The organism is Catenibacterium mitsuokai (genome assembly GCF_025148785.1).
GTDB lineage: Bacteria > Bacillota_I > Bacilli_A > Erysipelotrichales > Coprobacillaceae > Catenibacterium > Catenibacterium mitsuoka.
Genome location: NZ_CP102271.1, coordinates 1,095,193 through 1,210,535, shown reverse-complemented (window position 1 = coordinate 1,210,535; position 115,343 = coordinate 1,095,193). Strand labels below are relative to the sequence as shown.

The 115,343-nt window shown below is 32.6% G+C and carries 102 protein-coding genes, 3 pseudogenes and 1 other annotated feature (2 of these 106 only partly in view); of the genes and pseudogenes, 21 read left to right on the top strand and 84 right to left on the bottom strand.

Annotated elements, in window-relative coordinates:
* From NQ499_RS06010 to NQ499_RS05990, 5 genes are all read right to left on the bottom strand, one after another.
* A protein-coding gene (locus tag NQ499_RS06010) for a zinc-ribbon domain-containing protein (RefSeq protein WP_006506566.1) crosses the window boundary here: on the bottom strand, positions 1–237 show its 5' portion. Its footprint begins 135 nt before the window's first position; 237 of the gene's 372 nt are visible here — the first part of the coding sequence; it begins with the start codon at positions 235–237; its stop codon lies off the left edge, out of view.
* Positions 237–719, bottom strand: a complete 483-nt coding sequence (locus NQ499_RS06005; RefSeq protein ID WP_006506567.1) for a GNAT family protein — start codon at positions 717–719, stop codon at positions 237–239. The genes NQ499_RS06010 and NQ499_RS06005 overlap by 1 nt, the downstream gene beginning before the upstream one ends.
* A gap of 25 nt (positions 720–744) precedes the next feature.
* Complete coding sequence (locus NQ499_RS06000) at positions 745–1,044, bottom strand: type II toxin-antitoxin system RelE/ParE family toxin (RefSeq protein ID WP_006506568.1); 300 nt, start codon at positions 1,042–1,044, stop codon at positions 745–747.
* Between the two features lie 3 nt (positions 1,045–1,047).
* Complete coding sequence (locus NQ499_RS05995) at positions 1,048–1,296, bottom strand: type II toxin-antitoxin system prevent-host-death family antitoxin (protein WP_006506569.1); 249 nt, start codon at positions 1,294–1,296, stop codon at positions 1,048–1,050.
* Between the two features lie 489 nt (positions 1,297–1,785).
* Positions 1,786–3,135, bottom strand: a complete 1,350-nt coding sequence (locus NQ499_RS05990; protein WP_006506571.1) for an MATE family efflux transporter — start codon at positions 3,133–3,135, stop codon at positions 1,786–1,788.
* A 124-nt stretch (positions 3,136–3,259) separates the two neighbouring features.
* Here NQ499_RS05990 and NQ499_RS05985 point away from each other — a divergent pair, with 124 nt between their 5' ends.
* From NQ499_RS05985 to NQ499_RS05970, 4 genes are all read left to right on the top strand, one after another.
* Entirely contained in the window at positions 3,260–3,718 is a 459-nt protein-coding gene (locus NQ499_RS05985) for an Lrp/AsnC family transcriptional regulator (RefSeq protein ID WP_006506572.1), read from the top strand.
* 236 nt (positions 3,719–3,954) lie between these two features.
* Complete coding sequence (locus tag NQ499_RS05980; RefSeq protein ID WP_006506573.1) at positions 3,955–5,286, top strand: AAA family ATPase; 1,332 nt, start codon at positions 3,955–3,957, stop codon at positions 5,284–5,286.
* The gene (locus NQ499_RS05975) at positions 5,279–5,926 is read left to right on the top strand and encodes an RloB family protein (RefSeq protein WP_006506574.1); all 648 of its coding nucleotides are present in this window, start codon (positions 5,279–5,281) and stop codon (positions 5,924–5,926) included. Before NQ499_RS05980 ends, NQ499_RS05975 begins: the two co-directional genes overlap by 8 nt.
* Before the next feature lie 42 nt (positions 5,927–5,968).
* Positions 5,969–6,373 (top strand): hypothetical protein, encoded by a 405-nt coding sequence (locus NQ499_RS05970; protein ID WP_040390106.1) that lies wholly within the window; start codon positions 5,969–5,971, stop codon positions 6,371–6,373.
* A gap of 356 nt (positions 6,374–6,729) precedes the next feature.
* Here NQ499_RS05970 and NQ499_RS05965 read toward each other — a convergent pair.
* Positions 6,730–7,173 (bottom strand): annotated as a pseudogene (locus NQ499_RS05965) (flavodoxin family protein); the annotation flags it as partial.
* Positions 7,174–7,383: 210 nt separating this feature from the next.
* Between NQ499_RS05965 and NQ499_RS05960 the strand changes: the two are divergent.
* A complete protein-coding gene (locus NQ499_RS05960; RefSeq protein WP_006506577.1) occupies positions 7,384–7,644 on the top strand; it encodes a type II toxin-antitoxin system RelB/DinJ family antitoxin in 261 nt (86 codons plus the stop codon).
* A gap of 211 nt (positions 7,645–7,855) precedes the next feature.
* On the opposite strand, the gene NQ499_RS05955 is transcribed toward NQ499_RS05960, so the two are convergent.
* Positions 7,856–10,228 carry a glycoside hydrolase family 3 N-terminal domain-containing protein gene (locus NQ499_RS05955; protein WP_006506578.1) on the bottom strand — a complete coding sequence of 791 codons (2,373 nt, stop codon included), beginning with the start codon at positions 10,226–10,228 and terminating at the stop codon, positions 7,856–7,858.
* A gap of 251 nt (positions 10,229–10,479) precedes the next feature.
* On the opposite strand from NQ499_RS05955, the gene NQ499_RS05950 reads away from it, so the two are divergent.
* Entirely contained in the window at positions 10,480–11,835 is a 1,356-nt protein-coding gene (locus NQ499_RS05950; protein WP_006506579.1) for an MATE family efflux transporter, read from the top strand.
* A 19-nt stretch (positions 11,836–11,854) separates the two neighbouring features.
* Here the strand turns inward: NQ499_RS05950 and NQ499_RS05945 are convergent, their stop codons facing one another.
* Entirely contained in the window at positions 11,855–12,907 is a 1,053-nt protein-coding gene (locus NQ499_RS05945) for an acyltransferase family protein (protein ID WP_040390107.1), read from the bottom strand.
* Positions 12,908–13,122: 215 nt separating this feature from the next.
* Here NQ499_RS05945 and NQ499_RS05940 point away from each other — a divergent pair, with 215 nt between their 5' ends.
* Complete coding sequence (locus NQ499_RS05940) at positions 13,123–14,463, top strand: dicarboxylate/amino acid:cation symporter (RefSeq protein WP_040390108.1); 1,341 nt, start codon at positions 13,123–13,125, stop codon at positions 14,461–14,463.
* 565 nt (positions 14,464–15,028) lie between these two features.
* On the opposite strand, the gene NQ499_RS05935 is transcribed toward NQ499_RS05940, so the two are convergent.
* The 3 genes from NQ499_RS05935 to NQ499_RS05925 form a co-directional block, all read right to left on the bottom strand.
* Positions 15,029–16,597 (bottom strand): SIR2 family protein, encoded by a 1,569-nt coding sequence (locus NQ499_RS05935; RefSeq protein WP_040390119.1) that lies wholly within the window; start codon positions 16,595–16,597, stop codon positions 15,029–15,031.
* A 284-nt stretch (positions 16,598–16,881) separates the two neighbouring features.
* A complete protein-coding gene (locus NQ499_RS05930; RefSeq protein WP_006506583.1) occupies positions 16,882–17,466 on the bottom strand; it encodes an ImmA/IrrE family metallo-endopeptidase in 585 nt (194 codons plus the stop codon).
* Between the two features lie 13 nt (positions 17,467–17,479).
* Entirely contained in the window at positions 17,480–18,415 is a 936-nt protein-coding gene (locus tag NQ499_RS05925; protein ID WP_006506584.1) for a DNA-processing protein DprA, read from the bottom strand.
* Positions 18,416–18,529: 114 nt separating this feature from the next.
* Here NQ499_RS05925 and NQ499_RS05920 point away from each other — a divergent pair, with 114 nt between their 5' ends.
* Entirely contained in the window at positions 18,530–18,754 is a 225-nt protein-coding gene (locus tag NQ499_RS05920; RefSeq protein ID WP_259848710.1) for a DUF6718 family protein, read from the top strand.
* A 106-nt stretch (positions 18,755–18,860) separates the two neighbouring features.
* On the opposite strand, the gene ltrA is transcribed toward NQ499_RS05920, so the two are convergent.
* From ltrA to NQ499_RS05865, 12 genes are all read right to left on the bottom strand, one after another.
* A complete protein-coding gene (gene ltrA / locus NQ499_RS05915; RefSeq protein WP_259848505.1) occupies positions 18,861–20,156 on the bottom strand; it encodes a group II intron reverse transcriptase/maturase in 1,296 nt (431 codons plus the stop codon).
* An 819-nt stretch (positions 20,157–20,975) separates the two neighbouring features.
* Positions 20,976–21,209: a hypothetical protein gene (locus tag NQ499_RS05910; RefSeq protein ID WP_006505075.1), complete on the bottom strand. Its 234-nt coding sequence runs from the start codon at positions 21,207–21,209 to the stop codon at positions 20,976–20,978.
* The gene (locus NQ499_RS13645; RefSeq protein WP_407651061.1) at positions 21,190–21,384 is read right to left on the bottom strand and encodes a DUF3990 domain-containing protein; all 195 of its coding nucleotides are present in this window, start codon (positions 21,382–21,384) and stop codon (positions 21,190–21,192) included. Before NQ499_RS13645 ends, NQ499_RS05910 begins: the two co-directional genes overlap by 20 nt.
* A gap of 121 nt (positions 21,385–21,505) precedes the next feature.
* Complete coding sequence (locus tag NQ499_RS05905) at positions 21,506–21,640, bottom strand: hypothetical protein (protein ID WP_259848708.1); 135 nt, start codon at positions 21,638–21,640, stop codon at positions 21,506–21,508.
* 178 nt (positions 21,641–21,818) lie between these two features.
* A complete protein-coding gene (locus NQ499_RS05900; protein ID WP_040389712.1) occupies positions 21,819–22,094 on the bottom strand; it encodes a type II toxin-antitoxin system Phd/YefM family antitoxin in 276 nt (91 codons plus the stop codon).
* Positions 22,095–22,233: 139 nt separating this feature from the next.
* Complete coding sequence (locus NQ499_RS05895; RefSeq protein ID WP_006505070.1) at positions 22,234–23,178, bottom strand: NmrA family NAD(P)-binding protein; 945 nt, start codon at positions 23,176–23,178, stop codon at positions 22,234–22,236.
* Between the two features lie 182 nt (positions 23,179–23,360).
* On the bottom strand, positions 23,361–24,959 hold the full coding sequence (locus tag NQ499_RS05890; RefSeq protein ID WP_006505069.1) for an ABC-F family ATP-binding cassette domain-containing protein: 1,599 nt from the start codon (positions 24,957–24,959) through the stop codon (positions 23,361–23,363).
* A gap of 199 nt (positions 24,960–25,158) precedes the next feature.
* Complete coding sequence (locus tag NQ499_RS05885; RefSeq protein WP_006505068.1) at positions 25,159–25,509, bottom strand: type II toxin-antitoxin system RnlB family antitoxin; 351 nt, start codon at positions 25,507–25,509, stop codon at positions 25,159–25,161.
* Positions 25,510–25,534: 25 nt separating this feature from the next.
* Complete coding sequence (locus NQ499_RS05880; RefSeq protein WP_006505067.1) at positions 25,535–27,025, bottom strand: ribonuclease H1 domain-containing protein; 1,491 nt, start codon at positions 27,023–27,025, stop codon at positions 25,535–25,537.
* A gap of 446 nt (positions 27,026–27,471) precedes the next feature.
* Positions 27,472–27,972: a dCTP deaminase domain-containing protein gene (locus NQ499_RS05875; RefSeq protein ID WP_006505066.1), complete on the bottom strand. Its 501-nt coding sequence runs from the start codon at positions 27,970–27,972 to the stop codon at positions 27,472–27,474.
* Between the two features lie 141 nt (positions 27,973–28,113).
* Positions 28,114–29,868 carry a P-loop NTPase fold protein gene (locus NQ499_RS05870; RefSeq protein ID WP_155812603.1) on the bottom strand — a complete coding sequence of 585 codons (1,755 nt, stop codon included), beginning with the start codon at positions 29,866–29,868 and terminating at the stop codon, positions 28,114–28,116.
* Positions 29,810–29,992 carry a P-loop NTPase fold protein gene (locus tag NQ499_RS05865; RefSeq protein WP_006505064.1) on the bottom strand — a complete coding sequence of 61 codons (183 nt, stop codon included), beginning with the start codon at positions 29,990–29,992 and terminating at the stop codon, positions 29,810–29,812. Before NQ499_RS05865 ends, NQ499_RS05870 begins: the two co-directional genes overlap by 59 nt.
* A gap of 352 nt (positions 29,993–30,344) precedes the next feature.
* On the opposite strand from NQ499_RS05865, the pseudogene NQ499_RS05860 reads away from it, so the two are divergent.
* The 3 genes and pseudogenes from NQ499_RS05860 to NQ499_RS05850 all read left to right on the top strand — a co-directional run.
* A pseudogene (locus NQ499_RS05860) lies at positions 30,345–30,455 on the top strand (helix-turn-helix domain-containing protein); the annotation flags it as partial.
* Positions 30,456–30,560: 105 nt separating this feature from the next.
* Positions 30,561–31,786 (top strand): annotated as a pseudogene (locus NQ499_RS05855) (nucleotide sugar dehydrogenase).
* Between the two features lie 17 nt (positions 31,787–31,803).
* Positions 31,804–32,889, top strand: coding sequence for a GDP-mannose 4,6-dehydratase (locus NQ499_RS05850; RefSeq protein ID WP_006505061.1), 1,086 nt, complete (start codon positions 31,804–31,806; stop codon positions 32,887–32,889).
* Between the two features lie 99 nt (positions 32,890–32,988).
* Here NQ499_RS05850 and NQ499_RS05845 read toward each other — a convergent pair whose 3' ends face one another.
* The 3 genes from NQ499_RS05845 to NQ499_RS05835 are packed head-to-tail and all read right to left on the bottom strand — an operon-like array spanning position 32,989 to position 38,127.
* Positions 32,989–37,002: a hypothetical protein gene (locus tag NQ499_RS05845; protein ID WP_006505060.1), complete on the bottom strand. Its 4,014-nt coding sequence runs from the start codon at positions 37,000–37,002 to the stop codon at positions 32,989–32,991.
* A 26-nt stretch (positions 37,003–37,028) separates the two neighbouring features.
* Complete coding sequence (locus tag NQ499_RS05840) at positions 37,029–37,727, bottom strand: hypothetical protein (RefSeq protein WP_006505059.1); 699 nt, start codon at positions 37,725–37,727, stop codon at positions 37,029–37,031.
* 4 nt (positions 37,728–37,731) lie between these two features.
* Positions 37,732–38,127, bottom strand: a complete 396-nt coding sequence (locus tag NQ499_RS05835) for a hypothetical protein (protein ID WP_006505058.1) — start codon at positions 38,125–38,127, stop codon at positions 37,732–37,734.
* 280 nt (positions 38,128–38,407) lie between these two features.
* Here NQ499_RS05835 and NQ499_RS05830 point away from each other — a divergent pair, with 280 nt between their 5' ends.
* Positions 38,408–38,806 (top strand): hypothetical protein, encoded by a 399-nt coding sequence (locus NQ499_RS05830; protein ID WP_006505057.1) that lies wholly within the window; start codon positions 38,408–38,410, stop codon positions 38,804–38,806.
* Between the two features lie 206 nt (positions 38,807–39,012).
* Here NQ499_RS05830 and NQ499_RS05825 read toward each other — a convergent pair whose 3' ends face one another.
* The 4 genes from NQ499_RS05825 to NQ499_RS05810 all read right to left on the bottom strand — a co-directional run bounded on the left by NQ499_RS05825 (position 39,013) and on the right by NQ499_RS05810 (position 43,871).
* Entirely contained in the window at positions 39,013–40,326 is a 1,314-nt protein-coding gene (locus tag NQ499_RS05825; RefSeq protein ID WP_006507208.1) for an IS3 family transposase, read from the bottom strand.
* Between the two features lie 17 nt (positions 40,327–40,343).
* Positions 40,344–40,820: a hypothetical protein gene (locus NQ499_RS05820; RefSeq protein WP_006507209.1), complete on the bottom strand. Its 477-nt coding sequence runs from the start codon at positions 40,818–40,820 to the stop codon at positions 40,344–40,346.
* The gene (locus NQ499_RS05815; protein WP_006507210.1) at positions 40,759–42,699 is read right to left on the bottom strand and encodes an IS3 family transposase; all 1,941 of its coding nucleotides are present in this window, start codon (positions 42,697–42,699) and stop codon (positions 40,759–40,761) included. Before NQ499_RS05815 ends, NQ499_RS05820 begins: the two co-directional genes overlap by 62 nt.
* 731 nt (positions 42,700–43,430) lie before the next feature.
* The gene (locus NQ499_RS05810) at positions 43,431–43,871 is read right to left on the bottom strand and encodes a hypothetical protein (RefSeq protein WP_006507205.1); all 441 of its coding nucleotides are present in this window, start codon (positions 43,869–43,871) and stop codon (positions 43,431–43,433) included.
* Between the two features lie 833 nt (positions 43,872–44,704).
* Here NQ499_RS05810 and NQ499_RS05805 point away from each other — a divergent pair.
* Positions 44,705–45,955: an IS110 family RNA-guided transposase gene (locus NQ499_RS05805; RefSeq protein ID WP_259848707.1), complete on the top strand. Its 1,251-nt coding sequence runs from the start codon at positions 44,705–44,707 to the stop codon at positions 45,953–45,955.
* A 7-nt stretch (positions 45,956–45,962) separates the two neighbouring features.
* On the opposite strand, the gene NQ499_RS05800 is transcribed toward NQ499_RS05805, so the two are convergent.
* The 27 genes from NQ499_RS05800 to NQ499_RS05670 all read right to left on the bottom strand — a co-directional run bounded on the left by NQ499_RS05800 (position 45,963) and on the right by NQ499_RS05670 (position 72,016).
* Entirely contained in the window at positions 45,963–46,259 is a 297-nt protein-coding gene (locus tag NQ499_RS05800; RefSeq protein ID WP_259848705.1) for an ATP-binding protein, read from the bottom strand.
* A 35-nt stretch (positions 46,260–46,294) separates the two neighbouring features.
* The gene (locus tag NQ499_RS05795; RefSeq protein WP_259848810.1) at positions 46,295–47,287 is read right to left on the bottom strand and encodes an acyltransferase family protein; all 993 of its coding nucleotides are present in this window, start codon (positions 47,285–47,287) and stop codon (positions 46,295–46,297) included.
* 106 nt (positions 47,288–47,393) lie between these two features.
* Positions 47,394–49,181: an ABC transporter ATP-binding protein gene (locus NQ499_RS05790; protein WP_006505040.1), complete on the bottom strand. Its 1,788-nt coding sequence runs from the start codon at positions 49,179–49,181 to the stop codon at positions 47,394–47,396.
* Positions 49,174–50,703: a lipopolysaccharide biosynthesis protein gene (locus tag NQ499_RS05785; protein ID WP_006505039.1), complete on the bottom strand. Its 1,530-nt coding sequence runs from the start codon at positions 50,701–50,703 to the stop codon at positions 49,174–49,176. The genes NQ499_RS05790 and NQ499_RS05785 overlap by 8 nt, the downstream gene beginning before the upstream one ends.
* Before the next feature lie 15 nt (positions 50,704–50,718).
* Positions 50,719–51,351, bottom strand: coding sequence for an acyltransferase (locus NQ499_RS05780; RefSeq protein ID WP_050772154.1), 633 nt, complete (start codon positions 51,349–51,351; stop codon positions 50,719–50,721).
* 8 nt (positions 51,352–51,359) lie between these two features.
* Positions 51,360–52,262, bottom strand: a complete 903-nt coding sequence (locus NQ499_RS05775) for a hypothetical protein (RefSeq protein WP_006505037.1) — start codon at positions 52,260–52,262, stop codon at positions 51,360–51,362.
* The gene (locus NQ499_RS05770; RefSeq protein WP_006505036.1) at positions 52,255–53,220 is read right to left on the bottom strand and encodes a glycosyltransferase family 2 protein; all 966 of its coding nucleotides are present in this window, start codon (positions 53,218–53,220) and stop codon (positions 52,255–52,257) included. The genes NQ499_RS05775 and NQ499_RS05770 overlap by 8 nt, the downstream gene beginning before the upstream one ends.
* A complete protein-coding gene (locus NQ499_RS05765; RefSeq protein ID WP_006505035.1) occupies positions 53,213–54,211 on the bottom strand; it encodes a glycosyltransferase family 2 protein in 999 nt (332 codons plus the stop codon). Before NQ499_RS05765 ends, NQ499_RS05770 begins: the two co-directional genes overlap by 8 nt.
* Positions 54,189–55,337 carry a polysaccharide pyruvyl transferase family protein gene (locus tag NQ499_RS05760; RefSeq protein WP_006505034.1) on the bottom strand — a complete coding sequence of 383 codons (1,149 nt, stop codon included), beginning with the start codon at positions 55,335–55,337 and terminating at the stop codon, positions 54,189–54,191. The genes NQ499_RS05765 and NQ499_RS05760 overlap by 23 nt, the downstream gene beginning before the upstream one ends.
* Positions 55,338–55,350: 13 nt before the next feature.
* Positions 55,351–56,319 (bottom strand): glycosyltransferase family 2 protein, encoded by a 969-nt coding sequence (locus tag NQ499_RS05755; protein WP_155812599.1) that lies wholly within the window; start codon positions 56,317–56,319, stop codon positions 55,351–55,353.
* Positions 56,320–56,339: 20 nt separating this feature from the next.
* Positions 56,340–57,338: a glycosyltransferase family 2 protein gene (locus NQ499_RS05750; protein ID WP_006505032.1), complete on the bottom strand. Its 999-nt coding sequence runs from the start codon at positions 57,336–57,338 to the stop codon at positions 56,340–56,342.
* 10 nt (positions 57,339–57,348) lie between these two features.
* Positions 57,349–58,548 (bottom strand): glycosyltransferase, encoded by a 1,200-nt coding sequence (locus tag NQ499_RS05745; protein ID WP_006505031.1) that lies wholly within the window; start codon positions 58,546–58,548, stop codon positions 57,349–57,351.
* Positions 58,549–58,559: 11 nt separating this feature from the next.
* Positions 58,560–59,255, bottom strand: a complete 696-nt coding sequence (locus NQ499_RS05740) for a glycosyltransferase family 32 protein (protein ID WP_006505030.1) — start codon at positions 59,253–59,255, stop codon at positions 58,560–58,562.
* Position 59,256: 1 nt separating this feature from the next.
* Positions 59,257–60,069, bottom strand: a complete 813-nt coding sequence (locus NQ499_RS05735; RefSeq protein ID WP_006505029.1) for a glycosyltransferase — start codon at positions 60,067–60,069, stop codon at positions 59,257–59,259.
* A gap of 98 nt (positions 60,070–60,167) precedes the next feature.
* The gene (locus tag NQ499_RS05730; RefSeq protein ID WP_006505028.1) at positions 60,168–61,271 is read right to left on the bottom strand and encodes an EpsG family protein; all 1,104 of its coding nucleotides are present in this window, start codon (positions 61,269–61,271) and stop codon (positions 60,168–60,170) included.
* A gap of 15 nt (positions 61,272–61,286) precedes the next feature.
* The gene (locus tag NQ499_RS05725) at positions 61,287–62,387 is read right to left on the bottom strand and encodes a glycosyltransferase family 4 protein (protein WP_040389707.1); all 1,101 of its coding nucleotides are present in this window, start codon (positions 62,385–62,387) and stop codon (positions 61,287–61,289) included.
* The gene (locus NQ499_RS05720; protein ID WP_006505026.1) at positions 62,359–62,964 is read right to left on the bottom strand and encodes a sugar transferase; all 606 of its coding nucleotides are present in this window, start codon (positions 62,962–62,964) and stop codon (positions 62,359–62,361) included. Before NQ499_RS05720 ends, NQ499_RS05725 begins: the two co-directional genes overlap by 29 nt.
* Before the next feature lie 3 nt (positions 62,965–62,967).
* Positions 62,968–64,389: a CpsD/CapB family tyrosine-protein kinase gene (locus tag NQ499_RS05715; RefSeq protein ID WP_006505025.1), complete on the bottom strand. Its 1,422-nt coding sequence runs from the start codon at positions 64,387–64,389 to the stop codon at positions 62,968–62,970.
* Complete coding sequence (locus tag NQ499_RS05710; RefSeq protein ID WP_006505024.1) at positions 64,389–65,780, bottom strand: CpsD/CapB family tyrosine-protein kinase; 1,392 nt, start codon at positions 65,778–65,780, stop codon at positions 64,389–64,391. Before NQ499_RS05710 ends, NQ499_RS05715 begins: the two co-directional genes overlap by 1 nt.
* A gap of 11 nt (positions 65,781–65,791) precedes the next feature.
* Complete coding sequence (locus NQ499_RS05705) at positions 65,792–66,619, bottom strand: hypothetical protein (RefSeq protein WP_006505023.1); 828 nt, start codon at positions 66,617–66,619, stop codon at positions 65,792–65,794.
* Complete coding sequence (locus tag NQ499_RS05700) at positions 66,616–67,335, bottom strand: tyrosine-protein phosphatase (protein WP_040389706.1); 720 nt, start codon at positions 67,333–67,335, stop codon at positions 66,616–66,618. Before NQ499_RS05700 ends, NQ499_RS05705 begins: the two co-directional genes overlap by 4 nt.
* Positions 67,336–67,448: 113 nt before the next feature.
* Positions 67,449–67,877: a S24/S26 family peptidase gene (locus tag NQ499_RS05695; protein ID WP_006505021.1), complete on the bottom strand. Its 429-nt coding sequence runs from the start codon at positions 67,875–67,877 to the stop codon at positions 67,449–67,451.
* Positions 67,874–68,734 carry a metallophosphoesterase gene (locus NQ499_RS05690; protein ID WP_006505020.1) on the bottom strand — a complete coding sequence of 287 codons (861 nt, stop codon included), beginning with the start codon at positions 68,732–68,734 and terminating at the stop codon, positions 67,874–67,876. The genes NQ499_RS05695 and NQ499_RS05690 overlap by 4 nt, the downstream gene beginning before the upstream one ends.
* A complete protein-coding gene (locus tag NQ499_RS05685) occupies positions 68,731–69,570 on the bottom strand; it encodes a hypothetical protein (RefSeq protein ID WP_006505019.1) in 840 nt (279 codons plus the stop codon). Before NQ499_RS05685 ends, NQ499_RS05690 begins: the two co-directional genes overlap by 4 nt.
* Before the next feature lie 97 nt (positions 69,571–69,667).
* Positions 69,668–70,786: a radical SAM protein gene (locus NQ499_RS05680; RefSeq protein WP_006505018.1), complete on the bottom strand. Its 1,119-nt coding sequence runs from the start codon at positions 70,784–70,786 to the stop codon at positions 69,668–69,670.
* An 81-nt stretch (positions 70,787–70,867) separates the two neighbouring features.
* A complete protein-coding gene (locus NQ499_RS05675; protein ID WP_040389704.1) occupies positions 70,868–71,335 on the bottom strand; it encodes a hypothetical protein in 468 nt (155 codons plus the stop codon).
* Between the two features lie 243 nt (positions 71,336–71,578).
* Positions 71,579–72,016: a hypothetical protein gene (locus tag NQ499_RS05670; protein ID WP_259848695.1), complete on the bottom strand. Its 438-nt coding sequence runs from the start codon at positions 72,014–72,016 to the stop codon at positions 71,579–71,581.
* A 318-nt stretch (positions 72,017–72,334) separates the two neighbouring features.
* On the opposite strand from NQ499_RS05670, the gene NQ499_RS05665 reads away from it, so the two are divergent.
* Complete coding sequence (locus NQ499_RS05665) at positions 72,335–73,585, top strand: IS110 family RNA-guided transposase (RefSeq protein WP_259848552.1); 1,251 nt, start codon at positions 72,335–72,337, stop codon at positions 73,583–73,585.
* A gap of 269 nt (positions 73,586–73,854) precedes the next feature.
* On the opposite strand, the gene NQ499_RS05660 is transcribed toward NQ499_RS05665, so the two are convergent.
* The 14 genes from NQ499_RS05660 to NQ499_RS05595 all read right to left on the bottom strand — a co-directional run bounded on the left by NQ499_RS05660 (position 73,855) and on the right by NQ499_RS05595 (position 97,117).
* The gene (locus NQ499_RS05660) at positions 73,855–75,756 is read right to left on the bottom strand and encodes a PTS fructose transporter subunit IIABC (protein ID WP_006504569.1); all 1,902 of its coding nucleotides are present in this window, start codon (positions 75,754–75,756) and stop codon (positions 73,855–73,857) included.
* A gap of 1 nt (position 75,757) precedes the next feature.
* Positions 75,758–76,672, bottom strand: coding sequence for a 1-phosphofructokinase (pfkB, locus tag NQ499_RS05655; RefSeq protein WP_006504570.1), 915 nt, complete (start codon positions 76,670–76,672; stop codon positions 75,758–75,760).
* A gap of 454 nt (positions 76,673–77,126) precedes the next feature.
* Positions 77,127–77,978 carry a MurR/RpiR family transcriptional regulator gene (locus tag NQ499_RS05650; protein ID WP_040389584.1) on the bottom strand — a complete coding sequence of 284 codons (852 nt, stop codon included), beginning with the start codon at positions 77,976–77,978 and terminating at the stop codon, positions 77,127–77,129.
* A gap of 127 nt (positions 77,979–78,105) precedes the next feature.
* On the bottom strand, positions 78,106–78,414 hold the full coding sequence (locus NQ499_RS05645) for a PqqD family protein (RefSeq protein WP_006504572.1): 309 nt from the start codon (positions 78,412–78,414) through the stop codon (positions 78,106–78,108).
* On the bottom strand, positions 78,414–80,282 hold the full coding sequence (locus tag NQ499_RS05640; RefSeq protein ID WP_040389585.1) for a polysaccharide biosynthesis protein: 1,869 nt from the start codon (positions 80,280–80,282) through the stop codon (positions 78,414–78,416). Before NQ499_RS05640 ends, NQ499_RS05645 begins: the two co-directional genes overlap by 1 nt.
* Before the next feature lie 316 nt (positions 80,283–80,598).
* The gene (locus NQ499_RS05635; RefSeq protein WP_006504574.1) at positions 80,599–82,053 is read right to left on the bottom strand and encodes an LCP family protein; all 1,455 of its coding nucleotides are present in this window, start codon (positions 82,051–82,053) and stop codon (positions 80,599–80,601) included.
* Between the two features lie 15 nt (positions 82,054–82,068).
* Positions 82,069–83,262 (bottom strand): nucleotidyltransferase domain-containing protein, encoded by a 1,194-nt coding sequence (locus tag NQ499_RS05630; RefSeq protein ID WP_006504575.1) that lies wholly within the window; start codon positions 83,260–83,262, stop codon positions 82,069–82,071.
* 107 nt (positions 83,263–83,369) lie between these two features.
* Positions 83,370–88,610 (bottom strand): beta-N-acetylglucosaminidase domain-containing protein, encoded by a 5,241-nt coding sequence (locus NQ499_RS05625; protein WP_238319811.1) that lies wholly within the window; start codon positions 88,608–88,610, stop codon positions 83,370–83,372.
* Positions 88,611–88,827: 217 nt separating this feature from the next.
* Positions 88,828–89,652: a PRD domain-containing protein gene (locus NQ499_RS05620; RefSeq protein WP_006504577.1), complete on the bottom strand. Its 825-nt coding sequence runs from the start codon at positions 89,650–89,652 to the stop codon at positions 88,828–88,830.
* 11 nt (positions 89,653–89,663) lie between these two features.
* Positions 89,664–91,172: an N-acetylglucosamine-specific PTS transporter subunit IIBC gene (gene nagE / locus NQ499_RS05615; protein ID WP_006504578.1), complete on the bottom strand. Its 1,509-nt coding sequence runs from the start codon at positions 91,170–91,172 to the stop codon at positions 89,664–89,666.
* Between the two features lie 177 nt (positions 91,173–91,349).
* Positions 91,350–92,507 carry an MFS transporter gene (locus NQ499_RS05610; protein ID WP_006504579.1) on the bottom strand — a complete coding sequence of 386 codons (1,158 nt, stop codon included), beginning with the start codon at positions 92,505–92,507 and terminating at the stop codon, positions 91,350–91,352.
* A gap of 555 nt (positions 92,508–93,062) precedes the next feature.
* The gene (locus tag NQ499_RS05605; protein ID WP_006504580.1) at positions 93,063–94,769 is read right to left on the bottom strand and encodes a carbon starvation CstA family protein; all 1,707 of its coding nucleotides are present in this window, start codon (positions 94,767–94,769) and stop codon (positions 93,063–93,065) included.
* Between the two features lie 73 nt (positions 94,770–94,842).
* Positions 94,843–95,077: a binding site (T-box leader), on the bottom strand.
* A 147-nt stretch (positions 95,078–95,224) separates the two neighbouring features.
* The gene (locus NQ499_RS05600) at positions 95,225–96,139 is read right to left on the bottom strand and encodes a hypothetical protein (RefSeq protein WP_006504581.1); all 915 of its coding nucleotides are present in this window, start codon (positions 96,137–96,139) and stop codon (positions 95,225–95,227) included.
* Positions 96,140–96,166: 27 nt separating this feature from the next.
* Entirely contained in the window at positions 96,167–97,117 is a 951-nt protein-coding gene (locus NQ499_RS05595; RefSeq protein WP_006504582.1) for a hypothetical protein, read from the bottom strand.
* 598 nt (positions 97,118–97,715) lie between these two features.
* On the opposite strand from NQ499_RS05595, the gene NQ499_RS05590 reads away from it, so the two are divergent.
* The gene (locus NQ499_RS05590; RefSeq protein WP_006504583.1) at positions 97,716–98,654 is read left to right on the top strand and encodes an Abi family protein; all 939 of its coding nucleotides are present in this window, start codon (positions 97,716–97,718) and stop codon (positions 98,652–98,654) included.
* A 158-nt stretch (positions 98,655–98,812) separates the two neighbouring features.
* On the opposite strand, the gene NQ499_RS05585 is transcribed toward NQ499_RS05590, so the two are convergent.
* Complete coding sequence (locus tag NQ499_RS05585; RefSeq protein ID WP_006504584.1) at positions 98,813–100,678, bottom strand: PTS fructose transporter subunit IIABC; 1,866 nt, start codon at positions 100,676–100,678, stop codon at positions 98,813–98,815.
* 149 nt (positions 100,679–100,827) lie between these two features.
* On the opposite strand from NQ499_RS05585, the gene NQ499_RS05580 reads away from it, so the two are divergent.
* Positions 100,828–101,112, top strand: coding sequence for a hypothetical protein (locus NQ499_RS05580; RefSeq protein WP_006504585.1), 285 nt, complete (start codon positions 100,828–100,830; stop codon positions 101,110–101,112).
* Between the two features lie 104 nt (positions 101,113–101,216).
* On the top strand, positions 101,217–101,735 hold the full coding sequence (locus NQ499_RS05575) for a TetR/AcrR family transcriptional regulator (RefSeq protein WP_006504586.1): 519 nt from the start codon (positions 101,217–101,219) through the stop codon (positions 101,733–101,735).
* Positions 101,736–101,769: 34 nt separating this feature from the next.
* Here NQ499_RS05575 and NQ499_RS05570 read toward each other — a convergent pair whose 3' ends face one another.
* The 7 genes from NQ499_RS05570 to NQ499_RS05540 all read right to left on the bottom strand — a co-directional run bounded on the left by NQ499_RS05570 (position 101,770) and on the right by NQ499_RS05540 (position 108,045).
* Positions 101,770–103,710: an oxidoreductase gene (locus NQ499_RS05570; protein ID WP_040389587.1), complete on the bottom strand. Its 1,941-nt coding sequence runs from the start codon at positions 103,708–103,710 to the stop codon at positions 101,770–101,772.
* A gap of 121 nt (positions 103,711–103,831) precedes the next feature.
* Positions 103,832–104,842, bottom strand: a complete 1,011-nt coding sequence (locus NQ499_RS05565; protein ID WP_006504588.1) for a helix-turn-helix transcriptional regulator — start codon at positions 104,840–104,842, stop codon at positions 103,832–103,834.
* On the bottom strand, positions 104,839–105,588 hold the full coding sequence (locus NQ499_RS05560) for a Cof-type HAD-IIB family hydrolase (RefSeq protein ID WP_050772143.1): 750 nt from the start codon (positions 105,586–105,588) through the stop codon (positions 104,839–104,841). Before NQ499_RS05560 ends, NQ499_RS05565 begins: the two co-directional genes overlap by 4 nt.
* A gap of 43 nt (positions 105,589–105,631) precedes the next feature.
* Complete coding sequence (locus NQ499_RS05555; protein ID WP_006504590.1) at positions 105,632–106,111, bottom strand: hypothetical protein; 480 nt, start codon at positions 106,109–106,111, stop codon at positions 105,632–105,634.
* Complete coding sequence (locus NQ499_RS05550; RefSeq protein WP_006504591.1) at positions 106,098–106,703, bottom strand: ABC transporter ATP-binding protein; 606 nt, start codon at positions 106,701–106,703, stop codon at positions 106,098–106,100. Before NQ499_RS05550 ends, NQ499_RS05555 begins: the two co-directional genes overlap by 14 nt.
* Before the next feature lie 12 nt (positions 106,704–106,715).
* Positions 106,716–107,204 carry a hypothetical protein gene (locus NQ499_RS05545; RefSeq protein WP_006504592.1) on the bottom strand — a complete coding sequence of 163 codons (489 nt, stop codon included), beginning with the start codon at positions 107,202–107,204 and terminating at the stop codon, positions 106,716–106,718.
* Positions 107,188–108,045, bottom strand: a complete 858-nt coding sequence (locus NQ499_RS05540) for a hypothetical protein (protein WP_006504593.1) — start codon at positions 108,043–108,045, stop codon at positions 107,188–107,190. The genes NQ499_RS05545 and NQ499_RS05540 overlap by 17 nt, the downstream gene beginning before the upstream one ends.
* A 137-nt stretch (positions 108,046–108,182) precedes the next feature.
* On the opposite strand from NQ499_RS05540, the gene NQ499_RS05535 reads away from it, so the two are divergent.
* On the top strand, positions 108,183–108,872 hold the full coding sequence (locus NQ499_RS05535) for a LytR/AlgR family response regulator transcription factor (protein WP_040389588.1): 690 nt from the start codon (positions 108,183–108,185) through the stop codon (positions 108,870–108,872).
* The gene (locus NQ499_RS05530) at positions 108,872–110,101 is read left to right on the top strand and encodes a sensor histidine kinase (RefSeq protein WP_006504595.1); all 1,230 of its coding nucleotides are present in this window, start codon (positions 108,872–108,874) and stop codon (positions 110,099–110,101) included. The genes NQ499_RS05535 and NQ499_RS05530 overlap by 1 nt, the downstream gene beginning before the upstream one ends.
* A 143-nt stretch (positions 110,102–110,244) precedes the next feature.
* Here NQ499_RS05530 and NQ499_RS05525 read toward each other — a convergent pair whose 3' ends face one another.
* Positions 110,245–110,679: an HD domain-containing protein gene (locus NQ499_RS05525; protein ID WP_006504596.1), complete on the bottom strand. Its 435-nt coding sequence runs from the start codon at positions 110,677–110,679 to the stop codon at positions 110,245–110,247.
* 130 nt (positions 110,680–110,809) lie between these two features.
* Here NQ499_RS05525 and NQ499_RS05520 point away from each other — a divergent pair, with 130 nt between their 5' ends.
* The gene (locus NQ499_RS05520; RefSeq protein WP_006504597.1) at positions 110,810–111,376 is read left to right on the top strand and encodes a TetR/AcrR family transcriptional regulator; all 567 of its coding nucleotides are present in this window, start codon (positions 110,810–110,812) and stop codon (positions 111,374–111,376) included.
* Positions 111,377–111,384: 8 nt separating this feature from the next.
* Here NQ499_RS05520 and NQ499_RS05515 read toward each other — a convergent pair whose 3' ends face one another.
* From NQ499_RS05515 to NQ499_RS05500, 4 genes are read right to left on the bottom strand one after another with little or no spacing between them, the layout of a single operon-like run.
* The gene (locus NQ499_RS05515; RefSeq protein WP_006504598.1) at positions 111,385–111,783 is read right to left on the bottom strand and encodes a DUF956 family protein; all 399 of its coding nucleotides are present in this window, start codon (positions 111,781–111,783) and stop codon (positions 111,385–111,387) included.
* 47 nt (positions 111,784–111,830) lie between these two features.
* Positions 111,831–112,748, bottom strand: a complete 918-nt coding sequence (locus NQ499_RS05510; RefSeq protein WP_006504599.1) for a PTS system mannose/fructose/sorbose family transporter subunit IID — start codon at positions 112,746–112,748, stop codon at positions 111,831–111,833.
* A 20-nt stretch (positions 112,749–112,768) separates the two neighbouring features.
* A complete protein-coding gene (locus NQ499_RS05505; RefSeq protein ID WP_006504600.1) occupies positions 112,769–113,584 on the bottom strand; it encodes a PTS mannose/fructose/sorbose transporter subunit IIC in 816 nt (271 codons plus the stop codon).
* A 15-nt stretch (positions 113,585–113,599) separates the two neighbouring features.
* A complete protein-coding gene (locus tag NQ499_RS05500) occupies positions 113,600–114,586 on the bottom strand; it encodes a PTS sugar transporter subunit IIB (RefSeq protein WP_006504601.1) in 987 nt (328 codons plus the stop codon).
* 396 nt (positions 114,587–114,982) lie between these two features.
* Between NQ499_RS05500 and NQ499_RS05495 the strand changes: the two genes are divergently transcribed.
* Positions 114,983–115,343 carry the start of an MATE family efflux transporter gene (locus NQ499_RS05495; RefSeq protein WP_040389589.1) on the top strand. It continues 974 nt past the right edge of the window, so the window shows 361 of its 1,335 coding nt (coding positions 1–361); its start codon is at positions 114,983–114,985; the stop codon falls past the right edge of the window.

The following is a 115,343-nucleotide window of genomic DNA, read 5'->3' as shown; positions in this document are numbered from 1 at the left end:
TGCAAATAGATAATCACCTTCCATCATACCAACACAGCCAAATAAAGCTATACCTACACCAATAAGAGTACGAATAATATCAGATACAAGAAATAGAAAACCAACAGCTTTCTTCTGTATTCTTTTTTTCTTCATCTTCTTTTCGTATCTTGTATATTCGTTATCTAGAATACTTCCACATACAGGGCATTTCTTCATACCTGGTTCTACTCTACATCCACATTTAGAACAAATCATTATTTCACCTTCTCATATGCTATTCGAGGTGTACCATCATCTATATAGATTATTCCTGTTTCTTTAAAACCATTTCTTAATATAACCTTCTGCATAACCTTATTATCTTCATGTGTATCCGCTCTTATATGAGCACATCTCTCACTACAGAAATTGACTGCCTTATTAAAAACATGATGCATAGTTCCATCACTCGCAATACGATGAATCGTACCATAAGTACTGTGATCAAGCCATGCACCTTCTATTTCCTTATATGTAGGATCTTCTCCTATAATAAAAGCAAATACACTATGGATAATAGAATCTTCTTCCATCACAAAAAGATGATGTTTATTTATATCTTCTTCTAATATATTAAGACCAGGATAACTGCTATTCCACTGATGTGGGTTACCTGTTTCTCTCATAAATGCTTTTGCAATGTCATATATTTCTAATATTCTTTCTATATCTTCTGTTCTTGCTTCTCTAATAATCATGGTTCATCCTTCATTAATAAAAAAATCAATCAAAAATCCTCGTAATGTCCCTATATCGATTTACCACTCGGTAAATCTCTACATACTCTTCTCCAATTTTATAAATAATCACATAATTCTCCCAAACCGCATACTTGTAATCTGTCCGAAAACTAACTCTTTTGGAAAGATCTGCACCTATCCCCGGAAACATTTGAACATTTTCAAATTTACCATAAATTTCTTTGATCGTCTTGGCAGCATATTCTGCATTATCTTCAGCGATATAATCACGAATTTCTTTTAAGTCCTTTGCAACCAATGGGTTAATTCGTAAGTTCAGCATAGGTTACTCCCCTACAAGTGCTTTTAATTCGTCCAAACTAAGCCAGCCTTCGCCGTCTTTGACTGCTTTCTCTGCTTCTTGCAGCTTCATTAATAGCTTTTTCTCAGCACGATCACGCTCATAATCTTCTATATCAAGCACTACAAAACGCCCTCTGCCATTCTTAGTCAAAAACACCGGTTCTCCACTGTGGCATTTTTTTAAAACTTCATTATAATTTCTCAAATCAGACACTGGTAAAATATTTGCCATACAAATCGGTCTCCTTTCTTAATGAATAACCATTTTCTATAATTATTATATGCGAAGAAAGCTGTAAAATTCAACTTAAAATTTTACAGCTTTTCTTATTTTTCGGAGTGTTTACCGCAATTCATCCCCCATGTATAGAGGTGGGGGGAATTCTTGCTCACGGCATGTTAAACATCAACATAATTAAAGTATGTGCCACACGTTCTGTACTATAAGTAGGAATATTACATACTGTAATTCCTTTCTTTTGACAAGCTTCTTAGTCTTTGTTGTTGTAGCCTGTACCTGCTTCACAGATGAGTTTGACCGAATCTGGAAATTGTAGGATTGTGTCTTTTGAAACGATAATATCTGCATCTTGAATACATTATAATAATTCATCTTCAGTTGTATCATAATAGACAGTGACATCACTTGATAATACAGAAAAATCTAACTTTCCATCAAAGTTCATTTTCTTTGCGTTTAATACAATACATTTGCCTTTTATTATAATTTTCCCCCAAAACTTAATAAATTATGTTTATTCATTTTGTAATATACTAATCCTACTAAATCCGCAAGTGCCCAGCCTATTGGAACTGACCACCATATACCAATGACTCCTAGTGCTGGTATAGAAGATAAAATATAAGCTAAAGCGACTCTTGTACCAAGTGAGAATACTGTAAGGACAACACTCATACCTGGTCTTCCTAAAGCACGATATAGACCATATAACAAGAACAAACAACCTATACCAATATAGAATGCACCTTCTATTCTTAAGTAGCGTACACCTTCTAGGATGATACTTGTTTCATTTGCATCTACAAATATCATCATTAAAGGTCTAGCAAATATATAAACTAGAATAGAAATGACTATACAGAATATTGAAGAGATACGAACAGCTTCTTTGAGTCCTTTTTGTATTCTTTCTTTTTCTTTGGCTCCATAGTTTTGAGCAATGAATGTAGAAAAGGCATTTCCAAAGTCCTGTACTGGCATATAGGCAAAGGCATCAATCTTTACTGCAGCTGCAAATGCAGCCATAACAACTGTACCAAAGCTATTAACTAACCCTTGTACCATCAATATTCCTAGATTCATAACTGATTGCTGGATACAGGTAAGAAGTGAGAAAGAGATGATCTGTTTAATTCTTTCTCTTTTTAAGTAACTAATCTTAAATATAACAAGTACTTCTTTATATCTAAGTAGTGTATAAAGCACGATGCCTATACCTGATACATATTGAGAAAGTACTGTGGCAAGGGCTGCACCCTCGACTCCCATCTTTAATACAAGTACAAAATAAAGATCTAGAATAATATTCAAGATAGAAGAGATGGCAAGAAAGATAAGTGGAATGACTGAATTACCTATAGATCTTAAATAAGCCGAAAAGAAGTTATATAAGAATATCGCAATGATTCCCATAAAAATATATAGGAGATAACATCTCATATCACCCCATACCTCATGAGGCACTCTTAAAAAGAGTTTAAGTGCATCTAGACATATATAAGCAATGATATTAAGTAATATGGATATGAAGGCGATAAAGAAGAAGGATGCACATAGATCCTGTTTTAATCCTTTTTTATCTCTTTGTCCAAATCTAATAGAAAAGAGTGCGCCACTACCCATACATAAGCCTAATATAATAGATGTAATAAAGGTCATTAGAGTAAAAGAAGAACCAACTGCAGCTAAAGCTGTTTTTCCTAAGAATTGCCCTACTATTAAAGTATCCGCAATGTTGTAACATTGCTGCAGGAGATCACCTAATATCATAGGTATCGCAAATAACAGCATTGATTTCACAACAGGTCCTTTTGTAAGATCTTTATTCATTATATGCCTCCTTTTCGTAACTTCATACTTACGTTATGCAACTATTATAGTATAATAGTTTGCTTATATCAACTTGTGATTTATTTTACGTAATGATAAGATAAATAAGACAGGAGTGATATTTATGTATTTAAATGGATTGGATGAGTTAGATCAGAAGATTATACAATTATTAGTAAAGAATGCCCGTATGTCTTATTCTGATATAGGAGAAAAGATTGGAATTTCTAGAGTAGCTGTTAAAGCACGTATTCAGGCTTTAGAGAATAAAGGAATTATTGAAGAATATACTACGATTATTAATCCTCAGAAGATCAGTGGTGCTGTATCCTGTTATTTTGAGGTAGAAACAAAGCCAGATTCTTTTAAAGAAGTAACTGATATATTAAATAAGAATGGTATAGTGACTCAGATCTATAGAGTAACGGGTAGAAATAAACTACATGTACATGCAGTGGCATCTTCTAATGAAGAGATGGAACATTTTCTTCATAATGTGATAGATACACTTCCTGGTGTTACAAGCTGTAGCTGTAATGTTATATTGTCACGTGTAAAGGACATAAAAGGATTAAGACTATAATAGGTTTGTAATAATGCCAGGGGTTTTAGTGAACTCCTGGCATTTTTGGCCATTAAAATACAGACTAGTTGTCTATCATTACACAATTAAAACAACTGCATATACACTTACACATATATTTTTTCTTATTTTGCATAAATATTGCAAAATCATTCCATTATTTAATAAAAATGATATAATATGATTGTATATTAATTTAATTTTGAATAAATATTGCAAAATAGAGGTGAGCAAATATGCTGTTAGAATTTAAGACAAAGAATTTCAAATCATTTTTAGAAGAAATGGATTTTGTGATGACGCCTGCTCCAAAACAAAAAGGTTTAGAGTATAGCATTCTAAAACACAAGATTGGTAAAAAAACATATAAAGGATTATGTTCAGCTATTATATATGGTCCTAATGCTTCTGGAAAAACAAACATAATCTCTGCTATGGATGTTTTCAAAGAAATCATTTTAAAGGGACATATCAATAATACCGATGAGTTAAGATCGCCAGATGTTTCTGAAGGAAAATTAGAACTGATTCCAAATAACTTAAACAAATCTCCTCTACCAACTAGTTTCTATATTCGTTTTGTTGAGGATGATTTATTAGTTGAATATGAATTAGAAATTGATTTAGGGTTATTTTTAGATAAAGACTATTCAAGAAAAATAGTTTTTGAATGTCTGCGAATTAATGATAAAACTATATTTGAAAGAAGTGATAAACTTGAATTCTTTAATCTAAATAGTATCGAACAATATTTAATTAATAATTTCAGTGAAAATGAGGATAGTGCAAAAGCAATAGCAAGAAACAATTTAAATAAAACTGAACTATTTCTAACAAATGGATTCAAATTAATGTTCAGTTCCAAATTAGTATCTTTCATTTCAAAATGGTTAATAGAAAAGTTCATTGTCATATATAGAGCAGATATTACAGAACCAAGAAGAAAATTAGATAGCACAGAAAGTGGTAAAATTTATATTAGTGAAACTACAAATGAAGCCGCTAAATTATTTGGTATTAATTCAAATGCATTAGGTTACGTTATTCCTGAAGATGGCGCAGAATCTCAACTATGCTCAATCTTTAAAGATAAAAATATCGCAATCCCAGCAGAAATCTTTGAATCCTATGGAACAATTAGATTTATTAAGATGTTCCCATTGATTTTAAAAGCTTTGACAGAAGGTGCAGTATTAGTGTTAGATGAATTTGATGCCAATATACATCCAATGGCTGTCATGAATATTATTAATATTTTCCATAATGATGATATCAACAAAAAGAATGCACAATTAATTTTTAATACACATAATCCTATTTTCTTGAATTCAAATATAGTAAGAAGAGATGAAATCAAGTTTGTGGAAAGAGATGAAAAAACACATCTAAGTACTCATTATTCTTTATCAGACTTTAAAACATCTGGAACTACAGGAGTTAGATTAAGTGATGATTATTTGAAGCACTACTTCTTAGGAAGATATGGTGCTGTTAAAGACATTGATTTCTATGATTTGTTTGAAAATCTAATGAGTGATAACTCAAGTGAGGATGAGTCACATGAATAGAAAATTACGTAAAAATTATTATTTTTCTGTAGAAGGAGAAACAGAAAAATGGTATCTCAAATGGCTTGAAAACCAAATTAATAATAACGAGAATTCATTGTTTAAGGTGAATTTTACTGTATATGTTCAAAAAAATCCTATTACAGCAATTAAAAGGATAACATCTGTAGATAATATAGAAATTGTTCATGTTTTTGATTTTGAAGAACCACAAAATGAAGAAGCATTTAAAAATACTTTAAGTTCTATGAAAAAAGCAACCAAAATGAAAAAAGTTAGAAAGTATAGCTTAGGATATAGTAACTATTCATTTGACTTATGGATAATCTTACATAAATCAAATATGAGAATAAAAAGAACCTATAGATCAGATTACTTATCAGACATTAACCGAAATTTTAATACTCACTTTGAATCTATGGCAAGATACAAAGAAGAAACAAACTTTAAAAGATTATTAAATTCATTAACTTTGAATGATGTAATATTCGCAATATCAAATGCCGAAAAAATAGAGCACCAAAATATGAGAGATTACAACAAAATAAATCATTGCGGTTATGAGTATTACAGAGAGAATCCATCATTGAGTATCCACAAATGTGTAAAAGATATTTTAAAAGCTGTTGGATTGTTATAATGTCAAATGTTAATTGTTCAAAATATATTGGAGGTCTTATTATTGAAATCGATTTTAAATATATTACTAACATCTTGTGTTCCAGCTGTGATTAGTGGTTTCATTACTTATCTGGTAGCAACTAAGAAAGCCAAATCAGAAATAGAAGCTTTAAAAGAGAGTAACAGACATGAAATTTCTAAACTGATGAAACAACATGAAATTGATATAGAATCATTGAATGAAAAACATAAATTGGAACTAGAAAAAAGCGAGTTAGAACAAAGACATAAGATAGAAATAATGGAATTAGAACATAAGAATGCATTAGAAAGTAAAGAAAAAGAGCAAAGTAACCATATTGTATTTGGTGTTTTAGGTGACATGTTAAAAGATCCTAATAAACTTAAAAGTTTAATGAATCTTGCTAATGATCCATTTTTTTCTAAGAATAAATGTGAAAAATAGTAGCATCATTTGCAAAATAACTAACCATATCATAAACTGCACCACCCATAAGGGTGGTGCATAATTTTTCTGCTACCTATGCAATTATATGCGAATAATCAACGAACTAAAAGATACATTCTATCTTAGGCATATTGTGATCGTATCCTTTATACATCAACCAGGAATACAACATTCTTTTACGCAAGTATCCGAAAGGATAGCAAATAAATAAGAACAAGGTATTTACACCGATTGCTTATAGATATTTCTAAAATAAGCATTCAGAGTATTAAAAATCACGAGGTAGAATTATACCCCCGTAATTTTTAATACTTAAGACATAGGATATCTCTAGTTATTTTAAATTGCCGTCGTTAAATAGAGTTGCCCATTTCATAGGCTTTTTTATATATATCCTGCTCCTTTACTAGACCTGCATCCATGACATTTGTGGCATAGAGCTTACCCTTTATTTCATATTCTTCTAGATGTTCTACAAAACCATCAAGATCACCTAGTGATCTTTCTACGATATCTTCTCCTAGTCCCGCAGATATAATATGATAGACAACTTTTTGACTTAAATGCTGCCAGATAGGATAAGTACGATTTATGAATGTTTTCATTTGTGCACTGATTACATAAAAGTAGACTGGTGTAGCAAGAACTAACACAACTACTTTTTGATAGAAATCAAGTATACCTGCCATATCATCTTTAAGTATACATGTTCCACCATTTCTCACATATCCATCACATGCTCTACAAAATCCTATATTTTGATTCATGATGCGAATCATGTCTACATGATGGCCTTTGTCTAGTGCCCTCCCTGCATGAACTGATTACATAGTAATTGTGAGTTTCCATTTTTTCTAGGTGAACTAGATATAATTATTATGTTTTTTTCATTAGTTATCATTCCTTTCGCTTTTACTATATTATAGATATTTTTTAATCTATATTCATATTGTGAAATTATACAAACAAACATATACTATAATTAACAAAAGAAAGGAGTGAATCCTATGGATACAGACATTACTATTTGTATGGACAATAACGTAAAAGAAAAAGCAGATGCATTATTTAGTGAACTTGGTATGGACCTTAATACAGCATTTAATCTATTTGTGAGAGAATCATTACGTGCGGGTGGTTTCCCTTTTGAATTAAGACCAAACAAAAAAGTTATAGAGGCAATGAAAGAGGCAAAAAGAATAACTCATGATTCCTCTATCGAGGGATATAACAATCTAGATGAGTTATTTGATGAACTCAAAGGATAAGCACTGTACAATTTGTACAGTGTTTTTGTATAGGAAACACCCTTAGCGAGAGCCCTAACAACTTTATCATTCACACCTTTTTACACATTGTTTATTATTTTTGTGAACCACTCACCTACTTTCGCTTCGCAGGGAGGTAGAGAAATTCTTGCTCACGGCAAGTTAAAATATATATCAAAAAAAACGTCTCAATGAAGAGACGTTCTAGTTGTTAAGCTTTTTTCTTCTTTAAAAAGATGAATGCAACACAAGCAAGACCCATTAATGCAGCAAATGGTAAAATATTTGTCATATCTCCAGTTTTTACATTATCTTTCTTTGTTTCGTCTTTCTTTGTTTCATCTTTCTTTGTTTCATCTTTCTTTGTTTCATCTTTCTTTGTTTCGTCTTTCTTTGTTTCGTCCTTCTTAGTGTCATCTTTCTTAGGTTCTTCTGGTTTTGTTTCAGCAGGTTTTTCTACTAAAGCATCCATAGCAGCCTGTAATGAAGCAATCGCTTCATCAATCTTCTTCTGAGAAACGCCATTTGTATTAGCTACTTCTTTTGCCCCAGCTAAAGCAGGTGTGAACTTATTCCAAGATTCTTCAGTATATTTCTTAGAATCTAAAGCATCAGCCTTAGCAATTAAATCATTTAAAGTATCCTTATTTAATAAAGACTTATAAGAGATACCATAACCACGTTTATACTTGATTGTATCAGTGTAAAGCTTAGCAGTCTTATCATATACAGGAATATTAACTGGAAGTGTTCCCTGAGCACCAAATGTACCTAAAGCAACTTCAATACCTGCAATAATGTTAGGTCCATAAGCAGCTTTAGAAGATGTAACTCCACCAACAATTGCTTCAGTCACATCTACTGAAGAACCTTTACATCCATATACAGCTAAAATAGCATCTGCATTTGCATACATCTGTACATCATATGGTTTATCTACTGACATCACGATAGACTTTTTGCCCTTTTCATGAGTATAGTCTACGATACCTTCTACATATGAATATAGCCAATGATTCGATGAGAAACGACTTGCAGTACTAATTTCTGAATTAACGAATACTGTATCAGCCCAATCAATGTTTTCTTTTACAGCATCCATATTTGAACCGTTATATCTTACTACTTTAACTTCTGCAGAGTCTGGGATAAGTCCTGCTTCTTTAGCACGGTTATAAGCCATGATCATCTGTGCTCTTTCATTGTCATATGGACAAAGCATTAAGATCTTCTGGTTTTCTTTTACTACTACTGGTAAAGTATTGTTTTCATTCTTTACAACAGTAACAGCTGCTGCTGCGATTTCTCTTTCAGTTGCTCTGTTAGTGGCACTACCTACTGTTGATAAAGCTTTGTTTAGAGAGAAATCAGATTCTTTCCAATCTAAGATACCTCTATTTTCTTTTACTGTAAGGATTCTTCTGCATCCATCATCTAATCTAGATTCAGAGATTTCACCCTTCTTAACAGCATCTTCTACATAATCAATAATTGTGTCTAGCTTCTTAACATCTTCCTGGTTGTAAAGAACTGTAGGCATACAGATTAAATCAGCCCCTGCTTCAATCGCAAGCTTAACTGCTTGTGATTCACCAAATGTATCAGCAATAGCCTTCATGTTCATCGCATCGGTAGTGACGACACCATTGAATCCCATTTCTCCCTTTAGAAGATCAGTGATAATTGCTTTTGACATAGTCGCAGGTTTCTTTTCTTCATTACCTGTTTTTTCTGAAACAACAGTTGTGTTATCTAATTGTGGATATAAGATATGTGCAGTCATGATCATTTCAATACCCTGATTGATTGCAATCTTATATGGTTTTAATTCATTATTTAATAATTCTGCTTTTGATTTGTTTACGATTGGTAAACCATAATGTGAGTCAGTGGCTGTATCACCATGACCTGGGAAGTGCTTCGCACATCCAATAACGTTATAGTCTTTCAAACCAGCAATAGTTGCAGAAGCCATGTTACCAACAACATCCGCATTATCACTATAACTTCTTAGACCAATAACTGGGTTGTTGGCATTATTATTGACGTCAACAACAGGCGCTAAGTTAGTATTAATACCAATACTACTTAATTCACTACCAATAATCTGACCTGCTTTTTTCGCATACTCTGTATTATGAGTTGCTCCTAAAGCCATATTACCAGGTAAAGCTGTACCTGAACCTAAACGGTATACACTACCACCTTCCTGGTCAGCACTAATTAATAGTGGAATACCACCATCTTTTGTAGCTGCTTTCTGCATAGCCATACTTAAGTTATAAGATTGTTCTGTTTCCTGGATGTTCTGAGCAAAATAAATAAGTGCTCCAAAATCATAGTCTTCTACAATCTTTCTGACTTGGTCATTCATCTTAGTAAATTCATGACCTGTAGTCTGTAAACCATCACTTAAGTCTTCATCCCAGTAACGGAAGTCTACCATAAGCATCTGTGTGATCTTTTGTCTTGTACTCATATTAGAGAGTAATTGATCCACTCTGCTTGTGGCATTGACTTTAGATGGCAAAGCCATTGAGAGTGCCATAGCTGTACTAAGTGCTATAGCGGATACTTTCTTCATATTATTTTCTCCTTTCGAATGTATCTAACATAGATATTGTAGCGCTTACATATTACTTATGCAATACATATTTCATTTTATTTCTTTTGTTTATGTAATTTTGTTTTATTATAGTATATCAGCCTATACACAGTCAAAAAAGCATGATATACATGAGATAATATGAGTTACGATATTTCAACATTTGAAAAAGAACTGTATGACTGTAATATATATGAGATAGTAAAGATTATGTTAAGGGAGATGGTTATATGGAAGAAAGGAATAATTTTGCGAAGGGAAAGGTTTCTACACATATATTATCTATTGCAGGACCAATGATCGTAGCACAGTTGATTAATGTACTCTATAACGTGATAGATAGAATATATATAGGACGTATTCCTCATACTGCAACACTGGCTATGGGAGGACTGGGAATATGTCTTCCTATTATTTCTATAGTGATTGCGTTTGCGAACTTGTTTGGTATGGGTGGTGCCCCACTTTGTTCTATTGCAAGAGGAAGAGGGAGAAATGATGAGGCAGAAGTGATTATGGGGAATGCCTTCTTCTTATTGGTTCTATTTGGAATAGGTTTGATGGTGATTGGGTTTATCTTTAAAGAGAAGATCTTATGGATGTTTGGAGCAAGTGCACATACATTCAAGTATGCGAATGATTATTTGACTATTTATTTGTTTGGTACTGTGTTTGTATTAATAGGACTTGGTATGAATAGTTTTATTAATAGTCAAGGGTTTGCGAAGATTGGTATGATGACAGTACTGATTGGGGCAGTACTGAATATAATATTGGACCCTGTATTTATATTTGTATTGGATATGAATGTAAAGGGAGCAGCACTCGCAACAGTACTATCACAATTTGTATCTGCTTTATGGACATTACGCTTTCTAACAAGTGATAAAACGATCCTTAAGTTAAAAAAAGAATGTATGCATTTAAATCCTTATTATGTAAAGAGAATCTTTTCTTTAGGAACTGCTGGATTTATGATGGGGATCACTAATTCTATTGTATCTATTGTATGTAATTCTACTTTACAATTATATGGTGGTGATCTCTATATTGCGATTATGACGATTATTAATTCTATTAGAGAGGTTGTACAGTTACCTGCTCAGGGGTTTGGGAATGCCACTCAGCCAGTACTAGGCTATAACTATGGTGCGAAGGAATATAAGCGTGTATTGTCTTCTATCTACTTTGTGACATTCTTATGTTTTGGGACAATGTTTATTATCTGGGTATTAATTACTGCTTTCCCACAATACTTTATTAATATCTTTACTCATGATCCTCATATTACTAAACATGCAATTATTTATATTAGATTATATTTTGCGGGATTCTTTATGCAGTCATTACAGATCTGTGGTCAATCTGTAGCGGTAGGATTAGGCAAATCAAAACAGGCTATCTTCTTTTCTATCTTTAGAAAAGTGATTATAGTAGCCCCTCTGACTATTATTCTTCCCCGCTTTATTGGTATTGAAGGTGTGTTCATATCAGAAGCAATCAGTAATTTCATAGGCGGTGGTGCTTGTTATATTACAATGTGGATGACAATTGGAAAGAACTTAAAAAGAGAGATTTCACAATAGTGAATTCTCTCTTTTTGTATTAAGCAGATAACTTGTTTAATAATTTTCCAAATAGTGTTTCAATCCATAATGCAAGCTTTTCTAATCTTAGTACCTTGAATATTCCTCTTCTGATTAAATCGATGATTAATGCAACTACATAAAGAGATAATGCAATCATGATGACCATAAGAGCAAGTAAGTAGAAAGGCATACCTGCTAGTGTTGTAAACTGGTTTAATAGGACATAGCCTAAGAATAAAGAATGGCTAGCAAGAAGATATGTACAAAGAGTTGATTCATCAATAAATTGTACAATCTTTTCTTGTTTACTCTTCATATTTGCGAAAACATAAAGTAAGCAGATAGAAGTTACAAGTAATAATGGTGATAAGGCTGATAAGAAGTAATCATCAAATGTATTACCAATAAACTTGTCCAAGCTTAGCATTAAGAAACCATTTAAGACAAATGAACATAAACCGATCAATGCGGTTTTTGATACATTGACTTTATAAAGTTCATGTTTTCTTACAGTTGCGCCAATGAAATAAAGACATGTGAACCAGATGATTCCTCGACCACTCTTAAATAAAAGTGGATCCTTTAATTCTCCTGCACTAAATAAGCCATAGAATCCAAGTAATCCAATGATCCATACCGCTTTAATCGCTGTTTCTCTAGAAATATGTTCTACCATGTAGTCTACAATAGGACTTAGTAAGAACATGCCTGTAAAGGCTGTAAATAACCAATAAGCATTATTCGATAATAAGAAGAATGCATGCGTTACAGAATGCATTGTAACATTTTCTGGCTTATAGAGATGGAATGCATAAGTTAAAGCCACGTTATAGATAAGTGCAGTTAAAAGCAGTAGTAAATAACGTGATAACTTATGTTTCTTACCATATTCCTTAAAACCATAAGATAATGCAAAACAGTTGATTGCAATGTAAGCAAGATAAAACATAGCCCATAAAGTAATCACTGCAAGTGTTGATGATGATTGAAACATCCCGCCGTAAGAAACAATATTACCAGCAAAGATAAACATCATCGATAACATCGATAAAATATAAATTCCAAACATTTAAAATTCCCCCTTGCGATGAGTATATATTACAATAATGGGATAATTATGTGAAGTTAAAAGTCTCTTGTTTAATTAATATATCACAAATCGTTTTTCTTTATGTCCTATATAATAATATTTATTTTATAGGCATTTTTATCAATACTATTTGCATTAAGAGTTATTTAGTGTATAATGATGACAATTTTGGGATTAATTTCAGGAGGGTAAAAATGAAAACTAGTAATGGTAAGCAGTTAGCTAAGAAAATGCTGATTGCAATGATCTGCGGTCTTGCTTGTGGTTTTGGATGCATTATGCTAAGAGAACACTTAGTAAGTGGTGGACAGACTGATCTTTGGACAAAGATCAATAACTTATTCTTTCAGGATATTACACAGCCAAATGCAACAAAAGCTGTTGGTATCTTCTATATTGTAGGACAGTTATTCGTTAACTCACTACAGCTTATTATTGTACCTATGGTATTTGTATCAATTACACTTGCGATTTCAACTATCACAGATACAAAAAAATTAGGTAGAATTTCTACTAAAACTATTTTAACTTTCTTTATCACAACTGTATGTGCTTTATGTTTTGCAGGTGTGATTGCTTCTGTTGTATATCGTTTAGGTTTCTTTAATGCAGTTGGTAAAGCAGCAGTGACTATCCAGAAGGGTTCTACTGGTGCTAACCCATTGAATATTATCTTAAATATTATTCCTAACAATCTTATCTCAGCATTCTCTACTAACGGTAACGTATTAGCCATTGTATTCATAGCTGTTGCTATTGGTCTCGCAATGAATGCTTTAGAAGATGAAACAAAGACTTTAAAGAAGTTATTTGAAGAAGTATCTAAGATTATTACTTTATTCTTATCATTTGTAGTTAATAAGTTCGCACCTATCGGTATCTTCTGCTTATTAACTAGAACATTCGCAATTTATGGTATTGATTCATTAAGACCAGCACTTGCTTATGTAGTTACAGTTGTTATTGCATTATTTGTATATCTATTCTTAGCTTATCCAATCTACTTAATGACTATGGCTAGAGTTAATCCAAAGCCATTCATGAAAAAGATGGTGAAGGTTGCTTTATTTGGTTTCTCTACTTCTTCAAGTGCTGCCACTCTTCCAATCAACAAGAGAACAGTAACTGAAGAACTAGGTGTAGATGATCAGATTGCTTCATTCGTATTACCTTTAGGTATGACAATCAACATGGATGGTACAGCTATCATGCAGGTTATTGCTGCTATGTTTATTGCAGCAAGTTCTGGATATAAGATTACATTCATGTCTATGGCTGTTATTGCAGTATTAGCACTTATTGCTTCAGTTGGTACTCCAGCTGCTCCAGGTGCAGGTGCTGTTATCCTATTTACTATTTTAACTGGTATGGGTTATACAAATGATGCTGCATTACTTGCATACTCATTAATTCTTTCAATCAATAGACCTATTGAAATGTTAGTTACTTCACTTAATGTAGTTGGTGATGCTTCTACTTCAGTTATTGTAGCTAAGAAAGAAAATATGATTGATCAGGAAGTATATAAAGGGTAAGAAGTTCTTAAAGGAGTCAGAAGAATCTGACTCCTTTTATAATACCTTAAACAGGCTCCTTACCTCTATATATGCAGTAATAGATTTCAATAAACAGGCAAGGATGATGATAAAATACCTTTAGGTGTAAAAGTAAATTCAATTGAAGAAATGTGAAAGATTAAATGCAACTTTGACCCGTCTAAGTTGGAATTTACCTTTTCACTTGAGAGTCAACAAAGAATCAAATAGTTTACTTGTAATTTTACGATAAGCATGTATAATACTTATAAAGAGAGCTGGAAGATAAGGTGGCTTTTAAAAAGTAGCTTTGTTGAAAGGTTTTCTAATAAGAAAGAGGCTTCTAATGGTGACCTTTAAAAGGCAGCTTTAATTAGAGGCTTTTTTGCTATTAAAAGGAGCCAGAAAAATCTGACTCCTTTTAATATATGCTTGCAATATGATGATAATTATGTATAATACTTATGAAGAGAGCTGGAAGATAGGGTAGCTTTTAGAGAGCCGCCTTGTTGAAAGGTTTTCTAGTAAGAAAGAGGCTTCTGATGGTGTCCTTTGAAAGGGTGCTTTAATCAGAGGCTTTTTTGCTTTCTCCTTTTAAATAATCATAAATTCTAATCAACCTTCTTAAATTTGTTCGAGTAAAAGGTTTAGAATTCTTTAATATATCGTTATCCTGTTCAAACTTACTTTTTAAATAATTTTCTAGATCAATCAGATTTACTTGCTCTTTTTTTAAGTAAGCTATATTTATCATTTGCTTATCTATATCGGTTATTTCTTTTAAAATGCTTTCTATATTGATTTGAGGATGTTTACTTCGATCTCTTTTTATTGTATTAGATATTATTTCCTCAAAATCATTTACAAGCAACTTATCAATCCCTTCTATTTTCTTGTATTTATCCTCATATAAAGAATTAATAGGTAATTTACCCGAAACTTGTTTTGCTAGTGTTGGTGCATAATCTAATAAATCTTCGATATTATATCTGAGATCATGCATCACAATATTTCTATACCATTGATCTGCAGATATACCTTTTAAACCAATTAAGCTAATTGTTTCTGTTGTGCCTATAGAAATTACTAATTCATCATTTGAAACTCTATCATCATCAATTGCAGCTACTTTAATATTTTCAGTAGGTTCATTTGATAATGTGAACAAATATAATTCATCTTTTAATAATCGTAGCAAACGAACGGGTATTTTCATTTTCTTTTTGCCGATTGCATTATAAATCAATGAATAGTCAGATAGGGTTATTTTTGTCATTGTAATCATTTTATTATCTTCAAATGCAAATGATGATTCACCAATATCATATCCTTCCATTTCTGCATCATATTCAATAAATATGAATCTTCTTTTCAGTAATTTAACCTGTTCATTTGACATGCATTTTACTATAGAGCTTAAAATATCCCTAATATTAGAATCTGAAATAGAATAGCCCATGAAAATAATAGGATACTCCATGAATATAGTAAGTAGCTTAGCAGCTAAGTATTCACGTTTTTCTTTAAATTCTTTATAGTCCTTTTCGTTGATAACTATAGATTGAGGATCATTTAGAGAACCATGAATTTTATAAACTTCTGCAATACCTTGTAATTGAGAAAATAAGAGTGCTTGCTGGCCTATATAAATTGTATACTGAGACAAATATGTTTCAAAAAACAAATCATAATTTGTCGTAATAATTCCAGCAATTGATTTTTTCGCAATATTGTTTAATAAAGTAACTTCATCTTTTAATTCTGGGCATAAAACTGATTTTTGTTTTAGATAATAACTCAGTTCAGCCTTAAATGGAGAACATCCGTTCTCTACCTTTTCAGTATAAGCTCCATCTAAGCTTCTAATTTCAGGATTGCGAAACCACTCTTTGTTAAAGTCTTCTTCTATAAGTGATGCTATTTTAGGATTAATACCATATGGACTATTTTCAAAAGATGCTCGATCTTCATAAGAACGGAATACAAATGAATCTTTGTTTAATTTAGCAGCCATTACTTTTAACAATCCTATCCAATCAGGTAAATTATAATATCTTCTTGATAATCCAGATCCAACAAATAAAAATGGTATTGTATCTAAACTTTCAATGAGTTGTTCAATTGTTTTGCTCATATAACCATCCTTTCTCACTGACATTTATGTCTAAAACTCTTTTAAGCAATGTATTACTCTGCTTAATTCTTTGTCATGGATTATTAAAATACTCTCTTCTAGATACAAGATAAGTGTCCTATATTATCTATACCCTTTATATGTAAAGATTACTTAAATTAAACCTATATTATTATTTATCTCCTCCAACTTATAGAAGCATGAACATTCTTGCAATAATAAAAAAATAAGCCAGATTTCTCTGACTTATTCAAGCTTACACTCATAAAGAATCTGATTATCCTTTAAAGCCTTGTATTTATTACTTGTTTTAAACGTCTTTGTACTGCAACTTGAGGTGCATTAAATGTATTAGACAATGCACGAATAAGAAGTTCTAGATCATTAATATTGTGAGATAACTCAGTATATGCTTCTTTGAAGGATGTTAGTGGCATTAATAAAGCATCCGCAAAACGAATAGCTCTTGGTTCTATATCATTAATTCTGTATGTATGAGAATACTCATCACTTGGATTACTATCATAGATGTAATGAGCTAACTCATAGCATAAAGAGAAAAGAATTTCTTCATCAGTATATCCACTACTTAAAATAATGACTTTATCACTTTTGTATTTATCAATGAGTTGTTTTGATATGCCTATTGTTGCTTTAACATTATAATCATTGAATTTTGTAGTATAGATTGTAAAGCCTAAAACTTTCGCAATTCCCATAACAGGTACTCTTCTTTTGTTGAGATGCAGATTGTATTCTGGATTATTCAAGAGAGTATTGAGTAAAGTTTCAGCATCAGCATCTATTTGATTGTAGTTAAAGTAATTGAAGAAATCATGTTGTTTGTAGTTTTCTATTTCAATACACATAAATACTCTCCTTTCAATCTATTTCTATACTATTTACTTCAAAATCATCATTATGCAATAGGTAAAGAATATCATTCTTGTTTAAGAATTCTAATACATCTTTTATGTTTTTAAAGGTATGTGCACCCTTTTGGATATACTTCCTAGGCCATAAGAGAGAAGAATATAGTAATGAGTATGGTATGAGGATATCTCTACCTTGCTTTATACAGTGATCTGCTTGTCTTAATGCACCACTTTTCTCTCCTGCTTCCATGATAATAGTCGCAATAGAAATACCACTCATAGTCGCATTTCTTGTAGGAAAATTCCATTTGTATACTTTATTACAGGGTGGGAATTGTGAGACAACAAGTCCATGTTTTTCAATTGTGAGTTGAAGTTTTTTGTTTTCTTTAGGATAGTACTGGTTAATAGGTGTTCCTATGACAGCTATAGTTCTTCCATTGTTTTTTAATGCTGTTTGGTGGGTTATTGTATCTATACCTTTTGCAAGTCCTGCATTAACAACTATATTTCTTTTAACTAATGCTTTTACAAGTATTTCTGTTTTTTCCATTGCTTCCTTAGAAGCATTTCTACTCCCTACTACACTGACAGACTTTTCATTCAATAAATGTACATTGCCTTTAAGAAATAAATATAGTGGTGCTGTTGGAATCACAGCTAATAGTTTAGAATATATCTCATCACCTTTTTTAACTAGTATAACGTTTTCTGGGAGTGTTTTGAAACTGTCCTTGACTCTTAGATAGGTATGATAGAAATCCTTCTCTGATACGTGTAATTGCAAGGATAAGTAAGGGATATTATGTATGAGACCACTTCTATAATTGAAGTGGTCTAGTTGTGCTATGAATTGACTAGTTTTCTTATCGTTACAATTGAAATATTGTTGGATGGTATAATACAAAATAGCATCTCTTACATATACATTATTGATATCCATAAGAGCCTCCTTTATGAGTATTCTATTATTGGAATGAGTGATTATCAAGAGAAGAAAAACATTATTGTGTTTGTATTATGTAGATAGTAGAATCAAAGCAGGAGGTATAAATATATGTGTTATCTTATCGCGAAAAGAATGAACAAACCTGGATGTATTGCAATACAGACAGAGCCTGGAGAAGACATGGCAAAATTTGCAGATAGAATACAAGAAAAACTTGGATATGATATAGAAATTATTACTATCAGTAGACCCACTACCTATGGGGAGTATGAACCTTATCGTTTTGTAAGTAGTTATGAGGAGTTTGAAAAAGAAGCAAGTCTAATAGGGTAGACAAGGAATAATATTAAAAGGTTAATTAACTATTATTTCTGTGCCTCCCGTTGCACCGTACGTACGGGTCTCGTATACGGCGCTACATTTATATGATAATTTCAGACTAACTTAGATAGTAATTAAGGGGATTGATCAGACCAGGTCTATCTCCTATTCTTTTACCCAAGAATTTGGGACTAATAATATTATTAATTACATGACCACAGGCCTGGCTATAAAGTCCGCGTCTAGAGTTTGCCACCGAAAAGATTTGTTCATCAGAAAATTGGCAAGAAAATAGCCTATTCATTTTGTATAAGTTTTTATAAATCGTTTTAGGTCTTTTCCACTGTTTCAAAATGATTACTCTGATTTTATGGCGAAGCCATTGACCAAAGACGTCAATGAAGTATTTCATCACGCCTATTCGATAATAGTTAATCCACCCCACTACAATCTGATTGATTCTCTTGAATGTAACTGCAAGAGGGCGTGCAATTCCTATCCTTCTTATAAGTTCTCTTCTACATTTATCGTAGATTTTCATCTTGCTCTGATTGGAAGGCTTGCATTTCCATTCACCATTCCTTTGGAGGTAGGTGAATCCTAGAAACTTGCTTTCGGGTGGTCTGACCACTTTGGTTTTAGTAGCGCTGACTTTAAGAAATAGTTTTCTCTCTAGCCATGAAGTGACTGACTTCATTACTCTATTTGCACTCATCTCGCTCTTAACGAAGATATTGCAGTCATCTGCATATCTAACAAAGCGTAGTCCTCTATATTCCAGTTCCTTGTCAAACTTATCTAAATAAACGTTAGAAAGGATTGGTGAGAGTGGACCTCCCTGAGGCACACCGATTCTCGAAGGTTTTACTAAACCATCTTCCATAATCCCTGCCTGCATGAATTTGCGAATAAGATGTAATGTTGTTGAGTCATTCACGTGCTTTTCTCTAAGTATTGAGATTAATTTATCATGATTTACAGTGTCAAAGTATGCTTCAATATCTAAGTCTATAACCCAGTCATAACCTTCATTGATGTATTCTAGAGTCTTTAATACAGCCATCTGTGCACTTTTTCTTGGTCTGAATCCATAACTGAATTCACTGAATGAAGAATCTAATTTCTTCATCAATATCTGTGCAACAGCCTGTTGAATAACTCTATCCACTACTGTAGGTATACCTAATGGTCTTTTCTTGCCATTAGGCTTTGGGATATAGACTCTCTTGACTGATTGGGGCTTATACTTCTTATTAAGTATAGAGTATCTAATCTCTCTTCTATACTTATAGAAATATTCATCAAGTTCATCTACTGTCATCTTGTCGATTCCAGATACACCTTTGTTTCTCTTGACCTGTAGAATAGCCCTGTCGATGTTAGAATCACTAAGTATTTCATCAATTAATCTCATGTCTGTGTTCTCCTTTTCATATCGTAGATTTATCTAGAACTGTTCCCTCTTCCTTCATCTCCACAGAAATTACGTTTTCCATTTATGAAATGATTCCAATTTCGAACTATCTAGACATTGCTTTATGATGAGTAACATCATATAAACATTAGGTCCTTTAGTGTTGGTGAGACACCTACTATGACCTCAGCTGACTCCTCACAGTGAGCTTTTTGTCGCACAACTTACCATCACTGATTTTAAAGATATTGGACTTCGTTGCCTGTGAGGCCTCCCGGGGTAATTCACTAATCCTGTTTCCTTCACAACGCCTTGATTTACTCTCTTGGTTTTACGTTTACCTTTAGGACTTCGGTTTGTAAGGCAACCTTATCCACCATTTAGCCTTATATCAAGTTTCTGTTCGTACGCTCAAAGGAATTGCTACACCACTTCCTTCACTCCTACCTTTATGGTATCGGCTTGTGGTTCACTACACTTGGCGGTAACTACCTGTGGTCGGTTTATCTCCGACTGAATCAGTGCCATGCCCGGCACACCTTTAAAAGGAATCCTGTGTGTTAAGGATTCCTTATATGCTTTATAAACTAACTTGTAATATGCTACTCGATATTTTTATGCATTACCTTCGCATTTTTAAGACTTGAGCCTCTTAATAAGCTTGAAAAAATAGGCTCCCATTAAACCCATACTACGTGATAAATAAAATATAGGAAATCCCTAGTTATTTTGAATTACCTAAGATATCAAATGTATTCTTGCCTTTTCTTTTAAACTCACTTGTCTATTTTCTTCAACCTCTCTATCCGTGTCGGAATATTAGCCTGCTGTTTCTTCATAATATCTATCTGCTATATATTCAGCTGACTCTGCCCACAGACCGTTTTCTGTTTCCTGCAACGTCTTATATGTTTCCGATTTATAGAAACGTAATACAGCTTCTTCAAAACTGATTTGAAAATGTTCCTGTAATAGTTTCACTACATCTCTGATCTGTATACATACATTCATTGTAATGTCTTTTCCATTAAAACTATATATTTTCTCTGGCATAAAAGATCCTCCTAACCGGTTTTAGATATTCTAAAGCTTTTTCCGTGTGAAATGATACCTGATTATTTACTTTACTATATCGCAATCTCTCCACTGCCTCTTTCGCAGTAAGTATATTAGCAATATATAATTGTACAGTTTCCATGGTATTATCATCTGCTACAGGACCAATCACCGCATCATGCTCATGCTGCAGACCACCTTTACTTCTATTCAATTTAATAAATTATAACCATTCTTCATTCAATGTATCAAAACGTTTTACTCGTAATGCAGCTACTTCTTCAAATACAAATTCATACACATAATACCTGTTCTTCTTTTCTCTTAAAGAAAGTCGATATGCCCATTCTTTCGATTGGGAACGCAAAACGATGGTAAACCATTAATTTTCTTGAATCCTCTGCTATCACTTTTTCCACATATTCCATGAGCATGTCCTAATAGCATGAAATCATAGCCATACTTTAAGTAATCTTTCATACAGAATAGTCTATTAGCTGATAATAGTATATCAGGTAATTTTTCATCTACAGCATTCATTTCTTTAATGTGATAACAATATCAAACTATAAAGCACCCGCAAAGTGAACTACATCGACTTAATACTCAGTATTCTCTATATCCTTGAATGACTGCTTCAAGAATGTGATCTAGTTCATCAATTGTATACTGTTTACTTCCTGATATTCTCTCTTCCTCTGCAGAAAGAAGTAGTTCACGTAAATCCAACATTTTTTCTTTGCGTTTAAATGTTTCTATATCCATTATAACCAGATCCACTTCTCCATTTTCTGTAAGAAAGATAGGTTCCTGACTCTTCCTGCATACATTTACTATTTCATTATAATTTTCTTTCATTGATGAAGATGGGTAAACTTTCATATGATGGGCCTCCTAATTACTGATATTATGCCTTTTATTAATAAAGCGTTCAATACTATTATCTCATTCTAATAGCAATAATATATTTTCCTAGCCTTAAGAAGAAAAAAGAGCGGTTTAATCCGCTCTAGTGTATAGTTTATTTGTCTTGAGAATGTCTTTCACCGATTTGGAATTCTTCATTATGATCAAACATGTATTTTACAGAGATAGGTGTGTCTCCAGTTAGTTCAGTAAAGTCTTTTGTATGAATATCCATTTTACCTTCTCTAATAGCCTGTGCAAATGTAACCATGCCATCTGAAGAGAATGGTGCTTCTGAATCCTTTAGGAATACGCCATCAGTTGTTCTAGGGACACCCATTGCATCCCAGATCTGATAGTTTTCTTCATCAGTGACATTTACAAATGGTACATGGTTTCCTGTACTTACATCACCAATAGCACAGAATGTTGAAATAGTCATTAGTTCTAATCCGTTAATATTCCATACCTTATGGTGGAATTCATTTGATCTATGTAATGCATAAGCTAATGCTTTAGCACAGTCTTTACGAGAAATATAAGCCATTAGACCATCACCTTGTGAATTAGTAAGCGGTGCATTCATATGAGCGTAAGTAAAGTAATTAGTAATCATTGCTTCAGCATATTGAGAGTTTCTCATGAACTGATAGTCTAGACCTACTTCCTGGATATATTTTTCAGTATAGATATGGTCTTTCTTTTCTACTGATGGGTTTGTTTCATCATCAGCATTGACTAAAGAAGTATAGATGATCTGTTTAACACCTGCTGCTTTAGCTGCATCTACAGCATTCTTATGCGCATTCTGTCTTTTAACACCAACAAATGGCATAGAGATTAATGCAAGAGCATCAGCCCCTTTAAATGCTTCAACTAATCCATCAGGATTATTAAAGTTAGTTACGTGTGTTTCTACACCCTTTTCAGCATATTTCTTGAGTGATTCTTCATTGTAACCACAAAAGATTAAGTTTTCTACTGGTTCTAATGTAAGTAATACGTCAGCAGCTAATTGACCTAAGTTTCCATCAACACCAGTTAATAATAGTTTACCCATTAAGTTATCCTCCTATTTCTATAAGTAATATGATAATACTTTTAGAATCTGTTTATAAGTGAGTTTCAGATTTAGAAAATGATTTTTAGCTTTTCTAAGCTTTATAGGATGATACAGGTATTAACATACTCATCGTATAAGAACCTAACCTTAAGAAGAAAAAAGAGCGGTTTAATCCGCTCTTATGCTTCAAGTGTGTCCTTGTATTCTAGATATTCATCAAATGTTGATAAACGATCAATTGTACCTTCTGCAGTAAATTCGATAATTCTATTCGCAATTGTCTGAACAAACTGGTGGTCATGACAAGTAAATAGAATGTTTTCTGGGAATCTCATTAAGCCCTGGTTTAGTGCCTGGATAGATTCAAGATCAAGGTGGTTTGTAGGTTCATCAAAGATTAATACATTTGCATCATGCATCATCATTTTCGCAAGCATACATCTTACCTTTTCTCCTCCTGATAAAACATTGGCTTTCTTTAATGCTTCATCACCAGAGAATAACATTCTACCTAACCATCCTCTTAGTTCCTGTTCATACATACTACCATCAGTAAACTGTCTTAACCAGTCTAATAAAGATAATTCACAATCATTAAAGAATGCTGAATTGTCTTTAGGGAAATATGACTGAGTAGTCGTAATACCCCATTTATAAGAACCTTCAAAGTCTTTATCTTCTCCCATGATGATCTTAAAGAATGCTTCAGTTGCTTTATCGTCGCCAACAAAAGCCACCTTTTCATTTGGAAGAATTGAGAAAGATACATTATTAATAAGTGTTTGTCCATCTACAACCTTAGTTAAGTTTTCTACATTTAATACAATGTTTCCTACTTCTCTACCTGGTTTGAAACCGATGAATGGGTATCTTCTAAGTGATGGTTTCATATCAGTCATTTCTAGGTTATCTAATAACTTCTTACGAGAAGTGGCCTGTTTTGCTTTAGAAGCGTTGGCACTAAAACGAGCGATGAACTCTTCTAATTCTTTCTTTTTAGCTTCTGCTTTTTTGTTCTGGTCTTTCATCTGCTGGATCTGCATCTGAGAATATTCATACCAGAAGTCATAGTTACCTACATATAGCTGAATACGGCTGTAATCAATATCAGCAATATGTGTACATACTTTGTTTAAGAAATAACGGTCATGTGATACAACAATGACAGTGTTTTTAAAGTTTAATAGGAAGTTTTCTAACCATCTGATACTCTTTAAGTCAAGATGGTTGGTAGGTTCGTCTAGTAAAAGAATATCAGGGTTTCCAAATAAAGCCTGGGCTAATAATACTTTAACCTTCTGATTACCATCTAAGTCTCTCATATACATATCATGGTATTCAGTTGTAATACCTAAACCATTTAGCATGATTTCAGCATCACTTTCAGCATTCCAGCCATCCATGTCTGCGAACTCACCTTCAAGTTCTCCTAGTTTAATACCATCTTCATCATTGAAATCTGGTTTAGCATATAACTTTTCTTTTTCCTGCATGATTTCAAACAGTCTCTTATTACCCATGATGACTGTTTCTACAACTTTGTTGTCATCATAAGCAAAGTGGTCCTGTTTTAAAACAGATAATCTCTTATTAGGTTCAATAATAACTTCACCTTTATTAGGTTCTATTTCACCTGATAATATTTTTAAGAATGTGGATTTACCAGCACCATTTGCACCAATAATCCCATAACAATTTCCATCAGTAAATTTAACTGATACATCTTCAAATAAAGCGCGATCTCCGTATCTGAGTGATACATTATGTGTTGATATCATAGTCTACATTTCCTTTCGTACAGAGATGTATTATGCCATATTTAGTTGATTATGTCTAGTAAAATTGAGATATAGGTGATAGATAGAAATAGTGGTACTGTTATATAAAGAATAGAGAGTAGTATGAGTAATGGAATATAAGAAAAACCTGATTGTGTGAACAATCAGGCGTATTAATACTGCTTCTTAAACTATAAGATTAATTCAAAAGTTGGTTTATTTGTGAATCCGTTAGAATAGAGTTTAATACTATTTCTTTCTTGTCTTTAAGAAAGTTGTTTGCTAGAGTCTCATAGAATGGATTAAGTGAAACATATCTATGACTATTTAAGTCTATCTTTCCTGATTCATTAATATCAAATTCAACAAATCTATATTTATCTATTCCTGTTTTTAAAGCTAGATCAACAAGTACATGTTCAGGTTTATTAGGAGAAGCTTCAAATGATAACTGTTTTAGATATTTGCTTACTAATATTTCATAATCAAGAACTGTGATTAATGCAATGTATTCTGAATCATTAAGTGCATTTACATATAGTTTTTCCATTTATAAACCCTCCATTTCAAAATGATTAAAATAATATATAATATTTATCGATTAAATTCAAGCCCTTTTCTAAAAGTGCTCTAGCTTTCTCAATACTGTCAATCATTGCTGTATCATAATCTTCAGATGACCAATGAGAATACGGATGTCTCACTTCATTATAATTTGTATAAAAATCATTTAAAAATGTAAGTTGTTTATTACTAAGTTTATTCTTAGATGAACTACTACATTCATAACTACCATTTTCAGTTTTAATAAAATATCCAAAATTATTTGTACCATTATCACGAGCAGTATCTAATTCCATTTTTTCATTTAGTATTCTATGCAAATAAAATTCATAAGCCCTAAAAATAGGAGTTACCAGGCAAGTATAATCAGGCATGTAGCCTGTTAACATAGTATTATAAGTCGCAGATAATAAGTTGCAAAAATTCTTGTCATCATAACTACCTCTGTAGTTTGGCAATAACATTTTAAACTGCTCTTCGACTTCCTCCTTAGAAATAGTTAAAGCATGATATGAGTTTAAAGTTTCTACAACAATTTGATCACTTGATAAAAATTCAATTGCCGTTGCAATTATCTTTTGAAACAAAACAGACTGTTTACCTTGAACGTAGGATCTTCTATTTCCATATAAATTAATAATAACCTGACTCTTAAAATCACTAATAATTAATTGTTTTCTTGTTTCATTGATTTCTTTTGTTTGAATAGTAATGATTGCATTTAGATTCACTAAAGATTTTCTATTCTCTTCATCTATATAATCTACGATTGCTTTCCAATCATCAGAAGAAAAACCAATAAAATAAACGGAGCCATCTTTATATGTTTTATGACCTTTAGCTAATAAAGATTTCTTTGCCAAAGCATCTGCTTCTTCATTATAAATAATGCCTGAATGCGCAGGAACTTTTATAAATTCTATCTCAATATATTTCATTTTCTTTTGAATAAATTCTGTATAGGCCTGAGTTAGTTTATTTTTCGCTTTCCATTTTTTTGTTGCCCACATTTCAATACCTGTGTAATCGTAATAAATGGTAATTTTAGTTTTCTTGCTGTTTACAGCAACCAGTACAGCTTCTTTTACTCCTTCAAGCTCTGCAAAAACATTTCTTAAAGCTATCAAATTTTCATTGAACTGTTTTCCAAAAGATTTATATGATGTGTACTTCTCTCCACCCTTACTAATAATGATAGTACCAAATCCAGCTTTCTCTTTTTCAGCATTATAACTACCATCAACAAATGCAACGACTTCATCTTCAGATAAATTATCAATTTTTTTATTAATTTGATCATTTAAATCTGTAGTATTTGTATCTTCTTTTTTATCATATACATAATCTTCAAAATCTAAAATAAATTGTTTAGCCTCTTGGTAAGTTGCAAATTTCTTATAAACTGCACCAGAATATCCATTTATTTGTTCTTTTGTTTCATCCCATGTTCGATATATACCTGGAATACGCCCTACTTTTACAGCATAATATTTATTTGCCATTTGAATTCTCCTTCCTAAATTATTTTCATAGAAGCATACTTATGTTTTAGAAATTCTTTCATCCTTAACATTGTTTATGATTTAAATAAGAATGACAGAACTCTTATTCCACACTATATATATACAAATCAATATTTAAATTTTCTTCTTTATATTTCACAAAGTTTATAAAACATCATAAAAATACAGAATATTAAATTCAGGTTATCGACTGTTGTTCAATTTCAAAGACATCTAGCTTAAAACATTATCATGCGAACAGTTATAAAATATCTTTAAGGAATTCATGTAAGCATTATGTCAGCCAAAGATCATATTCAGAAAAAATTAATTGTGAATATATAATTTTCAACGCAAAAAACCTGATTGCGCATTTAAACAATCAGGAATAATTAAGCTTATGGGAATAGAGGGAACATTAGGATAAAACGGAGCTGTCATTCTTATTACTCTTTATTTGTTCTTTCTTCATAATTATCTTTGTAATGAGATAATCCTTTGTATTGCCATTCATCATTGAATGATGCATTGACTTGTTGATTATAAGTATGAATTGGTTTTGAAGAAAGTTGTTCAAATACCATTTGAGCAATACATAGATTCTTAGATATTCTAAATGTATCATGAGAAGTGTTGTCTACCCTAAGATAGATAGGTGTTTTGTGTCCTGGATTATATACTGGTGATACGATGGTAATACCTTTTCTTATTAGTAAGTTCTTATTTTCTACTCTTATTAATAAATCAGTAGGAACATTTATTTCTTCAATACATTTGACCATAATAGCTTCTTTAGGTTTTAAATCATATTCATCTACATTACCGTGTTCAGTAATGATTTCAGATATATGTATATCATAAGAAATACCTTTAACATTTTCTTCATCGTATCCATTAATGAATATTTCTTTACTTCTTTCAATTATGTCTTTGTCTACTAGTATCATAGATATTACACCCCTCTCATTTATATGGGTTAATAATACCACTCTAATAAAAATAAGACAAATCACTGTATATAAAGAAAACAGGAATTCCTGGTTATTTTAAATCAGCATTTTCCAAGACCTTTTGTATGCTTACTTCTTTTACTCCGCTAATAGCATATCTATTGTCTGTATAAATTGATTTGCATGAGCTGCTGCTATTGAATTCTTATTGGAACTACAATGCTGTTCTAAATATGATTTGAGTCCACATTTTAAAGCATTTAAAGCAGTCTTCGTCTGTTCACTTTTAAATTCAGAAGAATGCATCATAGTTCTTATAATATTCTTTGTATTAAGAATCATATCATTCTTATCAGCATTAGAGGACTGTTTAAATGCACTCAAGGTAACTTCTGCCATCTTATCACTAAAACAATCCAACCTTTTATTTCTTATTTCCTCATATGCTTTATGTGGATCTTTATTCATAAGTTCTATATACAAGTGTCGGTTATGCTCAAATAACTGCAATTCTCCATTACGATATTTTTCAATAGTTTCATAAACTTTCCACTGACTATCTGTGTAATCATTTTTGTTTACATAACTCTTAACCACTATACAATGTGAGGGATCTTCATGTGATTGCAATAATTCATCAATCTTTCTTTCAACACCTAGCTGTACCTTACCCCAATCAATCTTTGGAATATTAATATGATGTTTCTTAGCCTCTCTACTATTACACAATAGATATACATAATCATTTAAATCAAGCTTTCCTTCGTATGCTAAGTTCAACAATTCAGGATAACCATCCAACATATCATCTTCTTCTAAGTTAAAAATGCTATTTGATTTAGCTTTATCTAATGGTGAGATTGCAGCATACCTTTGTTTCACATATGACATCTGGCAATTTATAACTTCTTTATCCCATTCACCATCTATTATCCATGTTTTAATACCGTTTATCATGTACTTACCATTATAATATCCTGGATATAGGATAGAGACATTATTCTCAGTTAGAAGCATTCCGTATTCTTCATACCTTTTAACTAAACCTGCTCTTGCAGAAAAAATAAATGTTATAAAAGAAAATAACCACTTATTTTGGTCAGGTATATTATACGCTACTAGCAGTTCATATACTCTTTCAAAATCCTGTAGCGCACATTTCAGACTTCTTATGTTATGAGGTCTTGCTTTTAACAAATTTTGAATACGTTTATTTTCATCATCTATCTCACGTAAACTACCTTTTGTACATTTTTCTACGAAATCATTTAATGATTTCCCATCCTTTGTTTTTCCAGAAAAAATCACGATAATCTCATTTATATATTCTTCTAAAAAGGATTTATATAAATCTGATTCAAATTTCATATTCTTAATAACACTAGTGACAACAGAACGATATTCTGGGTGGTGGTGAACAGTTCTTTGAACAATTTTTTCCTTAATTTCATTATACTCTATATTATTCCCATCACCTTTTTGTATTTTATCTTCATTGGCTACAATAATTGTAGAAAATCCTAGATTCTCACAATAATCATTTATACAGCCGAGTAAATCAGTTGTAGAAATACATGCACGTTCCAAATCATCAAATATTAAAACTACTTTCTTATTTCCAATTTCATTCTCTATCTTCACAAAATCTAAAACATTAATTGAAAATACTCCATTTACAATATTTTTTACTGGATCTGGCATAAACTCATTTACATTCTTAGCCACATCCTTTAAAGGTTTGACATATTTATTTAATGCACAAGTAACTTTTCCAGTATTATCTATACTGTTTATACATTCATTCAACCATTTTTTCTGTACTTCTGCCTTAACTTCATCTATTGATATGACTCCAAATAGACTTATACGCAAAAAAACATGAGTTTTCTTCAAAACTTTTAATTAATTCTTCATCAAGTAAATAAGTTTTTCCACATCCCCATTCACCAGTAAGCATTAATGCACCAACTGGATGTTCTATTTTGCAATAGTTTTCTAACTCTTCTAACGTATCCATAAAATATTCCCTTCTTTCAATATAATATTCATTCAAATCAATTAGGACTTACCATTAGATTACCATAAGATACTAACGTTATCCATTATTTCCTATTCTTGTTGCTACTACACCTTATATTTTTATATGAGAAAAAAACTATTAAATATGTGTAATTCTACTTTAAATAACATCAATTCTATATGAAGAAGTAAATATCAGTATATTCTTCTATTTTAATTGACAAGCAAGATAAACTTTGATGAACTATGCCTGTTTTAAAAGTAAGTAATATTTATTATGTTTGTGATTATAAATAACATTTAGGGAGGAAATAAGATGAAGAAGATCTCTTATTCAAAGATGGCAGACGTTGTTTCTGCTAAAAGAAAAGAAATTAACACAGGCTCAGCTTGCTGATATGACTGGTATCCATAGAGCAATGCTTAGTAGATTAGAAGGACAGGATTATATTCCTTCTATTGATCAGTTACAGGCATTAGCTGAAGTATTAGATTTTGAAGTAACAGACTTATTCGAAGAAGAAAAGAAAGAAACTAGTAAACCTGTAGTAGATAAGAAATACAATATTGCAGTAGCTGGTACTGGATATGTAGGTTTATCTATTGCAACTCTTCTTTCTCAGCATCACCATGTAACAGCTGTTGATATTATTCCTAGTAAAGTAGAACTCATCAACAATAAGAAGTCTCCTATTCAGGATGATTATATTGAAAAGTATTTAGCTGAAAAAGAACTAGACTTAACTGCTACATTAGATGGTGAAGAAGCATAGAAGCATATAAGAATGCTGATTATGTTGTTATTGCAGCACCTACTAACTATGATAGTAAAAAGAACTTCTTTGACTGTTCTGCAGTAGAAGCAGTTATTGAATTAGTATTAAAGGTAAATCCTGATGCTGTTATGGTTATTAAGTCTACTATCCTTGTAGGCTATACAGCTTCTGTAAGAGCTAAATATAATACTAAGAATATTATCTTTAGCCCAGAGTTCTTACGTGAATCTAAGGCTTTATATGATAACCTATACCCTTCTAGAATTATCGTTTCTTATGATGAAGACACTAGAGAAAAAGCTGAAGTATTTGCATCACTATTGCAGCAGGGTGCTATTAAAGAAAACATTAATACTTTATTTATGGGATTCACTGAAGCAGAAGCAGTTAAACTATTTGCTAACACCTATCTCGCATTACGTGTATCATACTTTAATGAATTAGATACTTATGCTGAAACAAAAGGTTTAAATACACAGGAAATTATTAATGGTGTATGTTTAGATCCACGTATTGGTACTCATTATAATAACCCAAGTTTTGGTTATGGAGGATATTGTTTACCTAAGGATACTAAACAGTTACTTGCTAACTTCAATGATGTTCCACAGAATATGATTAGTGCTATTGTTGAAAGTAATAGAACTAGAAAAGATTATATTGCAGATAAAGTACTTGAAATGGCTGGTGGATATGAAGCAAATAGCGATTATGATCCAAGCAAAGAAGAAGAAAAAGTCATTGGTGTTTATAGACTTACTATGAAGTCTAATTCTGATAACTTTAGACAGTCTTCTATTCAAGGTGTTATGAAGAGAATTAAGGCTAAGGGTGCTAAGGTTGTTATTTATGAACCAACACTTAAGGATGGAGATACTTTCTTTGGTTCTTTAGTTATTAATGATTTAAAGAAGTTCAAGAAAGAAAGTCAGGCTATTGTAGCTAATAGATATGATTCTTGTTTAGATGATGTAAAAGATAAGGTATACACTAGAGATATCTTTAAGAGAGACTAATATGGAGGGTGAATGATATGAACCATATTGATTTAAAAAATAAAACTGTTTTAGTTACAGGTTCTGCTGGTTTTATTGGTAGTAACTTAGTATTAGAACTATTAAAAACACAATCACCTATTCATATTATTGGTTTAGATAATATGAATGATTATTATGATGTAAGTATTAAAGAATGGCGTTTAAAAGAAATTAAAAAGTGTTTAAAGGAACATAGTGATTCTAGTTATGTGTTCTATAAAGATGATTTAGCTAATAAAGCTATTATTGATCATATCTTTGAAGAACATAAACCTGATATTGTAGTTAACTTAGGTGCTCAGGCTGGTGTAAGTTATTCTATTAGTAATCCTGATGCTTATATTCAGTCTAATATGATTGGTTTCTATAATATCCTAGAAGCTTGTCGTCATTCATATGACAATGGTGCTAAGGGTGTAGAACACTTAGTATATGCTTCATCTTCATCTGTATATAGTACTAATAAGAAAGTACCATATAGTACAGAAGATAAGGTAGATAATCCTGTATCTTTATATGCAGCTACTAAGAAGTCTAATGAATTAATGGCACATGCTTATAGTAAGTTATATAATATCCCTTCTACTGGTTTACGTTTCTTTACTGTTTATGGTCCAGCTGGAAGACCTGATATGGCTTATTTTGGATTTACTAATAAGTTACTTAAAGGAGATACTATTCAGATCTTTAACTATGGTAACTGTAAGAGAGACTTTACATATGTAGATGATATTTTAGAGGGTGTTAAACGCATTATGCAGGGAGCACCAGAAAAGAAGAATGGTGAAGATGGTTTACCTATTCCTCCTTATGCTGTATATAATATTGGTAATAGTAATCCTGAAAACTTGTTGGATTTTGTAACTATTTTACAGGAAGAATTAATTCGTGCTGAAGTGTTACCTGCTGATTATGATTTTGAAGCTCATAAGAAGTTAGTCCCTATGCAACCAGGTGATGTACCTATTACTTATGCTGATACAAGTGCTTTAGAGAGAGATTATGGTTTTAAGCCTAATACTTCTTTAAGAGATGGTTTACGTAAGTTTGCAGAGTGGTATAAAGAGTTTTATAAGATTTAAATAAGTTAAAAGGCTTAGCTTCGGTTGTACCGGAGTTAAGCCTTTTTGCTTACATAAGTTATCTCAAAAAATCAATTGATATCCCCTTTTATCATATTTTTATTCAGGTAATTTAGCCACTAAAGGTAATAAGTATATCATTATGACTATCACTTCTTCGATTACGTGTATTAATTCACTTAAGTCATTGTGTTTTCTGATAGTAGATTCAATTTCATCATAACAATCCAAAAATTGCTTAATTATATTCAACATCTCAATATTTTGCTCATCAACATCTTCAAACAATTCATTTACAACATTATCAATCAAAATAATATCATTCCACAAGGCACTAATTTGATTTATCAATTCTTCTATATGTCTAGCCAAAGTACAAAGACATTTTTGATCAACAGGCACTTGAAGAATTTGTAGATATCTCTGAAGGTATACCTTCATATCACCAAGCTTTTCCATGGCATTATTCCATATTCTTAACGACTTACTAGCATTTATTCTTTCCATAAGAACAGGTTCTGTATCACATGGAAACATAGGTTTTGCAATTTGAGATTCTCCCACATCTAATAATTTATAGGTTGGAATAGAAAGAACTGATGGAGATATCACACCATTAAAAGCTGGAACATAAGCTAATTCTAATGATTGTGTTTCTAGATACCACCTATTACTAGATGGTAAAATACTGTCCTGAAAATAATGTCTAATAATCATTACAATTCTAGTATATTCATCTTCTAAAGTAATATCATCATTCATATTGTAATTAACAATAATATAAGCATGTTTGTCTCCCGTAAGAAGTGTACCGTTTAATGCTTTAACTGCCCTCGAAAGATTATCTGAAAAATAATTAATTCCTTTTCGATATTTTTGTTTTGAATCATAAGCAATATCATAATTTTTTGGTTGATTGTCTAACATATAGCGCCACACATTCACCAAAGTCATAGTATTTTCAAGTTCGTGCTTTAAAAAATCTCCATCAAGAGTACTATACTCAGAAAACAAAAGGTCATATTCTTTCTGAAAGTTCACAAGATTTTTAGACGCAGCATACAAATTAAACATAGCAATTCTTGGATTATCAATGGTATTAATATCTTGCCTTTTAAGTCTCACACTGAAAACATCAAAAAATTGATCATAAAAATTTTCCAATGATCTATATAAATCATTGTAACATTTCCTAAAATTATCGTATTTTTTCACAGAAAGTAATTGGCGCATTGGATAATACTCTGCATCAGGACTTTTATCATTACCTTCTGAATAGAGACAATATGGGTCAACAGCAAAATATGGAAGTAGATTTTCATTGAGTAGTTTTTCATTAAATAATTTAATTAGATTAATAATCTTTTTACCTCGTTGTTCCGTATATCTACCTTTCTTATATATATCATTAAAGAGTTTAATTGTTTCTACTACCAGATTGTTCGTATTAATTCTTAATTCATCAAGTTTAGTTACATATTCCTGCCAAGAAGAGGGACGAAAACTATATTCAATTCTTATTCTAGCCCATCCATTCACCTCAGTCACCCAGGTTTCTAAACGTTTACTTTTATGAATATGTAATTTGTCATCTAATGCTTCAATCCCCAAATCACGAAGTAAATCAACACCTATCAATTCAATATCAATGTACTCTTTTTCTGAATATAGTTGTTTTAATATATCTAACATTTTAATTCTCCAATACTGATTAAAGTTTTGGATATTGTCTGATTCATTTACCTCTTTTAAAAGAGGTGGGATAAATTTACATGTTACTACATCATCTGTTACTGAAAAATTAAGCAATTGCATTTCATTGATAAGTCTCTTCACTAAAACATCTACAGCAGCTAGGTAACTTTCTTTTAGTGCAGTATGTTCAGATAATCCACGTATTGCATCTGCTGATGATTGAAGATCACCCTTACATACACTTGTAACTATTTCAACCATTTCAAACGGAAGTATTACCTCTCTATTTCGCTTCGCCATCCAGAATAACGAATATCCAAAAGATTGACAATCAGAATCTGTATCAGGCAGAACAAGTGGTATCTTACTATTATTTATAAAATAATCAATTGCTTGATAGTCTATATGGAGTGAAGTAAGTGATTTTTTTACATTATCAATGTCATTTTGAATATTAGTTTTATTTTTTTTCGGTAGTTCTTTTATATCATCTGCAATCATCTTATCTGGACCATAAATACCAGAAAGATCAACAGGCAACAAGCAGAGCCACCCTTTACCATGTTTAGCAACCAGAGATTCAAAAACCTTCATATTATTCTCTACATAACACTTTGCATCTAACCAAAGCATTGTCTTAATAGAATTTGCATATCCTACCCAATCACGGAACTCTATTTGAGACAATCTTTGTATATCCTTAATATCATATTGATTATTAGAGAAATAATCTAACAGAACCACTCGTATATTTTTCGATTCTATACAAGGTAATGCTTTAAATACAATTTCTTTTGAAGACGTATAAATCAAATTACACAATACATCAAATATGATTTTTGCTCGTACTGGATGAAGTGCTTCAATAGTATTTTCATCTACCACTTTAATTAAATACTCGTCTTGTAAACGTCTAATAGCAGCATATATATTAGAACAATGAATTTCATTTTTTACATCCGTAATATTAATTAAGCAACCTAAACGACCAACATAACACACTATCTGAAGTAATTCTAACCACTCATCAGAAATTCTTTGTTGTAATAATGCATCAAGCTGTTCATGAAGGCGTTGTGCTAAAACCTGATTGTGAGTTATAAAATATGTAAATTCAATTAAAGGTCCTTGACCACCAAATATTTCCCATGCTTCTTCAAAAGTTCTGTGTTCTTGATGAGGTTTTGTTTCCGTATAAGTATTATAAATTTGTTCAGCTTCTTCTTTTGTCAAAGTTAGTTCAACAATACCATACTTAATTTGCTTCCCACTAATTGGTGTCTGATTATAATCTTCGTCTCTAATAGAAATAAGAACAGGAATAGAAAGACCTCTAACTTGCAATTCTTGTAATAAAAATGCCCATAGTGTTTCACCTGGTTGAACATCAATATAAATAATAAGTGACTCATTATGCTTTCCTAAGCCATCTAATGCAGAAACTAAATTCTGTGCTTGTCCTTCATTGGCAAGGGTACGTACACAAAATACACAGCCTTCTGGATATGTATCCATTAAATAACGATAGCAAAGTGTGCTTTTCCCTTGCCCAGAAACACCTTTAACGATTGCAACACCCTTAGTATCAATTACAGACTGAATTTCTTCCATCCAGTAATTTCTTTTAAAATCTAGATTATTACGAATATGTGAAGGATGTGCAGCAATACCTTGTGAGTATTCTTTTTGTAGATGAACATAATCATCATTCAATTTGAATTCATCTAAACGTACAAGAGACTTGTTGTATTCTTTGTAGAATCCATCTAATGATGCTATATTTGTGCCAATTTCATGGATTTTTTCTTCCCATAATTGTAGTGTTGTATATTCTTTACTTTTAGAAAGTACAGATATATGTTGAATTAGTAATTCTTTTGCGAGTGTAGGTGCAGACATGACTGGTACATAATTAGTGATTTGATTTTGAATATTTGAATCTAAATCATTAAGATTCACTTTTTCAAAATGCAATGAATCAATTAACCATATAGCATCTTCTTCACATAAACCATGATCATCTACAAGTTTTTTAATAATAGTTCTTTTTGTATTTGCATTTCCTTCTTGTATTTCTTGCAATTCAGTACCAAGAGAATTAAAGTAAACCACATTAACATTATTAAAAGATGGATATTGTTCATGTAAGCTACACATACGATTAAAGAATCCCTCACCACTTTGGGATGTTTTTGTACCAGCAAGACTAGATAATGTTAAACTAGCTGATATATTTTTAACTTGAACAGCCTCTATTACAACATTATTCTTTTTAATAACTAAATCTTCTACATCTTCTGGATAGTACTCATAACCATCTTTATCAGAAATTAATCTAGAAGCAATATATAATGTTTGAGAAGAGAATCCTTTCCATGCAGCTTGTGCGCCTTTATCAGATTTTTGAAATGAGTTCATTTTTACCTCCTGAAATATACTATCTATTAAATAATTTCTTCTAATTTATTAATGATATGATTTATTTCACCAAGCATTTTCTTTAATTCTTCAGTTGTATAATTATTATCAGTGGCGTAAACAATATTGTTTCTCATTTTCAGGAATTTTCTCAGTATATTGACTTCATTATCATCAATAAAATGATTTTCTGCTAAAAACTGAATAACTGTTTTTGATGTATCTAATTGTGAAGTTAAACTTATATCTTCAACTATCCCCTCTAATTCTCTCCATTTCCTAACAATTTCATACTCTAATACTTTAGAACATTCCTCCAAAGAAGCATTATATTTTGATGTTACAACACCAAAAATTTGTGTAGCAAAAGAATATAATACAAAAATAAAACCAATAAAAGCTACTGTACATGAAATAAGTGAATATATGTGCCCTATTCCATTGTGATCATTTTTCCAAAATACTTTGCTTAATAAAAATATAAAAACACCTAAAATCATATACAAAATTCCTAAGCGAAATAGAGTATAGTCGCGGCGTTGTCTATTTTTATAATCAGTTAATAAAGGCTTTTTAATTTCACTATCAATACGAAGCAACTCACTTACACTTAATTCATCTAATGGTTTTGTACGAGACACTAGAGTTTTATATAAAAGGCTTTTATATTCATCTGATAATTCATCAAGATATTTTTCTATTTTATCATTAGGTAAAGTACTCATATTATCACTCCTTTTCCTCCAATATAATTTGAAATGCTGTTGATACCGAAGCAATTATCAAACATATAATAAAGCAAATTAGCTTCATAAAATTATGTCCATATCCTGATGCATCAAATAAAAAACCAGTTATCAATGTAGAAATTGTAGATGCAATTTTAAGGATTATCAATCGGTTGCTCGACTTTTTTCTTGTATCACTTTTAGATTTTCTAATAGCTTGCATAACTATAGTGCTTGTAATTTCTGCATTTGCCCCATCTTCTCTAATACTTTCTTCTATCAAATTAGATTCTTTTATAATATTATCAGCATACTTCCCCATTTGTTCTTTTAATGTATAACATGCTTGATCAGTAAAATTATCAACTTTCTTTTCATCAATGTTTACTTGTATCACACATTTCACCCCCTCCAAAAAAATTGATAGTGTAAAACATTAAAATAAGTTCATTAAATACATTTGTATTTATCCTAATTTGATTTATGTTTAATTGTATTTACGATAATTATGTAACGTTATTTTATTAATAATTCATACATCAGTGTATTTATGTTTTATTATACTAGACATTTTTATATTTTTTGTATAGTATTTCTTAAATATATCCCTGAAGGGTTGCATGAGAAGGCTATAGGGTTTATAATAAATATAAATTCGAATCAGGAGGGATTGAAATATGAGAAATTGGGAAAAACCTATGGTAGTCGTAGATGCCTTTGTAGCAAATGAATTCGTAAGTGCTTGTGGAGAGAATCACAAAGTTTATAACTTTGAATGTAATGCAGGTGAAGAAGATGGTATGTATGATGTTTTTACAAATGATGGTAGAAACTTAACTAAAGGAAGATCAAGATTTTATAGTCCATGTAAAAAAACACATGAAGCAGAAGAAGATAGTGGTTTCATAAAAGGAGTTATGATTGATAACGGTGGAAACGATAAGCTTACCTATAGATACTGGGGAAAAACCTATGAATACCCTAAGACTGATGTAATCATCTGGACTAATAACAATACAAACGTTCACTGTACTACAAAACTTGACATGAATGAATGGACTACATCTAAGTCTTAATAAAAAAAATTAAATAACTATGAAACAAGCCCCCAGCTTTAAACTGGTTCAAAAGTCAAGGACAGAAAGTTGACAGTCCCTGCTAAATGAGCATCACCGTAAGGTGATGCTCATTTTTTTGCGCCTGTTCCCCAGCCTTTTTCCACGACGAAAAGAAGTCCTGATTTTATGGACTTTTCCCGATATATTATTTATGATTTGTCTAATTAGTATAATGCATCAAGATCCTTATAATAGTCCAGTTCTGTATAGTTCTTCCAGTTCAATGGATCCTTAAGCAGTTTCTTGATTTCAGCTGTTGCTTCATGATAATAGAATTTTAAAGCCTTACTAATCTTCTCAATGATTTCCGAAATCTTCTTCAGCTGATTCTCTACTAGTTCCTGCTGTTTTACCCATTTCCTGTTTTCATCCTCCATCTTCTTCATATCACGCATGATGATTTCGCCCGCATTCCTTAATAATCTGGACTGCTGCTCATTGATCTTCTGACGTTCCTTACGGAGCTCCTTCTTTTTTTCCTGCATTTCAAGCTTAGCCTCAATGATCTTTTCAAGAGGCATAAGCTCTGATGCCTTCACCCCATAATAGCTGTCCAGTGGATACTGACCTGTCACCTTATATGTATAGAATTCACTTGGAGACAGTGCTGCAAGGGTATCCTGATATCTTTCATTATTATGCATATTGATATATCCATTAATGAGCCTTCTTACAGTAGCTATATCCCCACATCTTGCGATGATGTCAATGACCTCAGTCTTCATACGCCCAAAGAATGATTCCATAGGAGCGTTGTCCTGACTGTTTCCTCTTCTGGACATTGACTGGATGAAATCATTCTCATTAAGAAGCTGTTTGAAAGATGTTGACAGATACTGTGAGCCCTGGTCACTGTGGCAGTATACCTCCAGATTCTTGGGGAACTCGTCCTTATGATTCTCCATCATATTATTGAATGCCTTCTGAACAAGAGACACATCCATTCTGCCTGATACATAATGACCTAGTATTTCAGTTGTATAGGCATCCTTGAACGCACACATATAGGCTGGAGTACGGCTATAGCCGTAATGAATATAAGTGATATCAGTAAGGATGACCTGTCTTACACCTAACTTGAAGTTACGGTTAACGAGATTAGGCTTTGCCATGCACTCATGATGGTGGGTTGCCTGTCCCTTGTATGCATCCTTCTTGGGAAGCTGTGCAGTAATCTGCATCTTTTTCATGATGGCTGAAGCTCTTGATACGCTGATATTGTAATTGAACCTTCTGAACATATGTCGGCGGAAAGTTCGCTTTCCGGGAACGAATCCTAGTGTTTTAATGATCTTCTTGAAGCACTGCATCACATGGCTTTCATCCTGTTTTCTAGCTGCCTGCTTCCCGTCTCTATCCTCCCTGCGTGCCACATAATTATAATAGCCGGTGCTGCTTACACCAAATAATTTGAACACTTTGGTGTTAGTATAACCATTCTCTTTTGCCTTTCCCCTGCTTATGTAGTCATAAGCCATGAAGAGCTTGTCCTCCTTTACTTCTTGTCGCTGTAGGATGAGTATATCTCCTCCAGTATGGAAGGCATTTTTTTTTGAAATTCTACGTAATCCTCAAGATATCTGATACGTGCCTCCTGGTATGCAACCTTCTCTTCGAGAGTCATTTCAGGCATTTCCTCAATAGGGATGCTTCCATCATAGTTCTCAGCCTTTGGTTCAAACTCCCCGTTCTTCGCTTTCTGTCTTGCACGCTTGGCTGCTGCCTGAGCGCAGTTCTTTCCTAGTTTCTTAGTATCGAACCCTAATGATTCATAAGCCTCGATTGATGTCATTCCACTTTCAAGCTGCTTATACAGTGCAACATAGAAGTCCTTTGTATAGATGAATGCATCCATATTCTTTGTAAGTTCTGCAACGAACTTATTATCTGAATGTTCAATAACTGCATCTCTATGTGCAAGTCTCTGCGCCTCTGTCTGCTGTTGCCTGTTCTTCTTTCTTTCCTGAGCCATATAATTCCATATCCTCCTCTGTCAGAGCGCCAAGCTCAACTGCACGCTTGAGCGCCTTTTCTCTCGCTTTTTTCATCATTTTATCATACTTTTCCTGTTCGTTTTGAAGATAATCTGAATATTCATTATCAGATAATGAATTAAGATAGTCTTCATATTCAGTTGGTGTCATCTTATTACGTGTCCACTGAGGACGCTCATTATTATAGTAGTATACATAATTATCTATCATTTCCTTCACTTCTTCCGGAGTGGAACAGCCAGACAGGTCGCACTCATCCTTCATATGTCCAAAGAAGGATTCCTGGCTTGCATTATCCCAGCAGTTTCCCCTGCGTGACATGGACTGTCTGTATCCTAGTTCCTTAAGCCTGCCCTGGAATAAATCATTAAAATAGAGGGAGCCCTGGTCAGAATGGAAGATGGCATCCTCAGAAGGATCAAGAGTATCTATTGTATCCATAACTAAATTAAGATCGTTACCTGAAGAAGTGATATGACTTACAACACGTCCGCTTACTGCATCCTTTATGCAAGACAGGTATTCAGTTCTGTTCAGCCCGTATTTTAGATAGCTCACATCTGTGAGCAGTATGTCACCCGGCCTTGCCAGACGGAACATTCTCTTAAGAAGGTTTGGCTTCCTGTTGCTTTTTAAGTTTTCTCTGTACGTTTTCAATTCAGTACGCTCCCTGCGGATGGCGCATATGCAGTTGTATTTTCTCATCAGCCTGAGAATCTTGTTTCTCCCAAAATGAACACCACATATATCGGGAAGCATCATATAGATGGTGCGCGTTCCTTTTCTGAATCCCTTATAATCCATGACCTTCCTTATGTATTCAAAATCAATCTCATCCTGCCTTTCTTTCATACCGTAATTATCATCTGAGAGTATTGAATAATAGGATGACTTGGATATGCCGATTCTCTTTAGTATGGAACGGATAGAATAATCATATCTGTCGTGTGGGAGGTCTCTTATCCATATGCATAATGCCTTCTTCTGCTCGGGGGTAAGGGAAGGAAGAATTTTCCTGATAGTATCAAAATGCATCATTGACAGTTTTTCTAGTGCTCTCATCCTGTTGTGCTGGATGCGGCATCTGAACTCCTGGTCACATTCCACCACCATATCATCAGAATCACCATTCCAGGATATGAGCTGTTTCTTTATTTTATTTCGCACTCTGATAGGAAAATCAGAACCATCAATCTCAAATATTCCAAGGATCTCATCAACGGGATAACTATAGAATATTGAAGCTTCATCATAGAACTGTTTATTAAGTGTAAAATGATCTGTATTGCATCTCTTTACATATGGATGACCAAAGTATTTCTCTGCTGCATCAGCACTTATCTTTTCTTTAGTTTTTTCTCCATCTTCAAGTTTTCTTTTTAATTCATATATTCTATGATATCCGACTTTTTCGGGATCAAGACCACAGGATTCAAGCTGATTTTCAATGGACACAGAAGGATATTCTTTATAGGCTTTATTAATGAACTCAGAACTAAATGTAATTCCTCTACGTCCTTTGACGAATACCCCGGAGTCAACTAGAAATGAATTATCATATAATTCAACTGAATATATACTCTGTCCAAATACCTTATTTTTTCCGTTAGTAGGACGACCATAGCGCTTAAAGTTAATGTTGATGTTATTTATTATAATTTTCCCTAACATCGAACAATCAAAGCCGTATGATTTAAGTGTTTCTCTTATCTGTAAGGTAGATGGCTGCTTAATCCATTCATCATATAAGATGCATCTGAATTCATGTGTTAATACAAGTCTGTCTTGTCTTATGGCTTTGACATAGGGTGATTTAGATAATAACTCAATTTCTTCATTAGTGAACTTTTTTGGCATAGCATAATTTCAACAACGAAACGAAAAAAAGATACCCACAAGGTGGGTATCACAACTGTCAGGTTGTTGTCCTCCTTATGGGTACCATTTTACTTTGGGGGTTTGTTTTTGTTTGACTGGGTTATATAGGTTAATGTTATGGAGTGGTTAATAGCCACAATAACAAGTTCCCACTTATTTAGTTGATCAAGTATATCGGAATTAATAGGCACTGGACTTGTTAACGTATTAGGTGGACTTCCCTACCGTAATGGATGGACTTCTATTAGTGCGTTGTATAACTAACCTCATCACTAGCAATACTTTAACTAAAGTAACAGCAAATCATATTATTGATATGATCAAGCACATCGGAATGCTTGGTCAATCCCTTCGGAATAGTTGATCAACTGAATCGGAATCATAAAACAGCTTATACATAAAACTTCATTATTAACCATGAGTAAAAATAGTAATCTAACTATTGCTTGTTTATTTCATAGCAAGATAAAACAACTGAGTCTATCATCCAAAAATAATGGTAATTAATACAAGTGGTGCAGTTACTGCTAAGTTATAGACCCTATTCATAAATAACCATTCAGATACAAATAAGACTCCTTTATGTGTAAAAGGAGATTAATACTTGAAACATTAGCTCAATATAGTTAATTGAGTCTCTCTAATTGCTATATGTAGTGTTTAGAGAGACTAAAAAGACTATATATAGTGATTTTAGTATTCTAAAATTACTATAATTGTATGTTGGTTGCCTCAAATTCATTTTCTTTTCTGAACTCTATTAACATATTCTGAAGTATTTGTATATTAGATAATTGTTCTGCAAATATATTTAAATCATACCCTATAACTTCAGGAATATATACTCTATAGTCTCTATCTATGTATTCATCCTTATTACACCAATGTGTTTCAACATAGTAATTAAACAACTGGTGTTCATTCTCATCTTCAAAAATTAATACATTCTCCATTAAAGATCTTTCTGATGACATAGCTTCACTATTGTTTTCTTCTAGAAAAAAGAGATGTACATTATATTCAAGTGTATTTGTAATCCAATATCTATAAGATACATCCCACTTAATAGATTGTTTTATACTAATTCCATCTAACAATGGTGTATTTGTAAAATGACGTCCACCATCTAAAATATTTCCAGATAATTCCATAAGACAAGTATTGAAATATATAAGTCTAACAACAGTCCATATAGGTTTGTTATCACGTTGATTTAAAAAGAAGTAATCATAGCCAGTACGAAATTAAGGATCAGTTAATTCATATTCTATAACATATTGTGGTTCTAATTCGTGATAGTATATTACTTTTGATTGAACAGGTGATATCTTCCAATGAGATTTGTCTAATAGTAAATAATTAAAGTGTTCAATAGGTGTTAATAACAAACCAAATCGTTTTTTCCAAAGTAACTCAACAATATTAATATCAGCTGATCTATTTACTGGTGTATTTGTATCTTGTATTCTAGCATATATATTATTAGGGTTAATTTGTTGGAAACGTTCCTTTAAATAAAATGGTGTATTTAATGAATTACTGACTTTAATTACATCTATTAATTTATTGTCTATTTCAATAGTTTCTACACATACTGTTGGTCTTATATCACCAGCAAACTTTTTATCTTTTAGAAAATCAACTAAGTTTTGTGTATTTCTTCTATTGTTTCCTCCATTTCCCCGCGCCTTCGTTGCGCGGACACAAATATATAATCAAACTCAAATCCACCAAAACTCTAGTGTGCCTCTCGATATAATAGTATAATCAAAGAGAGGTGGTATACTACAGAGCACGTGAGGGAGAGTAGGCAATTCTACTCAAATAGAATATCCTGAATTGTTATAAGTAGCCGCTATCTTTTCAAGCACAAATAAGTTGGACTTAGAGCCAGGACACTTATGATTGTACAATCAACTGAGTGATTAGCTTAGATAGCAGTCAATGCCACTTCTCTTCTTTCAATGAAAGGAGAGATTTTTTTATGAAGATTGTTAGACCAATCTGCTGTGGCATGGATGTTCACAAGAATATCATTGTGGCTACAATCGGTATTACTAATAAGAAAACTCGTATTACCGAATACATCCAAGAAACGTTTTCAACTTTAAACCCTGATTTACTGAATCTTAAACAGTGGCTCATTAATCACAAATGCTTTGATGCATGCATGGAATCTACTGGTAAATATTGGATTCCAATTTTCAACATCTTAGAAGATGAAATCAATATTTACTTAACTCATCCAAAATATGTCAAAGCAATTAAAGGAAAGAAAACTGACAAGAAAGATTCAAAATGGATCTGTGATTTATTTAAACATGATCTAATCAAATTTTCTTTTATACCACCCAAAGAAATAAGAGCTTTACGAGAAATATCTCGCTATCGCTATAAATTGGTTGGGATGCGTTCCTCTGAACGTAATCGATATCAGAACTGTATGACAGTTTCCAATATCGGTATTGGTTCTGTATTTTCAGATCCGTTTGGAAAGTCTGCACAAGCAATCATGAAAGAAGTACTTGAGTCAGATATCATTGAAGATGAGAAAATTTTGAAATGTATCCATAGATCGTGTAAAAATAAAGATAAGATTCTAGATTCCATTAAACACTGCAATATTGAAACTGATCAAAGGTTTAAAATGAATGAGTCAATGACTCATATGGAAGAATTACAAGTCCATATTAATAACTGTGAAATCGAAATGATGAAACGTGCAGCACCAATGTTCGATCAATTCATGCACATCACCCAACTACCAGGCATCAGCACTTTATCTGCAATTCTCATTATTTCAGAAATCGGAGTAGATATGAAACAATTCGAATCAGATAAACAGCTAACCTGTTGGGCTGGATTAGCACCTGCAAACAACGAAAGTGCTAACAAGAAAAAATCAGTTCGTATTTCTAAAGCAGGTCAATATTTAAAACCTTTATTAGTTCAGTGCGCTCTTGGAGCAATCAAAGATAAGGATGGCTATTTTGGAATTAAGTATTCTCGTATCAAAAAGAGACGAGGTCACAAGAAAGCCATTATCGCAATTGCAAGAATGATGCTTGTCAGTATATACCATATGATTCTTACTGGAGAGACATTTAATCCTTCAGATTATGAATCATTTAGAAATCCTAATCCACCTATAAAGCAACAAGTTTTAACAGAAGAATCAGCAATTGAGTTTCTTAAGAAATCAGGTTTTGACGTTTCTAAATTAACTAAACCATAATATTCAATTATTCTATTTTTTCTAAATTATTCAAACTTGTTTTTAAGTTTGTCTTTTTTTGTACGTTTTGATTGATTTTTGTTTCACACTTATCTTCTTCTACATCAACAATAGAAAAATCATTTTTTTCATCAATACCTATGATAATATAAGCATCTCTATTTTCTATATTGTTAGCCATACAAATGATATCATGAAGCATATCTTGTCTATGATCATTATCATACCATTCTCTTTTAAAATCCCAGTATCCTCCTTCTTGTTTTAGTTTACGAAGGTTTACTATTGTTTCTTTTAGATTCATATAATTACCGCCTATATTTTTAGATAAATGATTTTTTAAGAGATATAATTAATTATACTATTGATTTTAGAATGTATTGTATCTACTACATATGAGCATAGTATACAGCAAGCAAATAGAATAATGATACATCCTAATACTGTATGCGTACTAAAGATGAGTTTAGAGAAGAAAATCATATAGAACTGCATGTGTAATAGCCATACATTTGTAGAATGTTTTCCTAAAAATAATAATACTTTCTCTAAGCATGGAATCTTAATATCTATTAGTAAGAATCCAGTAATAAATATTAATCCAGTGAAAGGTGCAACAATCATTGATTTGACTACAATATGTAGTAATACACTCACTAGCATTAGTACTATTCCTACAACCTGCTTATTATTTAGTTTTTCCTTCAACTTAGTCATAACAAGGTATTTTCTAAATATTAATCCTACAACATAAGATAATTGAGAAGTTCCATATAATACCAATGCATTAATTATGTAATTAATAACATTAACTGATGTATATATTGGATGGATCATTCTGAAATAGTAAGCAATTATATAAATAGCTAATGATAACATCAACATAATGATGTTATGATCTTTATCTACTAAATTAATAAGATATTTTGATGTAATACACAACAATATATATGTTTGCATGAACCACCATGCACCAACATAATTAATATGATATAAAAATGCATTCCCTAGAAAAGTAGCAAATGATCCTGGTATATTATTATTATTCAATACTAACCCAGTTATACAAGTTAACGTAAGTATAATCCAATATGTTAATAAAAGATTAAATATTCTTTTTAATCTTTTTTGTGTGGTTTCATTTTTCAAAAGATATGCAGCATATCCGGCACTAAAACAATAAATTGGAACACATGCATCACATATAAATGATAAAAAATATGTTAGAGGTAATCCTTTTATTGTTATAAGAGGATTATAAAGATCCGTATAATTAGTTGTATTGAATAAATGTAAGGATAGCATAAAAAATATAGCTATTCCCTTCAGCATTTTTGATTGGTTTTTACTTATATCAGTCATTTAATATCACCCTTCCTTTCATCTACAATTAAAATTATAAAACAGTGCAATAAGTCATCTTATTGCACTTAATATTTTAGAAATCCATAGCCATCTTACTAGACTCTTCTTCACTTAACTCAGTAACATGAGTCTCCATTACTCTATATACTCTCTGACACATATTTAATACACTAGGTCTATGTGTAGTAACTATACAAGTCTTATTAGGATGGTTCTGTATAATATTTCTTAATACTCTTCTTTCTGTAGTAACATCTAAAGCACTTGTAGCTTCATCTAATAGTAAGATTGGTGCATCTCTGAGGATTGCTCTTGCGATAGCGATTCTCTGAGCCTGTCCTTCTGAGAATCCTCTACCCCTTTCACCAATCTTAGTATTAATAGTATCAGGTAGTTTAGAAATAAAATCCCATGCACAAGAGACTTGTAACGCATGTATAATTTCTTCATCTGTTGCATCCTGTTTAACCATTCTCATATTTTCTGCAACAGTACCAGATAAAATAGTATTACCTTGAGGTACATAAGCAAACAAGTGTCTTGTGTTCGCATTCGCTTCTACTGCATCACCATTAGAAGCATTTATACTTACTCCCCCATCAGATGGTCTAATTAAACCTAAGATCAATCTAATCATAGTAGTCTTACCTTCTCCTGAAGGACCTACTAATGCAACGATTTCACCTGGATTTGCTTCAAAATCAGAATCAGTAATAACTTTGTTATTTTCGATATATGCAAAGTTGACATCATTCATCTTTACACTAAAACCATCGTCCTTATATGCATCTAACTCACTGCTTTCAGGAATATGAACTTCTTTAGGAAGTTCTACTAATTCTCTGATACGGTGTGCTGATACTGAACTTGTTAGAAATGACGGAATAATAGATACTACGTTACTGAAGGCTCCTTCTAGGCTTGATCTTTGTTGTAGGAAGAGTGTCATAGTACCATAAGTAATATCTTTAGTCCAAAGTCTAAATAGACAGTAACCAAAGGCTGTTAGAGATACAGCTGTACCTAGTATAGACATAAATACATTCGTCCAGATAGTAAACATGTTATAGTCTAATGAAACATCTTTAAACTTCTTCTGCCAGTCTCTCATTTTTTTACTGTATAATTTTGATATACCAAATGATTTGATTGTATCAAAGTTATAGAATGTTTCTACTTCAAATGTCATCATTTCAGAAGACATCTTTCTTACTTTCATGTTGTATTGTCTCTGTTTAGTGATTAAGAAACGAGAGGCAATAAGCATGAATGGTGCACTGGCAAAAGCTAATGCAGCCATGATCTTATCATAATGCCAGATGACAAAGAATGTAGCGATGAAGTTATAGAGTGCAATAATGATAGTTGGTAACCAGCTAATAGCGTTACCTGATACTGTACTTACATCACTATTGAATCTGTTTAATACATCCCCATTACTGTATTGGTTAATAGCTAACCAGTCTGCATCAATAATCTTATCAAAGATATCTGCCTGTATATCGTTATTAATATATATACTTAACTTAGCTGTAATACGATTTAAGACACTACCAAAGACTAAACTAAATACTGTAGAGCCTATCATGATACATATCAAAATTGGTAGTTTTGATATCTTGTAACCAGTGATGATATCTATCATGTATTTACCTACTACAGAACTTACTAGTCCTAGAGTAGTACTTAATATACCTAATGCAGTATAAAAGATAATAGCACCTTTATATCTTTTACTATATGAGAAGATCCACTTCCAGTCATCTAAGATTTCTGAAAAGGTACCATCTCTCCATTTTTGAATCAATATATCTAATGATTCAAAGGAAGTGGATCTTTGTTTGTTGTCGTTGTTATACATTTAGATTCCCCCAACTAATTCTTATTTTGTTTAAAATATTCTTTATATAATATAATGCGATTTCTCTAGATTGTTTTTCCAATAATGTGTTCATGCCAAAGAACACAGCAAACACAATCATACTAACCCATGCTGCATTCAAAAATAAGAATAGTAGTGAATCAACTTTTAAAGGAATTAATAAGAAGATTGGAACACATATAATAAATAATAGTGCATTTGTAAGCCATTTTCTATATGTTGATTTTGCACTTCTATTTAATATTCTATGATTTGCAAATAAAATTATATCATTTGCTCTGTATATTAATGCTGCTATAGTTCCAAATAATACTCCATAAATTCCAAATTTAAATACACATATAAATGAAACTACCAAATTAATAGCAGTTTCTAACCAAGCACGCCATTGTGTAGCTTTAAATTCGCCTGCAAAACCTATGATAAAGTTAGATGATACTCTTCCATAACTCAATAATTGGTATAATCCAAATAAGATTGGAAGCCTCCAATCAACATAGTTAATATCAGCTCCATGTGTATAAATTTTCATAAACGGTAAAATGAATATAGACGCTACTGCTATTAATGAAAATACGAGTGCTAAATAATAGGTCTCAAACGCTTCATTTATCTCTAAATAACGTTTTCTATCCAAATGAAATATTTGACCTAAAGCAGATTGTATACTGCTAGATACAGTTGTAATAATAGTATCTAACATACCATAGATAGTTGCATACATTGAATAAATACTCACTGTTTTTAAACCACATATAAATGTAAGAATTAATACATCAGTATGACTAAATACTAAAGAAGATATCTGATGCATAAAAACAGCACCTCTTTGAGAAATAGCTTTAAAGTTTGGCTTAACTGATAAATCCAGCCACTTATAATTCTTTTTTATATACCAACTAACATATAACATTTTAACTATATTAAAAAATAAGAATGTAGCCTGAACTTCAATAATACTTTTACCATTCATTAACAATAAAATTCGTGTTACATCTGTTAAAACTGACGTAACTGTACTTAAATTGCTAACCACATAATTTCTATTATCTACCCTCAGCAACATATTATATTTGCCCTGAACTAGATAACTAATAACGCTACCAGAGCCTTGTAAAACAATTATGAAAAAACAAGTAATATAAGGAATTTCAGTTTTTAAAAGCAATGGGTATATGAAACCAAGTAAAATAACACATACACCATATATAACACCAATTTTTTTATAATATCTATCAGTAGCTGATAAGATAGCATTAGCAGCGTAATGATCATTATGAGCAATAGGGTTATATAAAGCAACTACTGAAGCATCACCTACTCCTATTTCTAATAAAGCTAAATATACATATATTTGCTTGATAGATGATAGTAATCCATTGATTTCTGATCCATAGTTAACAATAAATAATCTAGGTATTATAATAGCAACAATTGAAGTAACTACAGTCCCTATCATTCCCCATACAAGATTATTAATGCTATTTTTTTGCCTAGACATTTTATCCCTCCTATTTTATCTTTCCCATAAAAAATCTTTATTTAATACTTTTTGTCCATTCGCAGATCCAATAATAGTATTATTTTCCACGTTTTTATTAATTAATGTACATGCTGCAATCATACTATTATCGCCAACTTTGACATTTTTCAATATAGTAGAATTAACCCCAATCCATACATGATTTCCTATATAAACAGTTCCTTTGAGTTTTGAATCTTTATTTCGGTATTTAATTTTGTGAAAATCACTATCAAAAATAACAACATTTCTAGCAATCATTACGTCATTACCTATACTGATATGGTTTCCAACAATAATAGTACTAAAACTATTCATAGTAAAATACTCAGTTTCAAATTTACTATTTAACAATAATTCAATTGTACTTCCATAGGAAATTTCAACATAAGCCATACATATCCATTTAGAATTTTCCCTTAATCTTAAAAATGTTTCTGTTTTTGATCCTTTAAGTTTTCCAGTTCCAACTTCTAAGTTTCCGTCATAAATAATTAATTCTGAATTCTTTTCTAAATTTATAATTGAATTTTTGTATGGAATTAACTTTCCTTTACCTTTTCTTATAACCTTTTTGCAAAAATAGTTATAATAAATATATTTGAATATATCAATTTTTCCAATCATAAATTTGTTCACCTTTCATAATAATTAATTAAGTTCTGCCATTGAACATCATTTTTTCCATCTTGTGAATTAACATACCACAAACTACCATCTGAAGTCCCATATATAGTAATAGGAAACGCTCTCCAAGGATACGCACTAGTAATTCTAGTCCCTTTTTTCATTGCCATATATGTTAACCATAAATCATCAGCATATGGACATAATTCCTTTATTAAATCCTTATTAAATGCATCTTCAAACAAACAATGAGGTGGATAAAGTGACCCACTACCGGAAAAAATCTGTATTTCATTTGAATGAATATACTTCTCACCAACATTAGTATTTACCCATTTTGAGGGTACTGTATCATGATTACTCCCTATATACTGAGCACTCATGGTACAAATATCCATAGGATATTTTAAATGCATTTTATATAGTGTTTCTACAGTATCATTTGGATAAAACATATCGTCATCAGCTAATATTACTATATCTTCATTAAATTCCTTTAAAGCATAGTAATATTTTTTATGACTTTTTAAATCATCACATAGTTTAATTTGTAATCCATACTTTTGTAATCTTTTTAAACTTTCTGGCAGATCATCGAGTGTTTTAAATTGTGATTTAGCAAGCCATAATACAATTAAATCAGGCTTCATACTTTGTTTAAATAAAGATGTTATAGTTAACCAGATTGTATCAATTCGTTTAGGATAAGATGTTAATGAAACAATTATTCTTTGATCTCTTTTAATTTTATTTAATTGTAAATGAGTATCAGATGCCCATTTTTTCTTGATATATAGATTATAATAAGTCTCAATATAATCAATAATTCTCTGAAGATTTTTACTAGTTTTTTTATTTAGCTGAGCTCTTCTTTTTTGAAATCTTGAAATTAAAAAATATAACTTATACATTATTCTCCCCAACCTTAAATAGTTTCCTAAATAGTATATTAGTATACTTAACATAAAGTAAGTAATCCTTAATTGAACTACACTTGCGTTCCTTTAATTCTTTATAATACCTTTTTATTAATAAACTATCTTTACTATCTATTGCATTTCCAAACTTTATTTTAGAAAAGTAAGTATGATAATCTTTAATTTCATCAGAAAATCTGAAATTAGGAATTTTAGTTATTGTATTATCTAATATTCTTTCATAATTATTTATTTGATTTATTATTTTCATACTGTCATTTACTGAATGAGAATGACTGTCACTTCTAATATAGTAATAATAAATCGAACCTTCTACATAATTTGGATTTCCATAATACCATGAAAATGGAACCAAAAGCTGTACATTTTGTCCACCAGGGCCATCATATATATCACGATTTCTTATTACCCTATGAAATGATGATGTTCTAAACATGTACCCAGAAAATATTATATTTTTAAAATAAATCACATTATTCAAAAATTCAAAAGAAGAATTATATTCTATTTCACCAAGTGATTTGATTATATTTTTTGTTTGCTGATCTATTTCCGTCACATCTCCATAACAAAAATGACATTGTGGATTATCTAACATATACTTTAATTTATTTAATATAAAATCATCGCCAAGTGCATCATCAGAATCTACACAAGATAAAAATTCACCTTTAAAATATTTTAATCCTCTATTTAACGCAGAAGCTTGTCCTGCATTATCCTGATAAATATATATCAATTCAATATTATTATCTTTGAATTTACTAGAGTATTGGTTAACTATATTTTTGGTATCATCTTGTGAACCATCATCAACAAATATAACCTCTATATGTTTATATGTTTGATTTAAAATAGAATCAAAAAACCTTGGTAAATAAGGTGCACCATTATAACAAGGTGTAACTATACTAACTAGCGGATTATCCATTGAAAAACCTCCCTTGTACTTTTTGTATTAAATCAAATAAATAAGGTGAAACATAAAATATATACATATATATTTTTGTCTCATATTTAAACTTAGGATTAAAATCACCTAATTTGTAATAATTACGATATTGTTTTATGACATATTGAAGCTTACGATCATCTCTTAGGATATCTTTAACTCTAGAAAACTCCCATATTAATGAGTGTAGATATTGTAATCTAGCTTTGTTCATTAAAACAGAATTATTTATTCTTTTGAAGAAAGCTATTCTATCTTCAAAAAAATACAAATAATCTAGTTTAGCTACTGTAACTTTTTTCCCTAATATACTATCTTTTCTTTGATAGTAATAATAAAGACAATCGCTTATCATTATAATTCTTTCACAGTTATTTAAAACATAATGGCTTGTAGCCACGTCTTCAAAAATATATCCATCCGGAAATCTGACACCATTGTATACATCTTTTTTTATTAGTTTTCCCCAACAAGTGACTAAAAGAAAAGAGCGATAGTCATCTTCATAAATTAAATTAAGAGCTTCTAATGATGAAAGAGATGTTACTTGAGATTTGTCTCTAATAAATTTATAATCATCCTCATCTCCTCTTTTGTATTGACAAATAACATAATCTGAATCATATTCTTTTGAATAATAAAGAAGTAATTCAACAGCATTATTCGCAACATAATCATCACTATCAATCCAGAACACATACTCTCCTTTAGTGTGGTCTAAAGCAAAATTTCTCGTATAAGATATACCATGATTTTCATTATGATATACCCTTGCTCTTGAATCTTTTTTGCAGAATTCGTCGCAAATACTTGAACTCCTATCTGTCGATCCGTCATCAACAATAATAATTTCTAATTGTCTGTAGGTTTGATTTGAAATCGAGTTTAAGCAGCGCTCCAAATATTTGTCAGAATTATATACAGGAATCAGCACAGAAATCAAAGGATTAGAATAATTTATTGTATTCATTTTCTAACTCCTTCATTTCTAACGATTTCTGTAACAATTTGTTTTTAATTTCCTCTTCATGCTCCACTAACCACTTATATTTTTCTGTCAACTGATCAGAATCAGCAATATTTTGTACTGGTAAAACATAATTATCTATATTTCCAAACAAGTCTTTTGCAATTCCTTTCGCTTTTACTGAATATCCAACAACTAACGTAGGTACACAAGTTGAGTATGCTGCAATTGTAGAGTGGGTTCTTGCTCCAACAAATCTTTTACATTGACTAATAATAAACTTTTGCTGCATGCAATTATGGTCACCAATTAATAAAACACGATCATTATCTTTATACTTCTCATACAAAGTATATAAAACTTTCTGATCATCGTTATGATGCCAAACAACATGAGGTATCAAAGCTACCTGATTCTTTGAATTAAATAAAATATAATCTATTAGTTTTATAAAACTGTTAAGTATATTACACTCATTACCATATTTAAAAATAAGTGGACTTAAGTTAATACCTACTGTTTCATTTGGAATAAATCCTTCAGGAATATCAACTTCTTCTTTTGGTAAGAAAAATGCAGGATCAGGAAGTAAATAAGTGTTACTATTAATTTCTTTTAGTGCTTTATAAGAGATGCTTTCTCTTGCTAATATGAAGGAATACTTTTCAATATCTTTCTTAATTGTTTTATCCTTACATAATTCAGGTTCTACTGAACATCCCCAAAGTACTGTATTCTTAACCTTATTACGAACATATTGATTGATATATGCATAGTTCTTTACATCAGAATAACAATAGTTATCTCCACCAATAAATAAAGCATAGTCATAATCATCATCTAATTTTTCTATCGCTTCTTTATGCTGTAAAGCATCCATACGATGATAATTTTTTAAAAATTTCTGTTCAACATAGGCACAAATAAAGTCAATGTTATTCTTTTTTACTGGATTTATCTCTCTATATATATCTACTAAATTATCTAATTTGTAATATAGGTCTTCTTCGGGATTGTAAGAAAGCAACGTAATATGATCAGCCATAGTTAATAATAACTTAGTCGATCTTACAATTGCTTCGCATCCATGATTTTTACTACCACCATGAGCATATAATAAAATTTTCATAATATCTCCTCCGCTATCTCATACAAGAATGTAATTTACTATATAAATATAACATCCCAATAAAATGACAATTATATATTCTAAGTGTTAAGGATGGTAAGAAAGACATGTTTATAACTGCCTTACTCTTTATCTTGTATAAAGCAATCATCTTCTTTCTAAATTCAAAATAACCAATATTCCAATTATTAATAATAATAGTATAAACATAATGAGACATTATACGTTCAAATATTAATTCATTTTCTTTATTGAACGAATTACATTTAATTAAAAATTGTTTAACCTTATTTTGAATTTGCATTTGCTTAAAAAAATCAATTTTTTTATCATCAACATTAATACCTGAATTTATAGTTTTTTGTTTATAGTAATAACCACAATAATCGATAAATTTAATTGATTGAATATTACTATATACTTCTAGGAAAAAATTAAAATCTTCAGCTAATGTAATTGAACTATCAAATCGTATATTATTATTTTTAATTATTCTAGATTTAATAATCTTGGTAGAAACATAACCATAAATCCCAGTTTTTGACTGGTCTCTATAAAAAGCTTCAGCTAATTTATCAATTCTAATAAAGCCTAGATATGGAGATTTTACTCTTTCAATAATATTGCCTTTATAATCTATTTTTGTTAGGCCACCAAGAACCATATCTGCAGTTGGATCATATAATGCTTCTAAATAATGTTCATCTAAGATATCATCTGCATCAAAAAAAGTGATATACTCCCCATTATGATGATCAATGCCAAAGTTTCTAGCACAAGATACTCCACTATTTTTTGTTGAAAATACTTTAATTCTCGAATCTTGAAACGAACTGGCAATAGATAACGAGTTGTCAGTTGACCCATCATTCACAACGATTAATTCCCAATCTTTAAATGATTGATTAATTACTGAATTGATGCTTTCTCTTATATATAATTCCTTATTATAAACAGGCATTATTATTGAAATTCTACACAAATAGATACACCCCCATATTTCTATAAAATGTTATATAGCGATATTAATTTTCGTTTGATTATATAAATTTGAACTTTTAATTTCCAACTCCATTTTTTTGGAAAATCAAAATCCGTAAACGACTCTTGAAGTTTATTAGATTTCATTATTCTAGCATAAAGTTCCATTTTATTGCTTCTAGACATCTCAGCACTTTTAATTTGATTCAAACTGTTACACGCATAATAAATCATATGCAATTTTAATTGCTCAGAGAAATCATAATCAGTTTTTTTACTAAAAAATTTTTGTAAATAATCATTCATTCTGGAATAAACCTCCCATGAACCTTGTTTATAAGATGTTGTTATAGTACCTGGATTATTATAATAGTGATATAAAGGTCTATTTTTCAAATAGTAGAAACTATTAGCATAGTACCCAACCATTGCACTAAACAAATTGTCCTCTGACCATTTTACATCATTCGCAAATATTAAATTGTTTTTATTAAGAAATTCTCTTTTATATAAACAATGCCATACAGATAATAATGGTCCATAATCTAGATTTCTTCCCATAATAAGTTGTGGATAAATTTCTTTTTTTATATCCTCTTTAGAAAAATATCCTTCTCTTAGATTTGTAATCTTAATGTAACTAACATTATCGTTTTCTATTCTAAGATAATCTGACATAACAAAATCAACTTGATTATTTATAAGTGTTTCATACAACTCTTCATACATCGTTAACTCTACATCATCATCTGAATCTACAAACCCAACTGTTTCTCCAGTTGCAACTTCCAAGCCTGCATTTCTTGCACTACTTAAACCACCATTCTTCTTGTGAACAACTTTAATTCTGGAGTCAGTCTTTTCAAATTCATCACACATATGTCCACAATTATCAGGTGAACCATCATCAACTAAAATTATTTCTATATCTTCTAGAGTTTGATTACTTAAACTCTTCACACAACGTACTAGGTACTTCTCTACTTTATAAACTGGAACAACTATACTCACTTTAGGCATGTATATCACCTCAACTTATAATTTCGTATATTTTTTTTACTTCAGAATAGTTAGAATAGTCTTCATTAAAACAATTCTTTTGAATTGTCCCCAATAATTGAGTATCTTGAATAATTTTTTGCATTCTTGATGCACATTCATTATTCTCTAAAGGAACTATCACACCATCATATCCATCCTTTAATTGACTCTTTGCAGTAGGATAATTCGTAATAATAACTGGCTTATGAAGTGATTGTGCTTCTATTACACTTACACATTTACCTTCATATCTAGATGGCTGAACATATACATCGCATGCTTTGATATATGGATATGGATTAGACTGCTTACCTAAGAGTATTACATGTTCTTCCATATTACATTCTTTAATACTCTTTTTAATTCTTTCTTCACTTCCACCATATCCTATAATATACCATTTAATATTTAATCCTAATTCTAAAATCCTTTTACAGATAAACGGTACATTATCAAAGTTCTTTGCTTCACAATATCTACCTATTGATAATAACTTAATAGAGCCATCATCAATCATCTCATTACTTACATCAAACTCATCTGCCTGTTTGCTAATAAGCTTAATGGGTAATATATTAGGTATTTCAACAATCTTATCTTCTAACTGAGGAAAATTCTTTAAAAAGTTAGTAGTTACTGCTTGAGATATAGATGCAATATAATCATATGGTCCCCACATATTTAATTGAGACTCTATATCTGTTTCTACATGACCATAATCAGTGTGTATCCAAGCAATCCTCTTTTTTGCATTTACTTTATGAGAAACAATATAATGAGGTGTTAAGAAACTAATAGCTAAATCATAATTAGTATCTTTATTAATAAATGGCATAAGTTTATATGTATACTTATGACTATAATCTATTGGTACTTCGCTATCTGTCTGGTGATGTTGTTTAATATATTTATTGGCTTTAATCTTTCCATATAAACGACCTAAAGTAAGTAATATATGACCTTCTTTTAATGTATCAACCATAGGTCTTGCAAGTACTGTATATTGTTTAACTTCAGGTAATAGATTTACTTCTTTTGGTATATATTCTAGAAGTTCTCCTTCATGTCTTAAAAGAAATAAATCTACATCGTATGTAGTATAATCAAAAGCTTCTAATAAACCTAATAAACTCTTTTCTACACCACCAAGAAACATAGCATGAGATACAATTATGATTTTCTTTTTCATATTTCATTCTCCTATCGTTTCTTTCTAAAAAAATCAGTTCCAAATATTCTATGCAGTGGCTGAGTCAGTTTACTTCTAATAATAGATTTTTTATCCAACCAGCTCTTAGCATACCAATGAATAGAATATGTATTTTTAGTTTTATTCAATCTTCCTGTAGGGTCATCATATGGATTGAAATATTCAGCAGGATATACAGTAAATTCAGGTAATTTCTGTAATTGTCCATTTCTATGTAAGCCAAGTTTAACCAATCCTTCAGTATTTAAAGCTGGACATACTATTACATCTTTAGTACCATCCAATAATTGATCATATTCATCTAACATTGATTTAACAGCAATGCTACCTTTTTCACCACCAAAACCTAACCCGCTAGCAACATAATCATCGTTTTCAAAACCAAAAAAAGCTTTATTATTTAAAAGACCATCAAAAGGTTTAATGATTTCTACATCTAAATCTAAATATATTCCACCTTGTTCATAGACAATCTTTAATCTTGCGTAATCACTTAAAAAAGCAAATTTTTTTTCAATATATACTTTCTTTGTATATTCATTTTGATTCACATCAAAATTATCTTCATTCCATTCAATTATTTCATAATCCGGACAATACTTTTTCCAAGATTTAATGCATTTTTGAGCTTTAGCCGATAGTTCTCCTCTACCAAACCAACAGTAATGAATTATTTTAGGTATCATATTATCTTTTTCTCCTATGGATTAACTGATATAAATTCTCAGGAATCAATAAAGCTATTATTGATTTTAATAATATTACTAGTAAATATGGATAATATCGTAATGGCATTTTTATCATTCTAAATCCAATCCAATGAACATAAAACGCCCTCATTCTAGAAGAAGGTGATCTTCTGAGATATGCGTTGTGATCATCGCGCATTTTATATAGCGGTGTTTGAATATTATATCCATGATATCCTTGTGAATATAATTTATACCACAAATTACAATCTTCATATCTCAATAATCTTTTATCTACAGTATATCCATTCACCCTTAACATTGCTTCCGTTCTAATCATACATGGAGCATGACAATGAACAGGATTATGAAAAACAAAATCTCGAATTGTTGGAATTTCTATCGCTTTGCTTTCTCCCCAATTACCATCTTGATCAAAATATATCATCGGCGTACTTACAATGGCAAATTCTTGATTTTTATCTAAAAAATCTTTTTCAATTTCTAATCTGTTTGGTAGTGATATATCATCACCATCCATTCGAGCTATATATTTGCCTCGTACATATTTTAAACAGTGATTCAGAGTATAATTTAAACCCATATTTTTAGAATTCTTTATGAGAATTATTTTATTAGGATATCTATCCGCATATTCCTTAGCTATTGAATAAGTATTATCACTGGAGCCATCATCACATAATATTAATTCCCAACTTTTACAAGTTTGAGTAATAATAGAATCAATGGCTTCATTTAATGTTCCAGCACAGTTATAGATTCCCATCAAAATTGAAATTTCAATATCCATATAATTTTCCCCTTTTAATCACGCAATCATACACATATAATACATAATTAATTTGCAATCATCATATATTTTTAAAATAAAAAATAAAATTAATAAAACTATATTAAACCCCATGCAAAATGCATCTGATAATAAAAGAATAAGAAATAAAATCCATACATCATTACTTTAACTAAACCAGCTGATTCCTTTTCAAACATATTATTGATTAGCCATGGTAATAAGATATATCCTGTTAAAGATGTGTAAATAGGTAAACGACCAAAATAAATACCTGATGTTACTGCAGATATTGCGTACAAAGCAGTTGTAATAACTGAACAATTGACGCATAAATTAATTAAAGGATCATTTGCCTCATCAATATATCTCTTTCCTACAATCGATAGTAATAAAGGTACTGAATATACAACAACTCTTAAGATGTTTGTTCCTGTTTTATTCTGCATGATTTCATTTGTCATGATATCATTATATTGCGTTTCTTTTAAAGCAGTCTCTAAGAATGAAGTAAATGAATTAACACCTATTAACACTATTAACGTTAATAATATCAAAAACATTGTTGTCTTATTAAATGCTTTACCCTGAATAATAAAGATAATTGGTATCATTATGAGTGCAGTCTGATGAATTGTAGAGAGTAATAAAATTACTACAATTGATTTAAAATATTCCTTTCTGACAATCCATCCAAGACATGCAAATATCCCACATACCGCAATAAACTGTCTCATACCATTATGCATATAAGACAAATAATCAGTAGATACAATAAATAAGAAAATACTCATCCAATAGTCAGATGAATATTTTCTATATGTTTTCATAATACAAAATATTTGAAAAGCCGCAATTGCTAGAAAGAAAACGACGCTAGAACTACTTATAAAAATCTTAAACAAACTATTTAAGACATAAAACCCAGTATCTTTTGTTTGAACTGCTGCATAAGCTGGCAAAGCTGATAATGAATCTGCCGCTGTATAAAAAGACATTCTATAAACTTCAGTATCTCCTATTCCTGCTCTATATCCTGCCCATACAATATAGGGTACTACTAAAAGAAAGGCACTAAACTTACCCCATCTATATTCACTCTTACCTTCTACTGTTACTAATGTTTTAGGTATTACTACATTTAAGAATAGTCCTATGGTTAATAACCATATAAGTAACATCCAATAGTTTCTTAGTACCATTCATTTTCCCCCTTATTAAAGCTTTAATGCATCTATTGTTTCTTTTACTACTTGTTTCTTATCAAACTCACGTTCCATCTTACTTCTACCCTGTTTTCCCATTTCTTCTCTTTGACTAGAAGTGAGATGTAACATATCTTTCATCTTTTCATATAAATCATCCGAATTCTTAACTTCTGTTAAGTATCCTGTCACCTTATCATCCACTGCTTCCTGACAACCTGGAATATGACTTGTAATTAAAGGTCTACCAGTAGAAGCACCTTCTAATAAGACATTACTCATACCTTCATGATAAGAAGGCAATACAATTGCATCACTAGAAGAATAGAATGGTCTAGGATCAGACTGGAACCCATGGAATTTCACAATTCCTAGTTTTTCTAATTCTTCTACCTGATCTTTATATTCATCCTCAAAGAATCCTACTAAATCTAATATAAAAGATTCATTATCTTCTTTAAGTCTTCTAATACTGCTGAATAGTTCATCTATACCCTTTTCCTTCATGATTCTACCTAAATATAAGAAATGAAAGGTATCATTAGAAGGATATGGAACATAGTTAAACTTATCTAAGTTAATACCTGCACCATGTAATACAGTAATGTGATCACGTTTTAAGATATTTCTATTAATGAATTCCTGTGCATTTGTGTCATTTTCAAAGAATACTGTTCTTGCTTTCTTTAATGCCATCTTATAAAGCATAGTGACAAACATCGCAATCTTCTTAGACTGGAATGCAGTACCTAAGCCTTGAACATTGGCACAATAAGGAATACCCATACTTCTACATACTAAACCTGCATAAATATTAGGCTTAATAGAGTAAGTAATCACTAAATCAGGTAATTCTTCTTTCATGAGTCTCTTATACGTATGAAGAAGCTTTAAATCAGTTTTAGGATTCATTCCTCTTCTATCTATAGGTGTATCAATACATTTGATACCCATGGCTTTAAAGTCTTCTTCATGACCTACAAAAGGCATTGAGAGAACAACTTCATGTTCCTTCATTAATGCTTGTATCAGTTCCTTACGGAACTGATATAGCATATAGGAATGATTTGTGATAATCAGTATTTTAGTCTTTGTTAAGAGATCCTGTGCCACCTTCAACCACTCCTTCATGTTTTAGCACAGATGTGATAGTGCCAAAGAAGCACTTAACATCTAATAAGAATCCTAGATGGTCTACATAGTAGCCATCTAGTTTTGCTTTTGTTGTAATTTCTAATTCATCACGTCCATGAATCTGTGCCCAGCCAGTTAAGCCAGGTCTGACATCGTTGGCATGATATTCATCACGTAAGGCAATGAGATCATCCTGATTCCATAAGGCAGGACGAGGACCGATGACAGCCATCTGTCCTAGAAGAATATTGAATAACTGTGGTAATTCATCTAGGGATGTTTTTCTTAAGAAATGTCCTGCCTTTGTAATAAAGGCATCAGGATCATCTAATAAGTGGGTAGGCATATCATGTGGTGTATCTACATACATTGTTCTAAATTTATAGATAGAGAAATAAGTTTTATCCTTCCCAATTCTCTTCTGTTTAAAAAGAACAGGTCCTTTAGAGTCTACTTTAATCCAGATACTTAAGATAATAAGTAAAGGAGATAAGACAATAATGCCACATAGACTCATAAAGAAATCGAGTATTCTTTTAACCCCATTTTTATACATAACTTACCTCTTCCCATAACCATAGCCATAGCCGTATCCATAACCATAGCCATAACCACTCGATGATTCAGTTGTAAAGAATGTGTTCTTGTAACCATTCAATACAGCACCTAGAACATTTGGTAAAGTATCATGTAATTCATCTACAGAATCTAAAATATCAGCTGCAGTAGCATGATCCTGTTTCACTACTACAATAGCACTATCAGCCTGTTTTGCAACTAATAAAGCATCCTGCATCATGAATAGAGGTGGTACATCTAGAATAATATAATCATAATGCTTTCTAAGTTCTTCAATTAAGATAGAAAGTCTAGGTCTTGATAATTCTGTTGCACCATCCATTGAAATATCACTACCAAATATAACATCAATATCATCCATATGAACAATACAATCTTCTAATGAAATAAGTGAATCATTTAAGAAATCTAATGAAGTATGTTTAATATTCGCATACTTCATAGTCTTTTCTACTGAAGGGTTTCTTAAGTCTAAGTCTACAAGACATACTTTATAACCCTTCTGTCCTAATGAAATAGCACTATTGACAGACACTAATGTTTTACCTTCATTAGGTACAGTACTTGTAAACATAAAGACTGACTGATCTTTAGCTTTATGAGCCTGTTCCATCTTAATTCTAATGTTATGGAATGCATGTCTGAATCCAGATTTCATACCTGGAGAATTAAGTAATAGACTTGCACCAGTCTTTTTACGTCTATCATAACCTTCTACAAAAGGAATCTTCGCAATATAATCCATACCAAGGATATTTCTAACATCATGCTTATCTAGAATAGTATTTCTAAAGATAGAGGCAATAATTAAGAATAGAATACCTGCCACAAGACCTAACATACCACCATTCATAGCTGCCTTAATATAGTCTGGATTTGCATCAGGACTCTTAGGCATATTAGGATTATCTAATAATGTGATTGTTACATCGTCCATTACATTCGCTGTTACGTTATCATAGTTATTGACAACACAAGTAGCTACATTATAAGCATCCTTAGGATTACTTGCAGTCACTTTTAGAGTAACGAGGTTTGTTCCTTCAGTCTGAGTTGTAGTAATAGTGGCAGGTACTGACTGCACATGTAATACTTCCTTAATAACATTCTGCATCTCATCACTAGTAAGTAATGAATTGAATGTAGGAATCAATGAATTTGAAGATTCTCCGTTTTTAGAATCTGCATAGTAATAGACATCCTCCTGGCTAGTAGCAGGAACAAATACGGCTTCACTTGTATAAGTTGTATTAAAGAAAAGTACTTCTTTCATTTCAAATGCGAGTATTCCAATCAATAGGAATAATACAACATATTTCCATAAACGGCGGAAAGCACGGAAGAAACGGTCAAAATACTTCATTAAATCTATTTTCTGTACATCTGAACTTGTTTGATCCATTATTCTCCCCCCTTAGTTCTATATCTGTTATATCCATATCTATAACCATAAGTACCACGCATTGTACTTGGTTCATAAGCTCTACTGTTGAATACAATACCTACTACGTTATTCTTAACATAAGTTAAACGTGAAATAGTTTCATTAATCATGTCTTTTTCAGCATAATCCTGTCTTACAATGAATAATGTTGCATCCATCATTTCATTGATAGTCATTGGTTCATTTAATAAGTAAGCAGGGCTGACATCGACAATGACATAATCATATTCTTCTTCTAGTTCTTCTACGATAGCTTTTAAACGATTGCTTCCAGTGAGTTTTTCAGAATTATTTAAATCCTGCTGACAAGGTAATAAGTCTAAACCTGGATGATCTAAAGTAACAACCTGAGACTTCCAATGGGATTTTCCTTCAATCGCATTATTTAAGCTTGTATTTGTCTTTAATTCAAAAATCTTATTTAATGAAGGTTTTCTAAAGTCCATATCGACTAAAATAGTCTTATGACCATTCTTAGCAAGTGCTAAGGCTAAGTTAGCACCTACACTTGATTTACCTTCATTTTCATGAGCACTCGTAATCATGAAAGAAGTATAACCATGTTTCTGACTAGATGCTTCTACTTTACTTCTTAACTTATTAATAGATTCTCTATAAAAGAAACTTGTCTTAAGTGAAGTAATAAGAATAGCTTTTCTGTTCTTCTTGAAAAGATTTCTTTTCTTCTTTTTTTCAAAAGGAATTCTTGCATATAGTCTTGCATTTAGCTTCTGTTTAGCTTCCTTATCACTCTTCACTGTATCTCTAAAGAAGTAATATAAAGCGAGAATAAATACTAATACAGCACCACTTACTAATGCACCCTTCATAAAGTTACCTTTATGACTGTTGTAGTTGACTGGTGCAGTAGAGAAGTTGCTTTCATCTAATATATTGATTGCATATGGGAAATTATAACGCTGTGTACTTCCTGCATACCATTCAGTTAAATACCCAATCGCATAGTAAGCTTCCTTCTTCGTATCTGCAGTCACATTAAAGTTAATAATATTTGCCTGCTGTGTACTAATAGTTGCCGTATATGTAGTAGAAGAGATATCCATCTTCTTCTTTACATAGGCACGCGCATTTTTACTATTCATCAAGTAGTTCAAAGTACTTATATAACTCTGAATCTTATCTAGGTTCTTAAATGTATCTCCCCCACTACCTAATGTAGCAGTCATATTAGAGCCATATTGAGGTACATAGTTGACAGTCTTTACAACATCAAACATACTCCCACAAATAAACATCACTGCAAGAATAAGTACCCATCTATGAAATACATCATCAATAATACAACTTATAACGGTAAGGAGATCTTCATTCTGTTTATTGTTTTCCATATATATCCCCCTTACTGTTCCACAATGACAACAAGTTTAGTTAAACCATAGTCGTCATTGGCTGTCTTTACTCTATAAATAAATTCATACATACCAGGTGTATTAGGATCATAGTCCGTATTAATAGTGACCTGATTCTTTAAGCTAGAATAATCCATCTTATCCATCATAATAGACTGGATATGACTCTTTGCATTCACCTTTGTACCTACTTTAACTCTCATTAAATAAGTATCCAGATTAATTGTCACTGTCTGCTCCTTATTAGTCTGGTACGCCTTTAATGTAAGCTTTGTTTCAGTTCCTGTACTATCACTTACCGCAAACGCAACATAATGATCATCATTCTCTGTATATTCTCTTAATACCTTAACACGAGAACTAATATCACCATCTACACAGCTATAAGCACTCACATAATCACCAAACTGTGCTTTAGAACTAATCCATGAATACACGAGTGCACTATTTAAGTTGATCTGTGGTGCAATATAGTCTTTATACTGGATCTGTCTCGTTACTGTTGTATAGTTATCATCCTTATCAAAGACACCTAAAGTAACGATTCTTGTATTACCTTCTCCAAAAGAACTCATATTCTGTACAAACACTTTCTTAGTAATATCCCCGTCTTCCTTATCAGTGGCCTTAATACCCTTTAATAGTGCTTTGGTTGTCTTCTTCTCATCAGCATTTGCCTTAATCTTTAAAGTACCTGTAGGTACTTTAATGACAGGTGATTCCCCTGTTTGAGGCTTATGGTTATCATAATAAATGAAACCAAAATATAAAGCCGCAATCACTAGGAATATGATTCCGTTTCTGACCTTATTGTTCATACCTTTCCCCCGTTTAATAATTTCTCTGGATTCTCATTGAAGATTCTCTTCGCATAAGAACTACCAAAATAAGTCTTTACCTTCTCAAATGATTCATACATGGCAGGATATCTGTTACGTAAGTTATGTGCATCACTTCCTACTAAATGTATCAATCTTCTATCCAACAAGTCATATACTGTATCTTTGACTATAGAACCATAGTCTCCAAGTATTGACCCTTTATTCATCTGTAGATAGCCACCCATCTCTATAATGCGTGGAGCAAGTTCTGTATTTGTCTGGAATGCTTCAAAACGTTCCGGATGTGCAATAACAGGTATACATCCCTTTTCAAGCACACTCTCTACTGCTTCAAGAATAACATCCTCATTGACATCAAAATAGAATTCTACTAATAAGTATTTTGTATCTGCAAGAGTTGTAATATCCTTGAAATGTTTTTCAAAAGATTCCTTAGAACTATATAAGAACTCACATCCTAAATGTAGTTTAATAGGAATACCTACATCCCATACTATATTCCTAAACTCTTCAAAAAGATTTTCAATCTTTTCTCTAGGATTATCAAAACCATATGCATAGGCAAGATGTGGCGTTAAGATGATTTCTTCTGTACCATCTTTATAAGCCTGATCTAACATCTCTAGACTCATGTCTACACTCTTAGAGCCATCGTCTACGAGAGGAAGAATATGACTATGTATATCAATCATAAGTTCACCCCTTTTTACATTTAGTGAATAGTATAACATCTTTTCACACATTTTGGGAGTTTTGACAACACTTAATGCACGAATAGAGTAAAAATTACACTAAATTCTTATTTTTACTTGTATAATCTCATAATCAGATGCCTGAAAGGTATCAAATGTAGCCAAATCTTCTCAAAAAATACCCACCAGAAGTCTCCTTCAGTAATCTTTTTATCTTTTCTATATACTGTATGTATGATTCCAAACACTTGTTTAGGGTCCACAGGGCCTTCCATATCTGTCTGATTATCACCAATAATATATAACATGCCCTTCTTTATATGATGTATTCTATGCATCACATACTGTCCATTCTCTCTTTGAAAGAAAACGATATCTCCCTTCTTAAATGGTTCAACAGGCTTAGATATTATGACACTATCACGCATATGAATCAAGAAAGGATTCATAGAGCTACCTGTGACAGTAAAACGTACATCTTTACCCTGATTTATTAAATCTATTAATACAGGCATATATTCATTTATATCTACTATCTTCATCTTAATGTGATCTGAACGATTTCTGCTGGATTATTCATCCTTGGCAGCGCTTCTCCAGAACTACTCACCCCTCTTGTAATAATCATATTATTAATACCTAACCTATATAAACCATAATCATACTTAGGAAACCATCCCTGCTCAGGTGCATACAGCCCCTTGCCATTAGGAAGAATAATCTGTCCTCCATGGACATGACCACTTAATATAAGTCCTACATTCCACATATAGGCATCTGCATAAATAAAGGTATCTGGTCTATGACATAACATAATACGATAACTATCTGTTTTATTAAATGTACTTAAGTAACGATAGACATGATTATTATGCATGGACTTTTTACTTATACCCCCATCTTCATTACTGAAGGCATAATCATATATACCACCTACTCTTATACTATTACCTTTCACTGTTATGTCTTCATAACTTTCATCTAAGAAGTGTACACCAATACTTTTAATATTCTCTATCTGGAAAGCATGATGACTATAATACTCTAACTCATGGTTTCCATAACTCATATAGACAGGTGCTATACCCACTAATGAATGTAAGAAATCAAGTGTACTTTGATCACTCTTAGATTCATTATCAATAATATCCCCTACACACATAATCAAATCAGGCTTTAACTTCTTAATCTTATTTATAACCTGTTTCTTAATCTTTGTATGATTATCATGAACATCCGCTATCATGACAATATTAACAGGGCTATGAATCTTATCTGATTTCATTGTGTATTGTGTCACATCAATCGTGTAATAAGACTCATACACTAAATAACCACTTCCTAACACAATACACATACATAACATTACAATACAGCTTATAACCTTCTTCTTCATCATAAGACCTTCTCTAGAGTTTCTACAGCTTCCTTAGAAATAGTACATCCTAGATGATAGAAAGGCACATTGTCTATTAAGTCCTGTAATAAATCCATAGACTTAAGTACACTTCTCTTATCCCATCTATTCACTGTGAGCTGACTATAGGCTTCCTTAAAAGCAGCTATAGGACTTAATTTCTCTATCTTATTTTCTTTTTCCTGAGATAACATTACAACACACTTAATAGGGACATTCTTATTATGACATACACCACTAGACCCACATACAGGCCATCCATGAGCTGTCCATACACCATCATCCTTCATAAGTAATCCCTTATCACCATTCACTACATGGGATCCTTTATATTCTTCCCATAATGTCGCCTGTGTTGTCTTACCTGTACCACTAGGTGCTGAGAATAGAATCGCATAATCCTTATACTGCATATAACTGCAATGAAGCACTAATGCATCCTTCTCTAATAACTTCTTCTCTAAAGAGAAGAAAGAACAGAAGAATGGATCTACATACAATTCTCCTAAAGTATCTTTTAGAATAATAGATCTTGCACTATGAGGTGTTAATTCTTGATAAACCCCATAATACCAATCACTACCCTTAACACCTAGATATCTTGTTTCTAACCCATCACAATCAAGGATTAATAACTCATCCCTTTGAGATACTACTCTTCCTTCTATTTGTGGTAGTGTCTCACTTACTATAAACTCATATGTATATTCAGGTTCTTCCTGACTTTCAAATATCTGAAAGTTAGGAGGAATCTTTATTAACTTCTCATCATAGATCAACTTAAATGTGAAAGTTCCAATCGTATATATACGTTCCATAATTACTCCTTTCTGATAGTTATTGCCATTCTACCATAATATTTTATATATTTGTAGAGAACTTATATATAAGGACAAAAAGAAGTAAGAGTAATTCTTACTTCTCGAAATTCTTCTTCATTCTCTTATATTCTTCATAGAGTGTTTCTGTATAGGTACACATATATTCTGGCTTACCCATATAGCTGCCAGATTCTAATAAATGGCTTGCAGCACATGTACGACAAATAGGCTTTAATTTACATACAGAACATCCAGAATATAATCTGATCTTTGAACACCCATCAGAAACAGTCTCCCAGGCCTGTTTAAAGCCCACCTCAAAGACATTGGCGGTAGGTGCAGTTAAAATAACACATGGATGCATTTCACCCTGCCAGTTTACTGTATAAGAACATCTTCCAGCCAGACATTCCATTTGTCCTTCCTGTTCTTCACCAATCACTCTATCTTCTACTAATTTAAGCTGTTTATTCACATACTCTTCGACATGATCAATAGAATCAATCTTATCTAGATTATGAGCGAAAGTAAGAGCTGCATCTTCTGGTGCAAGTCTTGCCTGTTGATTATAAGGTAACTTTCTTTCACGTGTTGCAGGAAGCATATATGTATCAAATGAGATTGGAATATCCATATCAGTGACCATCTTTAATACATCTCCTGCATCCTTCTGGTTATTCTTTGCAAGAGAGAAACCTACTCTTACAGGAATATCTGCTTCCTGTAACATCTTAATAGAATTCATAACCTTATCATAACCATTCTTATAATGACATAATCTTTCATATGTCTCATTACTAGAGCCATATAAAGTAATATTAATACGTCTAGGCGTATGTTGTTTAAAGAATTCTACCCATGATTCATCTATGAGTGTCGCATTCGTATTGATCGTAATAACAATACCCATCTTTTTAAGACCTAAATAGATTTCTTTAAAATCAGGATGTAGTAATGGTTCTCCACCAGTAAGTAATAAGAATAGTGTTCCATTCTCTACCATTTGTTTCCCTATTTCTAACCATTCTTTACCTGTATGAATTCTTCCTCCTGCTTCTTCTAATTGTTTATGAGTTAAATGAACATAACACATATCACAGTTCATATTGCATAGAGGTAATAGTTCTATACTACCGTTGGCAGGTGATTTCACACTTGCAGCCTTATGAATAAGCATCCTTTCGACGGTATTGGCATCTTCCATTGGTTCCATATAATTCTCCCCTTCATTCCAAAATAAAAAAGCTTACTGAAATATTAATATATTTCATAAGCTTTTTCAATGTTTTATAGTTTAAGATCTATTTGGATGTGTTGGATCAAATTTTGTGAATTTATTAATTTTAGCTAATCCATAATGCTTATATACGTCTCCGTTTGCATCACTCTTCCATGATGCTTTGTAAATACCACCAACAGCGAATTTACTTCCATCATAGTTCCCAACATTTGAATCTACATAAGAGTTCATATCATCCACTTTGCTACCGATTTTGATGTTATAAATTGTATGTGGATTGAATCCGCTTTCCATTCCAGTACCGGCAGTTATATCAGCATTACCTGGTATAACACATTCAGATAAATGCCAAAGTCCTGAATCATCACGTTTAGGCTGCCAACCATCATCTACATGATTCTTATCTTGACCTGGAATAGCGCAAAAAAGAGTCGCATTATAGCTACCGCATGATGATTCTGCAACTGCAGCATCAGCCATAAGATCTTCCTGGATTGCGCTAGGTGTTAACCATTTCTTCATATTTATTTTCCCCCTTCCATTTAGATGTTCTGTTCTTCTTTCGACAGACAAGTGATATTTTAACATACCACATACTTTTTACAATATTTTTTCATTGTTAAATGTTACTTTTTTGAAACATTTTTAATAAGACCATCATCAGTGTTATAAACCAAGGAAAATTCTTATAATCATATACAATCCTATTATCTTCATCTATCAAATAAAAAAAGGTAGCTTTCACTACCTTCAATACTTCATATATTAAGATCTAAGTGGATGACCAACAGAATCATCTACTGCATATCCCATATGATGATAATCTAATCCTATATAATTACTTGTCCAAATTGCAGGATATCTACCATCTGCAGCTGGATGTGCTTTATCAATTCTGATATTTGAAACCTGAGCAGCATTACCACCTGATTCTTTAAATACGCCTGTATCTTCATTATAACGCGCAGGTAAAGAACAGTTAGAATTATGCTTTTCTTCCCAACGGAAAGATTGTTCTCCCCAAATTGAGTGGATTGAACCTCTATCTTTAACTTTAGATTCTGTAATAAATGAATTAGATGAACCATCTTCAGTATAAGGATCCTTGCCAGGTAATGTACAAACTAAGCTATAACATACGCTGACATTAGAGTTCGCTGTAAACTGTTCTTCTACAACTACAGGTCTTGTCCATTTTTTCATATTTTCCTCCATTTCCCCGCACCTTCGTTGCGCGGACACAAATATATAACCAAACTCAAATCCACCAAAACTCTAGTGTGCCTCTCGATATAATAGTATAATCAAAGAGAGGTGGTATACTACAGAGCACGTAGGGGTGAGTAGGCAATTCTACTTAAATAGAATATCCTGAATATTTATAAGTCGCCGCTATCTTTTCAAGCACAAATAAGTTGGACTTAGAGCCAGGACACTTATGATTGTACAATCAACTGAGTGATTAGCTTAGATAGCAGTCAATGCCACTTCTCTTCTTTCAATGAAAGGAGAGATTTTTTTATGAAGATTGTTAGACCAATCTGCTGTGGCATGGATGTTCACAAGAATATCATTGTGGCTACAATCGGTATTACTAATAAGAAAACTCGTATTACTGAATACATCCAAGAAACGTTTTCAACTTTAAACCATGATTTACTGAATCTTAAACAGTGGCTCATTAATCACAAATGCTTTGATGCATGCATGGAATCTACTGGTAAATATTGGATTCCAATTTTCAACATCTTAGAAGATGAAATCAATATTTACTTAACTCATCCAAAATATGTCAAAGCAATTAAAGGAAAGAAAACTGACAAGAAAGATTCAAAATGGATCTGTGATTTATTTAAACATGATCTAATCAAATTTTCTTTTATACCACCCAAAGAAATAAGAGCTTTACGAGAAATATCTCGCTATCGCTATAAATTGGTTGGGATGCGTTCCTCTGAACGTAATCGATATCAGAACTGTATGACAGTTTCCAATATCGGTATTGGTTCTGTATTTTCAGATCCGTTTGGAAAGTCTGCACAAGCAATCATGAAAGAAGTACTTGAGTCAGATATCATTGAAGATGAGAAAATTTTGAAATGTATCCATAGATCGTGTAAAAATAAAGATAAGATTCTAGATTCCATTAAACACTGCAATATTGAAACTGATCAAAGGTTTAAAATGAATGAGTCAATGACTCATATGGAAGAATTACAAGTCCATATTGATAACTGTGAAATCGAAATGATGAAACGTGCAGCACCAATGTTCGATCAATTCATGCACATCACCCAACTACCAGGCATCAGCACTTTATCTGCAATCCTTATTATTTCAGAAATCGGAGTAGATATGAAACAATTCGAATCAGATAAACAACTAACCTGTTGGGCTGGATTAGCACCTGCAAATAACGAAAGTGCTAATAAGAAAAAATCAGTTCGTATTTCTAAAGCAGGTCAATATTTAAAACCTTTATTAGTTCAGTGTGCTCTTGGAGCAATCAAAGATAAGGAGGGCTATTTTGGAATTAAGTATTCTCGTATCAAAAAGAGACGAGGTCACAAGAAAGCCATTATCGCAATTGCAAGAATGATGCTTGTCAGTATATACCATATGATTCTTACTGGAGAGACATTTAATCCTTCAGATTATGAATCATTTAGAAATCCTAATCCACCTATAAAGCAACAAGATTTAACAGAAGAATCAGCAATTGAGTTTCTTAAGAAATCAGGTTTTGACGTTTCTAAATTAACTAAACCATAATATTCAATTATTCTATTTTTTCTAAATTATTCAAACTTGTTTTTAAGTTTGTCTTTTTTTATACGTTTAGATTGATTTTTGTTTCACACTTGTTTTCCCCCTTTCTTCGATATTATGTCTTTTTTTAGAAAGACAAATGAAATTCTACCATACCCCCATCTTTTTACAACATCTTTTCATTATTCATTACACTTTTCTGTAACATTTTTTACATTTTACCCATTATTGTATAATAAAAAGTGCCAGTTTTACCTGACACTTCATAATCACTATTTAGCTTTCTTTAATGCAGAAAGAATTAAGCATCCTACTACTGAACCTGCTGCAATAGCAAGTAAGTATAATGGCCAGTTGCTTACAGTTGCGATAACGAATACACCACCATGAGGTGCTCTTAACTGACAATTGAATGCGACTGATAAACCACCAGCGACTGCTGAACCAATAACGCATGATGGAATAACATGGATTGGGTCATTGGCTGCAAATGGAATAGCACCTTCAGAAATGAAAGATAATCCCATGATATAGTTTACTAAACCAGCATTTCTTTCGTCTTCAGTCCACTTATTCTTGAAGAATGTAGTAGATAAAGCGATTGCTAGAGGAGGTACCATACCACCAGCCATGACAGCTGCCATTAAGATATAGTTACCACTTGCAAGTAAACCAGTTGCTGTTACATAAGCAGCCTTGTTGAATGGACCACCCATATCGATAGACATCATACCACCAGCTACAACACCAAGAATAATACCATAGTTACCTAAACCGCTTAAGAAGTTAGTTAAAGCCTGGTTAATGATAGACATTAATGGGTTGATGGCACTTGCAAATACAGCCATACAGAATACACCAAGTAATGGGTATAAAAGAATAGGTTTAACACCATCTAATGATTTTGGTAAGCCTTTAAATAACTTCTTTAAGAATAGAATGATATAACCAGCTACGAAACCATATAATAATGCTCCTAAGAAACCTGGAGTTGCAGCAACTTTTGCAGCACTAGGATCTAAGAAAGTTGCACCAGATTTTGCAAGTAAACCACCTGCGAAACCTACAGCTAAACCTGGACGGTCCGCAATAGACATTGCGATGAATCCAGAAAGAATTGGTAACATCATACCAAATGATACGTTACCCATGTTATTGAACCAAGCAGCAAGAGGAGTTGATGAACCAAACTTAGCCCCTGCGCTCTTATCATCTACTAAGAATGAGATAGCAATCATGATACCACCAGCTACAACGAATGGTAACATATGAGATACACCATTCATTAAGTGCTTATAGAAGCTTCTACCAGCACTTTCACCTGAAGCAGCTGCTTCTTTAGCATCTGCACTTGCATGATAGATTGGTGCTTCACCGTTTTCAATCTTATTGATTAATTCTTCAGGATGACGGATACCTTCAGTAACAGGTACTGTAAGAACTGGCTTACCATCAAAACGAGCCATTTCTACATTCTTATCTGCTGCAACAATGATACCATCACATGCTGCGATTTCATCTGCAGTTAATGCATTTCCGATACCTTCAGAACCGTTTGTTTCAGCTTTTAGTGGTACACCAAGCTTTTCACCTGCTTTAGTTAAGTTTTCTGCAGCCATGAATGTATGCGCAATACCTGTAGGACATGCAGTAACAGCTAATACTTTATAACCAGTAACTACTGGTGCAGCTGCTTCTGCAGCTTCTTCAGCATCTTTTTCTGCTTCCTTCTTATCAATCATGCTTAAGAATTCTTCTGGAGTCTTCGCATTTAATAGATCCTTTCGGAAAGCTTCATCCATTAATAATGCTGATAGTTTAGCTAATGCCTGTAAATGAGTGCTTCCACCATCTGCAGGTGCCGCAATCATAAAGAATAAATGAGCAGGCTGACCATCTAATGATTCATAGTCTACACCATCAGGCACAGTCATTGCTGCTAACCCTGGAGCTTTAACGGCTGCTACCTGTGCGTGAGGAATAGCAATTCCTTCACCAATACCAGTAGAAGTTAATGCTTCACGTGCTAAGATACCTTCTTTGTATGCATCTTTGTCTGAAATCTTGCCAGTTGCACACATCAAGTCAACAAGTTTGTTAATTGCTTCTTCTTTTGAACCTACAGAGACACCAAGTTCAATGCCCTTTAAGTCCAATAACTCAGTAATTTTCATGTTATTCTCCTTTCAATTGTGCGAGACATTCATCAATGAAGTCTCTTTTTGCTAATGAATATGAGAAAGCAGTTGCTCCACCACATGCTGTACCTAAAGCCAATGCTTCATCATAATCCCCATTATTAAGATAACCAGCTACAAAACCAGCTACCATTGAATCACCAGCACCAACAGAATTCTTTACTGTACCCTTACATACACCTAAACGATGTGTATTACCGTTTTCATCTACTAATAAAGAACCATCACCTGCAAGTGAAATCAAGACATTACGTGCACCCATTTTCTGTAGCTTATTCGCATACATAACTAGATCTTCTTCAGTTTCTAGTTTTACATCAAAGATTTCTTCGATTTCATGATTGTTTGGCTTAATTAAGAATGGATGATAAGCCAATACATTCACTAGTAACTGTCCAGTTGCATCAACGACAAATAAGATACCTTTGTTCTGTAATCTTTCTAGAATTTCTTCATAGATTCTAGGACTGATGCACTTAGGAATAGAACCAGAAAGGACAAGAACATCTCCTTCTTTTAATGTATCAAGCTTTTCAAAGAGCTTTGCTACATCTTCATCAGTGATCATAGGTCCCATACCATTGATTTCTGTTTCTTCATCACTACGCATCTTCACGTTGATACGTGACATACCTTTTTCAACCTTTATGAAATCAGTATTGATATCATACTCACTCTTCGCACGACGTACAATTTCATCACCAGTAAAACCTGCTACAAACCCTAGAGCCTGAGATTCATAACCAAGTTCCTTAAGGATGGCTGAAACATTAATACCCTTACCTCCGCAGAAGATATGTTCTTCACATACTCTGTTGACGATTCCCTTCTGGAAATGATCAACTGTGATAACATAATCTAATGCTGGATTAAATGTAATTGTGTAAATCATTTACATGGTCTCCTTTTTCTGTAAAAATATTTTTTTCCGACTTCATTATATTATGTAAAGGTTTTCTTTGTCAATATGTTTCACGTAAATATTTTACGCAATTATAAAATTGATAAAAACAAAAAAGTATGACGATTAGATGCAAAAACATCATTGTCATACTATATGTGTTATCGGTTCCTAAATATCTTAGACTCATTAGTCTACTAGAGTATCATTTTCTTTTCCCTTAATACCCTTATTCTTATAATCTTAACAAAGATTATAGTCCTCATTTACTATTTACTCAATGATAGATTATTCGTTGTTTGTTAACAGTTAAATACGATTTTTTTAAACGATATTCGGCTTTTTGTTATTTTGCCGAATTTTAATTAAATTATAGCTATTATACGTTCACGAGTCGCTCACATCATACAAAAACAGACAGCCATCTAGACTGTCCATCCTGTTATTATCTTTTATCTACCGCAAACATTTCTTCACACTTGATCATGGATTTATGTGAGTTTTCTATCATTTCTGTCAAGAACAAGAAGATAATCTCTATTACTGTACTTGCTGATACTCTAGAGAAACAGAATTCATCGAGGAAAAGTTTTTCACGTGTGGCAGTTGTTATATGATATTGTACTTCTTCACCAATCGCTGAGTGAGGACTATTAGTAATACCTATTGTCATTGCTTTATTGTTGTTTGCGATTTTAACTGCTTCTAATACTTTATCGGATTCTCCTGAGTTACTAATGGCTATTAAGACATCTCCCTTACCTAAAGTAAAAGAGTAAGAGAGCTGAGTTTCCCAGATCGTTCCTGCAGTTGTTGGTATACCTAATTCATTGAACTTAAAAGCTGCATCAATGGCTACAGGAATCGTATTTCCTACTGCTATCACCTGCACTCTAGAGGCATCTCTAATACCCTCTAGAATCTCTCTAAATTCGTCTGTGTTAATAAGATTGACTGTCTGTTTGAGTTCAGTAATCTTATTTGCGAGAATATTCTGTAAAGACTGTGGAATATTATCCACAGAAATATCATTAGATACTTCTCCACTCTTATGCGTATCTACAAGTTCCTGAGCTAAAGATATTTTTAATTGGGCAAAACCTTTTAAACCCACCTTACGACAAAATCTTGATACAGACGCAATAGACACATCACTTATTTCTGCAAGTTCAGATACAGTCATATCGACTACTTTTTTAGGATTATTAAGTATGAACTTCGCAATCTTCTTTTCTGCATCAAATAATTGATCATAAAGGACAGTAATGCAATCTAATACGCTTTGTGACTGATTCATTTGATTTTCTCCCTTCATAATGAAATTCCTTACATTGTCATGTTAACACAAAAAAATAATTTACACAATCAGCTAAATCAATCACAAATTTTAACAACATATATATGTGAAAATAAAAAGAAGTTGATTATTCAACTTCCTTGATTAAACCATGAGCGACAAAATCGTTGATGAATGACAATACATCAATTCTGATTGTTCCTTCAGGGTCTTCATATTCTTTATATACTTCATCTAATACTTCATCATAAGTCACTGGATGATCAAAGAGTTTCCATAAGAAGACACTTGTTTCATTCAATGAAATAATAGAATTAGATAATTCTGTATTTTCTCCTACTGGTACAAGAACGGCTTCACCGGCAATTTCTCTTAAGATGAAATCTTCATCTCTGATGAACTTGATACCATGTATATCTCTTGTATTCTGTTCCATTATTTTCCCCCTAATTCTGGATGATAAGTAGAGACAATTTTCTGTACTTCATCACGGATTGCATCTTGATGCATATCATCAATCGTACCTCTTAGATGATGTAACTTTTCAAAATAAACTTCTTCATCAAAATCTAGAGGATGACCAATGAAAATAGAACCATTCTCGGTCTTCTGTAACCCTTCTTCATCCATTAATAATTCTTCATAAAGTTTTTCACCAGGTCTTAGTCCTGTATAGATGATTGGGATATCTACATCAGGAGTAAAGCCAGATAACTTGATTAGATTTCTTGCCAGATCATCAATCTTGACTGGTTCTCCCATATCTAGGACGAATATTTCTCCACCTTTCGCAAATATACCTGCCTGCATAACAAGTGATACAGCTTCTGGAATAGTCATGAAATAACGGATAATATTCTTATCAGTCACTGTCACAGGTCCACCATGTGCAATCTGCTTCTTAAATAAAGGAATAACAGAACCATTAGATCCTAATACATTCCCAAATCTTACAGCTGTAAATACCGTACGAGAATGACGGCTGTATGCCTGAATAATCATCTCGCACATACGTTTACTTGCCCCCATGATATTGGTTGGATTAACTGCTTTATCTGTAGAAATCTGTACAAAACGCTTAACATGATACTTGTCTGCAGCTCTTACGACATTCAAAGTACCAAAGACATTGTTTTTAATTGCTTCATTAGGAGAATCCTCCATAAGTGGTACATGCTTATGGGCGGCTGCATGATACACTACTTCTGGTCTTAATTCATTAAATAAGGCATCAATCTTTTCTCCATCACGAATAGATGCAATACGTACATCTAGCTGCAATTCTGGATGTGCATTTCTTAATTCCATCTGAATATCATAGGCATTATTCTCATAAATATCTACAATAATCAATTTGCTTGGATGTCTCGCAGCGACCTGTCTACATAACTCACTACCAATAGATCCTCCGCCGCCAGTCACCATAACTGTTCTATTTTCTACATATGAGGCAATCTGATTCATATTAACTGAAATCGGATCTCTTCCTAGAAGGTCTTCAATCTCAACATTTCTAAGCTTAGAAACCTTCACTTCCCCATTCATCAACTGATAAATACCTGGCAGAATCTTGATCTTACATCCTGTATCATTACAGATATTCATCAATTCTCTTCTTTGATTGATAGATACAGATGGTAATGCAATATAAATCTCATCGACCTCATACTTCTTAACCATCTCTCCAATGACATCCCTATCACCCACAATCGGTACATCATTCATATAATAACCCTGTTTAAGTGGATCATCATCAATGAAGCATACAACCTTCATTGGAAGATGAGAACTTCTCTTGATTTCTCTAAGAAGCACATTACCTGCTTCCCCAGCTCCTATAATCATTACATTGATTAAATGCTTGTCCTGTTCAAATAGTGGACTGTCATTTTTCATTGAACGCATTCCACGATATAAGAAACGCAAAGTAGAACTCAATATAAGAAGCATACATGGTTCAAGAATATACCATGAACGTGGCAGTTCTACCCTTAATACAAATACATAGAGGAGCATTCTGAAAAAATCAGAGCAGATAACTGCTAGAAGCAATCGTCTGACCTCTATAATAGAAGCATACCTCCACATACTTTTATAAAGCCTAAATACATAATAAACAACAAGCGTAATTAATATATCAATTCCAATAATCTTTAAATAGTTATTCCATACCCACCAATCAATTTTGAACTCCATTCTTGTAAAAATGGCTACAAACGAAGCAAGTACGGTAAACATCGCATCTAAGATCATCAAGAACAACATACGCTGATACATCACTCGATTCTCTTTAAACCTGTGCATTTTATCCCTTCCTTTTTTTGTCAACGTACAAATTACCATTTATTTGTAAACTCGTCAATATACCCTACATAAAACCTTTATATATTGCATCAAATTCCAATTACTATTATACCCTATATTTATATAGGATGATATGTGTAAAGGCTTGATAAAACCTATTTAGAGGTGTTTAAGTATTTTTTTATACAACTTTATAGTTTTAAATATCTGTATACTACTATTTAGTCTGTAAAAAACTTTATTTGTACTATTTTTAACTGTACATCCACGGACATATAAAACCTATTGTTTATGAAAAAAGCAGACCAAAGTCTGCTTATTGTACCGTGAAGCTTTCACCCTTCAACATCTTCTTAATATATTCTTTATTCTGTTTAACGCTATTTTCATCAGGAATCATATAATACAAGTTTGTGTTAGGCATATAATAGCCACCCTTCATCATCTTACCACTACCTGATACCATAGATTTCTGGAATGACCATTCAGCACCAGTATTAAGCTGATCATTGGCCACACGCGCCATTTCATTCATTGGCATATCAGTGACGAATGTACCATCAATCGCATTGAGAATATCAGTATAATGAGTAATGATGGCAGGAGAAGCCATTTTCTTAATAATAGCCTGCAATACATCCTGCTGGTTCTGTGCTCTATGACGATCACCACTCATATAGGCATGACGTTCTCTTGAGAATGATAGAGCCATCTGACCATTCATATGGTTCCAGCCTTCTTTAATAGGCTGTCCTGTCCAGGCTTCTAAGTTCTTATCAGAATAAACATCAATACCACCTAAGGCATCTACAACTTTAACCAATGATTCAAAGTTCACACGTGCATAATAGCTGATATCAACATCTAAGAACTTTTCTACAGTCTTTACAGTATTCTGTGTACCTGTCAAACCAGAATGTGTTAATTTATCCTTCGCTTTCGCATCGGCAAGAGTTACCCATGCATCACGAGGAATACTTGTCACAAGTACCTGATGAGCAGGGACATTGATTGTCATCAAGATATTAACGTCACTACGTGATACTTCCTGAACACTACCACGAGAGTCAATACCTGAAATATAAACACAGAATGGATCTTTTAAGATATCGAGTGTCTTTTCTTCTTTAATCTTATTATAAGATTTAAACTTACAGCTCCAGATGACTCTTGTATCCTTGTCGAATGACTCTTTGTATTCATTCACGAGTGTACGAGATCCTTCATTCATAAGAATAGCATCTGCCTGTTTATTATAAAGTGCATCCACAACTGCTTCTACGCCATATAATTCACTAATACCATAACTCGATACTTTTTTACTTAGTCTATCTAAGGCTTCATTGATCTTTGTTCCATTAGGATTATAAGCCACTGTCTTATTTAAGATATCTTCAGCCTTATAATAAGGACTTTCCTTCTTTACAACTAAAGAATATGTGACATAATCGTATTCACTTGTCACCTGATTAACAGCCGCCTTACCTGTTTGAATAAATACACAGCACACAAGTAAGAAGATACTAATAACTACAGAAATAATCTTACCAATAAGTGGTCTGATCTGAACATTTCTAGATTCAATAGAACTAGGTTTTGCGAATAAATACATAAGTAATGTAAGAATTGCAAGGAATGCCCCTATCACTATTAAGAAACGCATTGGTAAGATATTAACTAACGCAATACTTACCACAAGTATAATACTTAATACTGCCTGTATACCGATAATAAATCGATGATCAGTTATGAAATTCAATATTTTCTTCATCTTTGTCCCTCACTTCTATTTGATGATCTTATATTCTTTCATTAAAGCGACACGTTCTTTCCCTATCTTAATTGTCTCTGTCGCTTTATTATCTTCTCTTGATGAAGATTCCTTCATATATGTCACTATACGTGAGAACCATGCAATAGGCAATAAATAACCATGCTTTTCTAGATAAGGATATCTTCCTACTAGGTCCTTACGACTTGGGAAGAGTGTACTTCTTAAAGAAGCATGGGCTTTTTTACCTTGTGCATCTAAAGTAATCGCTTCGAGTGTCATATTAGCTGAATGCTTACGGCTCATAGAACTATTACCATATACCCCTGCATCAAGTATATCTTCTAATAAGTGATCCATATTCTCACTTAATTCTAAATACTTATCTGGAATAGGTGCATCGTGTAAATACTTCTTACCAATAGATAATAATGTTGCCCCAAAGACTTCTAGATGAATCTTCTTAAGATCATTAAAAATAGAGTCATAATCAATCTCATAATGAGAGGCAAACATCATAATATCTGCGACCTGTCTAATACCTACACCACTATGAAGGAAGTGTTTAAAGGCATGAAGTATAAGAAATAAGAAATGATCTGTTGGACACATAGTCGATACTTCCACACCCTCTATCACTTCAACAGTACGTCTCTCATGGGCTTTTTCAAAGAACTGATTCCATGACCCATAAGCAACTGATTCTTCCTGGAAAAGTGTCTTATGAAGTTCTATATAAAGTGAACTTCCCTTTAACTGATAAGGGACTTCATAAGGTTCTAAATCATCTCCTGTTACTAAATTATGTTCAGTGAAGAACTGGTGGTAAGTAGGAAATAAATCTTTAGTAATCAATAAGTCCTCATCCCCTGATACTCTTTCATCAGGAATAGGATAAAGTTTTCTTGCAATAATACCCTTTACCACTAATGGATAAAGCTTTGCTTCATTCATCTTACTAACAAGCTGTAAGAAATCTCTTGTAGAAAGTGCCTGAGTCATAGCTGCACGCATAGAAATAGCTTTGACCTGTGGGTTCACACCCTGAGATTTATAGACTGCTTCATAAACCAAAGGTAATATTTGATGAATTTGTGCAAGATTATATAATTCTGATAATTCTTCTTGTGAAAGTGGTTCCCATTCAACACTCTCACCCTTTAAAGAAGCACTTAATGCTTCTAATAGTTTTTCTTGTATTTCTGTCATATCAATTCCCCTAATGAGACTATTTTATAATAAAAATACAATTACTGCAAATCACCTTCGCAAAAAGGCAAAAAAAGAAGAACCTCTTGCGAAGTTCTTCCCTTATCTTATGCTTCTTTCTTCTTTAGAAGAACATAACCTAATAATGAAATCATAGTAAAGAATGCAGCGAAACCTAACATAGTAGAATCACCAGTCTGTGGTTTTTTGTTTGGTTTAGTTGTTTCAGTACCAGTTCCAGGTTTAGAAGGAGTTTCAGGTTTAGAAGGTGTAGATGGTTTAGAAGGAGTTTCTGGAGTGATTTCAGGGTTCTTTTCTAACTGAGCCATCGCATCACTTAACTTCTTAGTAAGTGCATCTACTTCTTCCTGAGTTAATTCTTCTTTATTTTCTAGTTCTTCCTCAATAGCCTTGATAACTTCTAATAAGTTCTTATAGCTCTTTTGTGTATATAACTTACTATCTGTATTCTTAGCCTGAGCAAGTAATAGATCAAGTTCAGCAGTATTGCCTCTTCTTACAAGTTTCTTAGAAGCTACATCTAACTTTTCAGTTAATGCAGTGATTTCTTCACTTGTATGTTCCGCCTTTAATGCTTCCTTAACTTCTTCTAATACTGGCAAGAATGCCTTATAGCTAGAAGCTGTATAGTCTTCTTCCTTGAATGAAGCGACTTTATTTTCTAATACCTTAACTTCTGCATCAGATGCCTTTAATACAAGGTTCTTTCTTGCTTCCTGAAGTAAAGCATAAGCATCTTCTATTTCAGAAACAGTTGCATCTTCTTTATTTAAGATATCTTCTGCTTTCTTTAATGCTTCCTGGAAAGGTTTTACTGTAGAAGTCAAGTAAAGTGAAGTATCAAGAGTCTTCAAATTATTAGAATCGATATAGTCTCTTAATGTCTTCTTGCTGATAGAAGCCTTCGTAACAAGAGCAGCTTTCGCATTACGTAATGCTTCTAACATTTCATTGACTTCATCAACAGATGCATCCTTGTTCTTAGCAAGTTTTTCAGCATCTGCTTTTACTTTCATAAGAGCGTTATAGCTTTCTTCAGTATAGTCATCCTTTGAAAGCTTTTCTAATGCCTTGATTTCTGCTTCTAATGCTTTGACATCACCACGAGCCACTAATGCATCATAAGAGGCTTTAAGGTGAGCTTTTGCTTCTTCTAATGCATCCTTTTCACCCGTCTGAGTGTTATAAACATTAAGTGCAGCAGCTCTAGCAGTCTTATATGCTTCATAAGTTGCAGTCGTGTACTTATCTTCTTCAACCTTTAATGAATCGATATAATCCTTAAGATTCTTAGCACATTCACTCTTGAATTCATCATCAGTTAAGCGGATGATTTCAGAAATTGTAGGAATACTATTTTCTTCCCATTCAAACTTTAACTTATAAACATTACCACGAGGTACATAGAATTCATTAAGTGACTTTCTTAAAGTACCTAACTGAATCCATTCCTTATCTTCTTCAGGAACGTTACGTGTAGTCACTTCTTTATCAATTAATGCATATACCTTAGCATTACTGATTTCACCCTTCTGGATAATGTTGAATTTCTTCACATTTAATCTATCAGAAAGAGTATAAGTTAAGTAACCTGCTTTATTTGAACCAGGCTTATAAGAAGTTAATAGGTCACCATCAATCATATACTGAGGCTTGTAACCTTTTGCTTCTGTTACATTAGATTCAAATGTAGGGTCATTGTCTTCTGGTGCATATTCACCATCATTGATCATGATTTCGTTGAATACAACAGCTCTATTGTTGTTAGATGCAGTAAATAAGATTCTTAAGTAACGAGCTGGTACATGATTGGCAGTACCTGATACATAAACCTTATTTGGATATGTACTAGATGCCTTATATCCTGCATCAGAATCGATACACTGAACACCTGCATCACCAATGTTTTCGACACCATCACCAATTGTCACAACATCTGTCCAGTTTTCTAAATCACTCGAAACACTAATAGTAGCATCTCTGATATAGTTAACGGCACTATCCTGACAATACATAGCAAGCTTATCGATATTTCTCATCTGACCTAAGTCATAGATGATATACTGACCCTTCTGTGGAAGGTCACCAAATTCAGTTGTAGAATCAATGTTGCCATCAAATGCAGCACCATTGTTTCTAGTGTCTTCTGCTACACCCCAAGATGGGTTGATAGTCATTGTTGTCTTATATAAGTATGGTGCAGTGACTTCTGTAGAATGTACTACAAACTTATTAAGAGTTAACTTAACATCAGAACTCTTCTTATTGATTAAACGTACATAACGTGCATCTGGAAGATTGTTGTTTAAATCAGTGACTTCTACCCAATCATGAGCGTTCACTGATGCTTCAACAACAACATCACCAGTATAATCAAGTTCTAACTGTTTTAAGTCTTTAACACGTGCTAACTTTACACCTACATACTGTTTAGGTGCTAAAGTCATTTCTTTTGTATACACTAAAGCAGTCTGGTCTAGTGTACTCTTAGAATGTAACTTATAGTCTGTATTTGTATAAACAGCTTTGTCATCATATTCATTGACTACATCAGTATGGTTGAATGTCTTTACCTTCCACCAATAACCTGCTGTATTACTTGAAAGATGTAATTCAAGGTTTCTTACACGAATTGCCTTAGCAGTCAAATCCTGGTCTTCAACATTTAAATGAACAGTAGCATCACCTGCATATTCTTTTAATGTCTTCCAGTTAGTACCATCAACACTATATTCTAATGCATATCTAGTAATCTTATCAGTACCACTATCCTGTACGAAGTTGATAGTACCTAGCTTCTTAGGATTATTGAATGTAAGAGTCACTGCAGCATCTACTGGAATATAGTCCTTGATTTCTCCTGCTTTATATGGAGATTCTGCAAAATGCGCATATGTAGATTCATTATCATCTAATAAGTTATCTAATGAACCACCCTTTACACCAATCTTAGTCATAGATAATGTACCCTTATCAGTGCTTGATGAAGGAGTAGTTGTTGGGTTAACTAAGATATCTCTTACACCTAACCAAGTGTTACTCTTATCTTCAGTTGCAATCATACGGATACCCTTAACACCCTTAAGGTTAAGGTCTGTTAATTCTACATTGTTTGGTAAGTCATATTCTGTGTCATTGACATCCGTCCAGTTCTTACCATCCGTTGTATACTGTACTTTCGCTTTTAAGAATGTATCTCTAGGGTTAGAGTTCGCACCCATTCTAAAGATTACATGGTTCACATCAATAGCCTTAGAATACTTGATACCTACATAAGTACCTGTAGAGATACTATTAGGGCTCTTATAAACTAATTCTGTAGAAGCATTACCATCAAAGATGTTATCTTCTTTGCCTGCTGGTGTATCTTCACGGTTAGTAATATACTTCGCAATCTGCTTATCTGGATTAACAATTGTAGATGCAATTTCAGATAAGTATGAATCAAGTGATTTAATGAATGGGACAATATGCTGTACACCTACTTCAGCATATTCTAAATGATCCACATAGTGGAAACCATAAGACTTACTCTTTTCAAAAGCAGCCTGTGCTGTTGAATAGTAATCCCAGATAGTTGCATTGTCTTCTTCATTCTGTGCAGCTTTAATACCTTTAATATAGTTTAAAGCAGCATTTGTTGTATCATCCCAGCAGTTTAACCAGTAAACAATCTGAGACTTGATTCTTTCGTTACCGCTTTCACGATAAGTCTTAGATGCATTCTGTAATACTGTAAAGGCATTGATTAATTCATCAAATTCTTCATCAGAAATCTTTTCACCTTTAGTTACTTTAGTCTTGAATGCTTGAAGCTTATCTCTTAATTCAACAGATTCTTCTAAGCGAGTCACTCTGCTATCCATGTTCTGGTTGATCATATGCTTAGATAATTCTCTTAAAGCCGTTGAAGCGGCTGTTTCTTCATAACCATTATGATCCACATATTTGAATGAAGCATTATAGCACTTATTTGCTTCTTCTTCAGTCTGCCAGATATTCCATGAATAACATGCATTACCGAATATTGCAACCTTACTTGGTTCAGACTGCTGCATTGGGTTTAATACAATACCCTGTATCTTAGAAGGATCAACACCTGGATGAAGGAATGTTGTATAACCACCCATGATTAGATGCTTCTTAGAGTTATCAGTACATGGCCAGTTGATCCACATATAAGGACCACGACCTGCAGTATTAGTGAATGATGATGTGAAGTTGTTTGTTACTTCACCCCATACACGTCCACCAGTCATGATAATCTGTACGTTTTCAGGGAAATTACGGTAGTATGACTGACCATAACCCATATATTCCTGAGTACAGAATGGTAATGTGAGCTTTAAGCCAGGGTAAGAAGGCTGTAATTCTTTAAGCCAGTTAGACATATCTGTCAATGTTCTTGTATAATTAGCGCCACCTACGTTGCCCGCATCGTCTGCAAGAATTGCAATCTGACGAACACCAGCATCAATAACCTGTTTAAACTTAGCCTGCATAACCTTGAGGTCAGCCTGATAGTTTTCTTCAGAGTTATAACGTATAGCGTGATTCATATAAGGATGTAAGGCAAATACGAAACGGCATTTAGATTTGTTTCCAGCCTCAGCAAGTGGTTTGATCTTTGTTTCAATTTCCTGATCAGTATAAAGTTCACGCCACTTAGCATTATGCTTTGGATCATCTTTAGGAGCATAGAAATATGAGTTAAGCTTATAATAGCCACCCCATTCCATCAATTTACAACGATCTTCTGTTGACCATGGATTACCATAATAACCTTCAATAAAACCACGGCTTGCAACATCCGCATAGTCTTCGATAGAGAAGTTTCTAATTGTTTTCCCCTCTACCTGCTTAAAAATGTGATATAAGCTTGTAAGGCCATAAAAAGCAGCATCTGTATCTTTACCTAAGATAGAAATAGTGCCCTTATCTGACTTTAAAGCATATGAATCAAGCTTATCAAATAAGCCTGAAGTAGAATAAGAACCAAAATGCTGATCTACATATTGGTTAGAATTCTTAATACCAACAAGAATGTTTGTCTTTCCCGCTTTCTTTTCGCTAGAAACACTTGCACTCATGCCTTTTAATGCAAGAACTTCATTAAGTCTTGCTTTTGTATCAGCATCAATACCATCTTCATAGACAACATTGACCTGATTTGTCATTTCATAATCCCCATTTGAATAGCTCATTGTATGAGGATTAGGATAGACTTCATACCCTGTATCTGCCTGTACAGCCATTGGAAAAGCAGATACACAGCCTAATGCAACAAGAAAACTTACTGCATAAGTAATGACTTTCTTTCCTTTCATCATGTTCTCCTTTCTTTTATATTTTTTCTCATTTTATGCTCCTTGAAAATTGTAAAATGAGTATTCAACATGGATTTTTACAAAAAATAAAGACCAAATAAAGTATGACAAAAAAGGTGTCATAATCTTTATTTGGTCTTGCCTGCTTAGAGTAACAATCCACATTTACTTGAATAGTATAGCAGTATATTTTTTATATTACAAGCGTTTTCATCAATTATTGCATGATACGTTTAATATGGATGCATAAGAAAGTCTGTTCATCCGGTGATAAATCATATTTATATTTATCTTTAATATGTTTTACAATACGGTTAATGCACATAGATAATCTTAGATTCTCTTTTAAGAGTTCTCTGATATCCTCTGTTGTGTCTTTTAGGTTGATTTCCTGTCCTGTGAAGATACGTTCAGCTAAGTATTTGAGATGAGTAGAAAGTCTTGCATAGCTTAAAGACTGTGGTGAAAGAGTGATCTTCATACTATTTTCAATAATACCGATAATATCTGTCACAAAGCTCATGATCTTAGTCGCATTATGCGTATTATTGTCCATAGAGAAGTTAACAAGATGCAATGCGATATAATTGGCTTCTTCTATATCTAAAGTTATACCTGTCTTTTTCTTAATATAACTTAATGCCCATAAGCCAATTTCATATTCATCTTTATAAAGAACACTGACATCTCCAAGTACGACATAAGGCAGTTTGATATTTTCTACCTTGCGTTTTAACGCGAATGAGATATGATCAGTCATTGTTAGGAATATTTCTCCATAATAACGTGAACGAAGTTTCTTAATCGCACGTGAGACAATCTGATTGGTAATTTCATAACAGTCTGGAGAGATATTATCTTCTCTTTCTAATCTTTTATGTGGATTTTCCTTAAACAGATAAGTCTTCTCAATTTTTTGAGAATCTACGACATCCCCTACTTTCTTCTGAAAGCCAATACCTGAACCGGTTAAAATAATGTCACCTAGTTCTGGAGAAATAGCGGCAACACTATTATTATTGAAGATCTTGATTATTCTCATAATATTCCCCTTTACATTAATATATCGTTCATCGCATCTGCTATAAACTGAGCATGTGTACCAACAAGTATCTGCACATAGTGTTCTCCTGCCTCCACCACATGATCAAAGCCTAGACGTGTAATCTCATCTCTATTAATGAGACTTGTATCCTTGACTTCGAGTCTTAAACGTGTAATACATGCGTCTGCAGATAAACAATTACTTCTACCACCAAGTGCTTCTACAAAAGAAATAGCGAGATCATCATAATCAAATGCGAGACTTGTCTTCACTTCTTTTGTTTCTTCTTTCATTCTTCCTGGTGTCATGAGATTAAAATGAAGAATCATACTTCTAAATACGACATAATAGAGTGCACCACAGATAATTCCTAAAGGAATCAAATGAATAGCCTGATAAGAAAATGGTGCCTTAAAACTTAACATATAATCAATAAGCCCTGCAGAAAAGCTAAATCCTGCCAGCCAATGCATACTTGCTGCAATAAACATCATTATACCAGTCATAATAGCATGAGCGATAAAGAGACTTGGTGCTAAGAACATGAAAGAGAATTCCAACGGTTCTGTAATACCTGTCAAAAAAGAAGCAAGTGCTGCAGAGAACATCAATACACCTATTTTCTTTCTATTTTCTTTATCAGCTGATTGATAAATAGCCAATGCACCACAAGGTAAGCCAAACATCATAACAGGGAAAAAGCCTGCTTGATACATACCTGTGATTCCTTTGATTCCACCAGATACTGTGCCCCAGAAACGTCCTATATCATTAATGCCTGCTACATTGAACCAGAATACTGAATTTAATGCATGATGCAGTCCTGTAGGTATAAGTAGTCTATTAAAGAATCCATAGAGACCTGCACTCATTGGTCCTAAATGGGACATCCATGTTCCAAAATGAATAAATGCATCATAAAGCAATGGCCATACATAGATAAATACACCTGCAAAAAGAAGTGTAACTAGACCTGATATAATAGGAATAAATCTCTCACCACTAAAAAATGAAAGAGGTCCTGGCAGTTCAATATGATTAAACTTCTTAAAACAATATGCCACTATAAGTCCTACTATAATACCTATAAAGGCATTACTTGTATCATGAAATGCAAGTGCAACCTTGCTGATATGAAGACCTGATATAAGTGAAATACCTTCGGGTGATAATATTTTAGTAATCATCAGATAATTGATGACAGCTGCAAGAGATAGCGTTGTATTCTTCTTATCTGTCATTCCTATGGCAACTGCAATCGCAAATAGTATAGGAAGATTATCAATCACGACACCACCTGATAATATCAAAAAAGCAGCGAACGGATTATTCACTCCCCATCCCAAAGGGTCAATCCAGTAGCCAATACCTTTTAGTAATGCAGCCAGTGGCATAATGGTCACCGGAAGCATCAGGGATTTCCCTAATTTCTGTAAAAAGTTCAACTCAATCCCCCTCTTCTGTAGTGTATCTACTATTATTATACATTTATTTCTTCCATAACTGTAAAAAATCACATTACTTAAAACATTTTGTTTCTTAAGAAGAAATGAAGAAATACAATAATCATAAAAAAAAGTGTTATATTTTCATAGCGTGGTAATTATATCATTTTTATACCATTATGTAACCCTTTACGCTCATTTTTTGTATTTAATTAATATCATATTAAAAAAAGGAAGATTTCTCTTCCTCTAGTCTTTCATAAATTTATACGTACATACACCAATCAATGCACCAACAAGTGTAACAATCATGGCAAAGATCAGCATACTTGTTAAACCCAATGTATCCTGTAAAACACCACCTAAATAACTTCCTAAGCAGAACCCAAAACCATTAGCCATCATTGTAATAAGTGTCTGTCCTGCCATCTGATCTGCTTCAGACAAGACATCATTACAATAATATGTATAAGTAGCAAAAAGCAATCCATAAGAACATCCCTGGAATACCATACCTATTAATAAGACAAATAGGCTAGGTGCTAAAGCAATCAGAAAGTTTCTAAAGATATACATAATGAGACCAAAGACAATAAGCTTCTCAGGTCCAAATCTTTTCTTTAAGCGATAAGTCATTGTCATGAATGGTGTTTCACTTGCTGCCATAAAGAATATGGCGATACCATAGAACGATGAATCCCCACCTAGCTTCTTAACTATATTAATTAAGTAAGTAGATAAAGAAGTGGCACCTGCAATCGCAAATCCAAACCCTAATAGAAAGAAGAAGAACTTCTTATATTTAGTAATCAAGCCAAATGGATTGGCTGGTTTTTCTGTTGATTCATTCTTAATAGTAGAGTGTGGGAGAATCAACAAATTAATGATAAATAGAATGCTTGAAACAATAAAGACAATATAAATAACAGATGGTTCTAACCATTCTACTAAGTATCCCATTAAAAAGGCACTTGATGCATAAGAGAATGACCCAAGTCCTCTAGCAAGCCCGAAGTTGATATCTGAACCCATCTTTACATAATCCATTGCGAATTGTGATAAGAATGGAACAACACAAGTACTCAAGAATAATAATGCGATATAAAGTACCATAACAATGACTTTAGGGAGTGTGACAAAGTACAGGGCACTAAATGATGCAAATAATATAGCATAGATTCCTAAGATGACATTGTGGGGAGTCAGCTTTTCAAATTGATTCGGTAAGTTAGAGATATTTGCGGAAAGCAAAAGCATCATGATACTTCCCATAGCAGTCACTATCCCTATTTCTGTGTTCGTTAATCCCTTATATTGTAAGAAGATGGCTACATAGCCAAAAATCGTACAGTTAGTGATCCAATATAAGAACTGGATACAATTGTATTTCATTTGTAGGTGTTTCATACTTTTCCTCCTGATAACCTACGCCATTATATCTAAATTAGTTATGCGGTTACAAGGATTTTCAGAAAAAGAAAAATTAAGTATTAGACATCATGTAATCAAAAAGACATGACTCTTAAGAATCATGTCTGAATATTCAAACAAAGTGCCCCGGTTCTAGGAACCAGCATGCTCTACATGACTAGTTATAGAACATGCTTCAGGGCAGTTTGCTGTGTCCGCTCTCTAGACACAAGTCTATTTTAAAAAACATTTTTTCACTCGTCAATACCCTTTTGTAAATTTCTTTCAATATGTAATAGAATTATAGTTATTTATGAATTTAACAATTGAAAAAGTGGCATTTTTTCTCATTTTCATGAGTAAAAAAGTTCTATTTTTGTTATTTTCCTAAGTGTATTAATTGCCTCAATATGAAAATACATTATAATTTCACAACATGTGTAAAGATATTTATTTTGTAAATGATTACATATAATAACATGAGATTCAGACTCTCTCTGACGTTTTCAAAGCTTGAAAAAAAGCCCCTACTAGTAGGGACTTCAGAAATAATTATTCAGCTTTTGAATTTACTAACTTACCAGTTGAATGGAAAGTAATCATAAGACCAAGAGCGACTAATAATACAGCAACGACTAATTGTAGACCATCTGTCATGATCATGAAACCACCAGTTACGAATAACTTCATGCAGATACCATAAATAGCCTGTACTAATGCTGTCATAGTTACAACAAACATTAATACCATTGGTACATATAACATGAAACCTTTTCTTCCAGTAACCTTTAAGAATACAGCAAGTGAGATTAATACCATTGCAGCAAGTAACTGGTTTGCTGAACCGAATAATGGCCAGATGTTAACATATCCGCCTAAGCTTAATAAATAGCCAAAGAAGAGTGAAATGAGTGTAGAGACATATTTATTAGTTAAGACTGATACTAATTGTGATGGTGTTTCTCCTTCTTCTACTTCGAAGAATTCCTGGAAAGACATACGTGAGATTCTAGCAACTGCATCTAATGAAGTTAATGCAAGAGCAGAAACGAACATAGTCATAATACAAAGTCCCCAAGACTGTGGTAAACCAAACTGTGCGACTAAACCAGTTACACCAGCAGAGAACTTAGTGAAAGGTGTAGCAGTATCAGCTAAAGCCATGTTAGCAAGAGCTGTATCTAAGACACCAGTCTGTTTTAAGTTTGGTAATGAACCAACGATGACGATAACTAATACAGCAAGTAATGATTCTAATAACATTGAACCATAACCAACCTGAAGCATATCTTTTTCATTCTTAACCATCTTAGAAGATGTTTCAGAAGATACAAGAGAATGGAAACCAGATACGGCACCACAAGCGATAGTTACAAATAATGTTGGGAATAAGTAACTTCCTGTAGCTGATTTAAATCCAGTGAATGCTGGTACAGTAACAGTTGGGTTACTTAAGAATACACCTACAAATGCAGCAGCAATCATACCGATGAATAAGAATGTAGTTAAGTAGTCACGTGGACCTTTTAATAACCACATTGGCGTAACAGATGCAAAGAAAATATAAACAAATACTAAATAAATCCAAGTAGTTTTAGTTGCATATACAGGGAATTTGATACCCACTGCAAGCATTGCAACGATTAAGACAATTCCAAGTACAACCTTTGGCCAACCTTCTAAGTTAACCTTACGTAATAATAAACCAAATGCCATAGCAACAAATACATAAAGAATAGAGATAGAAGCAGCACTGGCATTAGGTGCAAGCTTAGCTCCTTCAGCACTGAAACCATTGAATGTTCCAGCAACCATATCTGCGAATGCAGCAATAACGATTAATGTGAAGACCCAGCAGAATAAGAAGAATAATTTCTTACCAGTTCTACCAATGTATTTTTCGATGATCTGACCCATTGACTTACCTTCAGATTTAACTGAAGCATAAAGTGCACCGAAGTCCTGTACAGCACCGAAGAATACACCACCGATGACTACCCATAAGAATGCAGGTAACCAGCCAAATACCATAGCCATAACTGGTCCAGTAACTGGTCCAGCCCCAGCGATAGATGAGAACTGATGTGCAAAGACTGACCATTTATTAGTAGGTACAAAGTCTGTGCCATCTTCTTTTGCAACAGCAGGTGTTGTTGCATTAGGATCAATACCCCAAGTTTTTACTAAATAGCGACCATAACATAGATAGGCTACTACTAGGATAAGGGCTGCTAATCCAAGTAAAAGTAAACCATTCATAAATAAATTCCCCCCAGAATTACTTTATACATATAAAACAGATATAAAAAAGGCTTTCGTCTTAGAATGACCTGTCTAAGACGAAAACCTTTGTTTCCGCGGTACCACTTAGATTGTGATTGACATCACCACTTCACATCCCATGAATGCTATTTCTTTAACGCAGAAATTACGGCCTTCTTTACTATTATTTTCAAGAAAACAGCTCACAAGGGATGGTCCCATAATCATTACCTGCATCCTTTCCACCAGCTGGATGCTCTCTATAGGAAGCGGATTAGAAATCGTATCTTGTTCAACGCTCTGTTTCGTATGTATGCCTATATAATAGTCCAATATTATTTTTTGTCAACACTTTATTGCGAATAATGTAAATATATTTAATAGTTTTATGTTATTCGTAAATGTAAGCGGTAGTTACATGTCGAAGTATTCTAAATCAGCATAGTAAAACTTCACCTATATTTGGATTTAATATATTGTTTAATGGCCTCCATATAGTCTTCTTCCCTATCATAATCCTGTGGATCAACATCATACATATCAGATGGATCATAGTATTCTTTCCATTTTACTCTTAAATCATCTAAATAACCACTTTCATGATCATACTGTATAGGATCTATAGAACTAAATGTGTTAAAGGAATTATGTTTATCTCCCCAGGACTGTTTACTTTCTTCAGTTGGATTTTCTTCTATATCAACCAGATTAGACTCAGATTTACTTAAATGTTCCCTAGACAATTGTTTCTTCGCTTTATTACGATTACTTCTATATGAAGGGGATTTTGCATCAAGTCTTGCTATATGGCGCTTCCACTTTTTAATAGCTTCGACATAATCATCTTCATACTCATAAGCACCTGGATCTACATCATATTTATCTTCAGGATCATGTTCTTCTTTCCACTCCCTTCTTTCATCAATCGCAAAATCATATTCAAAAGGATAATCAAATGAACTAGGATCAAGTCCTGGAAAATCATCATAGGGATCATATTCTTCTCTTACCTTCTGATACAATGCATCAAGATATTGTTCTTTAGTATCAAAATCTAATGGATTTACATCATATTTATCATAATCCGGTTCAACTTTCTTCCAATCAAGACGATCTAAATACTCTTGAGCTGCTTCTTCATATTTCTCAAAATTCTTATACTTTGAAACATCAACATACCCATCACATATTTCAAATGGATCCACATATTCTTTCCATTCTTCTCTAAGTGCATCCAGATACTCAGCGACAGTTTCATAATCATACTGACTCACATTGAATCTTTGATCAGGGTTATACCTCTCAGCCCACTTATCTTTTCTCATCATATCTCTCACTGCATATAATAGTAATGATCTTTTTCTCATAGTGTCACCTTTACTTCTACTATTCTCTTATCTCATTTTCACTTTTATATAATTCTGGATAGCGTCCATATAGTCTCCTTCATTATCATAATCATGTGGATCTACATCATACATATCAGAAGGATCATAATATTCTTTCCATTTCACTCTTAAATCATCTAAATAATCACTTTCATGATCATACTGTGTAGGATCTACAGAACTAAACGAATTATAGAAATTATGTTTATCTCCCCATGACTTTTTATCTTCTTCAGTTACATGTTCCTCCTGAGAAACTTCTACTATATTATCCAAATGATACTCAACAGAGTTTGGACGTTTTCTAGACATTTGTTTTAGTGCTTTATTACGATAAGCATCCATATCATCAGACTTTAAAACTTCTTCTCCATCTAATTCTGCATCAAGCTTTGCGACATAGTCCTTCCACTCATTGACAGCTTCTACATAGTCTTCTTTATCAAAGAATGTACTTGGATCAACAGGATATTGATGATTTGTATCATATAGTTCTAACCAATGTATTCTTTCATCTATTTCATATTGATACTCATAAGGTGAATCATAATCTAGAGGATCAATACAATAAAATTCATTTTCAGGATCATACTTCTCTTTTATTCTCTTTGTTAGAGCATCCAGATAAGTATCTTCATTCTTATAGTTTTGTGGATCAATATCAAAATCGCCATATTTAAATACTTCTTCAATCCATTCAAGATGTTCTAAGCATATATTAACTGATTTTTCATAGTCTTCAAAATTATCATATTTAGATACATCAACATAATGATCACATTCATCAAATGGATCTGCTTCAGATTTCCAATCATCACGCAAAGCATTTAAATATTCTTCTTCAGTATCATACCAATCAACATCTACAAAGAATTGTTGGTGAGGATTATATTTTCTAACCCATCTATCTTTGTTTAGATCTTTAATTGTTTGAAATAGTGTTGATATTCTTCTCATAGTATCACCTTAATCTTCTATTGCTTCTTGATATTCCTCTAAAGAATCATAATCCTCTACATCAGTATTATGTTCACTATAAGGATCATATTTCTCTTTCCATTCTTCACGTAGTGCATCTACATTATCATAATCATATGGGTTTACTTTGAAATCATTGCCTGGATTATATATTTCAGCCCACTTATCTTATTATTAATTCTATGACATTGTATTGTTTTCTTCATTGTAATCACCTCTTACCTTTTATTATATAAAGTTTGTACTAATACCTCCACGAGAAACGTAAAATGTAAAATTATTCTTGTGTCTATCTGCATTATTTCTATAGTTTTCTGAATTTTTCATATCAGCAATTGACATTCTATAACAAATAGGTTATATTGATTTTGCGATCAGATTGCAGATACTTGTGAAGCCTGCGATCGGGGGAGGGTGCCGAGGCCCCTCTTTTTTTTGCTTAAAAATAGTATATTCCACAAAAGTAATTTTCCAATTAAAAAGGTATATTTAATATAGAGGCATCATCTTAAATACTCAACTCCAACATCAAATAAGTTAGAGCAGTTCTCATAATACATATTTTTACGAGGTGCATATGACAAAACCATTTATTACATATACCAATCAGATTGAAAATTTAAAGAGCGAAAAACATTTAATAGTTACAGATACTAATTATGCAATCACATCCCTAAAAAATATCAGTTACTACGGATTAATTGGTGGTTACAAACATCCATTTATTGATATTCATACACGTAAATACGTTAATAATACTTGTTTTGAAGATATAGTTAATCTTTATGAATTAGATGAAGAATTACGTGGATTATTCTTCAAGTATTTATGCCGTATAGAAAGAAAACTACGTTCATCTATTTCTTACCACTTCTGTCAAAAACATGGAGAACGTCAAGAAGAATACCTTAATCCCAACAACTACAACATGATTCCTAAAAATATGCGTGGAATTATAAAACTAATTCAAATACTAGATAATGTAGCTAATAAAAACAAGAATCACAAATATCTTGTTTACCAGCGCAATAAATATCATAATATCCCGCTGTGGGTGACTTGTAATGCTCTTACTTTCGGTCAAATATCCAAGATGTTTGAATTTCTACTTCAAAATATGCAAGGACTCATCTGCCAGGACTTTGGAAATCTCAAGAAAAATGAAATGATTAGTTATTTAAAAGTATTAACACTCTATCGAAACGTTTGCGCTCACAACGAAAGACTTTTTTCTTATCGCACGTATATTGATATTCCTGACACATTGATACACAAAAGATTAAACATACCAAAAAGTGGCTCAAAATATATATATGGAAAAAATGATTTGTTTTGTGTAGTTATTACCTTTCGCTATCTACTACCACAAGCTGATTTTTTAGTATTCAAAAAGCATCTGATTCATATTTTCAATCAATACGAAAAGAAGAATTCAAACTTAAAACTAGAGCAACTTTATGAATATATGGGATTTCCATCTAACTGGAAACATATCACAAAATTCCGCAAAATATAATCATAGTCGTCTAAAACAGCATAATTTTATATCATCCACAACTGATATTTTGATCTATCTAGATTATATTAGTTCTACGATTAGATTGCAGATACTCGTGAAGCCTGCAATTGCGGGAGGTGCCAAGTCTCCTTTTTTTTACATAAAAAAAGCCTGAGTTATGACTCAGACTTGTGTGTAAATGTAATAATAAGACCTGATACAATTGCACCAGCAAGGAGTGCTAAGACATACTTGAGTGGATTAGACATCAAATAGATAATCCAGATACCACCATGAGGTGCCATCACTCCACACTTAAAGTAAGCAGATAATCCACCGGTAATAAGTGAACCTAGGATACATGCAGGTAAGACATGTTTTTGATCCTTCTTCATAAAAGGAATAGCCCCTTCTGATACAAATGATAAGCCCATAATAATGTTCTTTAAAGTAGTACCTCTTTCTTCTTTAGTCCACTTTTCTTTAAATACAAGTGTAGAGAAGCCAATCGCAAGAGGTGGAATCATACCAGCACCCATAACAGAAGCCATGATAATAGCCGCATTATTCGCTCTAGTGAAAACTAAAGCATTCGCAAATAAATAAGCAAATTTATTAACAGGACCACCCATATCAATAGACATCATCGCACCAAGTGATGCCCCAATAATAACTAATGAAATAAGTGGTAGGTTATTCACACGTTCCATAATAAATGAATGACCAATTACTATATATGTATTAAGTACTGTCATCACAATACCTGATGATAATACGCCTAATACCGGATATAGTAAGACTGGTTTAATACCCTCAAACATATCTGGAATCTTAGTACAGAGTTTCTCAATCGCAAGTACAAGGTATCCTGCAATAAAGCCCCCTACTATAGCCCCTAAGAAGCCTGATGTACTCAAAGTTGTATAAGGGTTATTTAACCAGGCTAAAGTAAAACCACTATAGGCAATATAACCACATGCAAGTCCAGGTCCTAAAGCTGGACGATCTGCAATACTCATCGCAATATAGCCTGATAATACAGGTAATACAAGTAAGTAAAGAATGTTTCCAAAGACATTCAGTATATTCGCAAATTGTGTATTAAATGTAAGTTTAGTTGCAAGTACACTCATAAATCCTGCTGCAACTAGAATAGGTAAAGCATGAGAAAAACCATTCATTAAATGTTTATAAGGAATATGCCATCCCTTTTCCTGGTTATTCTCTACCTTTACTTCTTCACCTTTATAGATAGGTGCTTGTTCATCTAGAATAATCTGAATAAGTTTTTCAGGTTCATCAATCCCTCTTGCAACAGGACAACTATAGAGTGGTAAGCCATTAAAACGATTTAAAGAGATATTCTTATCAGCTGCAATAATAACACCCTTTGCGTGTTCTATATCTTCTTGAGTGAGTTCATTCTTAACCCCTACTGAACCTTGTGTTTCTACCTTAATAGATACACCCATTTCCTTAGCCTTTTTTTCTAATGCTTCTGCAGCCATATATGTATGAGCAATTCCTGTTGGACAAGCAGTGACTGCTAAGACTTCAGGGTGTTTGACTGCTTCTGTTTCATGTTTAGCACTTTGCGCTAAATCAATAATAGATAAGAATTCTTCAGGCGTTCCCGCATTCTTTAAATCTTCACAGAAATCATGATCCATGAGTAATGTAGAGAGTTCACTTAATACCTGTAAATGTACATTATCGCCATTATCTGGTGCTCCAATCAAGAAAATAAGAGTTGTAGGCTGACCATCCATAGATTGATAATCTACACCCTCAGGCAAAGTCATAGCGGCAATACCTGCTCGAGTAATCGCAGTTGTTCTTGCATGAGGAATCGCAATACCATCCACCATACCTGTAGTAGAAAGATTTTCTCTTTCTATAACTGCTTCTTTATATGCTTCTTTATCAGAGACATTGCCCTGTTTATTCATTAAAGACACCATTTGATCAATTGCATCCATCTTGTTAGAGGCATGACCATGAATCTTAATGGCTTCTTTACTCATCAAATCTGTTATTTTCATATTCTTCTCCTAGTTATGATATACATGCATTCTATCATAATTTTATGTAAATAAGTACGGTAATATTATGTTTATAAGAAATTATTTTTCTTATCATTTAACACTTCATAGAAATAAGATTATAATAAGAAAAGAAAGAAGGTGTTACTATGTATGCAGTCATTTATGGTGACATGGAAAATGGAGAAAACATTGAAGTAGAAGGACTATTTCAAACACACGTTGAAGCAGTGAAGGCATTGTATGAGAGTGCTTCTAAGACATTTGATTCTATGAATATTGATATAGAATCATGTGTTGAGGATGAGTATGACTGGAGTCCTCGTGGTGAAATCCATAAGGAAAGTGCCTGGGCTAATAGTGGCGGTAAAGATGGATATGCTTTGTTTTGGAATGTGATAGAGATAGATAACAGAGCTTTTCAAAACAAATAAATGTAAAATATGACATATAGAGTGAAAAGTTTCAACTTCAAAAGAGTTGATGCTTTTTTATTGCCTTAAAATGAGGTAAAATTGAATTAAAGGCGGATCACGATATGAAAAAAGAAGCGAAGAAGAAACTTTATGAAAGCACTGTGGAATTATTGAAGGAGAGTGATTATGAAGATCTCACAGTAGGAAAGATATGTCAAAATGCCTGTCTTTCTAGACAATCATTTTATCTTTATTATCATTCCAAAGATGAGATATTAAAAGAAATCTATTTTAATCTATTTAAGTATACTTATCTAGATAAAATAGAAAACAAGCAGTATATAGAGTCTGATGATTTTATTATGAAAGTAATTGATGTCTATGAAGCGCATGCAACTATCTTCATTACATTAGATAAGTGGTACTACCAGGATTTTTTATCACAGGAGAAGCAGCGTTTTCTAGAAGAAGTCTCTCTTCGTGAATTTGATAATCCATTTATTGAGAAATACTTTAAGTATTTCATGATTTCTTTCTTAACACCCCTCCTCTATATCATGATGGGATGGCTCAATGGGGATAAGAAAGAATCAAAACAAGAACTACAGACAATCATTAAAACATTTGTATATCACAAATAATAAAACCCTCTCATTTTTGAGAGGGCCCTTTATTTTATAAGTCTTTAGTTAGATTATATGCTTCAGTAATAGCTGTCTTGATATTACCAATTTCATGGGCATCACCAATCATATGGTAGTTAAGACCACTTTCCTTCAACATTTCTTCTACAGCTGGGTTCTTCTTATAACCTGCTGCAAAGATAAGTGTATCTGCATCCTTGATTGTATGAGTCACGCCTTCAAGTGTATAGTTGATTTCAGTTTCAGTTACTGATTCTACCTTAGCACTTGTAATAATCTTGATACCTTTTTCCATCATTCTTCTTACAAGTAAGCTTCTGCCCGGTCCAGATTCATTCATCATGACACCATTGGCCATTTCAAGTACTGTGACATCTCTATTTCTAGGGAATAAGTCATTGATTAATGGTGCTAAGTAATCAGCTGTTTCACAACCTACTGATCCACCACCAATAATAACGATCTTACGACCTGGGAACTGTTTACCAGCTAATACATCATCTGCAGTCATCCATGATTTGAACTGAGTAAATGGATTAATAACGATTGGAGAAGCACCAGTACCTGCAATGACTTCATAATCCTTGAATTCATTCTGTAACATATCTAAAGTCACTTCTGTATTTAATCTTACATCAACACCTTCAAGTTTATGAGCCATATACTTGATAACTAATGTTAGATCCTGTTTTGCGATAGGTACTGCAGCTAAGTTCATTTCTCCACCTAACTTATCATCCTTTTCGCATAATACAACATGATGACCTCTCTTATGAGCTACAAATGCTGCTTCCATACCTGCTGGCCCACTACCAATCACAAGAATATTCTTCTTGTTTTCTGCTTCTGTAATCGTATCTTCGTTTTCAATTTCTAATGAAGGATTGATTGTACAAGATACACGTTTACCAAACATAATACCTGTTAAGCAGCGTAAGCATCCAATACATGGTCTAATATCTTCTACATGACCATTCATTGCTTTATTAACGAATTCTGCATCACATAAGTTAGCACGTCCCATCATACAGATATCTGCTTTATCATTCGCAATGAGTTCATCTGCAATCCAAGGTTCAGTAATACGTCCAACTGTTGCCACTGGAATAGATACATGCTTCTTAATTTCTTCACTTAATAATGCATGTGAACCCATCTTAGTCCCTGGTGCTGGAATAGAACTTCCTCTTGCGATAGTTGTACCACCAGAAACATGAAGCATATCTACACCTGCTGCTTCTAATTTTTTAGATACATAAATCATATCATTGATGTTTAAACCACCATCAGTATATTCATCACCAGAAATACGTACATCAATAATAAAGTCCTTACCACACATTTTACGTACTTCTTCAATAACTTCTAAAGTAAGTCTTAATCTACAAGAGATATCTCCTCCGTATTCATCTGTTCTCTTATTATATAAAGGAGATAAGAAACCACCTAATAAACCATGAGCATGAGCTGCATGGATTTCAACACCGTCAGCACCTGCAGTTTTAACTCTTAAAGCTGCTTCACCAAACTGTTTAATAATAACCTTTAATTCTTCTTTAGTGACTGAACGTGGTGCTTCTTTTGCATAATATGGTCCTACATTACTTGGTGCAATTAATCTTGGTGTACCAGGAATTGGGAAAGCCATATAAGCTGGGTGGAATAACTGTGGTAGAATCTTACAATCATACTGATGTACTGCTTCAGTTAATTTTTTCCATCCAGGAATAAAGCTATCATCATGAATAGACATATCTCCAGGTAAATAGATATATGTTGGTTCGACTGTAGTTACTTCAGTAACGATTAATCCAACACCACCCTTTGCACGAGCTGCATAATGAGCCACTAATGCATCAGTAACATAACCCTTATCAGCTAAGTTTGTACTGATAGGAGGCATAAAAACTCTGTTTTTTATAACTGTTTCACCAACTTTAATAGGTGAAAATAAATGTGAAAATTCCTTCATTTGTATTTTCCTCTCTTTCGTCCACATTATATCACTCCTCTTGTGAATAAAAAATCATGCTTTTATATAAAAACAGTCATATTTTGCCTTCTTAATATAGAAAGAAGACAATATATGACTGTTATAAAACAATTTGTATGCGCTTACCTTTTTGGGATATTTTTATTTCTTCTTCTGTTTCCAGCTTAATATGTTCTGCGTTTAAAGTGATCTTGCATTTCTCATCTTCGTAGATAGTTTCTTCTTCATTAATGAAATCTTCTAATATTTCATCAAAGTTATCGAGATTCATTTCTCTTTCTTCTGTAGGTGCAAAATTCTTCTTAAAACGTTTTCTATAATTACTCGGTGATATACCATAGATTTCTTTAAACGCTTCTGTATAGGCTTTAGAATTAGGCATACCGCATTCATCCGATATTTCTGATATATTCTTTATTCCTTCTAGTAAATCTTCTAAAGAAGCACGAATACGTACACTATTTAAATACTTGACAAAAGTAATACCAGTAAACTTCTTAAATAATTTAGATGTATAACTTAAACTGAATGAAAGTGTATCTGCCACATCACCTAAAGTTAAGTTATCATTGTAGTGAGAATCGATATATAAAATAGCCTGCATATAGTTCTTATGGGCTTCATCCTGTAAAGGGAGAGAAGACATAGAGAAAGAAACCTGAGAAGCAATAGAGAGGATGTCCATCATATAAGCATTAAGAGTATAGAGGTTATAGTTTTCCTGTCGAATAAGTTTAAGAATCCCTGATATCTTATTTTTTAATTGATCATAAGCCTGATTTGTAACAATCATCGTAGAAAAAGCTTCAGTGCTATTCCCACTCATTGCGGAAGTCATACGATCAAAATCTATATGTATTGTAAGAATTACTCCATCTTTTTTATGCGTAATCAAATGAATATCTCCGGGTGCAATCATCAAAAGTTCACCTTTTGATAGTTTAGAAGTAAACTTCTCTGTCACTATCTGGTATTCTCCCTGCAAGACATAAGAGAGTTCTAGACTCTTTTGTCTAGAGAAGATATGACGTTCAAAGCTGTTGATACTTAAAGAGAGAGGATATCCAAACTTCTGCCCTGAAAAATCATAATAGTCCGACATATTCATCATAATAGTAAGTCCTCCAGATATTTACCTATTCCATCATGATCACAATCATCACATACTGCATTAGAATATTCTTTCACATGTTCAAGTGCATTACCCATTGCGACACCTGTTCCTGCCTTAATAAGCATAGGAAGATCATTTTCACCATTTCCAAAAGCGATGGTATCCTTTAAATCAATATGGTGAAAACGTGCAATTCTCTCCAACATTGTTCCTTTATCTACACCTTTTGGTCCTATTTCAAGCCAATAAGGATCAACTAAAGAACATGTATAATCAAGTCCCTCAACGTCAAAGGATGGACGTCCATAAAAGACAAATTTATCAAATATTGCATCTCCATGTATCGGTTTATGCAAATGTAGTAATCGAACAAGCAAAGATTCATTATAGTGGAACATCACTCTTTTATTATTGATATAGACAATAAAGCCATAGTGATGTGCTTTTGCATATCTTCTTACTTTTAAGTAATCATCATAGTTTAAGCGTTCGTGTTCAAATACATTCTCTCCTAGATGATCATGATAAGCTTGTCCATTATTGCATGAATAGCCACTCATTGGATATTTTTCAAAATGAAGCATATCACCATATTTCTTTAAACTATTAATATGACGACCACTCGAGAGAATAACGCCTATTCCCTTCTCTTCTAGTTTAATAAGTGCCTCTAGTGTTCGTGATGAGATTTTAGAACGACGGTTTAGTAATGAACCATCCATATCACAAAATATTAACTTCATAAAACACCTCCATGGAACAATCATAACACAAAAGGTTTCAGGACTAAAATCCTGAAGTCAAAGTAATAAGATATTTAGTAAACATAATAAGTATGAATGCAATCATGAACGTATGAGAACCTAGTTTTTTATAGAAAAAAGACATGCATAATCCTACCCCTATTTCAATACAGACCGTTCCTATAAGTCCTAAGATACGAATATCATAAAAGAAGAAATCAGTGAGAATAGAAAAGAAAACAAATTCAACAAGTGTAAACACTATTCTTTTGAACATCATTGTATGATACTTCTTTCTTCCCATTCTGATAATTGAAAATATATCTATTTCAATATACTGGAAGATACAATCAAATACTATTTTTAAATATAAGTAATTAACTAGAAGCGAGAAAACAATATAAATAGGTCTTTGAGGAAAGAAGTATTTGATATCTGCATAATCAAAAAAGTTGATATGAAATACTTCTCTACATATAAGAAATAGAATGAAGAGAGGAACATAGTTCTTAATAATCTTCACTCTTAAGTTTCCCCTCCTCTAGTAAATAGGTATATGTATAGTGAACATGTGGTAAGCGGTCATGTGATGCAATCACTATGCTTTTACCACCTTCTACTAGTGTATTGACCATATTCTCAAATACGATAATTCTCTCTTCATCCAAGCCTCTTGTTGGTTCATCAAAGAAAATAAGGTTCTGATCTTCCATCACTGCTTGAATAATACCTGCTTTTTGTCTCATACCTACAGAATAATTCTTAAGTGTAGAAGAACAATCATAATCTAATGAGTACATATGACATAATTCTCTTATTCTTTCTTCATTATAGTGATGATTAATAGAAGCTAGAAATTCAAGATTGAATCTTAAAGATTCATTTTCAATAAATCCTGGATTTTCTATAAGTGCACCTATATATGTATCAGGCTTCTTTTCAATAATGCCTGAATCACTTTGGATAATATCGCAGATGATCTTAAAGAGTGTAGATTTGCCACATCCGTTCTTTCCATGTATATAGAGACATTCTCCTTTATTTATTTCTAGATTTATATCTTCTAATACAGTGTTTTGTTTAAAGCTCTTTTTAATATGATTGACTTTCAACATCTTTATTCCCTCCTAGAAAAACATGTAATGATAAACAAGATTGATAATGATAGGTAAAGCGATATAGAGAATGTTTGATTTTCTATTGAACTGCAGATATATAATAGATATCTCAAAAAAGTAAAGAAATGTGTAACAGACTAACATCAATAGAAGCTTGATACTCATTTGAGAGATACCATATACAAGAAATAAGAAGGTATAGAGAATAATCAAGAGAGATAGTGTAATAATAATCATAAAAGAATAGGTGGTTTGTTGTGTATTCTTATATCCCATACGTGTAATCAAAGTATGATTGATACCATTGATGATCATCACCTTCTTATACATAATCACTAGATAAGTAATATTCAAAATCAAGGTGATATAGTTACTTGTGAGAAGTATATAAATGAAGTTAACTCTTTTATTTAACCGCGTGACTACAGGAATAAGAAGAATCAATACAATAAGTGAAATGGTGTCCTGTTTCTTAATAAGTTTAAGTAGTGGAGTCATGATAATCCCTCATTCCAAAAAGAATAGATGACAAGAGATAATAAATTAATGCCGTACCAATATAGAAAAGATGAGGATTGTTATTTAAAACAGGACTTTTAATAATGCTTGGGGTGAGAATATTTATGATATTAAGGAAATAAGCCAATGTGGCTAATAAGCTTCCTGATGTATTATAGAATGTATGAGATAAAACAGATGCGCCAATATAAAGAATAAGAGATACAAGCAAACCTAAAGTTCTATAGAGATAGACATTCTTAATAAAATACTGTAATGAGAATAAGAAATGAGAAAAGAATGCATAGCCTAATGATGAAAGAATCATATAAATAATAAGATTAAGAAGTAATGAACTCGATAATAGATGAGTCTGTCTAGTCGCATTCATATAGATTGGATTAATAGAGAAAGAAATCTTAAAAAAGAAAAGATGAATGATTAGTATTGTAAGTAGATGAGTCATAAGAATAAGAATAAATGTTGCAAGAAAATTGAATTGTCTTTCTTTTTTATGATAAAGAGAAGAAGACATGCGTGTTATCATAAAATGATTGAATTTATTATGATTATATAATAAGAAATCAGCACTAATGATATTAGGCACAATGAGTGTTGTAAGGACATATAATATAAGTGTAAGTCCTGAATCCTGTAAGCAATAGAAGAAGTCTAAGCCCATTTCAGGATCCTTTGATTTCATTAGTATCATTTCTTTTTCAGGAATAGATCCATAAGCTCCTTTATAGCTGATGAATATTCCTGCAACAATCGCAATGAAATAAATAGAAAATAAGAGAAGTTTCTTTTTGGATTTAAATAAGTAGAAGAATTGTTTCATAAATTATCTCCTTAATATGTTAGAATATAATTAATAGTTCTTTTGTTTATTTCATTTTAGATAATACATAATATATATTCAATTGTGTGATCGTTAATGGTCTATTTAAAAGCGTCAATGATAAGGAGATGAAATCTATGGCGTACAAAATTGCGATTGTAGATGATGAAGAAAATGACTTAAAACATGTTTGTCATCATATAAGTGATTTCTTCTCATCTACAGATATAGAGCTTAATACGTATATAGATGCCTTACAATTTCCTATAGATATATATTTTGATGTCTTATTTCTCGATATCGATATGCCTCATGTTTCAGGATTAGATCTTGCGAAAGAGTATAAAAAAAGACATCAAAATGCCTTAATCATCTTTATTACTAGCCATAATGAACTTGTTTATAAAGCTTGTAATATTCATCCTTTTGACTTTATTAGAAAAGAGAATCTAGATATAGAAATGCCTGATGTATTAGAAGAAATCAACTATCATTTGTCTCATTTACATCCAAGTGTGACATTTTATATCAATGGAAATGCCTATATATTAAGAAAAGAGTCTATTCTTTATTGTGAAAGCTTCAATCATCAAACAGAGATACATTTTGATACATCTTCTATTACTGTCAATATGCAGCTAAGTGATGTAGAAAGAACGATTGATTCTAATCATTTCAAAAGAGTAGGACGTTCTTATCTAGTAAACATGAAAAAGGTGACCAAGCTAGAAGGTACAACATTATATATAAGTGAGCATTACCAGATACCAATAAGTAGAAGAAAGAAAAAGCTTGTATTAGAGTATATGAAGGAGGTGCATCTTTGATGTTAGAAACAAATAATATAAGTTTCATTGCACTATCCTTGATGTTGTTGTCATTTTTCTACTATGTGTATTCTATCAACATAAAAAAGAACCTGATGAAGTTTATTGGTTCCATAGTCTTATTAGCATCTGTTTCTATTATTTCTTCTATGTTGATACACAATGGACTTCTTAGTATATGTCTATTAGGTTTATGCTTAATTCTGTTTAAACAGGACAGTCTTCTAGAATGTCTATTTATATCACTCTACTTTATCTTTCTTAAGGTTCTTACCTATGTGATTATGACATGGGGTATCAATATTTTTATATATGATCTAGTTTTACCTATTCATGATACAATCTATGGTTCAGATATCCTTTTATGTTTATTTTTACTTCTAACAGGGCATTTATTTAAGAATTATTTACTGCGTATTAAAGAATATACCGCCTTCTATCTTGGTATCCATTCTGTATTAATACTCATCTATTTGTCTTATCTTATAACTATTTTCAAGAAAGGTTCTCTTCCCATTGAAAGTTCTATAGAAATTGTACTGATTACTATTCTTGTGATATTGATCTATCAGATGGTTAATAGAATACTAAGTATAGAGAAAGAGAATTATCTAGTAAAATTAAACAATGAGGAATTGAAATTCAATAAGAAGAATTATGAAAATATCATTTCTCATATGAACGAAATCAGAAAGATTAAACATGATATGAATCATATGTTGTTGTCATTACTGGATGATTGTGAAAAAAAAGATTATGAATCACTCAATAATCATATTCATAACCAATTACATACAATAAATAAAACACAAACAGTGGATACAGGCAATGCCTCTTTGAATCTTATACTATCTTCTCAATTATCTAAGATTAAAGATAAGAATATTGAATTTATTGCCAGTCAATTTGATGATGATATCCCTATAGACAAAGTAGACTTCTATGTATTACTAGGTAACTTATTAGATAATGCGATTGAGAATTGTACATCAAAGTCTATTAAGAAGATTATTCTTGATATTTATAAAGAGAATAATGATTTCATTATTGATATTAAGAATACAAGCATCAATAATCCTCTTGTTGATAATCCATACTTCAATACTACTAAAGAAGAGAGAGGGCATGGGTTTGGAATGCGTTCTATTATGAATATAGTCAATAAGTATCATGGTGAGATCACCTATGATTACTCATATCGTTATTTTAGTGTTCAAGTCAAACTATAAAGACAAAGATAGAACTACCAGCAAGCGGTTGTTCTTAGACTTAATTAACTACTTCAAGCTTTTCCACAGACTAGAGGTAGTTATTTTTGATTTCTAATCAAGAATTAGTATTATCCCTATGAAAAAAAGCTAGAAATTCTAGCTTATCTGTTAAACAACGTCTCTTCTATTGCACAAATCTTATCCGCAATACATACAATCCATGCTTCTTTGCATGCTGGAGGAATAGGAGTTAAAGGAAACATATGTCTGACTATAATATTTTTAACTCGTGGTGATAATGTATAATCCATTTCCGCATTTTTATAAGCACATTCTGGATGAGTGAACCCGTGGAGATGTCTTCCTTCTCCATCATGCCAGTCATATAAGAAATAATCATGTAATAATGCGCCAATGACTAAAGCGTCCATATTGACTTGTATTGGGAGCCATTTCGCAATCTTAACACTCATACGAGCGACATTTACACAATGTGTATAAACAGAAATAGAACCATGCTGTATATAATTCTTCGTTTCATTGATTCGACCACAATTCTCTAGATAACGTAATTTCTTTTGAATAATGTATGTCATTCATTTATCCTCCATTATTGAAACCCTCAATCCGCATGTATTATAATATAGACATGTAAATAAAAAAATGGTCAGAATAATATACATGTGATACTAAATATACATATTTACTAGAAAGTGAGATATAACTATGGATAAAAAGATGGACAGACGTGTTCTTAAAACAAAACGTGCAATATATAATGCTTTTGTAGAACTTTTATCCGAAAAAGAAATCAATCATATTACAATCACTGATATCTCTAAAAAAGCAGATATCAACCGTAAAACATTCTATAACTACTATTCAGATATCTATGAAGTTATGGAAGAGATAGAAAACCTGATGGTTGATACATTCATCAAAAGACTTGATACAATAGAATTTACGAATATGACTGATTTCCTCACAGAAGTCTTTAGTCAGTTTACTGAAATCATTAATAGTGATCTAGTCTTCTTTAGTCATCTCTTTAAGACAAATAATCGCTCTATTTTAATAGTAAAGATTGTAGAAGCGATTAAAGAATATATTCGTAAACGTATTGAAAAGGAACAGGAATTAGATATACAGAAATTTAATATTGTGGCTGATTTCTATATTCCTGGTATTTTATCTGTGTATATGAACTGGTTTATGAATAATCATAATATCTCTATCGAAGAATTATCTCATATCCTCACAGATCTTATTCTTCGTGGAACAGAAAAAAAATGATCAGGCAATTAAGCCTGATCATTGACTTTGTGTCGATATTTAGAGTCAAAGATGTATCGTATACCCCTTTTAATAATGGTAAGGAATGTAGGAGAACGATACATTTTTTCTTTAGGAAAATGATTTCCAACCACCTGTAATGTTTTCACATTATCACGTGTAGAGAAAGTAAAATGTCCATTGTTTTTAGTAAATATTGCGAAGCGTGCAATTTTCTTATTAAAATATACAGAAGCACTGATATAATCAATTTCTTCCCATGGAATCTGAATAAAGTCTTCTTTATTCTTTTCGTTATAGAACTCAAAGGCCTTGTCCCCTACCATGACATCCCCATAGTTAGTTAAACCATTTAGTGAAGTCGCTTTAATTGAAAAATCAACTTTTGTATTTTGTGATTGCGCCATTTTATTTCCTCCTTAAAGATAAGAGGCAGTAAAACTGCCTCTATTGATTACATAATACCGATAACTCTTGCAACGATACCAACAACGAATAATGCGATGATGATAACGATTGGAGATACCTTTTTCTTTAATAAGTAACAGCATAATAATGTAAGTAATAATGCTGCTAAACCAGGTACTAACTGGTCTAAGTTCTGCTGTAAAGTAGTAACCTTAACCTGGTTTAATCCATTAGCACCAAGTGAGCTATACTGACTTAATGCTTCTTTGATACCTGCAGCACCCTTTGGTAACTTATCCCATTCGATATAAGCACCTTTAGACTGAGTAACCTGAGATACTACTGGAGTAAAGCTGATAGATACCCATCTCTGTACTAATGCACCGATGATGAACATACCAAGGATAGAAGCACCTTCAGTAACTTTACCAAGAAGTCCTCCTGACATATCCTTAGCAATAGAAGTACCTACTTTATAACCGAATTCCTGTGTATACCATAAGAATGCGATACGTACTAAGTTCCATACTACGAAGAATAGTAATGGTCCAACAATGCTTCCTGATAATGCAAGTGAAGCACCTAATGCACCTAAGATTGGTCTTACTGTAAACCAGAATACTGGGTCACCAACACCAGCAAGAGGTCCCATCATACCAACTTTAACACCCTGTACAGTCTGGTCATCTACAGGCATACCATTTGCACGTTCTTCTTCAAGTGCTAATGTAACACCCATAACTGGAGCTGATACATAAGGATGTGTATTATAGAATTCTAGATGACGCTTTAATGCAGCGGCTCTATCTTCTTCTTTTGTATATAATTTCTTGATAGCTGGGATAATTGAATAACACCAACCACCATTCTGCATACGTTCATAGTTCCAAGAACCCTGAAGGAACTGATGACGCCAGCATACGTCCATTCTATCTTTTTTAGATAGTGTAATCTTATCTGCCATAATGTTCGTCCTCCTTCAGATTAATAGTCGTTTAAGATGTCACCAAGTGGATCTCCAGATCCTCCAGCGCCACCATTACCTTTACCAGCATTGTCTTTTAATCCAAGATAGATTAAAGCAAGAACAACACCAATAACACCTAATGCGATTAATGTAAGTTCTGAGATAGCTGCTAAAACGAAACCAAGAGCGAAGAATGGCCAAGTTTCTTTTGTAGCCATCATGTTGATAACCATTGCATAACCTACAGCGGCAACCATACCACCGCCAACAGCCATACCACCAGATAACCAAGCTGGCATAGAATTTAATGCACCTGTTACAACCTTAGCTGGAACGAAGCAAAGGATAACTGCTGGGATCATAATACGAAGACCCTGCATTAAGATTGCAGCAACCTGCCATCTTTCAATAGCCTTATAGTCACCTTTTTCTGCAGCTCCATCCATGAAGTGAACCATAGGGATTGCAAGAGTACGACAGATCATTGTTAAGAATAAACCTGCAACTGATAGTGGAACGGCAACAGCGATAGAAGTATTGATAGCGTTAGTAACGTTTGTACTACCACCCTGTAAACCTAATACCATGATGATTGCTGAAGCAACTGATGCAAGAGCGGCATCTGGTGCAACAGCAGCACCAACGTTTGCCCAACCAAGGGCAATCATCTGTAATGAACCACCAAGGATGATACCTTCCTTTAAGTGGCCAGTAACTAAGCCGATTAACGTACATGCTACTAGAGGCTGATGGAACTGGAATTCATCAAGAATACCTTCCATACCTGCAAGTAAAGCAACAATCGCAATCAGCACAATTGAAATTGCTGACATAAATTATTTCCTCCCTTATTTAGACAATCCTTCTTTAGCTTTATTAAGGATTGCATTGATGTTATCAGGTGAATCATTTGGTACTTTACGCACATCAAACTTAACACCCTTAGCCATAATCTTTTCAATAGTATCAACATCATCCTGACTCATTGATACGGCTTTAGTACAAACGACTTTACCCTGTGAATGAGCCATAGAACCTAAGTTCAATGTCTTAATGTCAACGCCACCTTCGATTGCACGAAGTGCATCCTGTGGGTTTTCGAATAATACTAATGCTTTTGTGTTACCAAAACGTGGATCCTTAGCAACCTGGATCATCTTATCGATTGGTACAACGTGAGCTTTAACACCTGGAGGTGCTGCCTGAATAATCATTTCTTTTCTAAGATCATCGTGAGCCACACCATCAGATACTACGATGATACGGTTTGGCTGAGTTGTCTTAGTCCATGCAGTAGCAACCTGACCATGTAATAAACGTGAATCAATTCTTGCTAATACATACTTGATGTGACCATCACCAATAACTGTTCCTTCAGGAATAGCGCCCTGAGGTGCTGGTGCAGCTGCTGCTGCCTTTTCTTCCTTCTTAGGTTCTAGTGTTTCAGGTTTTGGTTTAACACCATCTCTTGCCACTTCAGTGACATGTGTTGCGATTTCATGAGCTGTTTCCATAGACATACGAGATGCGTAAGTTTCAATCAACATTGGTAAATTTAAACCAGTGACAATAGCCCACTTATCTTCATGTCCATTAAGTAAAGCACTTGCCTGATTGAATGGTGTTCCACCCCAAAGGTCTACAAGGAATAATACTTCATCCTGATTTTCAAAACCAGCAATCGCTTCTTCCATTTTTCTGCGAATATCATCTGGGCCTTCGCTAGGCATTAATGTGCAGGCTTTAACGTTAGCCTGATCACCAAAGATCATAGATCCTGACTGGAAAATGCCTTCTGCAAACTGTCCATGACTCGCAAGGATAATTCCTACCATTTTATCTCCTACCTTTCATAATTGTAAGTAAGTAGTGAAGATATACTTAATATGTATATGGACATCTATACACATAACCTTTATATTCATCTAATCCCTATCAACTTATATTCATAGATAAATACAGCTCTTCTCAAACATATATCTCCTATTTACTATAGACAATATTATAGCACCATCTCATTTCAGTGCAATAATCCCGATTTAGGAATTATATATACCATACTTTTATATGTTATATACCATATTTGTAAAAAAGTTGACATCATATCCTATATATGATAATGTCTATGTACAAAACCTTTTGGTTGTGGATTTTTGTCAGATTCTGTCTTATTTTCGCCACACAGCGTTTTTTTACGTTGTGTGGCTTTTTGTATGTTTAGGAGGAAAATTATGAATCAAGATTATATGAAAACAAAACCTATACTGCCATTAGTACTCTCTATGAGCTTACCAATGGTATTATCCATGCTTGTCAATTCTCTCTACAATATCGTCGATAGCTTCTTTGTGGCTCGTATTAGCGAGAATGCGATGAATGCCTTATCTTTAGTATTCCCTATCCAAAACTTAATTACTGCGATTGCTGTAGGGTTTGGTGTGGGCATGAATGCTGTGATTGCATTCTATCTAGGTACAGAGGATCATAAGAAAGCTGAAGATTCTATGGCACAGGGATTATTACTTTCTGCAATCCATGGGCTAATCTTAATGATTGTCTGTGTTGTGTTTATTCCTAACTTCTTAAAATTCT

What these genes read in the sequence shown, in the direction of transcription:
- NQ499_RS06005 (WP_006506567.1), bottom strand. Translation starts at nt 719, where the DNA reads ATGATTATTAGAGAAGCAAGAACAGAAGATATAGAAAGAATATTAGAA.
- NQ499_RS06000 (WP_006506568.1), bottom strand. Translation starts at nt 1,044, where the DNA reads ATGCTGAACTTACGAATTAACCCATTGGTTGCAAAGGACTTAAAAGAA.
- NQ499_RS05995 (WP_006506569.1), bottom strand. Translation starts at nt 1,296, where the DNA reads ATGGCAAATATTTTACCAGTGTCTGATTTGAGAAATTATAATGAAGTT.
- NQ499_RS05990 (WP_006506571.1), bottom strand. Translation starts at nt 3,135, where the DNA reads ATGAATAAAGATCTTACAAAAGGACCTGTTGTGAAATCAATGCTGTTA.
- NQ499_RS05985 (WP_006506572.1), top strand. Translation starts at nt 3,260, where the DNA reads ATGTATTTAAATGGATTGGATGAGTTAGATCAGAAGATTATACAATTA.
- NQ499_RS05980 (WP_006506573.1), top strand. Translation starts at nt 3,955, where the DNA reads ATGCTGTTAGAATTTAAGACAAAGAATTTCAAATCATTTTTAGAAGAA.
- NQ499_RS05975 (WP_006506574.1), top strand. Translation starts at nt 5,279, where the DNA reads ATGAATAGAAAATTACGTAAAAATTATTATTTTTCTGTAGAAGGAGAA.
- NQ499_RS05960 (WP_006506577.1), top strand. Translation starts at nt 7,384, where the DNA reads ATGGATACAGACATTACTATTTGTATGGACAATAACGTAAAAGAAAAA.
- NQ499_RS05955 (WP_006506578.1), bottom strand. Translation starts at nt 10,228, where the DNA reads ATGAAGAAAGTATCCGCTATAGCACTTAGTACAGCTATGGCACTCTCA.
- NQ499_RS05950 (WP_006506579.1), top strand. Translation starts at nt 10,480, where the DNA reads ATGGAAGAAAGGAATAATTTTGCGAAGGGAAAGGTTTCTACACATATA.
- NQ499_RS05945 (WP_040390107.1), bottom strand. Translation starts at nt 12,907, where the DNA reads ATGTTTGGAATTTATATTTTATCGATGTTATCGATGATGTTTATCTTT.
- NQ499_RS05940 (WP_040390108.1), top strand. Translation starts at nt 13,123, where the DNA reads ATGAAAACTAGTAATGGTAAGCAGTTAGCTAAGAAAATGCTGATTGCA.
- NQ499_RS05935 (WP_040390119.1), bottom strand. Translation starts at nt 16,597, where the DNA reads ATGAGCAAAACAATTGAACAACTCATTGAAAGTTTAGATACAATACCA.
- NQ499_RS05930 (WP_006506583.1), bottom strand. Translation starts at nt 17,466, where the DNA reads ATGTGTATTGAAATAGAAAACTACAAACAACATGATTTCTTCAATTAC.
- NQ499_RS05925 (WP_006506584.1), bottom strand. Translation starts at nt 18,415, where the DNA reads ATGGATATCAATAATGTATATGTAAGAGATGCTATTTTGTATTATACC.
- NQ499_RS05920 (WP_259848710.1), top strand. Translation starts at nt 18,530, where the DNA reads ATGTGTTATCTTATCGCGAAAAGAATGAACAAACCTGGATGTATTGCA.
- ltrA (WP_259848505.1), bottom strand. Translation starts at nt 20,156, where the DNA reads ATGAGATTAATTGATGAAATACTTAGTGATTCTAACATCGACAGGGCT.
- NQ499_RS05910 (WP_006505075.1), bottom strand. Translation starts at nt 21,209, where the DNA reads ATGCCAGAGAAAATATATAGTTTTAATGGAAAAGACATTACAATGAAT.
- NQ499_RS05905 (WP_259848708.1), bottom strand. Translation starts at nt 21,640, where the DNA reads ATGGAATATGTGGAAAAAGTGATAGCAGAGGATTCAAGAAAATTAATG.
- NQ499_RS05900 (WP_040389712.1), bottom strand. Translation starts at nt 22,094, where the DNA reads ATGAAAGTTTACCCATCTTCATCAATGAAAGAAAATTATAATGAAATA.
- NQ499_RS05895 (WP_006505070.1), bottom strand. Translation starts at nt 23,178, where the DNA reads ATGGGTAAACTATTATTAACTGGTGTTGATGGAAACTTAGGTCAATTA.
- NQ499_RS05890 (WP_006505069.1), bottom strand. Translation starts at nt 24,959, where the DNA reads ATGATATCAACACATAATGTATCACTCAGATACGGAGATCGCGCTTTA.
- NQ499_RS05885 (WP_006505068.1), bottom strand. Translation starts at nt 25,509, where the DNA reads ATGGAAAAACTATATGTAAATGCACTTAATGATTCAGAATACATTGCA.
- NQ499_RS05880 (WP_006505067.1), bottom strand. Translation starts at nt 27,025, where the DNA reads ATGGCAAATAAATATTATGCTGTAAAAGTAGGGCGTATTCCAGGTATA.
- NQ499_RS05875 (WP_006505066.1), bottom strand. Translation starts at nt 27,972, where the DNA reads ATGATACTAGTAGACAAAGACATAATTGAAAGAAGTAAAGAAATATTC.
- NQ499_RS05865 (WP_006505064.1), bottom strand. Translation starts at nt 29,992, where the DNA reads ATGGATACGTTAGAAGAGTTAGAAAACTATTGCAAAATAGAACATCCA.
- NQ499_RS05850 (WP_006505061.1), top strand. Translation starts at nt 31,804, where the DNA reads ATGAACCATATTGATTTAAAAAATAAAACTGTTTTAGTTACAGGTTCT.
- NQ499_RS05845 (WP_006505060.1), bottom strand. Translation starts at nt 37,002, where the DNA reads ATGAACTCATTTCAAAAATCTGATAAAGGCGCACAAGCTGCATGGAAA.
- NQ499_RS05840 (WP_006505059.1), bottom strand. Translation starts at nt 37,727, where the DNA reads ATGAGTACTTTACCTAATGATAAAATAGAAAAATATCTTGATGAATTA.
- NQ499_RS05830 (WP_006505057.1), top strand. Translation starts at nt 38,408, where the DNA reads ATGAGAAATTGGGAAAAACCTATGGTAGTCGTAGATGCCTTTGTAGCA.
- NQ499_RS05825 (WP_006507208.1), bottom strand. Translation starts at nt 40,326, where the DNA reads ATGGCTTATGACTACATAAGCAGGGGAAAGGCAAAAGAGAATGGTTAT.
- NQ499_RS05820 (WP_006507209.1), bottom strand. Translation starts at nt 40,820, where the DNA reads ATGGCTCAGGAAAGAAAGAAGAACAGGCAACAGCAGACAGAGGCGCAG.
- NQ499_RS05815 (WP_006507210.1), bottom strand. Translation starts at nt 42,699, where the DNA reads ATGCCAAAAAAGTTCACTAATGAAGAAATTGAGTTATTATCTAAATCA.
- NQ499_RS05810 (WP_006507205.1), bottom strand. Translation starts at nt 43,871, where the DNA reads ATGGAATTATCTGGAAATATTTTAGATGGTGGACGTCATTTTACAAAT.
- NQ499_RS05805 (WP_259848707.1), top strand. Translation starts at nt 44,705, where the DNA reads ATGAAGATTGTTAGACCAATCTGCTGTGGCATGGATGTTCACAAGAAT.
- NQ499_RS05800 (WP_259848705.1), bottom strand. Translation starts at nt 46,259, where the DNA reads ATGAATCTAAAAGAAACAATAGTAAACCTTCGTAAACTAAAACAAGAA.
- NQ499_RS05795 (WP_259848810.1), bottom strand. Translation starts at nt 47,287, where the DNA reads ATGCTGAAGGGAATAGCTATATTTTTTATGCTATCCTTACATTTATTC.
- NQ499_RS05790 (WP_006505040.1), bottom strand. Translation starts at nt 49,181, where the DNA reads ATGTATAACAACGACAACAAACAAAGATCCACTTCCTTTGAATCATTA.
- NQ499_RS05785 (WP_006505039.1), bottom strand. Translation starts at nt 50,703, where the DNA reads ATGTCTAGGCAAAAAAATAGCATTAATAATCTTGTATGGGGAATGATA.
- NQ499_RS05780 (WP_050772154.1), bottom strand. Translation starts at nt 51,351, where the DNA reads ATGATTGGAAAAATTGATATATTCAAATATATTTATTATAACTATTTT.
- NQ499_RS05775 (WP_006505037.1), bottom strand. Translation starts at nt 52,262, where the DNA reads ATGTATAAGTTATATTTTTTAATTTCAAGATTTCAAAAAAGAAGAGCT.
- NQ499_RS05770 (WP_006505036.1), bottom strand. Translation starts at nt 53,220, where the DNA reads ATGGATAATCCGCTAGTTAGTATAGTTACACCTTGTTATAATGGTGCA.
- NQ499_RS05765 (WP_006505035.1), bottom strand. Translation starts at nt 54,211, where the DNA reads ATGAATACAATAAATTATTCTAATCCTTTGATTTCTGTGCTGATTCCT.
- NQ499_RS05760 (WP_006505034.1), bottom strand. Translation starts at nt 55,337, where the DNA reads ATGAAAATTTTATTATATGCTCATGGTGGTAGTAAAAATCATGGATGC.
- NQ499_RS05750 (WP_006505032.1), bottom strand. Translation starts at nt 57,338, where the DNA reads ATGCCTAAAGTGAGTATAGTTGTTCCAGTTTATAAAGTAGAGAAGTAC.
- NQ499_RS05745 (WP_006505031.1), bottom strand. Translation starts at nt 58,548, where the DNA reads ATGAAAAAGAAAATCATAATTGTATCTCATGCTATGTTTCTTGGTGGT.
- NQ499_RS05740 (WP_006505030.1), bottom strand. Translation starts at nt 59,255, where the DNA reads ATGATACCTAAAATAATTCATTACTGTTGGTTTGGTAGAGGAGAACTA.
- NQ499_RS05735 (WP_006505029.1), bottom strand. Translation starts at nt 60,069, where the DNA reads ATGGATATTGAAATTTCAATTTTGATGGGAATCTATAACTGTGCTGGA.
- NQ499_RS05730 (WP_006505028.1), bottom strand. Translation starts at nt 61,271, where the DNA reads ATGGTACTAAGAAACTATTGGATGTTACTTATATGGTTATTAACCATA.
- NQ499_RS05720 (WP_006505026.1), bottom strand. Translation starts at nt 62,964, where the DNA reads ATGTATAAAAATGGGGTTAAAAGAATACTCGATTTCTTTATGAGTCTA.
- NQ499_RS05715 (WP_006505025.1), bottom strand. Translation starts at nt 64,389, where the DNA reads ATGGATCAAACAAGTTCAGATGTACAGAAAATAGATTTAATGAAGTAT.
- NQ499_RS05710 (WP_006505024.1), bottom strand. Translation starts at nt 65,780, where the DNA reads ATGGAAAACAATAAACAGAATGAAGATCTCCTTACCGTTATAAGTTGT.
- NQ499_RS05705 (WP_006505023.1), bottom strand. Translation starts at nt 66,619, where the DNA reads ATGAACAATAAGGTCAGAAACGGAATCATATTCCTAGTGATTGCGGCT.
- NQ499_RS05700 (WP_040389706.1), bottom strand. Translation starts at nt 67,335, where the DNA reads ATGATTGATATACATAGTCATATTCTTCCTCTCGTAGACGATGGCTCT.
- NQ499_RS05695 (WP_006505021.1), bottom strand. Translation starts at nt 67,877, where the DNA reads ATGAAGATAGTAGATATAAATGAATATATGCCTGTATTAATAGATTTA.
- NQ499_RS05690 (WP_006505020.1), bottom strand. Translation starts at nt 68,734, where the DNA reads ATGATGAAGAAGAAGGTTATAAGCTGTATTGTAATGTTATGTATGTGT.
- NQ499_RS05685 (WP_006505019.1), bottom strand. Translation starts at nt 69,570, where the DNA reads ATGGAACGTATATATACGATTGGAACTTTCACATTTAAGTTGATCTAT.
- NQ499_RS05680 (WP_006505018.1), bottom strand. Translation starts at nt 70,786, where the DNA reads ATGGAACCAATGGAAGATGCCAATACCGTCGAAAGGATGCTTATTCAT.
- NQ499_RS05675 (WP_040389704.1), bottom strand. Translation starts at nt 71,335, where the DNA reads ATGAAGAAATGGTTAACACCTAGCGCAATCCAGGAAGATCTTATGGCT.
- NQ499_RS05670 (WP_259848695.1), bottom strand. Translation starts at nt 72,016, where the DNA reads ATGAAAAAATGGACAAGACCTGTAGTTGTAGAAGAACAGTTTACAGCG.
- NQ499_RS05665 (WP_259848552.1), top strand. Translation starts at nt 72,335, where the DNA reads ATGAAGATTGTTAGACCAATCTGCTGTGGCATGGATGTTCACAAGAAT.
- NQ499_RS05660 (WP_006504569.1), bottom strand. Translation starts at nt 75,756, where the DNA reads ATGAAAATTACTGAGTTATTGGACTTAAAGGGCATTGAACTTGGTGTC.
- pfkB (WP_006504570.1), bottom strand. Translation starts at nt 76,672, where the DNA reads ATGATTTACACAATTACATTTAATCCAGCATTAGATTATGTTATCACA.
- NQ499_RS05650 (WP_040389584.1), bottom strand. Translation starts at nt 77,978, where the DNA reads ATGAATCAGTCACAAAGCGTATTAGATTGCATTACTGTCCTTTATGAT.
- NQ499_RS05645 (WP_006504572.1), bottom strand. Translation starts at nt 78,414, where the DNA reads ATGGAACAGAATACAAGAGATATACATGGTATCAAGTTCATCAGAGAT.
- NQ499_RS05640 (WP_040389585.1), bottom strand. Translation starts at nt 80,282, where the DNA reads ATGCACAGGTTTAAAGAGAATCGAGTGATGTATCAGCGTATGTTGTTC.
- NQ499_RS05635 (WP_006504574.1), bottom strand. Translation starts at nt 82,053, where the DNA reads ATGAAGAAAATATTGAATTTCATAACTGATCATCGATTTATTATCGGT.
- NQ499_RS05630 (WP_006504575.1), bottom strand. Translation starts at nt 83,262, where the DNA reads ATGACAGAAATACAAGAAAAACTATTAGAAGCATTAAGTGCTTCTTTA.
- NQ499_RS05625 (WP_238319811.1), bottom strand. Translation starts at nt 88,610, where the DNA reads ATGAAAGGAAAGAAAGTCATTACTTATGCAGTAAGTTTTCTTGTTGCA.
- NQ499_RS05620 (WP_006504577.1), bottom strand. Translation starts at nt 89,652, where the DNA reads ATGAGAATAATCAAGATCTTCAATAATAATAGTGTTGCCGCTATTTCT.
- NQ499_RS05610 (WP_006504579.1), bottom strand. Translation starts at nt 92,507, where the DNA reads ATGAAACACCTACAAATGAAATACAATTGTATCCAGTTCTTATATTGG.
- NQ499_RS05605 (WP_006504580.1), bottom strand. Translation starts at nt 94,769, where the DNA reads ATGAATGGTTTACTTTTACTTGGATTAGCAGCCCTTATCCTAGTAGTA.
- NQ499_RS05600 (WP_006504581.1), bottom strand. Translation starts at nt 96,139, where the DNA reads ATGAGAAAAAGATCATTACTATTATATGCAGTGAGAGATATGATGAGA.
- NQ499_RS05595 (WP_006504582.1), bottom strand. Translation starts at nt 97,117, where the DNA reads ATGAGAAGAATATCAACACTATTTCAAACAATTAAAGATCTAAACAAA.
- NQ499_RS05590 (WP_006504583.1), top strand. Translation starts at nt 97,716, where the DNA reads ATGACAAAACCATTTATTACATATACCAATCAGATTGAAAATTTAAAG.
- NQ499_RS05585 (WP_006504584.1), bottom strand. Translation starts at nt 100,678, where the DNA reads ATGAAAATAACAGATTTGATGAGTAAAGAAGCCATTAAGATTCATGGT.
- NQ499_RS05580 (WP_006504585.1), top strand. Translation starts at nt 100,828, where the DNA reads ATGTATGCAGTCATTTATGGTGACATGGAAAATGGAGAAAACATTGAA.
- NQ499_RS05575 (WP_006504586.1), top strand. Translation starts at nt 101,217, where the DNA reads ATGAAAAAAGAAGCGAAGAAGAAACTTTATGAAAGCACTGTGGAATTA.
- NQ499_RS05570 (WP_040389587.1), bottom strand. Translation starts at nt 103,710, where the DNA reads ATGAAGGAATTTTCACATTTATTTTCACCTATTAAAGTTGGTGAAACA.
- NQ499_RS05565 (WP_006504588.1), bottom strand. Translation starts at nt 104,842, where the DNA reads ATGATGAATATGTCGGACTATTATGATTTTTCAGGGCAGAAGTTTGGA.
- NQ499_RS05560 (WP_050772143.1), bottom strand. Translation starts at nt 105,588, where the DNA reads ATGAAGTTAATATTTTGTGATATGGATGGTTCATTACTAAACCGTCGT.
- NQ499_RS05550 (WP_006504591.1), bottom strand. Translation starts at nt 106,703, where the DNA reads ATGTTGAAAGTCAATCATATTAAAAAGAGCTTTAAACAAAACACTGTA.
- NQ499_RS05545 (WP_006504592.1), bottom strand. Translation starts at nt 107,204, where the DNA reads ATGACTCCACTACTTAAACTTATTAAGAAACAGGACACCATTTCACTT.
- NQ499_RS05540 (WP_006504593.1), bottom strand. Translation starts at nt 108,045, where the DNA reads ATGAAACAATTCTTCTACTTATTTAAATCCAAAAAGAAACTTCTCTTA.
- NQ499_RS05535 (WP_040389588.1), top strand. Translation starts at nt 108,183, where the DNA reads ATGGCGTACAAAATTGCGATTGTAGATGATGAAGAAAATGACTTAAAA.
- NQ499_RS05530 (WP_006504595.1), top strand. Translation starts at nt 108,872, where the DNA reads ATGTTAGAAACAAATAATATAAGTTTCATTGCACTATCCTTGATGTTG.
- NQ499_RS05525 (WP_006504596.1), bottom strand. Translation starts at nt 110,679, where the DNA reads ATGACATACATTATTCAAAAGAAATTACGTTATCTAGAGAATTGTGGT.
- NQ499_RS05520 (WP_006504597.1), top strand. Translation starts at nt 110,810, where the DNA reads ATGGATAAAAAGATGGACAGACGTGTTCTTAAAACAAAACGTGCAATA.
- NQ499_RS05515 (WP_006504598.1), bottom strand. Translation starts at nt 111,783, where the DNA reads ATGGCGCAATCACAAAATACAAAAGTTGATTTTTCAATTAAAGCGACT.
- NQ499_RS05510 (WP_006504599.1), bottom strand. Translation starts at nt 112,748, where the DNA reads ATGGCAGATAAGATTACACTATCTAAAAAAGATAGAATGGACGTATGC.
- NQ499_RS05505 (WP_006504600.1), bottom strand. Translation starts at nt 113,584, where the DNA reads ATGTCAGCAATTTCAATTGTGCTGATTGCGATTGTTGCTTTACTTGCA.
- NQ499_RS05500 (WP_006504601.1), bottom strand. Translation starts at nt 114,586, where the DNA reads ATGGTAGGAATTATCCTTGCGAGTCATGGACAGTTTGCAGAAGGCATT.